Raw genomic sequence first — 111,121 nt, 5'->3', positions numbered from 1 at the left:
GCCTGTTAAGGCGCTGCGCGCCATGCCTGGCGCACCACAAAAAAGCCCTATCGCTTGGCTTAGCAATAGGGCCTTGTTTCTTCGGTAGGTTAATCAAGTATTAGGCAATTGCCTTAAAACCGGTACTTTAGGCCTACACTGGCAGCATCAAAATCATAGGCAGATTTATCTAGGTAGCGCATGTAGTCAGCGCCTACCGATACATTGGAACTGATATCCATTTCTGCACCGGCACCGTAGGAGAAACCGGTTTCACGGTCGTTATTAATATCAACCTCTGTGAAGCCCGCTAAACCATACAAACGCACTTCCGGAGCAATGGGTACGATACCTTTCGCATAAGCACCCGCAACGTGATTTAGCTCGGCACCACCATCTGAACCACCTGTCCCCAAATGGCCTTCTAAGGCGAAATAGTCATTGAACTGTGCCCCACCGCGGAGACGCAAACCAACGTCATCGCGTGAAGAACCTCTTTCTGGGTTCAGGCTCCAAAACATGGCATCGCCGCCCACATATCCTTGTGGGTACTGAAAGGATTGTTGCGCTTGAGCCGATGCCGCGAACGTACCCGCACCAACTAAAAGAGCGGCAGAGGTGAGTGATAATACGGTCATCTTCATAAGTTAAACCTCAGTTAAAAAACAGCGTTTCCTTACACTTTTTAATTTTGGCTTATACTTTAGGAGAACGCAATCTGCCAGCTCAACTTGCACACAGTTTCCTTTTTCCCCTCCTACTTACCTACCTTTGGAAAGACTGAGCACAACAATGCCACCAACCACCACTGCCCCGCCAACCAACTGGCTAGGGGTTAACATCTGACCTAGCACAATATAGCCAAGCAGTAACGACGCTACTGGCTCGAAGTTCATAACTGGTGCATTGCGCGCCATGTCCAGGCGTGGCACAAAAATAAACAATAGGGAAAAAGCACTGCCGTATAGCAAGGCTAACAAAGCTAGTCCTGTCCAGCCTGCGCTGTTATCTGGCAAGCTCATTCCCCCAGGAACTGCACCCAGTAACCCACCAACGATCATGGCAATAAACACCGTTTGCATGGTCAGAAGGCTACGTAAGGTGCTGCCAACCCCTGACAAGCGATGCTCAGTAACCCAAAGCGCGCAAGCAAACGCGAAAGCGGCACTTAACCCAAATCCTATACCAACCAACCACTCAGACCCCATGGCATTGGCATCTCCAAACCAGCTCGGTATATCGAGTACCACGAGCAGCCCAATCAAAATAGTGCCCATAATCAGGCAACTACGTAGCGAAGGCCGAGGACCGCCTAACGCCCAACTTAACAGCGCTAATTGAATAGGAAAGGTATTAACCAGTAACAACGCAATGACCACCGGCAAACGTGCAACCGCTGAATAAAGGCTAACACTTTGAATAGCAATCAGAAGCCCTACTGCCAGCTGCCATGGCCATGTGCCGGGCGGTAGCCACAGCCGCTTTTTTTGAACCACGACCAGCGTCAGTAAAATCAAACACGCTACGCCTGAGCGCATCAATACCGCAAGAAGTAATCCAGCACCATTATCAAACGCTAGCCGCGCGGAAACGTGGTTGGCTGCAAACATAGTAGCCACCGACATCATCAGAAAAATGGCTAGGTGGCGAGGCAGTAGCGTTGGTAATGAGGTAGAAGGCATAGCAACAAAGCGGCTCACGATAAGTAGATTAACAGTAGGATGACGACATTCTATGACGAAGGCTAACGAAATACCGCGCCAATATCATTGCAGTGCAGCATATTATACCAAGGTCTAAGCCTCTTTTACGCTAACTACTTTACAAAGGTTGTCATAAACACACCGATGCTGGTCATTAACCGTGGCTCTTCTATCAACGATGCATTGATTGATAGTGCCCCTCAGGGACCGGGAACCATGATGCCGAAACGGGAGGAAGTTAATAACCTATTTCCCAAGCTACCCGGTCGGCGCTATCCCCCCCTTCACATCAAGCTAGTTCTCAGCGGTTGATAATTGCTGCCTGACAAACTCAAGAGAGGGCCGTAAAAAGTGTAAACAGGAGCCGGTTCGATAGATATTCAAAGATTCAGGTATACGCTGTAATTTGCTATACGAGTAGCTATGTAGACACTCTTCGGCATGATGTTTCTGCTCGCTACCCAACGAAACTAAATCACCTACCCAATGCCAGGCCTGATTGCGCTCGGCGTAGGCCTTCGCTTGAAAGGTGTATTGGTCGTAAATCAGCCACTGGATACTCGGGTCATCGTCAATACGAACCGCTATGCAAGGGTCCGGCTGGTTCAAGCACATCAAATCCTGTTTAGCCAGCAGCACCAGTAAAGACTCGGGCATCGTAGCCGTCTCAGGCCTTATACGAAACTGTTGGGCTAGATCATTAGTATCCAACAGAGACTCGGTGTTACCGGATTGAGCTTGCTTTATGTGAAACTCGACACGACGTTTCAGCTCAGGATGCGTCTGGGCAAACTCGCTCTCGGCCAGCTCTTGCAGAGCTAGCTTGCCGGGCCGCCCAAGTCGATAGAGCACATAGTCGAAATCAAAATCTTCCACTGCTGTGTGCCCATCCAATAATCGCTTTACCTGATGCTGGGCAGACCAGTGGCTCATGTCAGCCAGTGGCGTATTAACCAGTATCAGCACACTGGCCACCAGAAGGGCCAGCCACCTATTGACGCGGTGAATACCGGGTAACGCTGCTTTTCGGCGCCAAAGTATTATCACGCTGTAACTGAAGGTAAAAGTCGCCACCAATGCTTGCAGCAGCCCAGCCCATAACCGGTCCAAACTGAGCCCATACTGGTCGATACGTAGCCATAGTGCCCAAGCCGCCAATAGGCTGCCAATTGGCAGGAGTACGACCGCCACCAAAACCGTATTGCGTAGCCAACCAGGGTAAGGAGGATTGCTATGGGTTTGATGGAATACAGCGTTAAAGAACAGTAGCAAGGTTAACATCAGCGCCATAAGGATTTGCGCTGCCTTGCCTGTATCCCATATGGGTTCTAACCCTGTCCACATCAGCACGGCGAAGAATAGCAGGATGACCAGGGCAACTAACGGCAAAAGTGTCTTGATAAGCGCTTCACACATCAGCCTTACGCTGGCAAGAAAGCGGAACCGGTTGCGAATCATCACCACGGCGATACCGAGCATCAACCAGGTAACCGGATAGACAAACACCGGTTTATAGAAAACCCGTTCAAAAAAGTCTATGCCGATGGCAGCAAAAAGCGCTCCCCATAGCCCCAAAATTACCCAAAAAACCCCTATAAACAGACTGACCTGGGCAATTGTCAGGGCGAATTCCCATGAGTAATTCAGCAATGGTTGATAGGCTTTTGGCCATGTGCCACTGGAAGCACTGCTTCGAAAGAACAGAGCAAGGATGAGCATAGCCACCCCCACAGTCATGCTAAAGGAAGCCATAAGGGGTGATGTATTCCGGTAAGGCGCTTCCGGCACAGAGGTTGCCCAACCAAGGTGCCACCCCATCCAAAACAGCAGAGGCGTCAACAACAGCGGTATTAAATTGATACGATCCCGCAGTCGCACCATGCTAATCAGGTAAAAGGCAGGTACCACGATAGTGATGGAATAAAGTGCGCTTAGCCAGCGTTGGTCAGTGGCTAGCCAGTGTGTATGTTCAACAGCCAGATGCAACGCGTAGAGTGCAACCCCCTGAAACAGGGCAATAAGAATCAACCCAATGCTGGTGCTACGATCCAAGGCGCTTAGACGGTTATCATCCATGATAATTCTCTGAGGGGCAGGTGGCGAACGTGATATCACGTCATTAGTCGGCTCAGAATACCAATAATCGCAGGTAGACGTTATTCATGGGTGGCCAATATCAATTAACAATTGCACCACGTCTTAAGTCATTACTGACCGTGACTCCACATAGAAAAATAGCCCCAGGCACTGCCTGGGGCTATTTTATTTAGCGAATTAACGTGTGTAAGAATTACCTGTCAGGCCCACATAGGCACCATGGCTTCCAACACCATCACTAAGCTCATTGCGGTAATCGTCAGAATCGATACACCGAACACCTTTTTGGCCCAGCGCACGTCATCACCCAGTCGAAAACCACACAGCGCTAAGTACAGCCAGTAGCCTCCCATTGCTAATGCAACACAGAGGTAGCCCGTACCCGCTTGACTGGCTAGCACCAAGGCGAGCGACGCAGGAATAAACGCGACGATGTAGCCCAGAATGTGGTGTTTTGCCCGTTTGATACCATGCACCACCGGCAGCACCGGAATCGATGCCCGGCGATAATCCGCATAGCGAAAAATCGCAATGGCATACGAATGCGGCATCTGCCAAAGGCAGAAGATGACCAGCAGCATGAAAGCACCGCTATCAAACTGCCCCGTCACCGCACAATAACCAACAACCGGCGGCATCGCCCCAGAAAGGCTGCCCACCAACGTGCCGTATTCAGAGTGCCGCTTCATGTAGAGGCTGTACACCCCAACGTAAACGCCCCAGCCGATCACCGCTAATGCCACGGTTAAGCCGTTGGTGCCCAGCGCCAAACACACCACGCCCGCTACCCCAAGCAGCGCCGAAACGCCTAATGCCTGAGTAATAGAGATACGTCCTTTGGCCAGAGGGCGATGGCGCGTACGCGCCATCAAAGCATCAATATCACGGTCAATAACGTTATTACAGGCGCAGCCAGACGCAATGACCAGTGCAATACCCAACATGACCGTACTAAACGTGACCCAATCAAAGGTACCGTGGGCGGCTAAAAAATAACCGCCTAAGGTCGCAATGAGATTGCCGCCAATAATGCCTGGCTTTGTTAGCGCGAGCAGGTCACGCCAACGGCTAGGCACCACCGTTAACCGATCATCATGTTGAGATGCAGATGCTGCATGATCCATAAAGAGCCCCCTACCACCAAGACAAGTATCGTCAGCGTGAAAACGAAAGACATCACGTTCCACCCTTCGTCGGCGTTGGTGTTCATATGCATAAACATGACCAGCTGAACCAAAATCTGCAGCACGGCTGTTACTGCGATAACGACCACCGTCGTGACGGTGCCTAGCGCACCGCTCATCACGACCGCGAATGGAATCACGGTTAGCACTAAAGATAGCAGAAGCCCAGTCACATACGATTTAACGCTGCCATGGGAAGAAGTTGAATTAGATGAAGAATGGCTCATCTCACAGCACTCCCATTAAATAAACAAACGAGAAAACACAGATCCAGACGATATCCAGAAAGTGCCAGAATAGGCTTAGGCACAGAATTCTGGGACGAGTCATCGGTGTTAGCCCTTTGGTAGAAAGCTGCACCAACATGACGAGAATCCATACCAAACCAACAGTCACGTGCAGCCCGTGAGTACCCACCAGGGTGAAGAATGACGAGAGAAACGCACTCTGATCGGGCCCATACCCTTGATGAATCAAATGCTGGAACTCATAAACTTCCATGCCAACAAACGCCGCGCCCAGCAGGAAGGTTATCGCTAACCACGCCTTTACCTGGCCAATGCGCTCAGCATTCATGGCCAACACGCCTATGCCGAAAGTAAAGCTACTAAACAGCAGTAAGAAAGTTTCGACGAGCACGAAAGGCAGCTCGAAAATATCTGCCGCCGTCGGGCCGCCCGCCGTGCCCTTCATGAGCACAGCGTAGGTAGCAAACAGTGACCCGAAGATCACCAGATCGCTCATTAGATAGACCCAAAAGCCGAATAATTTGGTGCCGCTGGCATCATGGTGCTCATGGGGCTCAGACGTTGCGCCATGGTGTAGGGTATCGGTAGCCATTACGCTCGCGCCTCCGCATAGTTTGTCTGCTTACTCTCAGTTGAGTCACTGGCGGTCGGGGTGGTTTTGCGCTGCTGGTGCTCACGCTCAATCCGCGCCACTTCTGCGGCAGGCACGTAGTAGTCGATATCATCGTTGAAAACACGCGCTAAGAAGCTGATGACTACACCAAGCGCACCCACCGCGGCTAACCACCAGATATGCCATACCAGTGCAAAACCAAGTACCAGGGCAAACAAACTAATGACCGGCCCTGCCACGGTATTACGAGGCATGTGGATATCGGTATAAGGTGCTTCATCCAACTGCTCGTTGCTACGCTGTTTTTGCGACCAGAAACTGTCGATATCGCCAACTTCAGGCAAACGGGCAAAGTTGTAGAACGGTGCTGGTGATGACGTTGACCACTCCAATGTACGGCCATCCCATGGGTCGCCAGTCACATCGGCATTCAGCTTGCGATCACGAATGCTCACCCAGAACTGAATAATGGTGCAGGCAATGCCCATCATGATGATGACAGCACCTACCCAAGCCAGGATCATCCACGACTGCCATTCAGGGTTGGCGTAGGACTGCATGCGGCGCACCGCGCCAAAGAAGCTCAACACATAGAGCGGCATAAAGGCGACATAGAAGCCAATAAACCAACACCAGAATGAACGCTTGCCCCACTTCTCGCTAAGCGTGAAACCGAATGCTTTGGGGAACCAGTACGTTAAGCCCGCCATCATGCCAAACACCACGCCACCAATAATTACGTTGTGGAAGTGGGCAATCACGAACAGGCTGTTATGCAGTACAAAGTTGGCAGCGGGTAGCGCCAGCATCACGCCAGTCATACCGCCTAAGGTGAAAGTAATAATAAAGCCTAAGGTCCATAGCACCGGCGAGGTCAGTTCCAGGCTGCCGCGGAAGATAGTGAACAGCCAGTTGAATACTTTCACCCCGGTAGGAATGGCAATAATCATCGTCATGATGCCGAAGAAGGCGTTGACGTTAGCGCCAGCCCCCATGGTGAAGAAGTGGTGCAACCAGACAATAAACGACAGCAGCGTGATCGCCACTGTGGCCCATACCATGGTGGTGTAACCAAACAAACGTTTACGCGCGAAGGTCGCGATCACTTCAGAGAACACGCCAAAGGCTGGCAGGATCAGGATGTACACTTCCGGATGGCCCCAAGCCCAGATGAGGTTGACGTACATCATCATGTTGCCGCCAAAATCATTGGTGAAGAAGTGCATGCCGAAGTAGCGGTCTAGAGTTAACAGCGCGATCGTCGCGGTAAGAATCGGGAAAGAGGCAATAATCAGGACGTTGGCACAAAGCGATGTCCAGGTAAAAATAGGCATGCGGAACATAGTCATGCCTTTAGTGCGCATTTTCAGGATCGTGACAAAGAAATTAATCCCGGTGAGCGTCGTACCTATGCCGGATATTTGTAACGCCCATATCCAATAATCGACCCCCACACCAGGGCTAAACTCTATCCCCGAAAGCGGCGCGTAAGCGAGCCAACCCGTTTTGGCGAACTCTCCTACTACTAGGGAAATATTAACCAGAATCGCGGACACCGCGAACAGCCAAAAGCTCAGGTTATTCAAGAAAGGAAAAGCAACGTCGCGTGCGCCAATTTGCAGTGGCACCACCAGATTCATCAAGCCGATGACCATAGGCATCGCAACGAAAAAGATCATAATCACGCCATGGGCGGTAAAGATCTGATCATAGTGTTCAGGAGGGAGGTAACCCGCGGCCCCACCAGCAGCCATAGCCAACTGGGTACGCATCATAATGGCATCGGCAAAGCCGCGTAGCAGCATCACCAAGGCAACCACAAAATACATAATACCGAGCTTTTTGTGGTCAACGGAGGTAAACCACTCGTTCCACAGCCAGCCCCACTTTCGGTAATAAGTTAATGCGCCGATAAGCGCAGCACCGCCAATCGCCATCATGGCGGCAACGATCATAATGATCGGTTCGTGATACGGAATCGACTCTAACGTCAGTTTTCCAAACATGCTTAACCCCCCGCTTCAACGCTTGTGGGATGGCCGCTCATCGCGTGATCCTCACTAGCATGCTGATTGGTAACGTGGCCAAACGCGGCCTGATGATGGGTAGCGCCTGCGCTTTCTAGCTCGCCAGACTCGCCGTGGCTATCGTCAACATCACTGACGGCTTCGTGGTTAACATGGTCGCCATGACCGCCGTGCCCACTGCCGCCGGTATGAAAGCTGGTCAGAATCGACGTATAGAGCGCCGGAGAAATCTCAGAGAAGTACTCGACCGGGTGGTATTCACTCGGTTTGGCTAAATCGCTATAACGGTCGGGATAGGTCAGGGTTTCATTGGAAGCCCGCACGTTTTCAACCCACGCCTCAAATTCTTCAGGGGTGGTAACGTGAGCATCGAAGGTCATTCCTGAGAAGCCAGCACCGCTGTAATTAGTGGAACGGCCTGGATAAACGCCGACGTCGTCTGCAATGAGATGAACATCGTTATCCATACCCGCCATGGCATAAATTTGGCTGCCTAAGCGCGGAATAAAGAACGCATTCATCACCGAGCCAGAACTGACTCGAAAACGCACCGGCGTATCCACAGGAAAGGCAAGCTCGTTGACACTGGCAATGCCTTGTTCGGGGTAGATGAACAGCCATTTCCAGTCCAGCGCTACCACTTGGATTTCCATTGCGGCGGTATCGCTTTCGATGGGCTTATGGGGATCTAAACTATGGGAGGTTTTCCAGGTAAGAAACGCTAAGACAGCGATGATTAAACAGGGCACTGTCCATACCGCGACTTCAATCGCATTAGAGTGCGCCCAGTCGGGTAGGTATTTAGCAACATTGCGATTGCTGCGCCGATAACGCCAACCAAACAGCAGCGTCATCACTATCACCGGAATCACTACAATTAGCATCAGCCCAAATGAGGTCAGTATTAGCGAGCGTTGCTCAACGCCAATCTGCCCTTTGGGATCCAACAATGCAGAACTGCAGCCCGTTAACAACAGGCACAACATGACGAGCACGAATGTGCCTCGCCTGCGCCAGAGGGTATGTCGTTGCATGGTGTGATCTCGTCAGAGAGTTGTCCAAAACAGCGCACTATTTGACCAGCTGAATAGCTAGCTAAATAGCCCGCTAACTAACACCCCATACTTTTCCCAGAACAGTGAGTACGTATGCGTTGCTCCGGGAAAAATATGCGCTACCGAAGGGATTGGTAGCGAGTCATAGCCAATACACGCCACGCGCGCATAAACTAAGACTAAAGTATTTTCTATTGATCTGGATCAATCAGAAAGAGGCGCTTTGCCGCACCCTGTATACTTAAAAATATGTTAAGCGACTGTCACGCTGGGTGATGCATGAGGAAGGCAATCTTGTACTTTCGGTGCATGCTCATCGTCGGTCACGACAATATCGAAATCGGATAACGCGGCAAAATAGGCTGGGCGCACTAAACCAAATTTGCTGGCATCAACAATCAACAGGCGCTGCATAGCCGTCGCTATGGCAGCCTGTTTTGGCGCCACTTCATGAAAATGGAAACAACTAACCCCACGTTCGCAGTCCACTCCTGCGGCAGAGATCAGTGCTTTATTAATGCCTAAACGCTCAATCGCAGCACGCATACCATCACTACCAAACGATTGTGATGAGGCATAAAACAGTCCCCCTAGCAGCACTAACCGCACATTAGGCAGCGCGGCCACTGAGTTAGCCACGTTAAGGGCATACGTCACCACAGTGAGCTCGCGGAAATGGCTTAACTGACTAAGCAAAGGAATCAGTGTTGAACCACAGTCAATGAATAGCGTATCGCCATCTTCGATAAAGCTGGCAACTCGCTGACAGAGGCGGTGCTTAATCTGATAATGGCTCGCCTGTTGCTCAGTCAAGTCATACACCGGCGTTACGCCAGGATAGTTTGCCATGACCAAGCGACCGCCCAACAAGCTAATCGCCGAAGGCTGCGTAGTAACGTCCCGACGGATCGTCATTTCAGAAACACCGCACAGCTCAGCAGCATCGCGCAGATGCAATGTCCCCCCGCTGGCAAGCGCTTCTTGCAACATTGCCAAACGCTGAGCGCTTCGGTCATTCATGGCAAACCTCTCCTTTAATCCCAAGTTCAGGCGTTATTTGTTATCAGCGGTTAGTGGGTATCCAAGGCCTATGCTGAGCCAGCCCTCATTATATTTCCACTGTCAGACGCTGCTCTTCGACTATTTGAGAGTCATATCACATATACAAAGCGTTGATGGGGCAATACTTGCAAATCAACGTTAAAAAAATAACACTCAATGTTATAATTTTAACATCAACGCCAGCCCACACGACTCATAACAACCCTGTTGAGGCTTCCATGACTGCTCAAAACCCTTCTCGCTCTTCTTTCGTCACGCTTGGCGCTGGCGTTTTACTGGCTAGCTCTGCGCTGGTAACGCCAGCGTTAGCCAACGACACCCCCGCGTCACCAACGACGCCCCTTTGGTCGTTTGCCAACGTTTCGGTGAACTACTTGGATTGGTCTAACGGTACTGAAGCGCGTACCGCTAGTAACGCAGCAAAAAGCGACTTCACGTTTGTCGAAATCGAAGGCGGCGTAGGTTACAGCTGGGGCGAATTCTACGGTTTCTTCGATTTCGAGAACCCAACCAACGACCAGTTTGACGAATCCAGCGGTGGTAAAGACAACTTTCGTACCGCAGGCAAAATCACTTCGCATATTTATTTAGGCGACAGCCCGCTATCGATCTACGCGCACCTGTACGACTTCCGCGATTATGGTTTCAACGCTCGCGAGCAGGATCAAATTCTCGGCCTCGGCTACCGCACGACGTTCGACAACGGCCTATGGTTTAAACCGTTTATTGGCGCAGCACGTGTGCAGAGCGACGGCTACACTGGCATGAACGGCTTTATGGCGGGTTGGGTAGCAGGTTATGACTTCTCAGCGCTCAACCAGAACTTCAGCGTCACCAACTGGCATGAACAAACCTTTGGCCGTGACGACGAGTATCTGGAACAAAACTATGTGGGCGATAAAGCGGGGAGCGTAGGCACCAACGGCGCGCTTAGCTTGTGGTGGCATCCTTCTGAGCTAATTACCACTGGCGTGCAGTATCGCTACTCAGACAATAAGCTGGGTACCCCGAACGCTTACCAAAATGCGATGATTTACTCAGTAAAATTAAACTTACTGTAATCGCTCCACTTCACACGCTCGGAAGGTACCCACATGACTCTCATCATGAGCTTGGTAGGCATGGTTACGTTGGTAACCATCGCACTTATCTTCTCTTACGACCGTAAATCAATTCGGCTGCGCACCGTGCTTGGCGCGTTTGCCATCCAGGCGGGTATTGGTGCATTTGTACTTTATGTGCCCTTTGGCCAAGCAGTCCTGCAAGCCATTTCGTCCGGCGTTAGCCAAATATTGGTCTATGCCAATGACGGCATCGGCTTTCTGTTTGGCGGCTTAGCCGATGTCGATAACGTCGGCTTTGTTTTTGCCATAAAAGTACTGCCAGTGATTATCTTTTTCTCGTCACTCATTGCAGTGCTTTATTACATAGGCATTATGCAGTGGGTCATTCGGATTTTAGGTGGCGCGCTGCAAAAAGCACTCGGCACTTCTCGCACCGAATCGCTTTCTGCCACGGCAAATATCTTTGTTGGCCAAACCGAAGCGCCGCTGGTGGTACGTCCGTTTATCGCCCGCATGACGCCTTCGCAGCTATTTGCAGTGATGTGCGGTGGCCTGGCATCGGTGGCTGGTTCGGTATTGGCGGGCTACGCCGCCTTGGGCATTCCCATGGAATACTTGGTCGCCGCTTCGTTTATGGCGGCACCTGGCGGCCTCCTGTTCGCCAAACTCATCATGCCTGAAACTCAAGACGCGACCGATAGCGACAGCGTTTCTAAAGTAGAAGAAGAGCTTAAAGAGCAGGAAGACAAACCCGCCAACGTATTGGATGCAGCCGCGGCGGGCGCTACGTCAGGCATGAAACTTGCCGCCAACGTCGGTGCCATGCTGCTCGCGTTTATTGCGCTTATTGCCCTGATTAACGGTATTCTAGGCGGCGTTGGCGGTTGGTTTGGCTTTGAATCACTCAGCCTTGAACTGATTCTTGGCTGGCTGTTTGCGCCGCTTGCCTTCTTGCTTGGCGTCCCTTGGGAAGAAGCCACCCTGGCGGGTTCGTTTATCGGTCAAAAACTGGTGGTGAATGAGTTTGTCGCCTTTATCAACTTGGCTCCCTACATTGATGGGGAACAGGTGGTGGCCGCCACGGGTCAAATGATGACTCCACACACCATGGCGATTCTTTCCTTTGCGTTATGTGGCTTTGCCAACCTGTCCTCGATTGCCATTTTGCTGGGCGGCTTAGGCAGCATTGCCCCTACACGCCGTAAAGAGATTGCCCGTTTTGGCGTGAAGGCCGTATTGGCCGGTACACTCTCTAACCTAATGTCGGCCTCAATTGCAGGCTTCTTTATTGCGTTAAGTAGCGCCACGGCTTAACGCAGCGAGCACGACACTTTGCAACGGGCGCTGCTGTTTTCACGCAGGGCCCGTTTTGTCTTTTATTAATTTGCGAGAACTCCATGACTGCGACTGCCTCCTCTCAGCACACTCAAGCCCAACTTACCCAAGCTGCCCGTCAAGCACTCACCCTCATGGATCTAACGAGCCTGAACGACAGCGACACCGATAGCACGATTGAAGCGCTCTGCCAGCAACTTAAAACACCCTTTGGCAACCCAGCAGCGGTATGCGTTTATCCGCAATTTGTAGTTACCGCGCAGCGTGCGCTAACCGCTCACAAGCTCAATGACCACGTTAAAATTGCCACGGTTACCAACTTCCCAGATGGTGGTGACGACATCATGGGCGCTGCCCGTGAAACCCGCGACGCTGTCGCTTCCGGTGCCGATGAAGTCGATGTGGTCTTCCCCTACCGCGCATTGATGGCAGGCGATGAAGCAATCGGCCTAGAGCTGGTCGAAATGTGTAAAGCCGCCTGCGCTGGTCAAGCACGCTTAAAAGTCATCATTGAATCGGGCGAACTCAAAGATCCCGCGCTTATCAAGCGTGCCAGTGAACTGGCCATTGAAGGCGGCGCTGACTTTATTAAAACATCGACAGGCAAAGTCGAAACAAACGCCACCCTGGAAGCCGCTGAGATCATGCTTAACGCGATTAAAGCCAGCGGTGAAGATGTCGGGTTTAAAGCCGCCGGTGGCGTGCGTACCACTGAAGAAGCCGCCGAGTATCTAGCACTTGCTACGAACATTATGGGCGCGCAGTGGGTAACGCCTGAGCACTTCCGGTTTGGTGCCTCCAGCCTGCTGGGTAATTTATTGAATACGCTAAGCGGCGCCCCACAAACTGCATCGCTCGCCACTACTAACGGAGGCTACTAAATGTCATCTACCGCTTCTCATCACGCTCTCCTGCCCCAGGAACTGATTCGCCTCAAGCGCGATAATCAGCCGCTACCCGCGGAAGAGATCAAAGCCTTCGTACAGGGCATTGCCGATGATCGCATCAGCGACGCCCAGATTGGCGCCTTCACCATGGCGGTGTTCTTAAACGGCATGAGCCGTGAAGAAGTCGTCGCCCTGACCACGGCGACCCGCGACTCTGGCCATGTCATGCAGTGGGACTCCCTCAACCTACCCGGCCCGATTGTCGATAAACACTCTACTGGCGGCGTTGGTGATCTAGTGTCGTTGGTACTCGGCCCCTGGGTTGCCGCTTGCGGCGCCTTTGTGCCGATGATTTCCGGCCGTGGCCTTGGCCACACCGGCGGCACGCTGGACAAGCTGGAATCGATCCCCGGTTACGACCCCTACCCAGCGCCAGAACGCTTTAGCAGTGTGGTGAAATCCACCGGTGTAGCGATTATCGGCCAAACCGGCAATCTGGCCCCCGCCGATAAACGCATTTACGGCGTGCGTGATGTGACCGCTACCGTAGAGTCCATTCCACTGATTACCGCCTCTATTCTGGGTAAAAAACTGGCCTCTGGTTTAGACGCCTTAGTGATGGACGTTAAGGTTGGCAGCGGCGCCTTTATGCCCACGCCGGAAAAGTCCCGCGAGCTAGCCAAAAGCATCGCCAACGTGGCAACCCAAGCCGGCACGCCGACCACTGCTCTGCTCACCGACATGAGCCAGCCGTTGGCCCCTTGCGCTGGCAACGCGGTCGAAATCGTCGAGACCCTGGCCCTACTGCGCGGCGAGCGTGCCAACAGCCGCGTGATGCAGGTCACCCGCGAACTGGCGGTGGAAATGCTGATCGCTGGCAAACTGGTCAACAACCGTGAAGAAGCCCTAACTAAGCTGGAAAAAGCACTCACGTCGGGTGCAGCAGCCGAAGTCTTCGCCCGCATGGTGCGCGAGCTGGGCGGTCCCGCCGACTTTATGGAACGCTCAGATAGCTACTTGGCCACCGCACCGGTTATTCAGCCGGTGTACCCTGAGCAGAGTGGCATCGTACAGCGCATCGACACCCGAGCCGTCGGTATGAGCGTGGTCGAGCTAGGCGGTGGCCGCCTGCGCAACGACGCTAGCGTCGATCACAGCGTCGGTTTTAGCGATATTGTCGAGATTGGCGACCGCGTCGATAGCCAGCGTCCGTTAGCCATCGTTCACGCCCGCAGTGAAGATGCGGCCAAGCGTGCCGCTGCTCAGCTGCGTGCCGCCATGACCCTTAGCGAAGAGCCTGCCGCAGCGGACACACTGCTTCAAGACACCTTCCGAGGAGAAGCCTAATGCGTCGTGCGATTGTATTAGTCCTTGATTCGTTTGGGATCGGTAGCGCCCCCGATGCTGATAAATTCGGCGACCAGGGTGCTGATACCCTGGGCCACATCGCTGCCGCCTGCGCCCGCGGCGATGCCGATACCGCTGAGCGCTCAGGCCCCTTGAAGCTACCCAACATGGCGGCGCTAGGCCTGTTCCACGCCCACCGCGATGCAACGGGAAGCGTCGCCGAAGGCGTTAACTTGCCAGCTCAATTAACAGGTGCGTACGCCCACGCCAAAGAGATCTCCAGCGGCAAGGACACTCCTTCCGGCCACTGGGAAATTGCTGGCGTACCAGTGCGTTTTGACTGGGGTTATTTTCTTGATAAAACCAACAGCTTCCCCCTTGAACTGCTCGACGCCATCGTGCAAGAAGCCGGCCTCACTGGGGTGATTGGCAACTGCCACGCTTCGGGCACCGAGATCATCGCCCGTCTGGGTGAAGAGCACATAGCCACCGGCAAGCCAATTGTGTATACCTCGGCAGATTCCGTGTTTCAGATTGCCGCCCACGAGGAGCACTTTGGCTTAGAGCGCCTCTACGCGCTGTGCGAAACCGTGCGCGAGCTTCTCGAGCCCTACAACATTGGCCGTGTGATTGCCCGCCCGTTTAACGGTGATGACAGCGCCAGTTTTGCCCGCACCGGCAACCGCCGTGACTACAGCGTTGAGCCACCCAGCCCCACCGTATTGCAGAAACTGGCCGACGCGGGCGGCGAAGTGGTCTCGATTGGCAAGATCGCGGATATTTACGCGCATTGCGGCATTACCCATAAGGTCAAAGCCAGCGGCCACGACGCCCTGATGGAAGCCACGCTCGCCGAAGTAGCCCGCACCGCGAAAGAAACCAGCGACCGCCCAACCATGATCATGACCAACTTTGTTGATTTTGATTCGGTTTACGGCCACCGCCGTGACGTGCCGGGCTACGCCGCCGCGCTTGAGCATTTCGATGCCCGTCTGCCGGAACTGCTTGCCGCACTCAACGATGATGACCTGTTGCTGCTCACCGCCGACCACGGTTGCGACCCCAGCTGGGAAGGCACCGAACACACCCGCGAATATGTGCCGGTGATGGTGCATGGCGCAGGGTTTGCCCCCGGCCCGCTAGGCGAGCGCGACACCTTTGCCGATATCGGCCAGACATTAGCCGCCTTCTTCGCCGTTGAAGCGATGGAAGACGGCAAGAGCTTTTTACCTAACGCTGCCTGAACCGCAGCGTTGAGCGAATTAATCTGATTAAAAAACGATCAATAGGAGCGTTTTATGGCAACACCACATATCAATGCTGAAATGGGCGATTTCGCGGATACCGTTCTGATGCCCGGCGACCCGCTGCGCGCCAAGTACATCGCCGACACCTACCTGGAAAATGTTCGTCAGGTGAACGATGTACGCAGCATGTTCGGCTACACCGGTACTTACAAGGGCCGCGAAATTTCGGTCATGGGCCACGGCATGGGCATTCCGTCGGTGTCTATTTATGCCAAAGAGCTGATTACCGACTACGGCGTTAAATCGATTATTCGTGTGGGTTCCTGCGGCGCAGTGCGCGACGACGTCAACGTGCGTGACGTGGTTATTGGCATGGGTGCCTGCACCGATTCCAAAGTGAACCGTATGCGCTTTAATGACCACGACTTCTCGGCCATTGCTGACTTTGAGCTAACAAGCCACGCCGTTGCTGCCGCCAAGGCGCAGAATGTGCCGGTAAAAGTCGGCAATATCTTCTCAGCAGACCTGTTCTATAACCCGCAGACCGATATGGCCGAACTGCTCAAGCGCTACGGCATCGTGGGTGTGGAAATGGAAGCAGCAGGCCTTTACGGTGTTGCAGCAGAGTTTGGTGCCCGCGCGCTAACCATCTGTACGGTGTCCGACCATATTCTGAAAGGCGAGTCGCTCTCCAGCGCCGACCGCCAGACCACCTTCAATGACATGATGACGATTGCGCTAGACACAGTACTACGCGACGACGCCGCTAAGGCCTAATAGCCATTTATGAGGATAACGCCATGAGCCAAGCGGATAAGGCACTGGTTGATACGCTGCTGACCACCTTGGACAACGCTTATGCGCCCTACTCCAATCATCCAGTCGCCGCGGTAATGGAGTGCCCGGATGGCCAGCAGTTTGCAGGCGCTAACGTGGAAGTGGCGCACTACAAAGGGCTGTGCGCGGAAGCCTCGGCGATTTCCGCCATGATCACCGCTGGCCAGCGTGAGCTTGCCAAGGTGTACGTGATGGGACCAGGCGAGCACCTGTGTACACCCTGTGGCGACTGCCGTCAGCGCATTCGTGAATTCGCCACCCCAGAAACGCAAATTATGGTGCTTTCACACCAGGGCGACGTGCTAAAAACCTATACCATGGAAACGCTGCTTCCCGATGCTTTCGGCCCCGAGCAATTGCCACCGCGTTAAGTGTTCAGGCTGTTTCCCGCATGACGAGCGTCACCGGCAACGATACATGCCGGGGCGCTTTGCTTGCTAGCGCTTCGCCCAACAGCTCCACACTCATTGCCGCAATCGCTGCGATATCTTGACGAATGGTGGTTAACCCAGAAGCAAGCGCTGGCAGGTCATCAAAACCGGTCACTGCGACTTGGCGAGGCACGTCTATTTCCCGGTCTTCCAGCGCAGCGATACACCCTAGCGCCAGTTCGTCGGTGGCGCAGACTAGCGCATCAAACGGCAGCGCTTGCTCAGTTTTGATCTGTGCCAACGCGCGATTTAAATAACGATAACTGGTCAGTGAGTCTGAGCTGAATCGATGTGGCAGGCTAATTAGTTGCTCAGCGAGTCCGGCTTCATCCAGCGCCCGTCGGTAACCCTCTAAACGGCTATGAGGCCCCGGCACTTCCAGCTCACCACCGACAAACGCAAGCTGTCGGCGTCCCTGAGCGATAAGGTGGTGCGTCATTTCATAAAACCCTTGGGCATCATTCGGTGCGACCGAAAAACCTCGCCCTGGGTTGCCAATGCGCACAAAAGGCACGCCGGCATTTTCTAGCAAGCTGGGACGCTCATCCTCAGAGGTTTCCCCCAGCAGAATAGCCGCGCCCGCCCGTTCTGGTAGCTCTGCCGTCTGATCGTGATGGAAAAAGATCGGCACCATGCCCTGCTGGTGTAGTGCGACGGTTAAGTGTTGGTAAAGCAGAATATAGTAAGGACGCAGCTCGATATCCTGGCGCCCCAGGGAAATTCCTACCACTGCGGCCTTGCCACTAATCAGTTGCCTGGCCGCTGCGCTGGGCTGGTACGCCACTTCGCGGCTGATGGTAAGAATTTTTTCCCGCAACGCGTCACTTAGCCCTGGCTTACCATTAAGTGCCCGGCTGACCGAAGCAATAGAGACATCGGCCCGCCGGGCTATTTCGCGTATGGTCGCCGTTTGAGCGCTCTGTTTGGTCTGTTTCATGCCATGCCTCAGCGATTCAGCTTATGATTGTGCCAAAAATTGTGCCGAAAATCGCTGAGCATTGCGGCAAATCCAGCTACCAACCACGCCTACCTATGCGGGCAAGCTCGCTATCGAGCTGCTGAATTGCTTGTTCGGGGGAAATATCACCGGATAGGGCGTCATGCACACGGTTGAACACGGCGTTAGACACCCGCGGATACGCTTCTCCAGTAACGCTTGCAGGACGTGGCACACCGTTCATAACGGTTGCATAAAGTTCGCCAATAAACGGGTGGGCTTCCAGCACCTCGGCATTTTCATAGAGCACAGGCCGCGTCGGGTTTCGACCAAACTCAATGGCGTGAGCTTTCTGCTGCTCCTCAGCGGCGAGATAAGCCACTAGGTCAGCGGCGATATCAGGATGCTCTGAGTAGCGTGAAACCGCCCAGTTCCAGCCGCCAAGCGTCGCGACAGACTGCCCTTCGGGCCCGCGGGGTAACGGCGCGACGCCAAACTTGCCTTGAATGGGTGTACCATCGGCCTGCCCCAACGACCAGGCATAGGGCCAGTTACGCATAAACACGGCGTTACCCGATTGGAACACCCCGCGAGCTTCTTCTTCCATATAGTTGCGCACGCCCTCAGGACTGATGTCCCCCACCCAAGAGGCTGCTAGCGCAATGGCCTCTACTGCTTGGGGGTTATTGATGGTGACTTGCCCACCGGCATCCACAAAAGTGCCGCCACCGTGGCTGGCTATCCACTCCAATGCATTGGTGGTCAGCCCTTCATAGGCTCGCCCTTGGAACACAAACCCATGCATGCGCGCATTACCTGCGTCGCGCTCAGATTGCTGGATATGTCGCGCAGTGTCCGTCAACGCCTGCCAGGTTTGCGGCACTTCAGCGTCGTACTTGTCCAACAAGTCCTGGCGGTAATAGAGCAACCCTGCATCCGTAAACCACGGCAACGCCACCAGCTTGCCCTGCACGGTATTGTTATCCATCAGCGAAGGAATAAAGCCGTCAGCCGCGCCTTCCGGCAGGTAGTCATTTAGGTCAACCAAATGGTCGGCAAGTAGCCCTGGCCACACAATATCCACCATCAGCACATCCACATCTTGCGATTGGCTGCCTAATAGTTGCTGATAAAGCGACAACTTCTCAGTGGGTGATGCCGGGGTGGTGACGATATTCACTTGGTGACCATTAGCATCGGCCCACCGTTCTGCCAGGGTTGGGCAAAAATCTGCCGCCCCACCATCGCCACAGGCAATGGTAATTTCAGCCGCCATGGCAGGCAGCGTTGTGGGCAGCAGGGCAAACAGTATCGCTGACGAGCGCAGGTAGTGACGCATAGCATTCACCTCTATTGTTATTGGTAGGTAGGGAGCTAGTTAAAGGGTCGAGCCATCCACCTAGCTGGCAATCGCTAGGCTGCGGTCTTCCTGGCTTGATACGAAACAGGCATCGAGCACGGTTTGAATCGCCGCGCCGCGGGCAAAATCCGGTTGATCGTTATTGCCACTACGAATGCTCTCGACGAAGCGCTGGTAAATACTCGGCGTGGACGGTGCTTTCACAGTGCTCCAGCGGGCAGGATGTACGTCATCATCGAGACATACCTGCACATCCTCTTTTGAGGCGTCCAGGTCAATACGAATCGCGCCTTTATCGCCGTGCACACTCAGCGCCAGCGAGTTGTGATGCCCTGTTGCCCAGCGAGTGGCCTGAATAGTGCCTTTCGCACCATTGGCAAATGACACTCTCATCAGCGCGGTATCATTGGCATCCAGCACATACTCACCAATGCGATTGTCTGGGGCTTTTTCAAAGCAGGTTAACTCGCAGTTTACTCGGGTAATGTCGCCAACAGGGAAGCTGGCAAAGTCGACAATATGCACACCAACATCGCCTAATACGCCTTTGCTGCCGTGGGCTTCAGAAAGCCGCCACAGCCACTGGCTATCTTCATTCCAGCGCCCCCAGGCGTTACTCACTAGCCAGCTTTGCCTATAACTGGCATCGACATGACGAACTTGACCAATCGCCCCTCCCGCAATCAGTGCACGCGCGTGTTGAATCGCCGGGGCATCGCGGTAGCTTAGGTTGACCATGTTGATCACGTTAGCGGCCTGAGCAGCGGCCGCCATTTCATGGGCATCTTGTGCATTTGTCGCCAGCGGTTTTTCACACAGAATATGCTTACCTGCGGCAATGGCGGCCAGCGACGTGGCTTTGTGAACACCATCAGGGGTGACGTTACTTACCGCGTGAATATCATCCCGAGCCAACATGGCATCCAGGTCTTGATACACGTCGGCAATGCCATGATGCTCGGCAAACGCCTGGGCTTTGGCAAGGTCTCGGTCGCACACAGCCATCACTTCGATGCCTTCAAGACGGCCAAAATGCTTGGCGTGCTCGCCAGCCATGCTGCCTGCACCAATTATCGCTAAACGGATCATTTAAAGCCCTCCTCGCCGGGTTTATGCAGGCTTTCGCCTTTAATCTCGACCGGATTAGGCGCTTGGTCAGCGGGCACATTAGGGCAGCTGTCGATCCATCGCGAGCCTTCCGGGCGTGCCCAGTTCACGGCGTTTTTCAACACGGTTTTCACCTGGGCATCGTAATAAATCGGATAGGTTTCATGGCCAGGGCGGAAGTAGAAAATCTTGCCGTTGCCACGTTTGTAGGTCAGGCCGGAGCGGAACACCTCTCCCCCCTCAAAGGCACTGATAAAGATCACTTCATCGGGGTTAGGCACCGCAAACGGTTCGCCGTACATTTCGGTATGGGGCAGCTCAATGTAGTCCCCCAGGCCCTGAACAATCGGGTGACCTGGGTTCACTACCCATAGCCGTTCCCGCTCGCCCGCTTCACGCCACTTGAGTGAACACGTAGTTCCCATTAAGCGCTTAAAAATTTTCGAGTAGTGCCCCGAGTGCAGCACAATCAACCCCATGCCCTGGAGTACGCGTTTTTGAACGCGATCAACCGTCTCCTCCAACACATCGCCATGGGCGGCGTGGCCCCACCATAGCAGTACATCGGTGCTTTCAAGCATTGCTTCGCTCAAGCCCTGCTCTGGGTCTTGTAATGTGACAGCAGTGGCATCGATACCTTCTGCTTCGTTTAAACCTTCGGCGATGCACTGGTGCATACCCTTAGGGTAAATACGCGCCACGATGTCATTGGTCTGCTCGTGGACGTTCTCCCCCCATACGGTCACGTTAATGCTCATAGCTTCTCCTTGCGACATAAAACATCTTAAAAAATGACAGGTGAGGCTTAAAGTAAACGTTTACTCGCAAAGAGTAAACGTTTACTTAAATGCAACTTTAGTCGCTTCACAAGAGTAAAAAGAGTGCGCATTAGCGCTCATAAAAAAGCCCGCTGCATAAAGCAACAGGCTGTTTAGCTAAGAAACACAACGTGTTAGAAGTAGCCCGTCCCGCGGGGCATCATGCCAAGATGATTTTCAACACGCTTGACGCCCTGGGTATTTTCAGCTGCTACGGTCACTGCCTGCTTCTGTTCTACTGACTCTACTAGCCCCCAAATCTCTACGTTCCCACCATCAACAATCACACTGAAGCTTTCGGTTCGCACACCGGTGTTATTATCGATCTCTTTGAGAATGGCTTCACGGATAGAGCGATCATCCTCCGGCGACTGAGTGGGCGCTACAACCGCGTTAGCAATCCCTTGAAGTAAGTTTGCGCGACTGACAATACCAACGAGCTTACCGTCTCGCACCACTGGCACCCTCTTGATGTGATGCTTTTCCAGCAAACGAGCAATGCTATGCAGCGGTGCATTTTCTTCGACAGTTAGTGGCTTGGAGGTCATTACCTCATGCGCCTTACGCCCATGGGATTTAATATATGTCCCCGCGTCTTTACCGCCACTAAAGAGCGAGAGCCACCAAGAGCGGTTATCGTCCGCTTCATCTTTCACGCGACGCATCAAATCGCCTTCGCTCACGATACCCAACACTCTACGCTCATCATCGACGACCGGTACGGCACTAATGCGATTTTCGAGTAGCAACTGCGCTATATCGCGCACGTTTGCGTCGGGCCCTACACACACCACGTTGGGTGTCATAATGTCGATAGCTTGCACAGTATCCTCCAGGCGACAGGGTCGCAGTCGCAAATTATATGGCTCACCTTTGAGACTAGTGTGCTACTGGTGATTTCGCTATGCAGGCCCAGCCTCAGTGCCCGTCTATTGATCCAACGCAGTTTATTTGCTGGTTTTCTCTACACTTTCCTCAGCGACTTTCTCGACATCGACAATGCCAGAACGGCTCACAACCACTTTCCAGCGAGCTAGGTAGGTTGTGTCCTCACTACCCGTCTCACGAATGACCAAGTTAAACAGGTGACGTCTCTCGACACTTTCTCTAACGGCCTGACCTTCCTTCAGACGGTAAATGAAGTGCTTCTCTTTGCTCATTAAGCGCGTCAGCATGGAAAGATCGATATGCAGCGTTTCACGGGTATGCTCATAGCCGCTTAAAAAGCGGGTGGGCGACATACGCGAGCTGGAACGATAATGCAGTACTTCTTCTTCACGCTGAGCGACCGTTCGACGGCGCATTTGCTGAATATCAGCATCTAGTGCGGCATAGCGCTTATAGTCGAACCACTCTAACTGCCGACCCACCGATTGATTGCGCGTGGGGTCGATATATTGCCGCCGCCACTTTGGCCTTCCACGCCGAAGCCAGCGCCATAGCGTGTTACGCAGGTCGTCTTTAAACACCTCCCGCATCGCATAAAGCAGCGCCAACGCCAATACAAACAACGCAGTGACATCGCCCAGCACACTACGCAAGTGGAGCACACCAAGCGATACAAACGCCATTACCACTGCCGTCGCCAACGCTTTTACTGCCTTCTGCTCGCCGCTCCCAAGCTCTAGAGCACGCTGTTTGAGCGTAATGGGATGCTCAATAAGCCGCCTTAGCAAGCGCATTTTATTCGACATCCGAGTGGGATCTTCCATCACCCGTTCAGCGTTATACTCTTGCTCTTTTCGATAGTCGCTCTCACGCTGGCAGACAATGATAAAGCGACGTTTTATCTCACTAAACTCGCCGCCACGAGGCATATGCGCTACCAATGCCAACAGTTGCTGCTCGGTAAACCAGGAAAGGTAATTATCGATGTTGGCAAAGTATTTATAGAGCCGCTCGTCGGTGGGCGAATTGCGCCGCAACCGTTTAAGAATGCCGTCACTCAAATCGCTCATTTCATACAGTTGATCACGGAGCGCATCGGCAAGCTCTTGAAGCTCGCCGCTCTCCTGGCGTTGATCGCTAGTTGCATGGCGTAGTTTTCGGGCGCTGACCAGCATTGCCTGAGTCGTTCGCTCTAACGCCCCAACGTATTGATAAGCGTACAAACTTAAACTTAACCGATAGGAATCACTGCCTAACTGATTACGGCTCGCTAAACGACTATGGACCAACGGTAAATGGTACTCATCACTGTAGTAAGTGCGTGAAACGCTAATCGCGCCGTGATAAAACGCCTCTTCTGAAATGACATGGGTGCTAAGCCCAAGCTCTTTGGGCACAAATAGGTAAACATCGAGCGTGTGCGACGTTTCTTCCTTGAGCCGTCGAGTGAGCCTCAGCTGGAAGCTATTTTTACGCTCAACATTGATCACCTAACGAATCTCCTACTTCATTGCGTAACGCGATGATATACCATGGCCAATCATTATCAGGATGGCCGTTAAAGCACTTCTGCGGTTAACCTCTTTGCCTTGGAGCCAAGGAATGTCCATTGCCCGTTTTTCACCCTTTGAGCTGTTGCTGCTAAAGAGCCGCAGCCAAGTGGATACGGCAACACTACTACTGTTAGCCTGGGTGCTTGTCCATCGCCAGCAGGTGTCTGAAGGCCAGCGGCGACGCCGACTGGCTCAGGTCACCGCGCAATTTCGTCACGGGCATGAACTTGGGCCGGTGATGAGCATTGCCCATAGTCAAGACCTTCAAGCCATTCAGTTAGCGGCCGAGGTTGTGCGCAAAGAGTGTTCCAACGAGCGCAGTCTCAGCATACTTTACCAAGCGATCACGGTAGCCACCGACGATGGCGAGCTATCTCTGAATAACCATTACATTCTGGGCTTTCTCGCTGATTTGCTAAATATCACACCTGCCACATTCAGCACTCTCTTTCATGAGTTAACGGGCAAACCACTGCAATCAGCAGAGGACCCCAGTCGAGATGCTTACTGGCAGGTGCACGATCCAGAATATCACGCGCGCAAGGCACGTGATGCACACGCGGCTGAGCAGAAAGCAAAAGAGGCCGAAGAGCGCCAGCGTGCTAATAAAGAACAACAGCAACAAAAGCAACAAAAGCAACAAAAGCAGCAGAATAAACAACGCCAACAGGAAGAAGCACACCGTGAGAAGGCAAAACAGCAGCAGGCCAAGCGGGAACAGAACAAGCGGGAACAGGACAAACAACAAGAGCGCCGCAAACGACAAGAACAGACCCAACAGCAAGAGCGTCAGCGCTGGCAACAAGAGCAGAAGCGTCAGGAAGAAGCCCGTCGCCAACAGCGGGAGCGCCCCTCTTCACCACCCGATCGCAACACACGGGCGCTGGCAGTATTAGGACTAACACCAGGGGCTAATCGTGCCGATATTCGCCGTGCCTATCGCCGCATGGCGCAGTTGCACCACCCTGACCGTTTCTATTCGGGTAGTGAACATCAAATAGCACTGGCATCAACGCGTTTTCAGCGCATCAAAAGTGCCTACGATTATTTGATGCAAAACACCTGATCAGCCTACTGTTAACGATTAAGGGCAGAGCACCCAAACCGAAAGTGAGTATCGACTCGAACATTATGCGCGATTTGTATCAACGACTGACACTAACACCCGACGCGAGCGATCAAGAAATCAATAGCGCGGTGGCTCGCTGCCCAAACAGCGCGTTGCGCCAGGATGCTGAAACCGTACTTGGTGTTGCAGAACATCGCGACGCTTATAACAAGCTCCACAAAACCGTCAGCGACATAGGACAACTGCGGGCAAGGCTTGGACTCACCCACGCGGCTCATTGGCAAGGCGATGTAGCCAACGACTTTTCCCTACCACCTGATCATGCTATTTCGCGCCATGACGAGCTGATTGATCGCGTCAGTCTTGCGGTATCGCTTTATAACCGCTGGCGGCGTTTCAAAGGCCTGTGGCTACTCGTTGCCCTGCTCACCATTGGTGCTGGCATAGGCGTCGCTTTTGGGCTCGCCTTGGGCCTTGGGCTTAGCATAGGATGAGGCCTCTGCTCGCTCGCGCTCATCTCGGCGGGTTTCAGCTTCTGTCGGGCGCGGAGCTGGTTTTGGCGGCGCTGGCCGCTTTCGCGAGCTATCGCCGTCTTCATCACTGATATTCCCTCCCCTGCTCTTGTCACCCGGCTCATCGAGCGTGAAATCCGTGCCGGCGCGCTCTTTTCCCGTAGGCTCTGCTTTCGCAGTCTCATCGGGCATAAGATCTTGCCGACGATCTTCTGAACGCGCCTCCATGCTGACACTGAGACGCGGTACGCCCAGATCGATTTCCTGCGCTTCCATGCGTTGCTTCAATAGCAAGTTAAAGGCACGCGATACGTCCCATTGCATTTCTGGTGCTGTGCGAAAACGCATGCGCAAAATAGGGCAACCATCTTCAAAGCCCTGCACACCCTGCATTTCTAAAGGTGACCAAATATAGTGGCGCATCATAGGGTCTTTGCGTAACTCTTGCGCTGTTTCTTGCATCAGCGTAATTGCATCATCAATTTTCATCGCATAAGGGATACGAATACGCATTAGCGCAATGCCGAATTGGCGCGACATATTATGAATCGACTCAATACGGCTAAAGGTAATGATATGGACAACCCCATCTAAATCACGCAGCTTCACAGTACGTAGCGTTAATCCCTCAACGGTCCCCATATGGCCATTAATTTGCACGAAATCATCCACCGCCAGGGAGTCTTCAATCAGAATAAAGATCCCGGTGATTAAATCCTGCACCAACGTTTGGGCACCAAAACCAATCGCCAGACCGATGACACCCGCACCCGCAAGTAGTGGTGTGACGTTAACGCCAAGATTTGCTAGCCCGGCAATCACCGCGATAATCAAAATCGTCACAAAAATAACATTACGAATCATCGGCGTAATGGTTTGCGCCCGAGCTTGATTCACTCGCCTTCCGCGAGAGCGCGCGGATGACGTTAGCGCCCGCTGAATAGCCGTATCAGCAAAGATCCAGACCAGCCAAGCCAGCAGAATAGTTGACCCCAGACTTATTAAGGCTTGACCAATACGGGCACTGGCTACCGCTTGCTGACCAAGGCCAAACAGCGAACCGCCCCAAACCTGCATAAACAGTTCGGCGAATACCATCCAGGCGCAAAGGTGGGCAAGGACAAAGCCGAAGCGCTCTAAACGCTTACGATATTGGCTGTAACGACGGCGATGACGGCGCTTACCCAAGCGCTCTGACTGACGTCTTAACAAGCCCGTCACCACTAACGTCAACACCAATAAGCTTGCCGAGATAATCGAGCGCGCAAGCGCTGTACCCACATCACCCACGGTGATAAAGATCGCCAATAATGAGCCACCCACCATCAGCAGCGCAGGAATATGCCAGAGGCCGCCCAGCGCACGGATCATCTCAACGGCGGCACTAGCATCACGGCGCTGCTTGTAAGGGCGGTTACAGATCAAATGGCGAACAGGTCGTTTAAATTTAAAGATAAAGCGTGCTGAAAGCAGCGCAGCCAACATATTCGCAAGCACAGACACTAAGCTGGAAAGCTCACTACCCAGTAGCTCAACCAAGCGGGTAGAGTTCACCGCATCGCCCAAGGCGATTAATGCGCCAATGACAAACAGACCACGCAAGGCTTTTTGCTGCAGCACCTGTACCGCTGTAAAACGATGGCCACGGCTGAAAAACGCAATGACCGTTTCAATCACCACCGACAACGCGCGACCGCACACACAAACGTAAGCCACAACCAGTACAACCGCTCGGCCTGGGCTGTAAGGTAATATCTGCCCAATCCCTAGGGTAATCGCGAATGACAGTGCCCAAGGCAACATGCGGCGTAAAAAGTGCACTGCCAATAACCAGGCTTTCGGGTCACGAGGCAAATCAAGCGGCCATTCTCGTCGTGTGGCGATCAAACGCCCAAACGCAATCATAACGACCAGCAGCGTCCCCCAAATAACACCAAGGACGGCGCCTTCAGCCACTGCGCGTAGCGCCTCCCCCTGGTCAGCACCATCATTTAATGCGCGTAAGTCGGCAGCTCCTTGAACCAATTGTCGTGACCATTCATCAACCGGCGAATCGCCAGCCTGAGCCTGCTCGCCAATATCGGTCAGCGTATCGGCTAGTGCGCCCAGCAGGCCTTGATGAACGATTTTGTCCTCTTCGCCAGCCTCGGTGGCAAGCTGCAATTCACGCAGGGAGTCGAGCAGCGCTCTACGCTGCTCTTCATTCTCCAGCATTGCGATCACATCGCTCAGCGAGCTTTGGAAGCGTTCACTACTGACACTCTGCTCTTCTGATGCATCATTGCCTCCCCCCAGGCTTGGCAGAGAAACGCTCTGCGCCTGTGCGAAGGTCATCACACCTAGGAGTAGCGTCAAAAAAACGCCTAACACGATATTGATTGTCCAGTGCTGTCGCACGCTTAACTCCCGAAAATGAACTGACATAACACGCCACTTAGTTAGCGTTTACTTAACTTTGTACGCTCAGCCTTAATGCGTGACTATGATAGGCTGTTGGCTTAAACGTTCACCTCAAGGATACCGAGATGACGCTGCACGCTCCTCCTAACCGTACAAATAGTGATGGAAAAACAAGGCGTGTCGGTGTGGAAATCGAATTCGCCGGACTCCCGCCGCATGATACCGCTGAGCTGGTACGCGAGCTATTTGGGGGTGAGCTTAACGTGGTCAGTCCCCATCGGCTACTCGTTGAAGCGACTCGATGGGGCGAATTCGGTATTGAGCTGGATACCCAGTATGCTCATCCTGATAAGACGTTACTGGAAGAACACCATGAAAGCGACAGTGAATGGGCACGCCAGCAGCGCCATCGGCGAATAGAGTTCCATCAAAAAACCCGCGAACTGATTGGCGACATGGTGACGGGCCTAGTGCCTACGGAAATTGTCTGCCCGCCGATTCCCTGGGATGAGTTAGGTGAACTAGACCAGCTATTTAGTGCCCTACGCGACAAAGGCGCGAAAGGCACGGATGCCAGCTTACTCTACGGATTTGGCTTGCATCTAAACCCTGAAGTAGAACGGTTTGACGTTGCTTACCTTCTAGCCATGATGCAAGCGTATCTGCTTCTCGCCAGCTGGCTGCGCGATGAAATCAAAGTCGACATTACCCGTGAAGTACTGCCTCACGCCAATCCATTTCATAAAGAGTACGCTCTTAAAGTCCTGGATTCTGGTTATCAGCCTGATTTAGATACGTTTATCGATGACTATCTGCACTACAACCCAACGCGTAATCGAGAGTTAGATCTACTGCCGCTGTTTGCGCACCTGCGTCCTGACCATCCCCATGAGCTGCTGCATAGCCAGCTCACTAAACCACGCCCGACGTTTCATTACCGGCTACCCAATGCGCAGCTTTCTCAGCCCGGTTGGGGGTCAGTTGTGGAGTGGAATCGCTGGGTTGAGGTAGAAAAGCTAGCCGCAAACAGTGAGGTGCTGCGCGCTCGCTGCGATGAGTATATTGCTGAACACAGCCAACCTTGGTGGAAACGCTGTAAAACGAAGCTGCTTGGCCTATTGAAGTCATCCTAAACACACTGCCTGAGTGAGAACGTGCCAGCATGTCTCGACCACTTATTGGGATTACAACCTCTGATCAAAAAAGCCACCTAGCGTGGTGGTTTGACTGGTTCGCCGTATGGCGACATGGCGGCAAACCGCTTCGCTTGTCCCCATCACGCCCCTTGCCTGCCCATCTTGACGGGCTAATTATTGGAGGCGGCGATGACATCCAAGCACACCTTTACGGCGGCGAAGTACAGCTGGATGTGCGGCTAGACCCAGCCCGCGATGAACTGGAACTCAATCTACTCGGCCGATTTATTCCACAAAACACTCCTGTATTGGGAATTTGCCGGGGAGCTCAGCTAATCAACGTCCATTTAGGAGGCACCCTCGACCCTGATATTTATACCACCCATGAAGGCCTGAAACGACGGCGCACTGTGCTACCGCGCAAAACAGTGGATATTGTCGGAGGAAGCAAGCTTTATCAGCTGTTAGGCGTCACGTGGTGTCGCGTGAATAGCCTGCACCATCAGGCGGTCAATCAAGCAGGTGACGGTATCAATATTGTCGCCCGCGACCGGGACGGGCTAGTCCAGGGAATTGAGTCGACAAAACATGATTTTCTGATTGGCGTGCAGTGGCATCCCGAATGGCTTATTTTCAACCGCCCCCAGCAACGTTTAATTAGTGCACTGGTGGCGGCAGCGAAGCAAGGCGCAGGCTAGCAACCTGCGTACCGCCTCTGGCTAGCCTTTTAGGGCTGCCAGCGCGGCCTCATAATCAGGCTCATTTTTCAGCTCGCTTACCAGCTCACTGTGCAACACGCGGTTGTCTGCATCGAGCACTACCACGGCACGGGCGCACAACCCTTCCATTGCACTATTAGCCAATGCGACACCCCAAGCTTCTTGGAACTCTCGATGGCGGAAGGTAGACAAGGTTTCAACGTTATCCAACCCTTCTGCACCGCAAAAGCGCTTGGCTGCAAATGGCAGGTCAGCAGACACCACCAGTACCACGGTATTATCCAATTGCGAGGCCAGTTCATTGAACCGCCGAGTAGACACCGCACAAGTGGGCGTATCCACACTGGGGATAATATTCAGTACTTTGCGCTTGCCCGAATAAGTATCAAGGGTGACATCATTCAAATCGGCATTGGTGAGCGTCATCAGCGGAGCAGTTTGGCCTGGAGCAGGTAGCGTTCCCGCCACATCCATGGGCTCGCCAGCACGGGTTATCTGTTGCATATTAGGCTCCTAATATAAAGCGAAAAAGGTGTATGGTGAGAACTACCACCTTACAGGGCAATGCCCTGATTGGGCTAACTTTTCCTCTCTAACCTTTCTTCGCTAACCTTGCCTCTGACAGGACAACGAGAACGCCATGACCTCTTTAGTCATTATCAAAACCGGTGACGCCTTCCCTGAAGTGGTCGACCAATACGGTGATTTCGAGCAACTCTTTATCAATCAGCTTTCGACGGTACTGCCGACACATCTGTCACTCAGGGTTTGGGATGCGCGCAAACAAGGTGTTCCACCTACTCCTACCTCATTCGCCGGCATTATGCTCACGGGTTCCCACAGTATGGTGAGCGAACAGGAGCCATGGAGCGAGGCGCTAAAACCTTGGCTTGAGCAAGCGCTAGCCGAGAACGTCCCTATGCTTGGCGTGTGCTATGGTCACCAGTTGATGGCGTCAGCCTTCGGTGGCATTAGCGATTACCACCCTGCAGGAAGAGAATCAGGAACGCGCAAGGTACGACTGACCCAAGCAGGCCATCAAGACCCCCTGTTTAGCAAGCTGCCCACACACTTCTCGGCTCACCTGACCCACGCCCAGTCCGTCATGCAGTTGCCACCCAACGCCACGGTGTTGGCGCATAACAACCACGATGCTCATCAAGCATTACGTTATGGCCCCCGCCAATGGAGCGTGCAGTTTCACCCAGAGTTCACCCGACCAGTGATGCATGCTTATATCGAGCGCCAGAAAGCCGCATTGCGCGACCAAGGTGAAAATCCCGACGCCCTCATTGACGCGATCACCGACACTCAAGCGGCCTCTAGCCTACTGCGCCATTTCCTACGCTTTACGTAAGCCGCTTTTGGTCGCGTCTTGATGCAAGCCGATCCGCTAATCGCGTGGGTTCTGGTAACTTGGTGCGTCCTAAACAGCGCACCACCCAGTCAAGCGATGTTTCAAGGGATAATCGATGCCCAGGCGATACGAACACCGGTTTCACATTTTCCCGCGAGCGTAGCACGGCACCAATAACGTCGTTACCTGATGTTAGAGGCACCCAATCCCCCCGCGTGTTTCCCACCTCTGCATGCTGCCCCGTTAAGCGGGACTTAGCGATGCCGATCGTCGGTAAATTCAGCCATAGCCCCAGGTGGGCAGCGACACCAAGCCGTCGAGGATGCGCAATCCCCTGCCCGTCGACCATTACCAGTTCGGGTGTGATCGCAAGCTTAGCGAACGCTTCCAGAGCGGCTGGGATCTCGCGAAAAGAGAGCAGCCCGGGAATATAAGGCATCCGCGTTGGCTCACGATGAACCACCTGCTCTACCATCGTTAGGTGTTGCGTGGTGTCAGGCTGCCATTTTAGAACAACGACCGCCGCCCGAGTGATATCACCACCCGCTTCAAACCCAATATCGACCCCAGCAATGTGGTGCACAGAACCGATACGATCAGTGGTTTCAAGTCGTTTCGCCAGCACTGTTTGCAGCGCTACGGCCTCTTTTGGAGCTAAATTCCAGTCATGTAGCGGTGCGTCCATGCAGCCTCCTTTTACTGAACCATAACCATACTAACGTAGCTCAATTTCCCAGCTGCAATGACAGGCAAAAAAATCCCCTTAAGCCGCTGGGCGTAAGGGGATAGAACGATCGTTAAACGTCGTTTTAAAGCACCATTATATGGCGCTATACATTAACTTAAGCGCGTTCGCGGCGACGAACTGGTGCATCACCGTCATCACGGCGACGACGTGGAGCACGCTCAGGTGCACTGTCTTCACTAATTTCTAACGGGCGACCAGCAACGCGGGCACGTGCCATTTTCGCCAGAATAGTGGAAGGCAGGCCACTGGGTAGCTCAACTACCGAGAAAGCGTTGCGGATATCGATACGGCCGATACGCGCGCCCTCGATGCCACCTTCGTTCGCCAGTGCACCCACCAGTTGACCAGGCTTAACGCCATCTTTATGGCCAACAGAAACACGGTAACGAATCATACCTTCGCTAGGTGCGCTTGAGCGCTCGCGACGGCCACCGGGCTTGCCACCAGGCGCGCTATCACGCGGAGCACGCTCTTTACGCGGGGCTTGCAAGCGTCCAATCGGCGCTTCGTCAGCACGTGCCATCGCGGCAAAAGCACAAGCTAGCTCAACGGCATTATGGCCTTCTTCTACTAGGCGCTCAACCAGTGCACGCTGCTCTTCAGCACCTTTGGTCAGGGCTGCCACAACGCGATGATGGAATACGTCATCACGGTGAGCGCGAATAGCGGCTTCGTCTGGCAGCGGCATTTCAGTCATTTTCTGACCGGTAGCCTGCTCCATCCAGCCCACTTTACGGCCTTCACGGAAACCAGCGAACGTAATCGCGATACCGCTACGGCCCGCACGACCGGTACGACCGATACGGTGAGTATAAGCTTCTGCGTCTTGCGGCAGATCGTAGTTGATAACGTGCGTAATACGCGGAACGTCAAGACCACGAGCAGCGACGTCGGTCGCAATCAACACATCAACCTTGCCACGCTTGAGGCGTGTAATGGTGCGCTCACGCAGGCTTTGGTCTAGATCGCCAGACAGGCCAGCGGCATTAACGCCACGAGCTGTCAGCTGTTCAACCAGCGTGGTACAAGCAGCACGAGTACGCACGAAGACAATAGCGGCATCAACCGGCTCAACTTCAAGGATGCGCGCCACTGCTTCAAGCTTAGCGCCACCATCGACGCGTACAATACGCTGTTCAATGTTTTCACCGGTCGTCGTGCGCGACTCAATCGCAACTTTTACCGGATTAACCAGATAGCGGTTAACAATGCGCTCAATTTCAGTCGGCAGCGTTGCCGAGAAGAACACACGCTGAGCATCTTTAGGGGTATCGGCAACCACGCGTTTTACGTCGTCGATAAAGCCCATGCGCAGCATTTCGTCAGCTTCATCCAGCACGAGTGCCGAAAGACCGTCGAGTTTCAGACTACCGCGATCAAGGTGATCGATAATACGGCCAGGGGTGCCAACAATAACCTGGGCACCGCGCTTTAGCGCGCCTAACTGTTCACGGTACTCTTGGCCACCACAAAGGATAGCGACTTCAAGACCCTTGAGGTTTTGGCCATATTTACTGAACGAAGCCGCAACCTGCTGAGCAAGTTCACGGGTCGGAGCCATAACCAGTACTTGAGGCTCGCGACGGGTAAGTTCTAAACGCGATAACAATGGCAATGCAAATGCAGCGGTTTTGCCGGTGCCGGTTTGTGCTTGGCCCAGCATATCGCGGCCTTCCAGCAACGCAGGAATTGTCTGCGCCTGGATCGGCGAGGGAATTTCGTAGCCTTGTGCTTCAACAGCAGAGAGAACGGCAGGCAACAGAGCAAGATCGCCGAAGCTCGGCGAAGCGACAGAAGTCGAGGTCATTAATCACACCTTGGTAGGCCGGTTTTTCCGGCAAAAAACATCGTAAGCGTCTCTGACTCTGCTCGTTAATACGCGTGACAATGCATATTAATAAACAAGGATCCGCAAGGCGGATATCATCATCAATGGAGTCGGAGACGCCGGTCGCACCTAGCATTCGGTTAGCAAACACCGCATAAGCGGGCTAACCGCTGTGGCGACCTTCTGCGCCGATTTCACCCGTTTGGTGAAATACTGGAGGCGCGCCATCTTCACAGCAATGAACATCTGCAGTTGGCAAGATGTTCCAGCAAGCATTTCACTTCGTAGTCAACGCTACCTAGGAAATTGCTTATCGTCGTGATGGAGGGGTCAACACATGCGAGGAGGGCGCATCCTAACACCGCCAGTCGCTTATGACCAGTTTTTTTGCTTTAACCGTTATTAATACTCCGACTTGCACATATTCACTGTTTGTCTAACCTGAGAAGTGCCTGACGATGTTCACTAACTTCAAGGAGTGATGCTATGAACTGGGATCAAATTGAAGGCAGCTGGAAAGAAATGAAAGGAAAAGCTCGCGCAAGCTGGGGTGAATTAACTGACGATGAGCTTACCCAGATTGGCGGCAAAAAAGATCAACTTGTTGGCAAGCTACAGCAGAAATATGGTTTAGAGCGGGAAGAAGCCGAACGCCGCGCTGATGAATGGGCGAACGATCTTTAACGTTTGTCGTCCAATTAACCGCACATTAATAGCTACATGGAGAGATGCTATGCGCAAGACAATGCTTACCACTGCTATCAGTACCGCCCTTTTAGGCAGCTTAGCCTTTGGTGCTCAGGCCTCAACTGAACCCCAAGGTATGTATTCTGCAGATGACATCATGGATGCAGAGGTGTTTTTTGCGGGTGGTTCTGGTGAAGAAATAGGTGAAGTCGAAGACATTCTTTTTGATGAAGAAATGCGCATTTCAGCGCTAGTCATTGAAAGTGGTGCAGTTCTTGGCCTTGGTGGTCGTGAAATTGTTATTAATACTGATCAATTTACCCTGGAAACCCATACCGAGAGTGATGGTGATACCGGACACCGCATTATGCTTGAGGCCTCCCAAGAGGAAGTTGAATCCTTCCCTACCTACGATCGCGATTGGTGGGAACAGACTAAAAACAGTGCCCGCGATGCATGGCAAACGACCAAAGAAGGTGCTCAAAGCGCCTGGCAGTCTACTCGCGAAGCCGTTAATGATAACCAGTAAGCTACCAGCTTAAATCGCTTAAGCTAGCGGTTAACTAGCCAAATGGGCCACCCTGCAATTGGGTGGCCCATTCGTTAGTAACGAGGTTTGAGATGCAATTTCTGAGAAGCTCTCTGCTTATAAATTATGAAGCTCGACGACGGATGCCCTGCCCTGGCAAGCGTTCACGATCATGAGGGCGCTCTAAATCCAATAGCGGTCCGGCTGGCACAATACGCGTTGGATTAATCGTGTCATGGCTGTAGTAGTAATGGCGTTTTATCTGGTCCATATTGATGGTCTCTGCAATTCCCGGCCACTGATACAGCTCGCGAACGTAATTTGCTAGATTGGGGTAATCTTCAATACGTTTTAAATTGCACTTAAAATGACCGAAGTAGACAGCATCAAAACGGATCAGCGTGGTGAAAAGCCGAATATCCGCCTCTGTTAACCACTCCCCCGCCAGATAACGATGCTCGCTCAAGCGTTTTTCCATTCGATCTAAAGCATCGAACAAAGCCAGCACATGTTTTTCATACACCTGCTGATCCGTCGCAAAACCCGACTTATAAACACCGTTATTAATGTGCGCGTACACATCGTCGTTGATGTCATCAATAGTGCGACGCAGGTCATCAGGGTAAAAATCTAAATCGTTACCGGTCAACTCATCAAACGCGTGATTAAAAATGCGCACCAAATCAGCCGACTCATTATTGACTATTGCGCTACGTTGCTTATCCCAAAGCAGCGGTACCGTGACCCGTCCCGTATAGGCAGAATCACTCATCGTATAGAGCTGATGGTGATAGTCGACGTGGTTAACAGGATCCCCGCTGGAGCCCTCACTTTGGTCATACGTCCAGCCCTTATCCTGCATCAACGGGCTGACATGGGAAGTGCCAATGAGTGATTCCAGCCCTTTTAACTTGCGCATAATAAGAACTCGATGCGCCCAAGGGCAGGCTAGTGATACATAAAGATGGTAACGGTCTGCTTGCGCAGGGTAGCTCTGCCCTTCCCATTCTTTGCCTGACGGTGCGCCCATCATGGCATCGTCGCCCACCCAGTCGCGCAGCTGAGCAGACTCACGGACAAATTCTCCACCATGCTTCTTAGTGTCGTACCACTGATCAACCCATTCGCCGTTAACAAGCAGTCCCATCGGGCGGTCTCCTGTTGTAATAATCGTATGTAGTAAACGTATTAATAGTGCTGATGACGTTTAGCATACGCCCGCTTCCCCGATGCTCAAGCGGATGTTTTACGGCGATTCATTCGATGAAATCGAATCCTTAGGGCAGAGCTCGCTCACTCCCTGCTTCAATGCCTGTGCCATGGCATGGGCTGCAGGGCCAGCGCGATCTCGGTCTCTGAATATCAACTGCATAGGTACCATTCGTATGCCACCAGCACTGAGCGGCAAAGGTTTGAGTTGCCCACTTGAAAGTTCATCAGCAATACGGGTTTCTGGCATCCAGGCAAACCCTAACCCACGCTTCAGCATATCTAATGACGTGTTTAAGTGACTCACCGTCCATCGTTGCTCTGCTTTCAACCAGCCGGAATTAGTCGACTGGCGTATCGCTGAATCACGCACTACCAATTGACGGTGTTGGGTTAGATCCCGAAGGTCTAGCGAGCGGCTAAGCTGGTGCAACTCGTGGCTTGGGTGTGCAACGGCTATAAACCGCACGTTCACCAGCGGTTCACCTAAATACCCTTGAGCCGCAATCCCTGAGACGACGAGGTCCGCACGACCATCGTGGAGCATTTCCGTACCACCATTGAGCACGCTTTCATGCAACTGCACTCTGACTTGAGGATACGTTTCCGAGAAACGTTCAAGCGCTTTCGCTTGAGCAGCAGCTGGAAAAATCTGATCAATAGCGACCACGATTTCAGCTTCCAGGCCTGCAGCCAAACGGGTAGCAACATCTTCTAAAGAGGCAGCACTCTCAATTAACTGACGAGCCCGGCGCAATAAGAGTTCGCCCGCCTCAGTTAGGCGTACCTGCCTGCCCACCGGTTCCAGCACCTGAACACCCAATTGCTCTTCTAGCTTGTGCACGGCATGGTTAAGCGTAGATGGGCTTTTGTGAATAGCCTCGGCCGCCCGCGCAAACCCACCATGGTCAACAACGGCTGCCAGCATCTGCCACTGTGCAAGAGTTACTCGAGACATTTCGATTCCCTCGACGCTAAACAGCGAAATAATCCGCTTTATGTTCGAAAAACCCTTATAGAATGCCAGGAAAAAGCGCGGAGTACTTGCTTGCAAACAATTATTCCTAGGTATCAGGCTACCAAGGGGAGCTACCTGACACTTTTTCCCTTAAATCACGGCTAATCGACACTAAAATTGCCAAACACGACAAAAGAAACAATTTTTTACAAAAAAGACAGCATCTAACACCAGCCAATCACTAAGTCCTCTTAATAAATCTACTGGAGACTGCCTCATGATGAGTAATTGGCTTTCGAGCAGCCTTAATTTTTTGACAAAAATAATACATATCTAATACAAAAGCATTATGAAATTAATTTAACTTTTAAATTTGGTGGAAAATATTGCTAAGCGTCACCTCCCTATGGTTAATTACTCTGCCCACTTAGCCCTAACCCGGCTATCAAGAAGTTACTTTTTTTAGCGAACGGTGTTCACAAATAGATTTACTTACTTATTACTTCCGTATTTCAATGAAGTACATTTAGTGTACAGGCATACAGTCTGTTCACTCTCACCCTCATGGGGTATGGTTCTTGGGTTTACTTTCTTTCATGTTATTCATTTACCACGAACTCGGCGGCCCATTTACCCATGTTGCGAATTCTTCATTCGCTGCCCCGCACACATAAATTGTTACTGTTACCCGTGGCTACAATGGTCACTGTGCTGGGCACACAAAAGTTAATTACGACCTACCACGACTTAAATCAATCTCATACACCACTGGAAAGCGTGCTTGTACCGCTTCCCAGCGACTCTGCTCCAGGGGTTCCTTCATTGCGTCAAGAACGCACCCCCGTTGCTGAAGCCATTGATCGCGCTTCTCGCGCTATTGATGCCACGCGAGATAATATTCCGCTGAACGACCTCGCGGCTACCGAAATTGTCGATCTAGATGTCATCACTAGCGCCGAAGCCTCGATGGCTAGCGTCACGACGCAACCTCCCACTAATGCCCAGCTGGATGACGGCGCGCTTCACATGGCCGTGGTATTAGGGACCCTCTCAAGCGGTATGCTCGATGCTGATAAAACGGCTTCCGCCGAAGTGGATAACACGGCTTCCGTGGAAATTGCCGATGCCACTTCATATGAAGATTATGGCAATGAGCTATTTGGTGATATTTCGTTTCTCGAGCTGGAACTTGCTGCGGACGAGCCCTACGTCCCTAGGTGGAAAACACATATTGTTGAATCGGGTGAGACCTTTGCATTGCTGGCACAGAACAAGCTAGGCCTTGGCTACAGCGAAGTAATGGCGTTGCTAGAGGATCTCCCGGATCCACGTATGCTTACTCATTGGCGTACTGGCCACAGTTTCGATTACAAGTTAGATGAAAATGGTCGTTTACTGTCGTTGCGTATGATGAAAAACACCCGTGACGGTATCTTGCTGGAACGCGATGAAGAACACTTTGCCGCAACTGTTATTGAGCGCCAGGGTGAAGCGGTACAGCGTCTTTACGCGGGTAGCGTAAGCGGTAGTTTTGCACGCTCAGCCCAGGCAACGGGGCTAAGTAGCAGCGCCGTTACCGAACTCACTCACCTACTTGAGCAAAAACTCGATTTTCGGCGCGACAGCCGTCGCGGAGATCGCTTTCAAGTGCTAGTTGAGTCAGACATGATTGATGGAGAAGCGTTTGACTCTCGCGTGCTTGCTGTTAAGTACGATGGCGAACGCATGGATTTAACGCTTCTTCGCAATGCTACTGATAGCAATTTCTATACGCCCGAAGGGAGTAGCCTAGACCCTGCTTTCTCGCGCTATCCGTTTGAAGGCAATTACCGTCTAAGTTCCAATTTTAACCCGCGCCGCAAACACCCAGTGACTGGCCGTATAAGCCCGCATAATGGAACCGATTTTGCGATGCCTATTGGCACACCTGTCGTTGCTCCCGCCAATGGCCGCGTGGAAAAAGTGGGTAACCATCATGCCGCGGGGCGTTACATTGTCGTTCGTCATGATAATGGCTATCAAACCCGTTATCTTCACCTTTCTCGTCCGCTGGTCACCGAAGGTACGCGTATTGAAATGGGTGAGCGCATTGCGCTTTCGGGCAATACAGGGCGGAGTACGGGGCCTCATCTGCACTATGAAGTCATCGTCAACAACTCGCCTGTCAACGCGATGAACGTAGAGCTGCCTGAAAATACCAGCCTAAGCGGAGATACTTTGATTGCTTTCCAGCGCCAGGCTGAGCCCATGATGGCAGCATTGGATAGCGGTGAGACAGGTACTATCAGCGTTGCCAACTACGAGCGCCAAGAAGAGTAGTAACTTTCTGATTCTCTTTGCATTAAACAATAACGCCGCCCTTCAGGGCGGCGTTATTGCTTTGAAGCAAGTCTACGTTTACAAACCTTGCTTATAAACCATTCTTATAGAAAACCTAGCAATCAATCCGCCCTTCACGTTATACCGCTCGTGACAATGCAGCCAACAGGTCGGCGTCACGACGGTAAATATCATCGCGGAATTCTACTTCCCCTTGAGCATTTGGCCAGGCCGTTAAGTAGTGCAGCGCGACAGGAATACGCTGAGGGAGATTAACATTACGATCACTTCCACTACTGTTAAGCAACGAAGACAGTTGGTAGCGACTGCCACTATCTTGAAGCAGTAACTGCGCAAATTCCGTTACGCCTTCAACGCGCACACAGCCAGAACTGAGCGCTCGCTGATCGCGCTGAAACAACCCTCTGGCGGGTGTATCGTGAAGATAGATCATTTCACTGTTAGGAAAACGTACCACCACGCGGCCTAACGGATTACCGCCACCTGATACTTGGCGCAACATCACTGCACCTGGCCGTTGCCAGTCAATAGCGTCAGCGTTTAACCGCTCGCCGGAGTGGCTTATCACTTGGATATTACGCCGGGCCAAATAGCCTGGATCTCGTCTAACCTGAGGTAAGACGTCCTCGCGCATAATGGTCGGTGGAATTGTCCATGACGGATTGATGGTTAAGTGGCTAATCGCCGAATGGATAATAGGCGTTTCGCGCCGCGGTGTGCCGACTACCACCCTGGCATCCCAGTGCTCACCATTAGGCCGAGTGTAGTGCAATCGATACCCCGCAATGTCAACCCACACGCGCGGTTCATTGGTTTGGGTGGGCTTGATCCAGCGCGCCCGCTCTAAGTTGACACGCAGTTGATCGATTCGCGACGTGACCGGCGTGTTCAATGCAAGCCGCGTGCGCTGACCCACAACACCATCTTCTTGCAACTGATGACGACGTTGAAATTGCTTAACTGCCCCTTCTAACTCAGCATCATAGGTGCGCTGGTTGCTAACCGCCGATTGAACCTCAATCATTGGGTAGGCATTGCTATCCGCCGCCAGCAAGTTGGTTTCTCCCCAATAGGCCAAGCGCTGTCGCAATACCAGCACATCCTCATTAGTATCACCTGGGCGTAACGCCTCATCTCGACCGGCCAGATAGGGAACATTGCCTTTTTCAGCCAGCGTACGGTATTGACGTAGCGCATCACGTAGCTGAGCGTACTCCGTTGATGAGGGCCTCACATAGTCAAACGCGCCCTGAATATCGTCATTTTCCACTGCATGGGCAATGCGCAGCAAAGAGTAGCGGCGCTCAGGCCTAGGGATATCCCATTTCGGCTCGACCTCGTTTGGATTCACCTTGCCTCGCGAAAGGTGCTCAAGTGCGAGTAAAAGTGCTGTCGTGGCCTGAATATCAAAGTCAGCTTGCGCCAACGCCCCTGCTTGCTGGCTAGTCTGAAATGCGTTTAGCAGGATGCCCGCATCGTAATCACTAGGCGCTAAACCATCATCTTCAAGACTATTTAACGCCTGCACCAGTGCTTCAACACGGCTGATATCTTGCCAGACGGGCCGTTGATTTAGCTGCTGGTAAAAGTCCTCAACAGGCAGTAACGCACTGGATTGAGTATCTAAACGCTGAGCTAACGCCTGCTCAAGAGCGCCTGCATCAGCTTGCGCACTGGTAACCAACTGAGGCGCTTGGATCAGCGTCAGACATAGAGCCACCCCTATCGCCCATCGTCTAATTAACGTTGTCTCGTTCATCGCTCCTCCTTGCGTTACTATTCATCGTCGCTATTTATCATTGCGATTCATCATTATTACGCTACATCTATTTATCATAGCCGTTTACATGTCTCCTTCGTCGATATCTATTGCAGGATTGCACTCTATGCCTTTTTACCTACGTGCTTCTACCGCCATTTTGTCGCTTCCACTGTTGTTATTGAGCCTTCCCTTACAAGCCGCTAGCTTTTTCTCACAGGTCGCTTCTGCAGCACCTCCCGGCGTTTCGCCCTTGCATCATCAACTACTCCAACTAGCCCCATCAGCAACGCCAGAGGCGCTGCGACTCGCCGCTCAATCGCTTAGCTGTGCTGACCCAACCGCTGAGCGCTTAGCCGTCATTGATTACTCGCTTCCGTCTACCGAGCCACGGCTTTGGGTCTTCGACCTGCATCGACATAAGCTGCTATTTGAAGAGCTGGTTTCTCATGGGCAAGGCTCTGGCGATGCGTTGGCAGAGGTCTTCTCCAATACCCCCGAGAGCCACCAATCCAGCATCGGGCTCTTTCGCACAATGAATAGTTATTATGGTCGTAATGGCTATTCATTGCGCCTGGATGGCTTAGAGCCAGAGGTTAATGATCTCGCGTTTGAGCGAGCGATTGTGATCCATGGCGCTGACTATGTTAGCGACGACTTTATTACCCAGACCGGCAGGCTCGGACGTAGCCACGGCTGCCCTGCCGTACGCGAAGACATCACGTATCCGCTTATCGACAGCTTGAAAGAGAACCAGTATGTCTTCGCCTACTACCCTGATGAAGAGTGGTTAGCAACGTCGCAGTTTCTGCGCTGCCCAAACGACAATGCAGCCCACTTAGCCCAACGCTGATAATCTTCCTATCAAAATTGTCGAGCGGCGACGCTGCCCACTTTGTGAGACCAGCCTTAAAGCTGGTCTTTAAAATTCGCCTTTGAGACTGGTCTTTGAGACTGATCCGGATACATTAAGAAACATAGTCCTCAAAAACGCCAGAGACTGGTTTTCATCATTAATACAAGGTAACTCCGGCACGCACGGCAACCACCTGCAATACTTTGTGACAAAACATCACAAAGCTATTTACTATTTTGCAGGTACTGGCCATGTTTGCTTTTATGCATCCGTATCAAACTATCCATCGCCTAGAGCAAGAAGTGGCAGCGTTGAATGCCCAATTAGAGGCTGAAAAAAAGCGCCACCGCTGTCGCGCGATCAGCTTGATGACGCCGGTTGAGTCGCTCAGCATGCTTCAGGCTAGAGGCGCGGACATGCTTTGCTCATTGAGCAAGGGCGTAGAAGTGCACGCTCAGCACCTTGCTGCCGAGCAATCGACACTTACTGACACCTTCGGCCGTCTCCATAAAGCCGAGCAAAGCGCACAAACGTTGCAGCAACACCGCCAACGCTGCCAGCAAATAGACGCGTATTTATCGTCCTCGTTAGTGACTGAGCAAGCCTTCCACGAGATACGTCAGTTGAGTGTCGAATTAGGGCACAGCGCAGGCCATACACAAGCGTTAGCCATTACTGCGGCCTTGGAAGTTGCCCACTTTCATAAACAGCCGGAAGGCATGCCAGCGATTGTGCAGGACCTGCAAGCGTTATCAGAACACTCTCGGCAATTAGCACATCAGCTAGCGCAGTGGATCGAGCGCACCGCATCGCAAGTAAATGAAGATGCAAAGATCCGTGATTACCAGCAGCAGGAAATAAAGGCCCTAACCAGCGCTGCCCAAGCAGCAGAGCATGTCATTGAGCAGTTGATAGACCAGTCACGCCATATGTATAAGGTCATACACCACAGTACAACCACGGCTTATTTGCACGCCGCCAAACTCGAGCATGCGGTATGGAAAAGCCGCCTTTATAGGCAACTACTCTCTGCTCATCTGGAAGAGAATTTAGAAGATCACCAGCACTGCACGCTTGGGCACTGGTACTTTATGGGGGACGGTCGTCGCTATAAGCATACGGAGGCTTACAAAGCGCTGGCGGCACCACATAAGCGTTTTCATGAAAGCGGTTTAGAAGCACTTAAGTTTGCCCGCCAAGGTGATCATAATGGCCAGCTTGCGGCACTGGCTATGATGGAAGAAGCCAGCAGCCAGCTAGCGCTCCAGCTTGATAAACTGATGGAGCATGCTGTTTATGAGGTTCCCCTTTCAAATGGGCGCCCCTCACCATTAGCAGATTCACCTTGATGACGTGCTGTACGCCTGCCTAGCAGGCGTACACATATCACACCCTTTTATGCCATGCTGAGTGGGTTACTGCGCTTTTAATCACTCACTCAGCAGGGAAGGCAATGTCGCAGATCAAAAAGCTAGATCTCGCTTTACAGGGCGGTGGAGCCCACGGTGCTTATACATGGGGTGTCATCGACCGCTTACTTGAAGATGACCGTATCGAAATAGAGGGCATCAGTGGCACAAGCGCTGGCGCAATGAATGGTGTGGTCATGGCAGACGCCCTCACCCGCGGTAACAAAGAAACGGCTCGCCAAGCGTTACACCAGTTTTGGAAAGCGGTTAGTCGAGCGGGTATGGCGAGCCCAATTCGCCGCTCACCACTTGATGTACTTACCGGAAACTGGTCTCTCGATCACTCACCGGGTTATGTGGCTATGGACCTTTTAAGCCGCCTGGTATCCCCCTACCAACTGAACCCTCTGAATATTAATCCATTGCGTGACATTGTCGCCGAACATATTGATTTCGAACGTGTAAGACGTTGTGAGCAGCTTAAGCTATTTGTGACAGCCACTAACGTTCGTACTGGAAAACAGCGCGTCTTTCGCCGCGAAGAGATGAGTGTAGATGCGGTGATGGCCTCTGCTTGCCTGCCATTTGTATTTCAAGCCGTTGAGATAGAGGGTGAAGCGTACTGGGATGGCGGTTATATGGGTAACCCAGCGCTGTTCCCTTTAATGGAGGAGTGCAGCGCACGCGACATTCTGTTGGTACAGATTAACCCCATCAGTAGAGAAGAAGTCCCCACGTCTGCCTCAGCCATAATGAATCGACTAAATGAAATTACCTTTAATTCCGCCCTGATTAAAGAAATACGCATGATTGCGCTGCTTAAGCGCACACTGGATGAACAGGGCATCGAAAACTGCTATCAGCAAGCGCTCTTCCACCGTATCAGTGGCGAACAGGCGCTAGAGGACCTCTCGGTATCTAGCAAAATGAATTCAGAATGGGCGTTTCTATGTCATCTGTTTGAGCAAGGGCGTGATGCCGCCGAACGCTGGCTAGAAACTCACTTTGAAGCGATAGGTGAAAGTTCAACACTGGATATTGACGCTGTTTATTTGCACGAATAACCAGCACTCAGGTGTCGCACGTCTTCACCGCAGATGCGCCACCTTGGTGCATTACCAGCCTACTGAAACTCTCCACCTATTAAACAAACACACATAAGAAACTGATTTTAAAATTAAAATAATCTTATGGCGAACTAATTGCTTCACTCTTACTGAATGATGGTAGGCGTGGACCAGGCCCAACGGGTACGAGTGCGTCGAGCCTGCCCTTCAATGGCGAAGGCATGTTCTCGTTAACAACATAGCGCCTTTCCAAGCGCCATGTTTTGACCCACTCGTATCGTGCTCTGTGAGGCCATCCATGGACATTCGCAATAAAGCTAACCGCATTCGGCTATTAAACTTCTCTACCCCTCAAATGCGCGCGTTCCACTTTTCTTGGTTCGCGTTCCATATCTGCTTTTTTGGCTGGTTTGGCATCGCTCCACTGATGGCAGTGGTCCGTGAAGATTTATCACTCACCCAAACGCAGATCGGCAATACCATTATTGCCTCCGTTGCTATTACCGTTATCGTCCGCCTGCTCATTGGCGTGCTATGCGATAAAATTGGGCCTCGTAAAACCTATACCGGTTTGTTGATGCTCGGCGCTGTGCCCGTTATGGGCATAGGTTTTGCCAATAGCTTTGAGACCTTCTTACTCGCTCGCTTAGCCATCGGAGCCATCGGCGCATCCTTTGTGATCACCCAATATCACACCACGATGATGTTTGCGCCAAATGTCGTTGGCACCGCCAATGCGACAAGTGCTGGCTGGGGAAACTTGGGCGGCGGTACGACGCAAATTCTGATGCCGTTGATCTTCTCAGGTCTACTAATGCTTGGCGTTAGTGAAACGCTAGGGTGGCGCTTAGCAATGGTAGTGCCTGGCGTCGTACTGTTTTTTACTGGGATTGGCTATTGGCTGTTTACCCAAGACGCTCCCGATGGCAACTTTAGCGACCTGCGCGCCCGCGGTGAGTTACCCGAAGCCACAGGTGAAAATAGCGCAGTACAAAGCTTTCTAGCCGCAGCAAAAGATATTCGCGTATGGGCGCTGTTTATTGTTTACGGGCTCTGCTTTGGCGTCGAACTAACCATCAATAATATTGCCGCTATCTACTTCTTCGACAAGTTTGATCTGACCCTGGCGACCGCTGGTTTAATCGCTGGTTTATTTGGCCTAATGAATATTTTTGCCCGTACCCTTGGCGGCGTTTTTTCAGACCTGTTCGCCAAACAAGGTGGTTTAAAAGGGCGAGTTCGCTGGCTGTTTATCGCCTTGGTGTGTGAAGGAATAGCGCTCATTGCCTTCTCACAAATGCATGTCTTAAGCCTCGCAATCGGCATCATGCTGGTCTTTAGCCTGTTTGTTCAAATGGCCGAAGGAGCAACATTTGGCGTGGTACCCTTTATCAATAAAAAAGCACTCGGTGCTGTTGCCGGTATCGTGGGGGCGGGTGGAAACGTAGGTGCCGTATCCGCCGCCTTTCTGTTCCGTAGTGAAAGTCTTGGCTACCAACAAGGGCTTTTTTACCTTGGCATTACCGTATTAGTGCTTGCTTCCTGTGTACTGGTAGTACGTTTCAGCGATGCCACAGAAGCTGAAGAAGCAACTGCCTATCGTGATGCGGTTGGCGACGATACGAGCGCAGGCGCACTCTCGCTGCGTTAGAATTCACTTACCCCTCTGTACGCTTTATCCGCGACGATTTTTTACGACACGTTTTCGCGACACTTATCGCAACAGAGGGGATTTCATCTCAGGCGGGGAGTAAAAGGAAACCACTATGTCTTCAGCCCAACAGCTACTCTTAACCGCCCTTCGATGCGATATCGATAGCCTGCACCACCTAGCCACTACCTCAGAGATCGTTGGCGACATTAGCGGTTTTATCCATGCGCTCCAACGTGAACGAGGCGCCTCGACGATTTACCTTGTCTCGAAAGGTAAACGGTTTGCTACTCGGCGAAAGGAATTTGTACAGCATAGCCAAGAAGCCGAGACCGTTATGCGCCAGCGACTAGAAGCGCTTACCGAAGAAGCACGACCACAGGCAGCGGCACGCTTACTCAGGCGGATCGCGGCGGTGTGGCTTGCCCTGGATGACCTAAACACGTTGCGGCAAGCCATTCTTTCGTTTGCGATCTCTCCTGATGCGGCAACCCAGGCCTTTAACCACTTAATTAGTGGGCTTCTCGCCATTGTATTTGAAGCAGCAGATACCTCAGTAGACCCGGATATCACTCGCGCACTGGTGGCTATCTTCCACCTTATGCAAGGCAAAGAGCTAGCTGGGCAAGAACGTGCCTGTGGTGCCTTTGGCTTTACCCATGGGCATTTCGACGATGCCCATCGCGAATTGATTCACCAATTAGTACGCGATCAGCAGCGCTGCTTCGACACCTTTGAAGAGTTTGCCTCACCTGAAGCTAAGCTTGTTTGGCAGCAGACTCTCTCGCCGCGAACACTCGCGGGGATTCAGCAGCTTCGTAACATTGCTTACCAACATGTTTGCCAACACTCTCATCAAGAAGGCCGCGTAGACAAAACGCTTAGCGAAACATGGTACGACCTAACCACATTACGCATTGATAGCATCAAAGCCGTTGAGGACATCCTAAACCGCCAATTAACGGCGCTATGTCATCAAAAAATCGCTCAGGTGCATTCGACGTTAGAGCAGGCTAAAACACCTCCTAACCAGCCAACTCTTGCTCCCTGTGAGCAGCTTCTTGCCTTAAGCGATACACAACCATTAGGAGAGCTGACAGCTAGCGCTTTAATCTCTCCATTAGGACGTTCACTGATTGAGCTTGCCCATGCCCAGTCGAGCCACCTTCAAGGTCTTAGCGATGAGCTGGAAAATACCCGTAAAGCCCTGCGTGAACGTAAGCTCATCGAACGCGCCAAAGGCCTTATCATGGCCCACCAGGAGATGACCGAAGAAGAGGCTTACCGTTTTTTACGTAAAACCTCGATGGATCACAGTAAAAGTATGGCCGATATGGCGCAGTCGATACTCGACCTTTCATCTATGCTCAAACGCAAAGACGAAAACACGCACACAAGCTGAAACAGCTCATTTGCAACACGGTGGACAATTAGCCATTCTTATATCTCCCCTTTCTGAATGAGCTAGGAGCACACGCTATGCAGCACCGTGTCCTAATGATCACTGGCGCCTCAAGTGGAATTGGTGCCGCCACCGCGCGAGCAGCCTCACGTGAAGGTTATAAGCTGATACTTGCCGCCCGCTCTACCGACAAACTTACTGCACTATCCCAGGAGCTTGGCCCAGAAAACGTGCTGACATGTGCGTTGGATGTCACCGACATGGCGCAACAGCAAGCAATGGTCGATCAAGCGATTGAAACATTTGGGCGTATTGATGCAGTCTTTGCAAATGCTGGGCGCGGTGGTTCTCCCGGCGGTTTTAGCGGTGCAGATCACGACGCTTGGCGTGAGATGATCCTGACCAATATTTACGGTGTAGGGCTAACGCTTCAGGCATGCCTTCCCGCGCTAAAGCGGAGCAAAGGGCATGTACTATTAACCGGCTCAGCTGCTGGACGAACTACGATTCCAGGCTCGATGTATAGCGCCACAAAATGGGCAGTGACCGGTATAGGCTATAACTTGCGTGAAGAGCTACGCGGAACGGGCATGCGCGTTACCTTGATTGAACCGGGCATGGTGGATACCCCTTTCTTTGATAAGCCACCAGAGCATGCGCTTGAAGATCGCGATATTGCCAACGCCGTGATTTATGCACTTTCTCAACCACCACACGTCGATGTGAACGAGATTTTAATTCGGCCAACGCCACCCACTGATTAATCGACGCTGCGAACGGACAATAATGGCACCTTGCATTTCTTCTTACCTGCCCACATAACACTGGAATACCTAGCGTGCTAATAAATAACGCCGTTAATTTAGCCGCCCATACGCTTTTAAATGCAGGTGCCCCATGAGCCAACTCGCCAATACCGCCCTTTCCGTGCTCGATCTAGCACCGATTCGTCAAGGTGGTAGCGCTGAAGAAACATTTCGCAACAGCGTGTCCCTAGCGCAACGGACAGAACAGCTCGGCTATACGCGTTACTGGCTGGCTGAACACCACAATATTGCTGGCATCGCCAGCGCAGCAACTGCCGTATTAATTGGTCATGTTGCTGGGCAAACTTCCACTATACGCGTGGGCAGCGGTGGCATCATGCTACCTAACCATCCACCCCTGGTGATTGCCGAGCAGTTCGGCACCTTAGAAACACTTTACCCAGGCCGGATTGATTTAGGACTGGGCCGTGCGCCCGGCTCAGATGGCGCCACCATGCAGGCGATGCGCCGCAATGCACAGGCGGGCGTCGATGACTTTCCACAGCTGCTAAATGAGTTACAAAGCTACTTAGCGGATGCGGACCCACAGCAGCGTGTGAAAGCCGTCCCTGGACAAGGCACCCACGTACCTATCTGGCTACTCGGTTCTAGCGGTTATAGTGCTCAATTAGCCGCAAAACTCGGACTCCCCTTTGCGTTTGCGGCCCAGTTTGCGCCGGGATACTTATTTGAAGCGTTGCGGCTTTATCGTGATAATTTCCGGCCGTCGGAGCACTTAGATAAACCTCATGCCATGGTAGGGCTACCTGTTATCGCCGCAGAAAGCGATGCCATGGCTCATTACTTGGCAACAACCTCTCAACAGAAATTTCTTAGCCTTATTCGAGGCAAGCCGACCCAGTCGCTGCCCCCGGTTGAACAGATGGACTGGACCCCGATGGAGCGCTCCCAAGTAAGCCAGTTCCTTGGTGCCGCCATCATTGGTGGGCCCGATACGGTCAAAGCTGAGCTAGAGGCCTTTCAGGCGCGTACGGGCGCTGACGAGTTAATGATCAATAGCGACTTTTATGATCATGCCGACCGCTTGCGTAGCTATGAAATTGTGGCAGATGTCGCTCGATAACCCATTAACTAAACGCCAAAACCATGACCACACTTAGCTTTACACCCATGACGCAAGAGGACTTCACGGTCTTCTGGCCTACTTTTCAGTCCATCGTTAGCGCTCAAGAAACGTACGCTATCGATCCTGATATTACCTTTGCAGCAGCTTATGCATTGTGGTGTCAGCAGCCCAGAGCGTCATTTGCGGTAAAAGATGATCAAGGCGTATTACTAGGCACTTACTATCTAAAAGCCAATGCAGCAGGCCCTGGCCAACACATTTGTAACTGCGGCTATATGGTAACGCCTGCTGCTAGGGGGAAAGGTGTCGCCCGCCAGATGTGCGAACACTCGCAGCATATAGCACGCCAACATGGCTTTGAAGCGATGCAATTTAATGCCGTGGTGGCCACAAACCAAGTGGCCGTCGCCCTGTGGCAACGGCTAGGGTTCGCGATTGTCGGCACGATTCCTAACGCCTATCGGCACGCATCCCAGGGGTTAGTCGATAGCTACGTAATGTATAAAGCGCTTTAGTGGCCACTTGATAAAATGGCACGCTTTATTGGTAGGGCATCATAGGTCACCGGGTTACTTAAGGCAGCGTTGTAGAAGCTCTTCAGCGGCGGCGCTGCCCAACTCGGTTAAATGGGCAATATTTCGCTCTGGGATTTGTTCCGTATCACCGTAAAAAGCAATCGCTTTTTCGACACTGGCCTCGCGCAATAGATGAACCATCGCGTAGGGCGAGCGGTTAGTGTAATTCGCCGCATCTTCAGGCTCAGCATCGGCAAAACAGTAATCAGGATGGAAGGTTGCTAACTGATAAACACCCTCATACCCCAGGTCTGCCAGCAGGCTTTCGGCAAGTTCGACATAATCCAGGTAGTGATCGAAGCTTTTAAACAGCGTGGGAAACACCAGCAGTGTGGTTTCCGTTTCTGGATGCTCGTTCAGCCACTCTACTTCGGCTATTAGTTCCTCCAATGCCACGTCGATTTTTTTCGAGCGTACCACCTCGACCCGAACGTTACCGCCATCAAGCTCGCGCTTAGCAAACGGGCATATATTGTGTTCCACAATAAAGCTGCGCACCCACGCTAACGTCTGCTCTGCTATCTGATTATCCGCCTCTTGCATCACGCCTACTACCTTACATTAGAGTGGCTACTACCACGGCTAGGACCTGCCCGTGTACCGGTAAGAAATAGTGTACCTGCAAGAACAAGCAAATGCTTCAGGTGTGCGCCTGGTACCGTGCCAACGCTACTTCATAAGACTTATGAATATGATCATCCATTAGGGCCCGAGCCGCTTTTCCATCTCTGTTTAACGCCAGTTCCACCAATTGATGGTGTTGCTCGTCCAACTCTTGGCGAATAGAGGGCATTTTGGGCCCCAAGCGGCGATAGCGATCAAACTGATCGTGCAGCTGCTCTATAAATCGCAGCAACCACACCGACCCACAAGGCGCCACCAGAGTGCGATGGAACTGAGTATGTAGACGTTCCCACTCCTCCCCTTTATCGAGTGATACATCCGCACGTTTTAAGCGATGAGCCGCTGCTAAAAGATCGGCTTCCCATACCGCATCGCCGTGGGCAATGGCACGCTCAAACGCCATGCCCTCTAGTTCAGTGCGCAGGCGCGCAATATCATCCAGCTCCTCCCTCGACAGCTTCGGAACCCTGAAGCCACGTTGGTTTTCTTGGATTAATAAGCCGTACGCCGCCAGTTTATTTAATGCTTCACGCAGCGGGCTTAGCCCTACTTGGTAATGCTCTTTCAGCGCATTAATGGCTAATTTTTCTCCAGCCGCAAAGCGGCCACCGACTAAATCTCTGCGCAACGCATCATAAATAGGACTGGAGGCTGTATCAGCAGGAGGTGGGATGTGCTTGTTCATTCCATGATCCTTTTGCGCATCTTCGCGAACGCGTCTGTTAACGGAGATTCTAGAGCTAGGTGTTGACGTCTCACAATAGCCTAACCTATATTCTATTTTATTCAGAAAAATCGATTTTAAATAAAATAAACGATGAAGAGGCAAAATTGATGCTTTTAATTGAGATGCCGCTGCTAATGGCACTGGGCATATGAAACAGTCGGCACTCTTTTGGGCTTTCTTGCGTGTTGGCATCCTCGGCTTCGGCGGGGGGCCTGCCATGATACCGCTAGTACGTGCTGAAGTTGTGACGCGGCACAAGTGGCTAACCGATGAGGAGTTTGCCGACGTACTTGCCATTGGCAACACGCTGCCCGGCCCTATCGCGACTAAGATGCCTGGCTATATCGGCTACCGGGTTGGCGGCATCAGCGGCTGTATTGCGGCGGTTATTGCCGTGATTGTGCCTATGATTGTGGCAATGATTGTCATGCTCGGTATTTTTAGTCGCTATCGCGACGTTGCCTGGATACGCGGCATGGGGCAGGCAGTCATCCCTGTCGTTATGATCATGATGGGGCAATTAACCTGGGATTTTTTCGACAAATCTCAAGCAGCTCTTGGCTGGCTTGCAAGCGCACTAATGGCAGTTATTGCAGGTGGATTAATTTATTGGCTGGGTGTGCATCCTGGCTGGGTCATTGGTGCCATCCTATTAACAGCCTTACTGCGTCCAACGGCTAAAAAACGCGTCGAGGGCTCAGCATGATTTATTGGGAGCTTTTCTTAGCGTTTTTTATTCCTAACATTATTGGCTATGGCGGTGGCCCCGCGATTATTCCTCTTGTTGAAGCCGAGGTGGTTGGCCGTTATGGCTGGATGACCTCTCAGGAGTTCGCCGAAACACTCGCCTTGGGCAACGCCCTCCCCAGCCCTATTGCAACTAAAATGGCGGGCTATATTGGCTATGACATCGCAGGCGTTGGCGGCGCATTTGTAGCTGTTTCCGCGACGGTTATTCCCTCTTTACTGTTGATGCTAGGAGCACTGGGGCTACTTTACCGTCACCGTGACTCTCCCCGTGTCAAGCGTATGAGCCAGTGGGTACGCCCAGTCATCGCCATCATGATGGCGTGGTTAACCTTGGGCTTTCTACTCGAAAGCCTTAACACCAGCGGGGCTATCCATACGCTGATTATCGGCATAGCGGCTGCTATCGCCTTGTTACGCTTCAACATGCATCCCGCCTTTGTGGTTATGGGTGCTTTAGCTTATGGCGCTCTTTTTATTAGCTAACAAAAAATGCGAGGACTGGCATGCACACTGATCCACACTATTACCCTTCCGCTTCACGTCGCATGGTTACCTTTGGCAAACGCGGGATGGTTGCGACATCTCAATCGCTTGCGGCACAGATAGGTGTTGATATTTTACGCAAAGGCGGCAATGCCATTGATGCTGCCATTGCGACAGCCGCTACGTTAACCGTTGTTGAGCCTACCTCGAACGGTATCGGTAGCGATGCCTTTGCTCTGGTATGGGTAAAAGGTGAGCTACATGGCCTCAATGCTAGCGGCCCTGCTCCTAAGAGTATTTCATGTGATGCCGTTAAGGCCTTGGGCCATGAGGAAATGCCTGCCCATGGATTAGTCCCGGTCACCGTGCCGGGTGCGCCTGGCGCTTGGGCTGCGCTTTCAGAGCGTTTTGGTAAACTGCCGTTTGAGCAGTTGTTAGCACCAGCAATAGAATTAGCCGAAGAAGGTTTTGCTATATCTCCAGTAGCGAGTCAGCTATGGGAACGCGCCGTAAAGCGCTATGGTCAATACCAAGCAGCAGAGTTTACCCCCTGGTTTACGCACTTTACGTCCAACGGGCACGCCCCCAAAGCGGGTGATGTTTGGCGCTCTCCAGATATGGCAAAAACGCTGCGTGAAATTGCCAACAGCCATGCAGATGCGTTTTATCAAGGAAGCCTAGCAGATGCGATGGATGCCTTTTCACGTCAGCATGGCGGCTTCTTACGCAAAGAAGATTTACAAGCATTCAAGCCGGAGTGGGTCAAACCCATCAGTGTCCGGTATCGGGGCCATGATATTTGGGAAATCCCCCCCAACGGCAGCGGGTTAATTGTGCTCCAAGCGCTGGGGATACTTGAGTCACTAGATGACCAATCGAAAGATCCGGTGGAAACCCTTCACCGCCGTATCGAAGCAACAAAACTGGGTTACGTAGATGGCTTACGCTACATTACTGAACGCTGTGCAATGCAACCCAGCGTTGAGCAAATGCTATCGAGCGAGTACCTCTCGCAACGCGCAGGCCTTATTGGCCAAGACGCCATTAACCCGGCCCATGGCAATCCGCTAAAGGGCGGCACCGTCTACCTAGCAACAGCGGATGATGACGGTAATATGGTGTCATTCATTCAAAGCAATTTTGAAGGTTTTGGTTCTGGAATGGTCGTGCCTGGCACCGGTATCAGCCTGCAAAACCGTGGTTGGTCATTCTCCCTTGATCCACAACATCCCAACGCGTTAGCCCCCGGCAAACGCACTTACCACACTATCATCCCCGGCTTTATTACCAAAGATAACCAAGCTGTTGGGCCCTTTGGCGTGATGGGTGGCTACATGCAGCCTCAAGGTCATGTGCAGGTAGTAACAGCGATGCTAGAGGATCACTTAAACCCACAGGCAGCACTGGATATGCCGCGCTGGAAGTGGACCAACGGCAAAACAATTGAGGTCGAAGCCGATTTCCCCAACCACTTAGCACTTGCCCTAGCCCGCCGCGGGCATCACATCGTTAAAGTCGCCGACTCGATTACTTTTGGCCGGGGTCAAATCATTCTACGCGACTCTGACAGCGGTGTGCTCCAAGGCGGTACCGAGCCGCGCACCGATGGCGCGGTACTGCCTCTTTAAATTTTCGTTCACCCAACGTTCACCACGACCTTTCAATATCCACCTTGCAAGACTGCCCAATCTCCACCTACTGCTGTGCAGTTTACGCACTGCACAGCAGTGGGCTGGCTATCAACGCCAAAGCGTCGCATCATGGCACTCTTTTTCTTGCTAGGTACTTGCCTGTCTCACTATGCCACCATTACCGTCCGATACTGCCTCTACTTCACCGCTGAGCGGTTTCTTTAGTGTGTTCCGCTATAGTCGGCGAGCGCTTGCACTCGTGTGGGAAACCTCACGCTGGATGATGCTGGGCTTAGCGCTATGTACCTTAGTGGCAGGGGTTCTACCTGCCGTGGCCGCTTGGGTCGGCCAACTGATTGTAGATGGCGTCGTGGCGGCGATGGAAAGCTACCAGGCGGCGAGTTCGCCCAACCTCTGGGAAACACTAACGCCTGTATTAGGCTTAGTCGCCTTGGAAGGGCTGATTATTGCGTTTATTGCCCTGGCACAACGTGGCCTTTCGGCCCAGCAATCGCTACTGCGTGCGCTGCTGGGCCAGAAAGTTAATGTGATGATTCTAGAGAAAGCGGGCACGCTGTCACTCAGCCAGTTTGAAGATTCAGAATTGTACGACCAGCTCACTCGGGCACGGAGGGAAGCGTCTACGCGCCCGCTCGCGCTGGTGAATAAAACCTTTGGGTTGCTACAAAATGCTATTTCACTAGCTAGTTTTGGGTTTCTACTGGTGCAGTTCTCCCCCTGGGCGTTACTCATCTTGGTGGTGGGAGCATTGCCCGTGTTTCTCTCAGAAGCGAAGTTTTCCGGCGATGCCTTTCGGCTATTTCGCTGGCGCTCACCGCAAACCCGTATGCAGATCTATTTAGAAACGGTTCTTGCTCGGGAAGACAGTATCAAAGAGGTAAAGCTCTTTGGCTTAGAAGGTCTGTTTCTCCAGCGTTACCGGGATATCTTTACCAAACTATTTGCCGAAGATCGCCGCCTAACGTTACGTCGTGAAGGCTGGGGATTTATCCTTGGCCTGTTAGGCACGCTGACATTTTACGCTGCCTACGCCTGGGTAGTGATTGAAACTGTCGCGGGAGCACTTACCCTTGGCCAAATGACCATGTATTTGATGGTATTTAAACAAGGCCAAAGCGCCCTTTCGGCAAGTTTGACTGCTATTAGCGGTATGTACGAAGACAACCTCTATCTTTCCAATCTTTACGAATACCTCGAGCAACCCACCGAAGGTGAAGAAGGCCACCTCACCAAAGGTGTAACGCCAGGTGATGGGTTACGCTTCGAACATGTCAGCTTTGCCTACCCCGGTGGCAGCGACGTACTGCACAATATTTCGCTACATTTAGCGCCGGGCAAAAGTATTGCATTAGTCGGGGAAAACGGCTCGGGCAAAACCACGCTGATTAAGCTATTAACGCGGCTCTACCACCCGACCAAAGGGCGAATTTTGCTGGACGGTAGTGACCTAAAGCACTGGGATACCCAGGCATTACGGACGCGGGTTGGAGTTATTTTCCAGGATTTTGTGCGTTACCAACTCTCTGTTGGCGAAAACCTTGGAGTTGGCGACACCCAAGTCTTTGATGACCAACAACGCTGGCAGCAAGCCGCTCACGATGGCATGGCGGATAGCTTTATCGACCGCATGCCACATGGCTACCAAACTCAGCTAGGACGTTGGTTTAAAAATGGCCAGGAACTCTCGGGTGGTCAGTGGCAGAAAGTAGCGCTTTCACGCGCTTATATGCGTCACAATGCCGATATTTTAGTATTGGATGAGCCTACCGCAGCGATGGATGCCGCAGCGGAAGCCGAAGTATTCGCCCGCTTTCGCGAGCATAGCCACGATAAAATGACGATCTTAATTTCCCACCGTTTTTCGACAGTGCGCAGCGCAGACCAGATCATTGTGATTGACCAAGGGAGTATTACTGAACGCGGCACCCATGAAGAACTGCTTACTTATAATGGTCGGTATGCAAAACTGTTTCGGCTTCAAGCCAAGGGTTATCGTTAACTGAACAGTTGACGCTCCTATAAGCATCGGTTAAAAGATAAAGACTGCTTTTAAAAAGTAGCTTTATTTTTATTAACGAGACTTTCTCAGAGACCTTCTCATGCGCTGGCAAATCCCCGCGACTCGAATGAATAAGCTGCACCGAGTTATTAATAATTCGGTATCGGCTTATTGTTGTCGCGCGCCAGAAATGTAGTGAGAAAATTGGCCGCGGCAGATGTCGCGGCCATGTGTTTTATCGTTACCTTTGATACTCCCTGATCGCGATGTTGCCCGGCCTCCTAACCCAGGAGACCGCCCCCATGGCAGTAGCAACAATTACCCGCAAACTACTCAACGCTGTTAAGCACTATCGTACCCAGCGGCGTCTTTACGAAGACCCACGTCTCCACAACTCGCACCTGTTAAAAGATATTGGCTTACGTTGGGAGCAGGGCCAACTGGTATCTATTCACGGTGTAGAGGAACCAAGTCAGCGCAACCAACGCCACCAGGCCGAAACCCGCGATGCCTATGAAACGTGTCCACGCTGCGGGAGCAGCCTGACATAGCCAACGCCCCGGTCACAGGAAGTGGCCGGGGCGTTTTAATGCGCGCCCATCAAATCCCATTAAAAAAGCCGACCCAATAGGTCGGCGAAGCTGATGAGAGTTGCTCGGTAAACAGGCCGAGCAATAAGATGCCTGGGGAAGGCATCGCCAAAACGCCTGCTCAAGCGGCTTGGCGATACCCTCGCCCGTCACCCTTACTTTTACGGGAGTAACTACCCTTACCTTTTTTCGGTGTTTGCTGCTGCATTTTGAACATAGGCGTTCGCAGCTGCGCTTTCAATGCGTTATCGCGTATCTTGCCTTTTTTCACGGTGTACACCTCAGTCTTTGAAAAAACAGTATTTGAAAAACAGTTTTAAAAATAGCCTTTATAAAATAGACATTAACAAATGCGCCTCGGGCGGCGCAGTAGTTTACCTAGTCCCACTGTGGCCGCCGTCCTATTGGTTCCTGCCGCTTGTATGACCCAGTGAGATCGGCCAAGTTCCCAAGATGCTTACGCCGACGCTTAATCACTATGGGTGGTTAACGTGCTCGCGGCAGGACTTTCCGCCACCATGCTCACCACGCTGCCCACCATAATCAGGCACGGTGAGGGTAACGGTTGAGCAGCGAGTCGCGCGGGCATGTCCGCCAACGTGCCCACTAAGGATTGCTGTTCAGGCTGGCTAGCGTTTGCTACCAACATAATGGGCCACGTATCGGGCAGGCCCGCTTGGCGAAGGCCGTGGCAGATAGCATCTACTTTGGAAAGCCCCATATAGAACACTAGGGTTTCATCCTGACGGGCAAGGGTTGCCCAGTCCGGCGTACCGCCTTCCCGGCACAGTTGCGCCGTAATAAAGCGCAACTGCTGGGCATGGCCACGATCTGTTAGTGGGATCCCCATCCCCGCAGCGGCCGCCGAGGCAGCGGTAATACCTGGCACTATTTCAGCAGATATTGAGGCATTCGCTAGCGCCCCCAGTTCTTCGCCCATACGCCCAAATACGCCTGGGTCGCCACCTTTCAAACGTACAACCGACTTACCCGCCTGAGCAAGCGAGACGATCAATGCACCTATCTCATCCTGAGGCACGCTGTGATGCCCGCTTGCTTTCCCCACGTAATAGCGTTCAGTACCTGGCGGTATCAGCCCCAGCACATCATCGCCCACTAAACGGTCATAGACCACCGCATCAGCCTGCATTAACAGTCGCGCCGCTTTCAGAGTGAGCAGCTCCATATCGCCGCTTCCTGCACCGACTAAATACACCGTTCCAGAACGGCACTCACCGCTTAGAGGGAGGCGTAAGCGCTCGGCTGACTCGCGACCAAAGGGCGCTAATACCCGCTGACTGAGGCGCATAAAGGCCTCAAGCCATTTCTGGGTCAGTTGTTTGCTTAGCGCACGCATGTGGACGCTCCTCTCAGTGATGAGTAATGATTCACGCTCAGTAGAGGCTGTCTAGCGCGATTGAGTATCCCAGGGCTTGGCGAGCGAAGCTCAAAGACAAACGCCGAAAGCGCCAGATAACGGTAGTGAGAGTTAGGATGCAGAACCTTGTTGGGCACTTCATCCACCCAAGCGGGTAACTGACGATTTTCGCTTAGCGCCGATTGGTAAGCAAGCCTATGTTGCGCCGCCCAAGTAACCTGCCCGGCGCGGCACTCCCCACACAATGGCAAACGTCTGTCCGCAGCCTGCTGAACCCACGGCGTTAGCACGCGGTGTGACAACCGTATCACGGCGTTAAACCACTTCAGTAGCAAGGGGTTGCTTAGTGCGGGCATTGGGCCGCTCCTCTTCAATCAGTGATTTCAATTCGGGAATACAGCTACCGCACTGGGTGCCGCAGGCAAGCCTAGCGCCCAACGCTTCTACGCTGATGTCGCCCTCACGGATGGCATGGACGATGGTGGTTTGGCCTACTTGATGGCAGCTGCAGACCACCGGGCCGGTATCCGTGGCGCCGTCGTCGCAGCCAGCTAATAGGCGGCGGCGGTGGGTATCGGTCAGTGCCGCTTCGTTAAAGCGCGCTTCCAGCCACGCTAACCCTGGCAACTCGTTGGGCGGGCCGACCATCAGCCACCAGCGCAACTGACCGTTTTCCACGCAGGCGGCGCGCAGTCGCCCGTTAGTGGGGTCTTGGCTGACGACCGATACATCGCCGGGCAGCCACGTTTTCAACAGCGCCAACCAGTCACTAACCGACTGCGTATTGGCAAGCTGCCAGCGCTGGCAGCCGCGCATGGGAATACGTGTCCAGTAGGCACTGGTGCACCAAGGTGTTGACTGCGCTGCCCCTTCGGCAACCAATAGGGTGGCCTGCCAATCAGTAGCAAGCGGCGCCAGCGCTACGGCGCCGTGTTTCGATTCCGGCTGCCCAGAGAGCGGATCGGTAATGCTGTCAATCAGCACGCTGCTTCTGGCCTGCTGGGTAAAGCAGTCAGTCCAATGGATGGGTACGAAGACCTCACCGCGGCGCTGGGCATTGGAGACCCGCACCCGAGCACGAAATTCACCTTTCGCGGCGGTTAACACCGCCAGCCCTTGATCCATAACACCGGCGGTGCGGGCATCCTCTGGATGCACATCCATAAAGGGTTCAGCACGGTGATTCATTAACCGAGGTGAGCGTGCAGTGCGGGTCATGGTGTGCCACTGATCACGAATCCGGCCGGTGTTCAGACGCAGCGGATAAGCGGCACTCAGCGCCTGTTCAGGCCCTTGGGGATGAATCGCCAGCAACTTGGCGCGACCATTGGCGGTGGCAAATTCGCCATCCTCAAACAGCCGAGCAGTGCCATGGGGTGCGGCTTTTGTGACCGGCCATTGAATGGGTGCTAAGGCGTCGTAACCCTCCCGGCCCAGCCCTATTAAGCCTGAGATATCAAACAACCGCTGCGGGCTATCAGGCACCGAACCGTTTTCAAACCCTGAGAGGCGAGCGTGCTCGTCGAAAATCTCCCAAGGGTGCGCATAGCTAAACGCCTCGGCAAACCCCAACCGTTTCGCCACCTCACACATTATCCACCAGTCGTGGCGGGCTTCACCTGGGGGCGGCAGCATGCCCCGCTGGCGAGAAATGCGCCGCTCGGAGTTAGTCACGGTGCCATCTTTTTCCGACCACCCCGAGGCAGGCAGCACAATGTCGGCATAAGGCAGCAGGTCGGTATGGGCAGCGCACTCGGAAACAATCACCAGTGGGCACTTTTCCAACGCAGCGCGCACCCGCGCAGCATCGGGCAGGCTGATAGCAGGATTGGTGGCCATCACCCACAGCACTTTTATCTCGCCACGCTCAATAGCCTCAAATAGTTCTACTGCTTTATAGCCGGGCCCTTGCGGCAGGATCGGCGTCAAGCTATCGGTAGTCCAGAAGCGGCTGACCAGATCGAGGGCGCCTGGAGTGTGGTAATCCATATGCGCGGCTAGCTGGTTGGCCAACCCACCTACTTCGCGCCCTCCCATGGCATTGGGCTGGCCGGTAATCGAGAATGGCCCTGCCCCCGGCAAGCCAATTTTGCCACCCGCTAGATGACAGTTAATAATCGCGTTGCACTTATCGGTGCCGCTTGAAGACTGGTTGACGCCCTGGGAGTAAAGCGTGACCACATGCAGCTGGCTGGCAAACCAGTAATAGAAGGTTTCCAGGCGCTCGGGGTCGACATCACAGGCCGCCGCTACCTCCGCCACCGAGCCCGCGGTTTGCTGGGCCGCCGCCAGGGCATCGTCAAACCCTTCGGTGTGGCGCTCAAGATAGAGGGTATCGAGCTTGCGACGCTGCGCCATCCACGCCAGCAGGCCGTTAAACAGATAAGCATCGCTGCCTGGCTTAATCCCCAGGTAGAGATCGGCGATTTCACAGCTATCGGTGACGCGTGGGTCGATCACCACCAAACGCATCAGCGGATTGCGCTCTTTAGCAACCTTAATCCGCTGATAGAGCACCGGATGATTCCAAGCCAAGTTGGACCCCACCAGCACGATCAGCTCCGCCTCTTCCAAATCTTCATAGTTACACGGCACCGCATCCGCGCCGAAGGCGCGCTTGTAACCCACCACCGCTGAGGCCATGCACAACCGCGAGTTAGTATCTAAATGAGGCGTGCCCAAAAAGCCTTTAAACAGTTTATTGGCAACATAGTAATCCTCAGTTAACAACTGACCAGAAAGATACGCTGCCACGCTGTGGTGGCCATACTCGGCCCGCAGAATGTTTAAGCGTTCCGCAGTGGTGCTTAGGGCGGTGTCCCAGGAGACCTCAACCCCATCGACGCGAGGGTGCGTCAACCGCCCCTGCTGTCCCAAGGTTTCATGTAGCGCAGAACCTTTGACGCACAAACGCCCGTAGTTAGCCGGGTGCCCGCGGTCGCCCTCGACAGCGCTCAGCGTGCCCGCTTCAACGGTTGCCGTCACGCCACAGCCAACGCCGCAGTAGGGACATGTGGTTTTGGCTTGCTGCGTCGTTGTGGACTGCTGCCCTGCTTTTGCCCCTCGCATAACACCTCCTCGGGTCGAGCCTGAACGCCGTATATACGTATATAAATGCCGAGCATAAAAAAACGCCCAGTCCCGTTCTCTAATGCGCTTTATAAACACATTGAGAGAAGAGGGCTGGACGTCGTTGCCACAGCGCACCTTCAGCGGTGCAAACTAGCTTTTACCACTACAGACTTTTACATCTGCCAAATTTCTAACAGCGACACATTTTCTAACGGCTCGTTATTTTTCTAACAGCTTTGGAATTGTTCTCTGCCATCGCCTAGCAATGAGTGCTTATTGCTTGTTAACTTACTTATTGCCTTGGAAATTGCAAAAGCCGAGCCGGAAACTGAAAAAATTAAACTTAATCATTTAAAAACAAAAACTTAAAAAATAAAAAACCATCACACAACGTTCTTTTTTATACTCTGCACGCGCTAAACGGTGTGTGAGAGTGCACGCCATCTCCCTTTTCGCACCATCACCGTGCAGTCTATTCGAAGAGTCGTGTCACCGACCTTCCATAAACCACATCTAAATAGCTGAAGTTATTTAAAAATAATATTCCATATGGCCAGTTGGCTAGCTCCTTGCTTCAGACAGCGTAAGGTTTTTAATCAGCTGACAGCCAATGGCGGTTGTCGCGCGTTTTTTTAAACAACGCAATCGGGCAACGACGCCCCTGTTACGCACGCTTTTGCAATGCTTTGCAAAGAGGTGCACGACAGGGGCGTTTTTTTGTTTGGTGCTCAAGCAGCCGCAAAGACACAGAGGAGCCGCCCATGGAAACTACTTCCCGGTGCTCACCCAACGACCATCTGGTGATCATTGGCAATGGCATGGCAAGCCATCGTCTCATCGAGGCGTTGGTAAAACAGCCCACACGCCCACAGCGAATCACGGTGATTGGTGCAGAACCAACCCCTGCTTACAACCGTATTCTGCTTTCGCCACTGCTGGCCGGTGAAATGCAGCAGGATGCACTTACCCTGCGCGATGCCCAGTGGTACGCAGAACAGGTCGTCACGCTGATACTGGGTGAAAAGGTCGTGACGCTTGATCGCGCAAGCCAAACGTTGGCCACCGATAGCGGCCGATCGCTTGATTACGATCATTTGGTCATCGCCACCGGCTCGCGCCCAGCGCTGCCCGATGTTCCCGGTATTGAGCTTGACGGCGTACACGGCTTTCGTGACTTGCAAGATGCTGATGCACTTAGCGACATCGCTCAACAGGGCGGTGATGCAGTGGTGATTGGCGGCGGCCTGCTGGGCCTTGAAGCGGCTGAGGGGTTACGTAAACGCGGCAGCGACATCAACGTAAGTGTGCTCCAGCGCAGCGAGCGGCTGATGAACCGCCAACTGGATGCTACCGCTGCTCACTTACTTAAAGACACCCTCACTCAGCGCGGTTTACGGATCATCACTGGCGCGCAGTTAGCGCGGCTAGAGAGCGACGCCCAGGGCCGAGTCGCCAAGGTGCATCTTGCCGATGGCCGCCAGTTGAACGCCTCCAGCGTGATCATTGCCGCGGGTATTACGGCCAATGCGGAACTTGGCCGCCAGGCAGGTCTGTGCACGGATCGAGCTATCGTGGTGGACGAATGGCTCACCACCAGCGACCCGGCGATCTCAGCGCTGGGCGAGTGCTGCCAGTTCGATGGCACCACCTACGGTTTAGTGGAGCCGATCTGGCGACAGGTAGAGGTGCTCGCCGCGACGCTGTGCGGCACGCATTCCCAAGGCTACACAGATGCCCCCAGCGCCACCAAACTCAAAGTCAGCGGTGTGGCGCTCTACGCCTTTGGGCCCACCGAGGCCAGCGCCGAGCATGAAGTACTGAATTACCACGACCTTGAGCGCGGCGACTACCGCCGCCTGCTGCTGCGCAACGGCCAGATTGAAGGCGCGGTGCTTTACGGCGACACCAGCCAAGGCCCCTGGTACTTCGAGCAGGCGCTCACGGGTACCGATCTCAACGCTTACCGCCAAGCCTTGTTGTTTGGTGCCGCTGATGTCGATGTGCTCCAGGCGGGCATGGCTGACCAGCAGAACGCCCCTTCCCATCTACCGACCTCAGAGGTGGCATAATGTCTACCCAAAAACTGGCAACTCCCGAACAGCTTATTATTATTGGTAACGGCATGGTCGGCCATCATCTGGTCGAGCAGCTCGTCGATAATGCTGCCCTTGAGCGCTATCAGGTCACCGTGTTTGGCGAAGAGCGCCATCGCGCTTATGACCGTGTACATCTCTCCGAATACTTCAGCGGCCGCGATGCCGATTCGCTCGCGCTTTGCGAAGCGGATTACTACGCCACCAGTGGTGTGGAACTGCGCACTGGCGAGGCTGTGATTGAGATCGATCGCAACTCACAAGAGGTGGTCACCGAACAAGGTCGTTACCCTTACGACCGCCTGGTGCTGGCTACCGGCTCGTTCCCCTTTGTGCCACCGATTCCCGGTAACGACCGCGATGGCTGCTTGGTGTACCGCACTCTAGACGATTTGGACGCCATCCAGGCGGCCGCCGAAAATGCTACCACCGGCGTGGTCGTGGGCGGCGGCCTGCTAGGTCTCGAAGCGGCTAACGCCCTGCGCGGTTTGAACCTGGATACGGCCGTTGTAGAGTTCGCTGCACGCCTGATGCCGATGCAGGTAGATAACGAAGGTGGTGAGCTGCTGCGCGAAAAAATTGAAGCCCTGGGCGTACAGGTGCTCACCGAGCGTGCCACCCAGCGTATTGAAGATGGCAAGGCGAGCCGCCATCGCATGGTTTTCCAAGACGACAAGGTACTGGAAACCGACCTGATTGTGTTCTCGGCAGGTATTCGCCCCCGCGACCAGTTGGCCAGGGATTGCGGGCTGGAGATTGGTGAGCGCGGCGGCGTGGTAGTGGATAACCAGTGCCTCACCAGCGACCCGGCCATTCTGGCGATTGGTGAAGTGGCGCTATGGAACCAGAGTATTTTCGGCCTGGTCGCCCCCGGCTATCAAATGGCCAAAGCAGCGTTTTCGACGCTGACCGGTGGCGATACCCAGTTTGGCGGTGCGGATATGAGCACCAAGCTCAAGCTGCTGGGCGTGGATGTGGGCTCGATTGGTGACGCCCATGGCAATCAAAACCCCAGCGCACGCATGTTCCGCTACCTAGACCCGATCAAACAGGAGTACCGCAAACTGGTGGTCTCCAGCGACGGTAAAAAGCTGCTCGGCGCCATGCTGGTGGGCAATAACAGCGTTTACGACACGCTGTTGCAGTACTACGCCAACGGCATTGAGTTGCCCGACGAGCCCGCCTCATTGATTCTGCCGCAAAGCAGCGGCGCCGCGCCAACTCTCGGCCCCGGCGCACTGCCGGAAACCGCCTCCATTTGCTCTTGTCACAACGTCACCAAGGGCGATATTTGCGCCACTATTGATGCGGGCGCGGTGGATCTAAGCGGCGTCAAAACGGCCACCAAAGCCAGCACCGGCTGCGGCGGCTGCACCGCGCTGCTCAAAAGCGTGGTCGATCATGAGCTAGAAGCCCGCGGCGTAGAGGTTGATAAATCGATTTGCGAGCACTTCGCCCATACCCGCCAGGAGCTTTACGATATTGTGCGCGTAGAAGGCATCAAAACCTTCAGCGAATTGATCGAAAAACACGGCAATCAAGACACCCACTGCCTGGGCTGCGACATCTGCAAGCCCGCGGTGGCGTCTATTCTGGCCTCCTGCTTCAATGAGCCGATCACCGACGCGGCGCATATTCCTCTGCAGGATACCAACGACACCTTTATGGCCAACATGCAGAAAAACGGCACCTACTCGGTGGTGCCGCGTGTGGCCGGTGGTGAGATCACCCCAGACAAACTCATCGTGCTAGGCGAAGTGGCCAAAAAATACAGCCTCTACTCCAAGGTCACCGGTGGTCAGCGTATCGACTTGTTCGGCGCCCGCCTGGAAGACCTGCCGGATATCTGGGGAGAGCTGATTGCTGCAGGTTTCGAGACCGGCCACGCCTACGGTAAATCGCTGCGCACGGTTAAATCCTGCGTCGGCAGCACTTGGTGCCGCTACGGCGTGCAGGACAGCGTCGGTATGGCGATCTGGCTAGAGAACCGCTACAAGGGCCTACGCTCACCGCACAAGATCAAGTTTGGCGTTTCCGGCTGCACCCGCGAGTGCGCCGAAGCCCAGAGCAAAGACATCGGCATTATTGCCACCGAAAACGGCTGGAACCTCTACGTGTGCGGTAACGGTGGCATGCGCCCCCGCCACGCTGAACTATTTGCTACCGACCTGAATGACGAGCAGCTCTACCGCACCATCGACCGCTTCTTGATGTTCTACGTGCGTACCGCCGACCGCCTGCAGCGCACCTCGGTGTGGCGCGAAAACCTCGATGGCGGCCTGGAGTACCTCAAAGAGGTGATTCTGGAAGATAGCCTAGGCATCAACGACGAGCTGGAGCGCCAGATGCAAAGCGTGGTGGATACCTACCAGTGCGAATGGGCCGACGCGATCAGCGACCCAGAGAAGCTCAAGCGCTTCCGCAGCTTCGTCAACGACGACCGCCCGGATCCGTCGATCATTATGACCTCCGAGCGCGGCCAGCTACGTCCCGCTTAAACACTAATGCCCCAACCAGACAACGCCAACGAGGTAACTGATGACCGCGACCGCACTCAAACACACCGTAAGCACCGACACCTGGCAGCCGCTCTGCACTAAAGCTGACTTAGTAGAATTTTCCGGCGTCGCTGCTTGGTTGAACACGTCAGAAGGCCCTGCCCAAGTGGCCATTTTCTACTTACCGAGGCAGCGCTCCCAAGGACAGGAGAAAGAACTCTACGCCCTCGACCATTTTGACCCGTTTTCTAACGCTAACGTCATTGCCCGCGGCATTATCGGTGATGTTAAAGGCAATCCAGTGGTTGCCTCGCCACTCTATAAGCAGCATTTTCGCCTTGAAGATGGCCAATGCTTAGAAGATGAGAACATCAAGCTGCGTACCTGGAAAGTCGCATTTAGGGGCGAGGAGGTATGGGTGGAGGGGTAACTGACAGCTGCTTTACGATGACGTTACTCCCGGCGAGGAATAGCACTCGCGTAGGTATTCAAGCTCAAAAAATGTTCATCTGCCCGCTGCAGCGCATCGAGTGTCTGTGATCGATCATCTTCTGCCAATAAGGTGCACAGTACTTCTGAGATGGCTAAGGCGGGCGTTAACGTATGGAAAAAGCTGTCGCTTTCCGTGGGGCAAAAAATCGTCTGCTCTGACAGCCCGACCAGTGGCGATACTTCACTATCGGTGATCGACAGAATCGTCAGCCCCTTGTCTTTTGCCAACTGCGTCAGTTCCAGTGTCGCTACTGCGTAAGGTTTGACGGAGACAACCAGCAAGGCCTCTTCGGGCGTGGCGCGAATTAGTGAATCGCCGCCGGTTCCTGCCGGTCCATCCAGGTGAACCGAGCGATCCCCCAACAGTGACATAACGTAATGGAAATGCCACGCCACGGAGTGGCATGAACGCAACCCTAGTACATACACTTTTCTAGCTGATTTCAGCGTATTAGCGATGGCTTCCAACCGTTGCAGTGAGTCAGGCTCACAGAGCTGAGAAATCTGAGCACTCAGCCCATGCAGCATATGCGCGGCGATATTGTCGTTGGCCGAGGCTCTAGCCCCCTCGTTTCGCTGGCGAGCCTTGGCGGCAAAACCATCGTTCCCCCGCCGCAGCGCTGCCACATAGTGCTCGCGAATATCATCGTATCCTTGCTTGCCCAGAAACTTTGCAAGCCGCGTCATGGTGGCAGGCTGCACCGCCGCATGGCGCGCCAACTCGCGCATAGAAACCAGTGCCACCTCATCAGGGTGTTCCAGCACGTAGCGAGCCGCCTGCTGGAGCTGCGGCGACATGGCATCGTACTGGGCGATAATCTGCTCCCTTAAAGGGTCGCGCTGCGGCATGTGTGTTGCCTCTTATACGGCTTGTTAAAACAGCCGCCGATTTAAACGTTACTGTTGTCAAAAAACAATGATCTATATATTTCACTAAAAACAAAAATGATTCAATTGTTGCAGCAATAGACCAAACTGTGCCAATCTTCTCCTTATGGCGTCCCCACATCGCTAAGTGACCCTAAGGAACCGTTTCCATGACTCGTATTCTTCATCGCAGTATCGGCCCAACACTCCCCCATGCCGCGTCGGCTCAAGGCGTCTACATTACAGACACCACTGGGCGCCGATACCTAGATGCCTCAGGAGGCGCTGCGGTCACCAGCGTTGGTCACGCCCATCCGGAAGTGTTGGCTGCGATGCGCGCTCAAATTGATAACCTCTGCTACGCACACACCTCCTTTTTCACCACCGACGCTGCCGAAGCGCTTGCTGAAAAACTCGTTAACTTGGCACCTGAAGGATTGAATTACGTCTATCTCGTGTCAGGCGGGTCAGAGGCCGTTGAAGCGGCTCTGAAGATGGCACGGCAGTACTTCGTAGAAATTGGCGCCCCCCAGCGTAGACATATCATTGCCAGACGTCAGAGTTACCACGGCAACACGATTGGTGCGTTGGCAACCGGTGGCAATGCGATGCGGCGTAAGCAGTTTCAGCCCATCCTGCCAGAAACTCATCATGTCTCCCCCTGCTACGCCTATCGCGAAAAAGACGCCGAGGAATCACCAGAGGCTTACGCTATTCGGCTTGCCGACGAGCTCGAGGCAAAGATTCTCGAACTCGGCCCTGAAGAAGTCATGGCGTTCGTTGCCGAGCCCGTTGTAGGCGCCACCCTTGGTGCCGTCGCCTCTGTCGCGGATTACTTTAAACGTGTGCGTGCGATTTGCGACAAATACGGCGTGCTATTGATACTCGACGAAGTGATGTGCGGTATGGGTCGCACCGGTACTGTCTTCGCCTGCGAGCAAGACGACGTCATACCGGATATCGTCACAATAGCCAAAGGCTTGGGCGGGGGTTATCAGCCGATCGGTGCAGTGATGCTGTCCGACAAAATTTACGACAGCTTTGCCAACGGCTCTGGCCTGTTCCAGCACGGGCATACTTACATCGGTCACCCTGTTGCTGCGGCCACCGCTAACAAAGTGGTTGAAATCATTGCACGCCCTGAGACACTCGCCAATGTAAACGCCATGGGCGCGAGATTACACAGCGGCTTGGAAGCGATTCTTGGTGCATCACCGCATGTTGGCGACATTCGAGGAAGAGGCTTGTTTCGCGGTATCGAACTGGTGGCGGACCGGGGCACTAAAACGCCTTTCGATCCGAGCCGAAAAATTCACGCCAAGATTAAGCGACACGCCATGGCACGAGGGCTGATCAGCTATCCGATGGGCGGCACCATTGATGGCATTCACGGCGACCATATTTTGCTGGCACCGCCCTATATTATTGAAGCCGATGAAGTCGACCTAATCATTGAGCGTATTGCCGACGCCATCAACGCCGCCATCGCCGAGTGATGGCACGTCCCCTATCTGAATGGAGCTCACCGATGACGCTATCTCCCTGCCCGCCTATTGCTGATGCCGACTGGCCAAACGAAGTCGCTGAATTACGCGAAGACTTCGCCGGCGCGCTTAATGTCTATCGCACCATGGCCCACCACCCGGCCTTGCTTAACGCCTGGGCACCTTTGCGTCAGCATGTTGTGAAGGAAAATGCCTTAGGGCCAGAATTAACCGAGGTGGTGATTCTACGCGCGGGCCTGCGCATGGGGTCACGTTACGAGTGGGCTCATCACGTTAGCCGGGCACTCGCTCTAGGATTCTCCACTGCACGAATCGACGCCATTAGAACTCGCCCTGAAGGCGTTGATGGCCTTATCGTCAACGCTGTGGATGCGTTATTTGACCAGAAGATGCTGTCCCCCGAGCAAGAAGCAGAACTCGCAGAGGCTATCGGACGCAAGGCCGTTATCGACCTAATTGCGATGGTGGGGTTTTATTCGGTATTGGGCTATCTGCTCAAGACTTACGACACACCGGTCGACGACAACATTCAACAAGAAGCGCAAAAAATGCCAGCGCTGTTTTCATTAACGTCTTAGGCATGCCAGTCCCTGGCGCAGGCTTCAAGCTATCCCAGGGCAGACCATTAAGTACTTATGCATACATTTGCGAGTATTCAGGCCTCATTAAATCAGTGGCCGCCCATGATCAGTGCCCGCTTAATTTTATTCAGGCACTCGAGGCTCATCATCTAATGTAGGAGGCCGCATTTAACGAGCAATGGCGGCGTAGCCGCCCTTGCTATAACCAGGTAAATCAGTTGAATCATCGTCGAAGTGTCGAACCAAAGCTAAAGCCCTGTCTCACAACAATACATTTGCTTCTAAACACTAGACATCTGTTTTTTGCATCATCACACAGTCAAGCTTCCGACCTGCTACTACCGAATACTCAGGTAGCTTTTCCATTACTTCAAACCCAGCCTTTGTCAGGACCCGCTGTGAAGCGTGATTGTCTAGAGAAACAGTCGCCGTGAGCGTATTAATTTGGTCAATGCAACGAGCTTCGCTAATCAGATGGTTCAGCGCCTTTTGCGCCAGCCCATTACCACACGCATGTTGCGCTATCCGATACCCCACCTTTGCGTAACCATTTTCTATCTCACGTAGGTTGGCGCGCCCAACTATCGCACCTTGATACTGGATAATAAGCGGCCTCATGCGTCCTTGGGCATTTAACGCCAAGTACTCATGAATATGCTGGCTAATACCTTCCGGCGTGTAGAAGTGCTCCGCTCTGGCCTCTATATGCTGCTCAAACCAGTCACGTTCAGTGGCTTCGAACAACAATAGTTCAGCGGCATCTTCCGGAGCAATTTGTCTGAAGGAAAAAGCATCAGCATGGCGCATAAGCACATCTCTCCTTGGGTGCTAAATCAGTGCATCAAAGACTATCTCCATAGCCTTAGAATAAACAAATCACTGACACTGCGACCACTGATATTGCTATGCTTGCCAGACTCTTGGGTAGGCAATATCGGAGCAAACGTTCGTGAAAACAGAATCCAGTACCTTGGCGTTTTCTGCCTTTATGGCACTGCTGATTGGGTGCGCAGGCATTACTGCGACACTAGCGTCTAACTCCCAGGCTATTTTGCTGGATGGATCATTTAATCTTATCTACTTCAGCGTAGCGCTGGTCACTATCAAAGTCAGCAAATTAGCCAGCCGCCCCGATAGCGAGTCCTATCCGTTTGGCTACAGCTACTTCGAGTCGCTGGTAAATCTATGCAAAGGCTTATTGATATTAGGCGTTTCCATCTTTGCGTTGGTGGACGCCATCGCTGCGTTACTGACAGGTGGGCGGGAGATCTCAGCAGGGCTTGCGGTTATCTACGCACTGTTTGCCACCGCCGCTTGCTCGCTCACCGCTTGGGTAATGCACCGCAGCCAGCGCCACGTTAGTAGCCCGCTGGTGGCTGCAGACAAACTTAACTGGTTGGTGAACAGTGTTATCTCGGCTGCCGTGTTAGCAGCGTTCTGCTTGGTGATGCTGTTTGAGCGTCTAGGCTGGCGCGGTATTGTCCCTTATGTCGATTCACTTCTGGTGATGGCCGTGGTGTTGCTATGCCTTGGCGTACCGGTGCGTATGGCCTCCCAGGCACTGCGAGAACTGCTCAATAAAACGCCCGACGAAACAGTCGCCGAGCCTGTGCGTCAGGCGGTTGGTCGCGGGCTTGCCGATATCGACACCCAGGAAGTTCGGGTACGCATGGTACGCCCTGGCCGTCTGCTGTATATCATGGTCCACGTGGTGCTACCCAAAGCACTGCATGACTCTACGCTTGCCCATCAAGATGCCCTGCGCCAGCAGATTGATGAAGAAGTACGCCGTATTTATTCGCCGGTCGTCTGTGATGTAGTGTTCACCGAAGATGATCGCTGGGCAGCGCCTTCCTGCGGGCAGCTAGTGAAGAAATACGCTTAACTGCGCCACATTAAAAAGCGGCCTGTGGGCCGCTTAAAATGCTAGTACTGCCGTTATAAACCGCTTGAGAACATAACCCTCTGTTAAACACCGATATCCCGGTAATGGCGGGCCACTTTCTCGATGGCGATCAGATAGGCTGCCATGCGGTAGTCGTTAACTTTCGGGTTTTCGTTACGGGTGCGAATAATCTCTTACAGCGCCAAACGCATAGTGTCGTCCAGCCCCGAACGGACTAGATCAAACTCATCGGCGCCGCGGGCGAGCTCATCAGCCAGATGCTCTGGCACCTTATGGCCCGTTGATTCTTCAATCGCCTGAATAATGTGCTGGCCACGTGCTTCATGAAAACGTTTATCGAGCCTGCCAAAGCGAACGTGATTGAGGTTACGAATCCACTCAAAGTAGGAAACCACTACGCCACCAGCGTTGCAGTACGCATCGGGGATAATCTCGACACCTCGCTGTTGAAGAATTTTATCGGCTTCATAGGTAACCGGACCATTGGCAGCTTCAGCAATAAGCGGCGCTTGGATATGGTGTGCATTCTTGGCATTGATAACACCTTCCAATGCCGCTGGTATAAGAATATCGCAGGCACGCTCTAATGCTTTGCTGCCATCTTCTTGGTATTCAGCCACCGGGTATCCCTTAACGCCACCGGTCTCAGCAATATACTCACGCACGGCCTTAACATCTAAACCATCGTCGTTAACCAAGGCACCATCACGTTCGATGATCGCAGTAATCAAGCAGCCATCTTCGGTTTGCAGAAAATGGGCGGCGTGATAGCCCACATTGCCTAACCCCTGCACCACGACTCGTTTGCCAGCCAAGCCTCCCGACAGGCCACAACGCTTGATTTCTTCTGGATGACGGAAAAGTTCGCGCAACGCATACTGCACCCCGCGCCCGGTCGCTTCATTGCGCCCTCGCACGCCACCATGCTCGACCGGTTTCCCGGTTAACGCGCCCATGTAGTTGATGTCATTAGGAAACATCTGGCGGTAGGTATCTACCATCCAGCCCATTTCACGCGGCCCAGTGCCCATATCGGGGGCGGGCACGTTGGCGGCAGGGCTTAGATACCCTTTATTGATCAGCTCGCGCGCAAAACGCCGTGTAATGGCTTCCAGCTGTTTTTGAGTGTACTTGCCCGGATCAATGATCAGCCCCCCCTTTGAACCACCGAACGGTACGTCGACAATCGCGCATTTATAAGTCATCAGCGCCGCTAGGGCCTCAACTTCGTCCTGGTCGACCATCATCGCAAAACGAATACCCCCCTTTGAGGGCAGACGATGATCACTGTGGGTGGCTCGCCAACCAGTAAACATTTCAATCTTGCCATCGATATCAATCGGAAACGATACCTGCACCACGCTCTGGCACACCTTCAGAGCATTCCCAATACCCTCTTCCAGCTCCATGATGTCGATAGCGTGATCCACCATGTGCTCGACGCTTTCACGAAAAGACATACCCTGTTGGGCGAACTTAGTATCACTCATAAGTGGCGCTCCATTGCTGCGTTGTTTTTATCAGTATTGTTATCGGAACTGTTTCGGGAATAACCACACCTGTCTTTGTGCTACAGGGTTTTAGCTGGTTTAAACTCCCTAACCCCACCGACTCTAACAAAGCCCCTACGCCAGCAACTTTCAACTATTGTTAAATAGTCTCAGCATATAAAACGCCACTAAATGTTTCGTCAGCTATTTGCTTAAAGAACCACGCAGCCAGCCTAATCCATTAGCACTTGGCGATACTCTCGTTGATTCTGGATAACTAACCAGAGTGTTGCGACAACTCCCCCCAGTAAGGCAACTCCAAATAGCGTTAATGCCGCGCGATGCCCTAGGGCATCGATAAGCACTCCCGTTGTGATCACTGGAATACTGAAACCAATGTAGGCCATTAGAAAATACCCAGCGCTCGCTTGAGTAGAAGATGGGCCAGCCACGGCTAACACGCCACTTAATCCGCCCAGGTAAATAAAGCCGTAACAGGCGCTGCTAGCCATGACCGTACCTAGTAGCAATATGGGTAAGTGCCCCGCGATAGCTCCCCAAGCAATCAGCCCATAAGCCGGTGGCAGAATCGCAAGTCCCAATAACGTAGACCGATATGACGACAACTTTCTGGCCCAGGGTTGAAATAACACGCCACAGCTGCAAATACCGAAAACGGCAAAGCCACTCCAAACGCTTAAACCATGCTGGTCTAAAGCGGAAGGCAATATGGCAATCACCAGCCCCACCGTGGCCCAGGCAATTAGGATCGCAAAGCCAAACCGAATGGCTCCATTTGGGAAGCTAGGCAAACGGAGCATGCTGCCTTTCGGCCCACTAGGCATGCCTTTTCGCAACGTCAACACGCCTATTAATGCGAAAGCGCTAATACATAGATATAACCACAAACTGGGGGGCGTTAAGCTAGGCGTAGTAACGATAAAAACGCTAGTCACCGCTGCCCCTAAACCGAAGCCAAGCGCGCTGCTAATCGTGACGTAACTGGTAGAAGCTTGTTTATCATCGCCTTGCCATAATTGTTGCATATAGGCTGGCGCCACCGCGGATGCTAGCGCGGTCCCCACCCCAAGTAGAAAACGCGCCACGCCGAGCATTACGATGCTAGGCGCTATTAGCATCAGGCAAGTGGCCAACATATTAAGCAGTAACGCAGTGACAATGATTGCTTTGTAACCTACCCGCTCGGCCAAGCCATTAAGCCCCAGCAATACAGGCATTACCCCTGCTACGTAACAGGCAAACGCAATTGTCGTGGCACCAACACCAACCCCGCCTTGCGCTGCCAACGCACCATATAGCGGTGCCTGCAAATTAACGGCCGTGGTGATCATACATAGCCCGAAAGCTAGGCGGGCTGCGCTGTACTGGTTCATGCATTAACTCACTAGAGATTGCTAAAAGAACCATAAAGCTCGCACGCTTATTCAAGCGGGGTAAGATACACTGGGCCACTATTATTGAGGCACTGTTCCGGTTTTTTAATGAACAGTTGATCCAGCAGGACTATCTATGAAGTTAACAGTTGATCGGCATGCCAACACGCCTATTGCACAGCAGCTTGAAGAGGCGATCAGCACTTGGATTAAACAAAACAAACCTGGTAATGGCAGCCGCCTACCCTCCATTCGCTATTTAGCTGCGACACATCACGTTAGCCGCAATGCGGCTATTGAAGCTTATGAGCGTTTAATCGCCGCAGGGTTGGTGCGCTCAAAACCAGGGGCAGGTTTTTTTGTTGCCGATAGTCCACCAAGCGAGCACCAAACAGCTTCTAGCCCACTGCAGGAAGTGACCAACGGGCTTTGGGGGCTTTTTAGTGCCGATGAGACGGCCCTGCCCCTTGGATGTGGTTGGTTACCCAGTCATTGGCGGGAGAGCGATGATTTAACCTATGCGATCCGTCAAGTTGCGCGTATGAATCGCGCGGACATTTTTGAATACAGTACTCCCCAAGGCCCCACGGCATTACGCCAATTAATACAAGAGCGACTTCGGCTTTTAGCGATCACGGCAAATCATCAGCAAATTGTCACCACCAGCGGCAGCAGTCATTCGCTAGATTTATTGGTGCGCTTGCTTCTCGAACCCGGAGACGTTGTCTTCGTCGAATCACCAGGCTATTACAACCTATTTGGCCTACTACATCTGCAACGTGTTCGTGTCATCGGCGTGCCTCGCTTAGCCGACGGTCCTGATCTTGAACGCTTAGAAGAATTACTTGCAGAGCATCGGCCGACCCTTTTTTATACCAACAGCGTTTTTCAAAACCCCACAGGGGGAACGCTAACGCCCACCATTGCGCATCGCTTATTACAATTAGCCGAGCAGTACGATTTCAAACTGATAGAAGATGATATATACGCAGACTTTCAACATACGCCAAGTGCTCGCTTAGCTGCGTTAGATGGCCTTAACCGGGTTATTTACTTGGGCAGTTTTTCAAAAAGCCTCTCCTCTTCGCTGCGCGTTGGTTATATCGCGGCGCCTTCTTCAATGGTGCAACGCATTGTCGATATCAAAATGCTAACCAGCATTTCTTCTTCACGCTTTGCAGAGCAAGTCATTACCACCATGCTTCAAAACGGTAGTTACCGAAAGCTGACGGAACGGTTAAGTACTAGGCTTTCCAACCACATGTCGATGGCGCTTGCGATGCTCAAACGTGCCAACTGGGATGTTTATACCGAGCCGACCGGTGGGATGTTTGTGTGGGCAAAGCCACCGGCAGCGATAACACCTGAACGATTGAGTGAACTGGCTGATGACTGGAAAGTTACCCTGTCGCCGGGACATTTATTCTTTGCCGATCATCAACCAACGCCCTGGCGGCGACTCAACGTGGCTTATATGCAGGATCCAAGAGCAAAAGGGTTTATTGAAGGATAATTCAATGACCTATCAATCAACCTCCACCACCAAACTCGGCTCAAACAGCTCTGGCGTAAACTCATCGGGATAACCGCCTGGATTAGCGATGACGCGCGTGCCGTTATATAAAGTATCGACAGGCTCATGGACATGGCCATGCACCCATAGGTCCATCTTGCCCATCAATTGAGGCAGGTGGGAGGCAAAGGCTGGGGACAATGCATCACCCAAATACTGTTCAGGAATGCAGCTGTGTAACGGTGCGTGATGGCTAATCACAACGCGTGGCCCATCAAAGGGTTGCTCAAGCTCATTGCTAAGCCAAGCAAGTGCTTCAACGTGTAATGCTTGGCTAGCTTGAGGGGTAAACACCTGATCTGGAGCTGTTGTCACGATGCTAAAATCGGGCATATAGCGCAACGCTTTAGCGTCGGTCTCTGCTGGGTTGTGCGTTGGGTCATCGGCATAGAGCGCAAAATCAGTCCATAACGTGGTGCCATAAAAACGCACTCCTCCAATAGTCACCGCTCGATTATCCAGCAACTCAATATTGTAGTGCTTGGCTTCGATGGCGAGCTCTTCACGGAGTAGCGGCATGCAGGTACCGTAAAACTCATGGTTGCCCGGCACATATAAAATAGGCATTGCTGGAAACCGCTGCCTGGCCCAGGCAAGCCCTGCCGTTTTCTGGTGAATATCGCCCGCCAAAATAACGAGATCGGCCTCTACCTCGGGCAATTCGCGGTCGCCATCAAAAAACTCCAAATGAAGGTCGGATAAAATTCGCAAGCGCATAGTATTCCTCACTTTTCCCTGTGTAATGGTCGTTTTATGGCGTAAGCCGCTCAATAAATTCTCTCACATAGTGAACAACCACGGCTTCCACTTCACGGTGGGGCACATGCCCAACGCCCGGCAGTATTTCAGTGTGCGCAGGACCTCGGGTATGGCGAGCGATGCGTTCAGGTTGGCGGTGCGAACCATACTCATCATTTTCACCATGAAGCACCAGCGTGGGGCAGTGAACGTGCTGAAGAGCGGGCGTAAGCGACCAGTGTTCAAATGCTGGATGTAACCACGTGTCTATCCAGCCGTTCAGTACCCAACGCGCCTTATTACCGTGATATTTTTCTAATTTGGCAAATTGCTCCGGCATTTGAAAGGCGGCCCGCGCCTCTTCAATACCTTGTTGTGTGCGTGGTTCATTTACCGCCTGCGCTGCAATGGTAATCAAGCCTTGGCACTGCTCTACATACTGCCCTGCACAGTGCACCGCCATGCAACCGCCAACGCTATGTCCCAGCGCAATAAAATGCGTTAACTGAAACGCACTCTGAAGGGCTGCAAAGCTGGTAGAGGGTTCATCGTCGATAAAGCTCAGCAGTGGCGGTGTCAGGCACGCGTCGGAGCGCCCAAACCCTAGACGGTCATAAGCAATCACTCGTCGTTGGGTCGCCGCACATAGCGCCGCTGGAAAGCTACGCCACAAATCCACACAGCCTAACGAGTCATGGAGCAGCACAATGGGCACATCCGAGCGCAAATGAGACGTTTCCCAAGTACGAGTAAACACGCGACCACGTGGTGTTGCTACCCAACGGTCTTGGAAGATAGGTTCAGGGCACAGAGTGTCAGAATCGACAGTTGTTGGCACCATAATATAACTCGTTGTTTTATTGATTAGTTATAGGTATGTCATCAGCATACCACGCTAAGTAGATAAGACTTCGCACCAATTATTTTGGTTATCAGCGGCTAAAATGCTGCACCGCAACAAGGATAGTCTATACTTTAAGTGTGTCCCAACAGGAGGACCACCTTATGATGTCTACATTTGGATTATCGACACAAGATGACGAGGTACTCGCTTTTTGGCACCGCCAAGCCCACTGGCAGCATGCTGCTAATGAAGCATTAGCGACCTACTTCGGCTAAAAGAAGCTTTTTTAGCGCCATCTCTCCCCTATAGACTAAAAAATAACCACACAAGCCGACTTTTTCAGTCGGCTTTTTTATATTATGAAAATCTTTTCCATTCAATGATGTAGGTGATCAGCTACTGATTTTGTAAGCCATTTCTTACACACCATAGCAATTCTCCTACATCTTTAGGACTAGATTTAAGGGCTGAAATGCGCATAGACTTTAGCCCGCAGTTAACTTGCTGCGTCGCACAAAGAAAACCATATATAACTAAATTGGGGTCACTAGAGCCCATGATGGCTGAACCGTCCCTTAACCTCTGAATGAATTAGGAGTACTCGCCATGTCATCTTTCGCTGCTCAAGATCAGACAGTAGAAGTGGATGTGATGCAGGTTTGGGCTAATCGTGCCCAACAGCAACGCGCAGCTTTTGACGCCATCGCTGCTTATATGAGTCAGCAGTAAGCAACAACGCCTCAGCCTTTGGTTAGTTTTCGGCCTGAGGTGTTGTCGTCTTGTTTATCAAGCCAACTGCGCTAAGTAAGTGTCCTGCAAGATATACATTCGCTTCACATCACGGTATTTGCCGTTGATAAAGAACTCTTCAACCAAATGCCCCTCCTCTATGAAGCCACTCTCCTCGTAGAGATGAATAGCTTTAACGTTCTCCACCGCCACAATCAGATATATTTTGTGTAGGTTTAAAATGGTGAACGAGTAGTGCAATGCTTGACGGATTAATGACCGAGCAAACCCTTTTCCCTGGTGATCTGGCGTGATGATGATCTGAAACTCACCGCTGCGGTGAATATAGTCAATTTCAATCAGCTCAACTAAACCGATGGCATGTCCGTCGCTGTTCTCTGCGACAAAGCGCCGCTCGGCGTTGTCATGAATGTGCTTATTATAAAGCTCCTCCAGCTCATCAAATGATTCGTAAGGCTCTTCAAACCAGTAAGACATAATGCTCTGGTTATTATTTAGCTCGTGAACAAAGCGCAGATCGTTGCGTTCCAGGGCACGAAGCTTTAGGTCGGTGGCGAGCATGACTCTGTCCTTTCTCTACGTATTGAGGTTTCGCTTTTCGCGCTGATTAGACATGCAGTATGCTCGAAAAGAGTTTTTTGTCATCACAGGAGTTTCGCATGATTGACCTACGCAGTGACACAGTGACTCGGCCTTCCCCCGCCATGAAAGATGCCATGATGGCCGCTCCAGTGGGCGATGATGTATGGGGTGATGACCCAACGGTCAACACGTTTCAGGAAAAGCTGGCTGAGCAGACAGGCAAGGAAGCAGCGCTACTATTTCCAAGCGGCACACAAAGCAACCTTGTAGCGTTAATGGCTCACTGCGAGCGCGGCGATGAGTACATCGTGGGGCAATCAGCCCATACTTATCGCTATGAAGGCGGTGGCGCAGCGGTGTTAGGCAGCATTCAACCGCAGCCTATTGAAAATGCCGCCGATGGTAGCCTGCCATTAGAGAAAATAAGCGCAGCTATCAAAGCCGACGATTTTCACTTTGCGCGTACCAAGCTGCTAGCGCTAGAAAACACCATCGGCGGCAAAGTGCTGCCCGCCGAGCATGTGCTGAAAGCAACTGAATTGGCCCGTGAGCGGGGGTTGGCAACGCACCTGGACGGCGCACGGCTGTTTAATGCCGCAGTAGCCACGGATACCCCACTGAAGCAACTCTGCTTGCCATTTGATAGCGTGTCGCTGTGCTTTTCGAAAGGTCTGGGCGCTCCCATCGGCTCTGCCTTAGTGGGCTCGCAAGCCTTGATCGACCGCGCACGGCGCTGGCGTAAAATGGTCGGCGGCGGCATGCGCCAATCAGGCATTATTGCCGCCGCCTGTCAGTATGCTTTAGAGCACCATATCGCTGACTTAGCCGACGACCATCGCCGTGCAGCACGCCTGGCGGAAGGCTTAGCAAAACTGCCTGGCGTTGAGATTACCGCTCAGGCAACCAATATGGTGTTCGCGCACTTTCCCGACGAACATGTACAGCCGCTCTCTGCTTGGCTGAAAGAGCATGGCATTTTGATTGAGCTACTTTATGCCACGCGTTTTGTTGTTCACCGTGATATTGATGATGCCGATATAGATAAAGTCATCGCCGTTATGCAGAGCTACTTCAGCCGCCTCTAGTCAGCCTTGAGACCTGTCAGAGCAACGTAGACCCCAGCGCTAAGTGTATTGCGATAACCGCCATCATCAGACCAATTAGCCCATCAATGGTACGCCATGCTACCGGGCGGGAAAGCCAAGGCGAAAGCGCGGCCCCGCCCCACGCCAACAGGCTGAACCAAAGAACAGAGGCAGTCGATGCGCCTGCGACAAACACACCCGCGCTCTCCTGCTGAGCACCAATAGCAGGAATTAACAATAGCGTGTCCAAATACACTTGGGGATTCAATACCGTCACGGCCAAGGTCGCCAACAGTACTCCGCGCAAGCTACGCGCTTTTACGCTACCGGCCTGCAGCCCCTCGCGTCCGCTAACAGCCCTCAGTAATGCCTGTGCTGCCAACCAGCTTAAAAACGCTACGCCTACCCAGCGCATGGCTTCCATCGCGTTCGGCATTGTCAGTAAAAACGCGCTAGCGCCAAACATACCAGCGGTTAGCAAGATAATATCCGCGCTCATACACAGCCCCGCCGACCACCAGTGATGTTCACGGCGCACTGCTAACCCCAGCACATAGGCATTTTGCGCCCCGATAGCCATGATGATACCGCCAGATACCACCAAGCCCGTTAAGTAACTTTCCCACATTGCGCTGTCCCCAGTACCAGAATTAGCGTCGCTTTAAAGAGTCGTGGCACTAAGATAGCGGGCAACCTGAATAACTAAAAATCATCCTGCTAATGGGGCATTAGTTTTGCTTATATAGAAACCGTATTGATGGTTTGGGAAATGATGCAGGATGATTAACCAGCGGCCTCAACGAGGGCTTGTGCCTCCAGGGCTTCAACAAGTGACTCGGCGAAGCGGAGAGCTGAGGGAAACCCTCCCCATGGCCAATAATTTCTGTTGATACTTAACGATGTATCATCCAACCAATGTTGCCAAAGCCCCGACGCAGGCAATGTTGAAGTTGAGTCTTGCTCTTGCGCATAAAACGGATGAAGAACAACCTTCTGGCCTTCTAATCTAAACGCTTCCAGGATTGATAATGTACTGAACCCCCAGCCGTTAGTGGAACCTTGCCAGGCATTCTCCAATCCGAGTCTTGTCAAGACCGCATCTTCTAGGCTTCCAGGCCCATAGACCCGGACATGACGACCATCCCGAATTTCAACGATCAACAAAGGCTCTGCAGGCCTCTCAATCTTTGCGGCCATGTCTGACAGACTAACTTCAACAGTATCAATAAATACTTGGGCTTGTTGTTCGTCATCTATCACTTTTCCTATTTCTCTTGTTAGATGATCCAGGCTCGGCCATACGTTCAATTTACTCCAAAGTAGCTGTATCTTTTCCACATGGGCAATATTTAACAACTTGTTCTGTATATTCAAATGTGCTGGTGGCGATATCAAAATAGCATCAGGTTCAAATAATGACAGATACTCAAAATTAGGCTGAAACCTGAGACCAAGGTCATGGGTTTCTGGAAGCAATTTTTCTTGGTATAGCTGTCTATATTGGGCTAATCCACCCATCGCTATTGGAGGATGTTGCAAAGCGTCGAGAGTGTCCGCAATCGCATAGTCAAAAGTGACAATATTATGTCGACTATCGGCTTTGACAGGTATTACAACAAATAGCACAAGCCAGATCGACAACATTAACCAAATAATCATATTCATGTATCTTATCACTACAAAACCACCTTCACTTACTCTAAAAATATTATAAACATATTTTTTGACGAAACTCATCTAAACGTCACATTATTTAAAACAAAGCTACACTAAAGAATAAAACGAGGCACCTTTCATTAAAAAGGCACCCACGCGTACTATTTAATTAGCCCACTACTTGTTTGTTTCCTTAACACATTGATAGAATGTAGGGTAACTACCAATGATAGCTTAAAGTGGCTGTCACATTTCGTTCTTCGCCAAAGTGACAAATCCGGAAGCTAGAGCAAGAGGACGCATACTCTTTATCAAGAAGATTGTTGGCATTGACCTGTAAGTTCATGCCATTAAGGTCGCTTGACAACATGCTTAGATCGTATTCCAACATCGCATCGACCAGGGTGTAACCACTTACTTGGAACGTATTGGCCTCATCTCCCCAGGTAGAGTCGTTGTAGCGGACACCAGCGCCAATCCCCAGGCCGTTTAAGGCACCATTAGTGAACTCATATTTACCCCAGGCCGAGGCCATATGACGGGGTACGGCATAGGGCGTATTGCCTTGAGTCTCATTATTGGTTTCAACGTACTCCATATCGGTATACGTATAGTTGGCTAGCAACGAAAGCTGCTCAGTGGGACGTAAGGTGGCAGAGAGTTCTAAGCCGCGTGAACGTACTTTGCCGATAGATTCATAGAACGATGTGTTAGGAATGGCTTCAGAAACATTCTCTTGTTCAAGATGATATACAGCAGCTGTGTATTGGTCATTGCTGCCGGGCGGTTGATACTTGATCCCTGCCTCGTACTGAGAGGCCTCACTGGGTTCTAATGTGTTACCGGAGGAATCAGTCCTTGTGGCAGATGCTGCCTTAAATGATTCCGAATAACTGATGTAAGGGGCAATACCATTATCAAAGGCATACAGTAAGCTGGCACGACTAGTGAATTTCTCATTGTCGCTTTCAGAAGACATACCTAAGTTGGTATAGGCGGTACTGGTGCCAGCCCAATCCTGACGCCCTGACAGATTTAAACGCCAGCGATTGAAGCTGATCTGATCCTGCAGGTAAACCCCAGTTTGCTCCACCTTGTTGATGAAGTTAGTGGGCGTTGAGTATGTGATTTGTGTGTTTCCATACTGTGGGTTGAAAGCATCCAGGGGAGACGCCGCCCCGAACTGCCACTCTCCTGAGTTGCGTTGGTACTGGTAGTCCAGACCCACTAGCAGCGTATGTTCAAGAGACCCAGTCGTAACATCCCCCTGTAGCTGATTATCCACATGATAGGCGTGCATGGATTCATCGGCTCGCGCTGCGCGTCGATCTAGAAGATTACTATCGCCTACGTAACTACTGGAATAAATGGAGTCATAATCAATATCCGAAGAGGTGAAGCGGAGATTCTGTCGAGCTTGCCACTGATCGTTGAACTGATGTTCTAGTTGGTAACCTATTAGTCGTTGATAACGCTCGAACCCATTGACGTCTGGCTCGCCATCAAAAAAGTTATTATCGCTCCGTTTACCATTATAATCTCGCACCGTACCGTCGGCTGGTGTCCAACCATAGTAACCACGATTTGGCTCGTGCTGCAGGTAGGCCATGACGGTCAAAGATGTCGCATCGGTTGGCAAGAACGTTAAAGAGGGAGCAATGGTATAGCGCTCGTTCTCTACATGATCGAACTGACTATCCGAACCGCTGGCTAGCCCTACTAGGCGATAGGCGACCTGTTGGTTTTCCCCTATGGTGCCACTGACGTCAAATCGTGCTGTACGTGTATTATGGCTGCCCGTTTCTAGTTGGATCTCATGGCTAGGTGAAAATAGAGGGCGTTTACTAGTCAGCCCAACCAAACCACCTGGGTAGCTTTGCCCGTATAAAACAGATGTTGGCCCTTTGAACACATCGATCCGCTCAAGAAAATAGGGATCAATTTGTAATGAATTATAGCCGGAAACATCGCTGGCCATTTTGAGGCCGTCAAAATAGACGTTGTCGATACTACCTACACCACCAAAACCGCGCATATTAATAAAATCAACACGATCTCCAATGCCGTTGCGGGTACCAGTGAACACACCAGGTATATAACGTAGTGCTTGCTGCACCGACTTTGCGCTTTGATCTTCGATCTGCTCACGCGTGACCACAGACACAGATTGCGCTGTCTCCATCAGCGGGGAGTCGGTTTTTGTGGCAGCGGCACTTCGTACGGCAATATACCCATCCACAGGGCCCCAAGCCGATTCATGTGTCCTATCAGCTTGTACCTGCATCGTCGTCAATGCCACATCCGCTACCCCCTCTTCCAACCGATAACTCCCATCACCCCGGCGCACTAGTGCAAGCCCAGTACCTGCCAGCAAGCGCTGCAACCCTTCATCAATACTGTACTGCCCCTGCAGGCCATTGGTTTGCTTGCCGCTGGTTAGCGATGCATCAAAAGCAATCTCGATTCCCGCACCCACTGCAAAACGATTAAGCGCCGTATCGAGCCGTCCTGCTTCGATGGAGTAACTCTGCTGAGCCGCTGCGCCCTGCCCTGTGGTGGCTTGCTGGGCAAGCACCGTGGCGGGCAATCCGCCGGCCAGGCAACTGGCCAGCAGGCCGTATTGAATGGCTCGCGCCAGAGGTGTACGGATAAAGCGAGAATGCGCTTGCTGCGTCGTCATGAAGATCCCCATTAAGTAATGCTTTTTTTATGTCTACATCACCTCTTCCGAACGAGAACGAGAATCCCTCAATGTTTTCTGAAATTTTTTCTTTCTAGTTTTCGTTAATATTACGCGACGCGACCGTAACCCAAAATGGCGTTCGGTAGACCACCTTTAACGATAGCGCATCGGCAAGGCTGGCCAGGGCGCGGTCGGTATCTTGCAGCGAGAACACGCCGCTCACCCGCCGGTCGGCTACCTCTGGCGCGCAGCGCAATACACCACGTCGATAGCGGGCCAATATCTCGACCACATCGACAACCCGCATACTTTCGGCCACCAGCCGCCCCTGAAAGCGGGCTAACCCAGCGGGTTCCAAGGACGCCGGTGGAGATACCCCATCGGCGTTCATGGCAGCCTGCTGACCAGCATTCAGCGTCGTTCGCTCATCACTTCCACGCCGCTCCAGGGCCACTCGCCCCTCGTAAACGGCTACTTGGGTGCTGTCAGTATGCTGTTGCACGCTGAAGCGGGTTCCCAGCGGATAGGAAAACCCCTCCTTCGTCATAACGCTGAATGCCCGGGCATCCGCTGTTTTTGCCGTGGTGATCAGCACCCCGCCACGTAGCAGGTGGAGTCGTCGTTGGTGGGCATCGAAACTTATGTTGATGGCGGTATCGGTATCCAGGCGCAGTTGAGTGCCATCGCTCAACGTCACCTCTCGCATCTCGCCAATACCGGTCGCGTAGTCGGCAAATTGGCGCTGCCATTGAGGCGTGCGCGGTAGCCCAAACCCCAGGCCACCTGCGAGCAACGCAACGCCGCCCCACTGCAACAAATGACGCCTGGAGACCTGCGAAGAGGCCTCGAATAACTCACTGCGCGCCGCATGGCTCGGCAACGTTCCCAGTCGACCGTCGATCGCTTGAAGCTGCTGCCAGGCACGTTCGTGCTCAGGCGCGGCTTGGCGCCATTGCAGGCAAGCCTCACGCTGGGCGTCAGTGGCATCGTCGCTCCATAGCCGTGCCATCCACAGGCTGGCCTGCTCCAGAACAGCGGGGGAGATGGTTTCTTGAGAAGGCGTCTCTTGGGAGGCGTTGACGGACGGTCGGCTCATGGCATTCACTTATGGTTGAGATTCATGCATGGCCTGGTGACACACCAGCAACGCCTTGGCGATGTACTTCTCCACCGAGGAGACCGAAACACCCAGTGATTTGGCAATTGCCGGGTAGCTCAAGCCATCAAGACGGCACATTAGGAACGCCCGGCGAGGCTTATCGGGTAACCGATGCAGAAGCACATCGATCTCGACCAGCGCTTCAATGGCAAGCGCCCTCTCCTCTGGCGATGGCGCCTCGGGTTCAGGTAGCAGACTTAGGGCTTCCAGATAGGCAGCTTCAATACGCCGACGGCGGTAGTGATCGATCACTAACCCCTTGGCGATCTGAGTTAAAAAACGTCGCGACTGATCCGGCGCTGGCGTAGTGCCCCGCGCCAGTATACGTAGGTAGGTATCGTGAGCGAGATCCGCAGCGGTATGGGAACAGCCCAGCTTGGCGCTCAACCAGCGCCGCAGCCAGCTATGATGATTGTGATAGAGGGAGTCGAAAGGAACTTCACTTCCGCCCTGTTGCTTTATCGATACCATCGCCCGTTGCCATTGAGTGCCCGTGCAAAATGCCCCACAAAAGGGGCAAAACCAGACGCAAACAATAAATGATAATACTTATCATTACAAACAATATAGCGATGTAAAGCACCTACCGATAACAGAACTAGGGGGTGGTTGGCTCCTCCAGAGCCTCAACGAGGGATTCGGCGAAGCGGAGGGCTGAAGGAAAACCTCCCCATGGCCAATAATTTCTGTTGATACTTAACGCCGTACCATCCAACCAATGTTGCCAAAGCCCCGATGTAGGCAATGTTGAAGTTAAGTCTTGATCTTGCGTATAAAACGGATGAAGAACAACCTTCTGACCTTCTAATCTAAACGCTTCCGGGATTGATAATGTACTGAACCCCCAGCCGTTAGTGGAACCCTGCCAGGCATTCTCCAATCCGAGTCTTGTCAAGACCGCATCCTCTAGGCTGCCAGACCCATAGACCCGGACATGACGATCATCCCGAATTTCAACGATCAACAAAGGATTTGCAGGCCTCTCAATCTGTGTGGCTATTAGTGATAACCTAGCGTCTACAGAGTCAATTAATATTTGAGCTTGCTGTTGCTGACCGTTAAGTTCCCCCACTTCTTTAGTCAACTGTTCAAGGCTCTGCCAAATATTTAAATTTTTTCCAAATAGCGAGATTTTTATTACATCAGCAATGTCGGAAAGTTTACCCTCTAAATTCAAGTGAGCTGGTGGCGATATCATGATGACATCAGGTTCCAATGATGCTAGATATTCAAAGTTGGGCTGAAACCTATTCCCGAGCTCTCGGGTATCAGGCAGTAAAGGCTCTTGGTAGAGGCGCCTATACTGCGCCAAGCCCGCCATCGCCAAAGGGGGTTGTTGCAAAGCAGCAAGTGTATCGGCAATGGCATAGTCAAAAGTGACTAGCTTTTTGGACTCTTCAGCGTTAGCGAATGAGGCGAATAGCGGTAAAAATATAACTAGGAGAAAAATTATACGGTCTGATGTTAGCAAATTACCCATATAGATCATCAATATCTTGTCTATTTTGGCTCTTATAAAACAAAGACAGGCTGTGCAACCGCCTGTCTTTGTCTCTCTTGGTAATGACGTTACCATTGATAACTTACTGAGCCTATGATGCTTCTCGGCTCGCCATAGTAACAGGCATAAGTGCAGGACTCGATATAGGTTTTATCAGTGAGATTGGTGGCATTCAATGCATAAACCCAGGGACCGGTTTCATAACTCACGCGCGTATCGATAAGCGTAAATGCAGGTACTTCTCCCTCGATCCAAGTCGCCCGGGTGGGGCCTACGTAGCGAACTCCACCTCCTACCTTAAGTCCTGGTAGACCGAAATCGCCAAAGCGATAGTCGCCCCATAAAGAGAACTGATTATAGGGTGTATTAGCCGCTCTCTTACCCTCTTGGGCTGGTGTGACGGGGCTGCTTTTCGTTGTACGCGCATCAGTGTAGGCGTAGGCTGCGACAAGATTGGCGTTGGGGCCTATAGCCGTCTTCGCTTCCAATTCGACCCCACGTGAACGCACTTCCCCTATCTGTGTCTGAAAGCTGGTGTCTACCGGATCGGTGACACTGACGTTTTCCTGTGTTAGCTCATAAGCGGTGGCGGTGAGCAGGGTATCCCAGCCCTCTGGCTGGAAGCGAACGCCCAGTTCATATTGCTCTCCTCGGGTGGGCTCGAACTGATTGCCGTTTCGGTCAGTGCCGCTGGTAGGTTCAAACGACTGGCTATAGCTAATGAAAGGCGCCAAACCGTTATCGGCAAGATAGACTCCCCCAACACGTCCAGTGAAAGCATTATCCGTTTCACGACTCCACTCTGTGGAGCCAAAGTAGGGTGAGGTCTCAGATTCAGTCCAATCCTGACGTCCTCCCAATAAGAAAACCCATTTGTCAGCGATTTTCATTTGATTTTGAGCATACAGGCCAATCTGCTCGTTGCGTTGCTTGGATGACCATGCAAAAGGAACAGGTTCACCTAGCTCACCACTACCATAAACAGGATCAAATAGATCAAGCGATGACACAGTTCGGTTGTAGCGCTCTGTTTCATGGCGTTGTCGTGTGTAGTCTATTCCTATCAAGCTGGTATTGGTGGTATTGCCAGTCTGCCAGTCATATTGCAAGGAGGTATCTGAGGTTAAGCCCAATGAGGCATCGCGGCGATCCTGGGCGCTCCGGGCATAAATCCGCTGATCAATACTTTGGCCAAGCCCTATCTGAGGAAAATCTCGATCAGCCCGGAAGGTACGCAGGCTATGGCTGAGGTGGAGGTTGTTAGAGAAGTCGTGCTTGAGCAAGTAGCCGATGGAATAGCGCTCGTTATCATACTCATCAAAGCCGGGCTCCCCAGTGAACTGCTCCCGAGGAATGTCACCATTCGGGTTAGAAACAATGGTGCCGCTGGTGGGTAACCCATAAACATAGGTCGTTTCGTCGCGCTGATACTCGCTTAGCAGAGTGAGTGAAGTGCTCTCGTTTGGTTGCCACTTTAAAGCTGGGGCAATATAGGTGCGATCATCCGGCACATGGTCGATAAACGTATCACTATCCCGGTGCAGCATGGTTAGGCGATATGACCATACGCCATCCTCATCGAAAGCATCGGAGAAATCAGCAGAGATCTGGCGACGATCGAAACTACCCGCCTCAACATTCACTTCGCGCAAAGGGGTGCTGATAGGGCGTTTACTGACAGCGTTGATCATGCCGCCGGGAGCAGCGACTCCGTACAATATTGAGGACGGGCCCTTAAGCACCTCCAAACGTTCCAATCCATAAAGCTCCTGCTGGCCATCATAAATATTAGCGTGGTATTTACTGCCGTCACGATAGGAGTCAGTATTGTAGAACCCACGTATTCTTACTGTTTCAGTGGTTCGGTCAGCCCCACTCTGTCTCGATATACTGGCTGTGTAACCCAGCGCCTCATTGAAGTTCCGGGCTCCATAATTTTGAAACTCTTCACTGCTCACTACCGAGATAGATTGTGGGGTCTCGATGATCGGTGTACCGGTCTTGGTGCCGGTCGCACTTCGGGTGGCAGCAATACCCTGTACTGGCCCGTAGGCGGTTTCCTGCATCCACTCAGCCTCAACCCGCACAGTCGAGAGTTCCACATTCGCAGGCCGCTCCACTAATCGATAGCTACCATCAGCTTCCTTAACCAGAGACAAACCACTCCCGCTGAGCAGTGCCCGCAACCCACCTTCGGCGTTGTAATCACCGGATAGCCCACGGGTTTGCTTACCCTGGGTCAGGCTGGCATCGAAGTAGATGACTACGCCGGAATCGGCGGCAAAGTGGCTGAGGGCGTTGCCCAGGTCACCAGCGGGCACTTCAAAATGCTGCGCACCTTGCTCAGCCTGTTGCTGAAGCTGTTGTTGAGACTGTTGTTGAGACTGCTGCTGGGCGTGGGCAGTCAGTGGCAGCAGCACGCCGGGTAGTGATAGCGTGGTACACAGCATTGCGCCGCTAACCGCATGGGTGAGCCGGGATTTTGTAAATGTTGTGTGGTGCATGGGTTCCCCTCTGGTGAGCAACAAAAAAATGCGTCTTTAACCAGTAAGTCGAACGGGAAACTCCAAAGGTACCGTCATTGGCAAAAATTATTTTTCTTCGTCCACGGTCACCCAATAACGCGTACGAAAATTGACCGATACCGGGAATGATTTACTCAGCGCATGCAGCGCCTGATCGGTGTCGTCTACCCTGAAAGCGCCAGTAATACGATAATTAGCCACACTGGGGGCGCAGCGTAAAACGCCTGTGCGGTAGCGGCTCAGTTCGGCAAGAAACGCATCCAGAGGCATGTTTTGCACCACTAACATCTGGCGTGTCCAGGCATCGTCGGTGGATGCCAGGCTTGTCGGTAGGGAAGCAGTGTCGACGGTAAAGGTAAGCTGCTGGCCGGCAAGACACTGGTTTTGAGCCCCCGAGCGAGTGGTCACTTCCACACTGTGCTCGAACACAGCGACCTGGGTTTCTGCTTCCAGCATCCGCACCGCGAACCGCGTGCCCAAGGCACGAACCCTACCCTGCGGCGTTTGCACAATGAAGGGGCGCGGATTCGCGGCACTGCCACTAGCGGTGGTCACCATGACTTCGCCTGCGCGCAATATTACCAAGCGCTCGTTGGCATTAAAGCGGATATCCACAGCCGAAGCGGTGTTGAGTATCAGGCGGGAGCCATCTGCCAGCGTTAGCAGTTTGGTTGCCCCTGTGGCCGTGTGATGATCAGCAAACCATAGCTCCACGGGGGCGTGGCGGTAGGCAGCCACACCCAGAGTCCCCGTGCCCAGCATCAGTGCCAAACCTTTCAATACACTACGACGGCTCATACTGAAGTGCTGTTCGGCACGCTCCAGTGTGTTCAGTGCCAAGTGGTTCGGCACTCGACCAAGCCGTACCTGCAATTGGTCTACCCGCTGCCAGGCCCACTGATGTATTGGGTCGCTGTCTAGCCACTGCTGCAGAGCCTGTTCGTCTGCTGGCCCGGCCTCTTCCGAACACAGGCGTGCATACCAGTGCGCAGCCGCTTGCAGCGCCTCCCGCCGAGACTGGGTCACTTCATGAGGGACTGTGGAAGCCAAAGGTTACAGCCCCGCTTCCAGTTCATAGAGCAAACACGCCTCGGTGGCCTTGGCCATGTATTTTTTGACTGAGCTGAGCGATACACCCAATTCCTTGGCAATATCTACGTAGCGCATCCCTTGTAACTGCGATAACAAGAAGGCTCGCCGTACTTTGCTCCCCAGGCCGCTGAGCATGGCATCCAGCTCGTGCAACATTTCCAGCATGATGGCCTGCTCTTCTAGCGAAATGGCAACCGATTCCGGCTGCAAGGCTAGGCTTTCCAAATAGGCCTTTTCCAGCGCGTGGCGTCGGAAATGATCAATCAGAACCCGATTGGCGATGGTCGTCAGAAAACTTCGTGGCTCGCGGATAGCCTCAATTTGGAGTTCGGCATCGCTGCGCCCCAGAATGCGTACAAAAGTATCCTGAGCAAAATCCGCCGCCTGCTGCGAACAGCCCAAACGGCTACGCAGCCAGCCAAGTAGCCAGGGGTGGTGGTCGGAATAGAGGATATGTACCTGCTCGCGCAGTGGGTATTTCCCAGACGGCATGGTTACTTTCAGGCCTCAAAATCATGCAAATGATAACTATTTCCATCATACTGAGTGACCCAGGAGGATACAAGCCCTTGCCATGGGTTTGTGAGCTTATGTATCTGGCGAGTTCGCCAGATAGCGCTAATGGTTGGATGCGACTTTCACTTCGATTCGAAGGCACTTTTCAGGTTCGTGATAACCGCGACACTAGCTGTGCGCCAGCCTTCCCCCCCTAGGCTAAAAAGGCCCCAAAAAAGACCAAAAGCTTGCACAGCCAGCACGTGATTGCTCCCATTACACCCAGCGTATTAGCAATATCAAAACCTGTCGGGAAATAGATTGCGTTAAAGTTCAGTGGGCGTTTCCAGAGCCTCAACGAGGGATTCGGCGAAGCGGAGGGCTGAGGGAAGTCCTCCAGCGATCCAGAAAGTGCTAGGAAGCACAATGACATCACCGCGTCTTACACTGGGCAGGTAACTCCATAAAGCAGTACGAGCTATTTGCTCCTCGAGACCAGCTGAATTATAGGATCTGATAATCACTAATCTGGCCTCAGTATCGAATAAATTCTCAACGCCTACTTGGGCATACCCCCACTGATTAGTTGCACCTTTCCAGGCATTGCACAGCCCCAATTGCTGAGAAACAGCATGCACAAAACTATTATCGCCAAATACACGGATATGTCTTTCATCCAGTAGCTGTATGAACAGCAAAGGCGTACAGCCTTTCGTGACATGCTCTCTCAGGCTGGCCAACCGAGCCTGAGTTTCTTGGACAAGATGATTTGCTTGCTGCTGCTGTTCGGCTACTTCACCAAGTTCATATGTGAATTTTAATAGCCCGTCCCAAACATTATTTTCTACCGTATAAGGATAGTTATCAACAACATGAACTGGAGCAATGGACGAAAGCTGTACATCCTGGTTAGCTTGCCAAGGTGCAAGTAAAACCCTGCTAGGCAAAACTTGTTGGAGTAGTTCCATATTCGGCCCTGGCAGCCCAGACTCAATCACATGAGAGGATTCGTAGGTATTGCCTGTCCAGAAATTGAAGGAACTCTCTTGCGTAACGATGACAGGAGATACGCCTAATTCAATCAGCGTCTCAGCGATTGGAAGATCAAAAGCTGCGACAGCTGAAGATGTGTTTGCTTGGGTTTCTATAGAGTGGGTACCAGGAAAAGCCAAAAAAGCAACTAAAGTTGTGCATAACATTCGAAAAATATTTATTAACTTAAAAATAATGATCCTCCCTTTCATCAATCGCTACAGCTGATAAAAATCACTAATAATGCAACACCCCTTTCATCTCGATAAAAAAGAGAAAACACATTGCATTAGATTACAACTCTGACAAAAGACATTGGGAGGTTGCCTATTTAACAACCTCCCATTTTTAATCAGTAACTATAATTTAGGTTAAATGTAAAGTTGCGAGGATCTCCATAGTAATTGTGTCTAGTGTTAGATCGAACCGTCGAATAATATTTTTCATCAGTAAGATTATTCCCCTTAAAGCTAACATCAAAGTTCTCATTGAAGCGATAACCTAATTGAGCTGAAAGTAAGGTATAGCCACCTTGCTCCCAGCGATTAGTGCCATCTTCGGCATAAATACTGCTGACAGTGTTAACACCAGCACCAATACGCCATCCTTGGTTGGCATCGTCAGAGAAGCGATAACGTGTCCAAAGTTTGAAGTTATGCCGTGGTGTATCAGGTGATAGCGATAACCCCTCCAGACTTGCATCACGTGTATACTCAGTATCCGTATATGCGTAACTGGCACTTATATCTAAACGTGGTAATGGACTGCCGGAGATCTCTGCTTCAAAGCCACGGCTGCGCGTCTCTCCAAGCGGGATAGAGAAGGCAGAGTTATCGGGGGCTGTGTAGGCTCGGTTCTGATCCTCAATATTGAATACGGCAAGATGCCAATTGAGTTCGCCGTCGGGTGATCCACCCTTTATACCCGCTTCAATTTGTTCTCCTGTGCGTGGCTCGATAATCTCACCGCTAGATTCGACCTCTGTTTGCGGCTGAAAGATATTTGACATGCTTGTATAAAAGTTAATGCTTGGGGTTATTTCATAGATAGCTCCGTAATAAGGAGTGAATTCGCGACCACTGCCAGCTCTATGGCGCCTCCAATCTCCCTCAGCAAGGTCTGATGTGATGTCATACCAGTCAAGGCGTCCGCCAGTAACGAGTGTCAGGCGTGGTGTGACAGACCAGTTAACTTGCCCATACAGGCTCTCTTGGCTCAAGTCAGAACTGACATATCCAGGATAAAGAGAATATTCATCCGGTTCTGGCAGTTCGTGGGGAGAATAAATGTTTTGGAGGGAATGCTGATTAAGATAGTCACCTTCTCCGTAAGCATACGGGGTGTAGCTGTCGTTCTTATTGTAGCTGGCCCCCAGAGTGGTAGCATGTTCGGCCTCGAATAGATTGAATGGAGTCGTTAGTCTCGCCTCCAGCGATTCACTCTTAGTTCGATTAGACCAGGAGCTATTACGTGTCAACATATCGCCTGAATCTTCATCAAGCACTAGAGCACCTTCACTGCTTGTGACATTCATTCTATATGTTTCGATCTGGTTAGCTTTTAAACTAAAGAAGCCGCCATTATTAAGATAGTGTTTTAGATCAGCAAAATAGCGTGTCGCATTTGCGTGCGAACGATCCCATGACGAACCGAGATAGGTTGAGCGGTCAACATCGAATAAGTTGCCGTTGCTGGCTACGGGCAAACCAGAATGCGGACGGGAGTCCTCTGTTTGTCTAGCGACGCCGACCGATAATGTGGTATCAGGGGTAAAGTCGTACTCCAGCGTGCCGTAGCCAATAGCATTTTGTGCATTAACCTCATCGACGAACGACTCTTGTTCATCGTAGACCCCCACAATCCTGCCGCGTAGGCTACCACTCTCGTTGAGCGAACCTGTGACGTCAATTGTGCTTCTATAGGTGTCCCAAGAGCCGGCAGACAACGACATATCGAAGCCGAAATCCCGCCGGGCGCGTTTGCGTGCCAAGTTGACAGTGCCACTGGGTTCGCCGCTGCCCGTGAGTATTCCCGTAGGTCCCCGCATAACCTCAACACGATCATAGAGAGCCGTGTCGTAGAGGCCCGTATTGGCTAATGAGCCATAAGGTGCTTCAACACGGCTTCCATCCAGCATAAGAGAATCAATATCATAGCCGCGGGATCTGAGTTGATACTGATTTGATCCGTATGACATTACACTAATGCCAGTAGTCTGCTCCATCGCCTCTTTGAGAGAGGTTAAGTTTTGATCGTTGAGCCTTTCGCGGGTCAATACACTGACAGACTGCGGAATATCCTTGATGGCCTGTTCGCTCAAACCGATAGTGCTGCGATCAGTGGTAAAGGAATTGCTGCTCTCTGTTGCCGCAGTGCTATGCCAGTCAGCCTCCACCTGCATCGTCGACAACGACACATCCGTTACCTGCTCTGCCAACCGGTAACTACCATCCCTCTGCAGGGCTGCCGTTAAACCCGTTCCATCCAACAACCGCTCCAGCCCTTCATTAACGCTGTACTGACCTTGCAGGCCAGGGCTTTGGCGCCCTTCCCCCAGCTCGCCAGCGCCGCTAATAAACACACCCGCCTGGGCAGCGAAGCGGTTAATTGCCGTGCTAACCGGGCCACTGGCAATATCATAGTGGCGTGCTTGCTGCTGAGTGACTTGAGCGATGGCGGGCTGCGATAGCAGCGGTGCTGCTAATAGCCCAGCGGTGGCAAAATGAACCGCCAGCGTCAAGGCGCGGCGGTTAAGCGTCGGTTGGGGCTTGGCAGTAAGTGGTCGAAGTGCCGTGCGCTGTTGGAGCATGTTGGTTCCCCTTGCAGATACGTTTTAAGTACTTATAAAGAGGAATCGAACCAGTGCGAAAAAGGGGAACCAGCAAAACCAATTTTTTTCTCTTTTTATTCCTCGCTGGAGCTTGTTTCGTCTGCCTCTATTTTGATCCACCAGGGCATGACTTGGCGCACCTTCACCGGTAGTGTGGTCTCGACCATGTTCAGGGTGCGCTCTAGATCATCGAGCGGGAAAGCGCCGAGCAGCGTGAGATTCGCCACCTCTGGGTCGACCTCTAGGCGGCCGTGGTGATGACGGCTAAGCGTCGCGGCAAAGTTCTTTAGCGACATGTTCTCGGCTAACAGGACGCCGTTGGCCCAGGCTTCCCGACGGCCTTCGGCGGGGGTGAGTTCCCCGATACGGCCTTCAGTGTAGTGCGCTTGCTGCCCAGCATTGACTACCTGCCGCTGGCTCGCATGCAGAGCATCGCCCTGAGTCTGGATAGCCACAGCGCCATCAAACACCGCCAGCAACTCACCTGAAGGCTGTTCACCCACACTAAAGCGCGTTCCCAAGGGCGTGAGTCGTGCACTGCGGGTATCCAGGTAAAATGGTCGCTGGATGTCTTTGCCAGTCGCTATCAGCACTTCACCTGTCACCAGCGCCAAGCGGCGCTGCTCTTGATCGTAATCAACATTGAGTGCTGAAGCGCTGCTCAGCCAGACCTGGGTGCCATCTTCCAGCACGATATGAGTGATTTCACCGGTAGCGGTGTGATAATCAGCGCCCCACTGCTGTACTAGCCGTGGCAACGGCGTGCTTTGCCAGAGCGCGGCGGAGAGTGCAGAGACCAGCGCAATGCTTGCTAGCCCTCCCAGCAGGTGGCGACGCCCTCGCCGCCGTTGGCGCGCCAAATTAATCACGCTGTTCGCGGCTTGCCGCTCATCCTTTTCCAAACTGTCAGCGAAGCGGCGGCTGACACCTTCCACTTGCTGCCAAGCCCAACGATGAGTGTCGTTGGCATCTCGCCATGCCTGCCAGCGTTGGCGCTCTGTTGCCGACATCTCACCTGCTTGCCACTCGGCAAACCACTCAGCGGCCTCTGCCAATGCACGGCGTTTGGCGGCTTCATCGGCGCTAACCGCAGAAGCCATTTAGAGGCTCGCCTCGAAGCCCGCTTCGATCAACGCGCACTGCAGCATGGCCTGGGCCATATATTTTTTGACCATACGCTCGGAAACTCCCAGCTCCTCAGCAATCTGCCGATAGGGTTTGCCCTGCAGTTGCGATGCCAGGAAAGCAGTTGCCACCTTTTCGGGCAGCCGCGCCAGCATGCGGTCGATCTCGCACAGCGTTTCGATAACGATCTGCTGGTGTTCGACGGAAGGTAGGTGCGATTCAGCGCGGGCGGCCAGGGCTTCTTGCCAGGCTTTTTCGATATCCTGGCGACGCCAATGATCAACGCACAGCCCTTTGGCCATACGGCTGAGGTAGGCTCTGGCACCGTCGAAACTATCCAGATGGCGAGGCGTTTTCAGCAACCGCACAAACGCATCCTGCGCCAGATCCGCCGCCGACTCACTGCACCCTAACCGATGGCTAAGCAACTGCTGCAACCAAGGCTGATGGTGGTGATACAACTGACCGAGGGAGTCTCGACAGCCGGTATGGTAAGCCACAGGCTCGGCTAATCGGGGTGCCGCCGCCATATAAAAAGCGCCTCACTTATTCGAAAATGATTCTTATTCTTTTTAAATTCACAGGCAGTGTCAATGACCGTTCTCGCCTAGATAGCGATGAAACGTCAACAGGCACTCATTAAATGCACACAGAAAGCAAATCGATGCTTTAGCGGTCAGTGGGTGGGAGCGCCAGCGAACTGTCTAACTCTGCTCGGCAGGCACCCGAACTGTTTCAGAAAAGCGGTGCTGAAATGGCTGACATTAGAGTAGCCAAGTACCATAGCGGTCTCAGTGACATTGTAATCTTGTAGCAAGCGCTTTGCTTTCTTCATGCGCTCTTCTTGGAAGAGCGCATAAATGGTCGTTCCAAAGCGCTTTTTAAAGCATATCTTCAGTTTGCATTCGTTCATACCGACAGCACGTGCGAGCTTTGCAATGGTCGGCGGGTCACTGAGATCTTGTAGTAGAAGTTCTTTGGCCCCATCCAGTTGGCGGCATACACGGGGGGAGAGTACATCGCACCCACGGCAGGTCTGGAACGCTGACAAGTGCCAGTGAAGAAAATCTAACGTTGCCGCATGCAGCAATAATCGGTGCTGCGGTATATCTTTCATCAGATTGGCAATGCTCATCGCTGAGCGCATCGTCTTGCGGCATTGGCCAGCATGGCGGACGAAGAAATCAGCCTCTTCTCCCCTCTCTCTGCCAATCAGAGGCTCTACCTCCTCTCCAGCCAAGCCATAAAGGGCATCAGGGGAGACCATCACCGTTAAATTCTGAAAATCATGGCTGTGACGAATGAGAAAGGACTCGCCGGCGGAATAGCCTAGGGTCACATCGCCTTGGGAGTAGTCCAGCGCACGGTTACCCACCTGGCCGTCGAACCTACCCGCCAGTTGGCAATTCAGATGCAGAAACTGGTGATCTCCCGCAAATGATTTAGGCGTATCAATCGCCCCCAGGCACTCAGCCGTGGTGTGGCAAACAATGAGCCCAGGCTGCAACATAACCCCGACATGGTCGGTGCTCTGGAGTGTAGTACTCCCCAAACTTCCGCGGGTGCTTACCGAGTCTGACTGATTTATATCCACCCTTTCATACCCGCCCTTTCATATTTACCCCTTCACACCAGCCCCAAAACACTAATGATAATCAATATCAAAAGATATTACTATCAGTCTCTTTAGTAAGCCTCCATCCCTGAGGCTAGAGCCTTCCATAGCACGATGGGGGCGCGAAAGCGGGTGTCAGAAGTGGAGGGCGGCACCTAGACCTACTGTTGCACCGCGAGCATAGGACACACCAAACACTGGGTTGCCCTCTGCATCCGTGCCAAAGCGATCTTTAATACTCATGTACTCTTCATCCAGCAGGTTGTCGCCAAAGAAGTACACCTCGCTATTACCGAAATCCATACCCAGGCGGGCGGATACCAAGTGTACTGGCGGCAACTTGCCGAAGTTAGACGCATCCGTGTAGCGGCTACCCATGTAGTTATAAGCAAGCCGCGCGTTGACGGTCCCATCCGCCAATACCCCTCCAAGGCCGAGGTCTTGACCCGCTACTTGATAGCCAATGGCTGCCTTGGCGGACCATTCCGGCACTGTTGGCAAGTGATTGCCACTGTTCAAGCCATCTTGCAGCGCCGCCGCCTCCTCAGACACATTGCGCAGTGCCGTATTGGTATAGGCAACACCACTGCTTAGCCACCAGCGATCCGAGGGGCGATACTGTGCATCTAGCTCTAAACCTACTGAACGCGCATCCAGGTTTAGGTTCTTACCAGTGAAATCCTCGTAGTCCCAGGTTTGCATTTGCTCCTTACGCATATCGTTCAAGAATAATGCCCCACTGATCGCCAGACGGTCATCAAGCCATGCAGAGCGTGCACCCAGCTCGTAGGTCAATACCGTCGAGGAGTCATAGGGGTCTCGGGGTACACCGCTCCACATAAGCGAATTACCCTGCCCAAAGCCACCGCTCTTGTAGCCTCTGGAAAGACTCGCCCAGGTCATCAGGTCGGGGGACCAATCGTAGGTGAGCGCTGCCCGCCCCGTTACAAAGTCGTAGCTCTTTTCCCCCTCCTCGGCAAAATAGGGCACAGCTCCAGACATGCCGTCACTGGTGAACTCGGAGTGGAATTCCTTGGATTCATGGGTAGCACGCGCGCCCAACGACAGCTGCAGTTGATCGTTCATTGGCAGGTTAACTTCACCGAATACCGCCTGCCCTGTCGTGGTGAGATCGTAGTCGGTGCTGCCCGTAGCGGAAGGACCGAAGTACCACATTTCGCTATTGCGATTTCGTTGCGCTTCATCCCGATAGAACACCACACCTGCCAGCCAGCCAACCTGTGCATCAGGCAGCGCAGCTACCCGGAACTCTTGGGTCAGCCGTGAGTCTCGCTTATCCCAATCGATAAAGTTCGTTTCAGGATCCAGGAAGTCGGATGGCGGCAAGCCACTAAAGTCACTGGCGATAAGGGCATCGGGAAAATTATAGCTATTACGATTATTCAAGCGTGCATAGCTGGTTTGCGCGGTTGCCGTGAATGTGTCGAAATCATGCTCAAGTCGTGAGTTGATACTGAGCATGCGCAAATCATCCACGGTCTTGTTCTGAGCCGCCTGTTTCGCCTGCCCCGGGCGATCAGCAATGTAGGCCGTCGGTGCGGTGTCAGTGCTTTCTCCCTGAACACTGAGCAGCCAGCTTGTTCGTTCGGTGGGGGTAAACAGTAGAGATCCACGGGCCACCCAACTCTCATCTTTACCCAGATCCTCACCCGCACTATTGGGAATATAGCCATCGGTACGCGAACGGCGAATCGCTAACCTGCCAGCAAGCCGTTCAGGCACGATGGAGCCATTGAGAATGCTCTCGGCGCGAAAGATACCATCCGTACCAACCTCTGTACGCAATGAACCCTCGAACCCATGATCAGGCTGCACAGGCACCAGGTTGATAGCACCACCGGCCGTATTGCGACCAAACAGTGTATTTTGCGGTCCTTTGACGACCTCCATCCTCTCCAGGTCCAGATAGGGTGAGAGCGAAGCGCCCATCGGCATGGGCGCACCATCAACGAAAGTCAGTACCGAGCTATCATCCGGGCTAAGGGGCGTAAGGATCGGTGCAACGCCACGAATGACGGTAAACGCATTAGAGCGATCACCGAAAGTGCCGAGACTAGCGCCCGCCACATCACGCAACGCCGCCGCACCATCGAGCATACGCTTCTGTTCCAGCGATTCACCGCTCTCCACATGAATTGACGCGGGCACATCCCGAAGGCTTTCCTCGCGACGCCGTGCCGTAACGGTGACTGGCTCAAGCTTGGAGGTCTGGTCGTCCAGTGCGGGGTCAGGACGTTCATCCTCTGCAACGGCGTAGGGCGTTTTCGGTAAAAACAAAAGACCTGCAATCAGCAGGTGGCAGGGTCGAATGCTCCGCATATTCATGGCTGTATCCGTATTGATGAAGTCAATGGAAGTCACCATGCTAGAGAGCCACACGCCAACAGCACTACTCCAAACGGGACACGAACCCCCGAATGCGATTTATTTCTATTCTTGTTCAGGATACTGGAGTCGGCTCATCAGGTGCCTGGGCTGCCCACATGGCGGCATATAGACCGTCGCAGCAAAGCAATTCATCGTGCTTGCCGGACTCGACGATGCAGCCCCGGTCCAGGACAATGATCTGATCAGCATTGCGTACCGTGCTCAGCCGATGCGCCACCATGATCAGAGTGCGATCCCTGGCTAACGTATTAAGGGCGCGATGGATCGCCATCTGCGATTGCGGATCCACGGCGGCAGTGACCTCATCCAGCAATAGCACGGGTGCATCCTTAAGCAGAGCCCGGGCAATCGAAAGGCGCTGGCATTCGCCACCAGAAAGTGCAAAACCGGACTCTCCCACTCGGGTTAGATAGCCTTCCGGCAACCGCTCAATAAAGTCAGCACAGTCAGCAGCAACACACGCTTGCCGCACATCTTCATCGCTAGCATCCTCCCGCCCTGCCCTCAGGTTCTCGATGATGGTGCCGTCAAAAATCTGGACCTGTTGAAACACCGCGCTAACTTTTCCATACAGTTGTTCCGAACCCATCTCACGCAGGTCGACACCGCCCATACGTACAGCCCCTTGGTCAGGGTCATGAAAACGCCCCAGCAGATGCAACAACGTGCTCTTACCCGCACCGGAGGGGCCGACGATGGCCGTGATACTCCGCTCTGGCACCTCGATGCTGATGTCACGCAACCGGGCTGCCCCCCCGTGGGAGAACGACACCGCATCGAAGCTCACCGCAAAGTGCCCCGGCGTCTTCGCGACCAGCGGCTCGGCGAGTGGCTGCAGTGCCCACGCTTCCTCTAGCTTGACTTCGCTTTGGCAGGCATGGCGCAACATGACCAGATATTCGGCCGCCTCCAGTAGCGGCCCAAGAAACTTGTAAGCCAACAGGAAGAAGGCGATCCAACTCACAGGGGGAATCTCGTCACCAAGCACGCTCAAGGTGCCAGCCAGCAGTAGCACAAGCAGACCGCACTCGACGAGGAAGCGAAACAGCATCACTGGGCCACCGCCCCATTTTTCAATGCTCAGGCTCATTCGGCGCAGGTCGCAAAAAGCCGCTGTTAAGCGCTGCGCCCAAGCATCAGCGTGATGGAACAGGCGCAGTGTCGTCAGCCCACCGATGAATTCCACCAGCAGACCGGATGTCTGTCGGTAGCGTGCGTGCTTGCGCAGCCCCGCACGCTCGAATAGATGGCGGCTGACCACCAGCGCCAGCGCCGCTAGGGGTACCAGAGCAGCTAAAGCGAGCGCTAGGCGCCACTCAATACTAGCCAGAACAAGCAGTGCCACCAGCGATAAGCCCAGCGCGGCGACGAAGTCTGCCAAAACATGGGCGAAGATCGATTCCACACGGTTAATGTCATCCGTCACCACATCGGCTAGCTGTCCAACACGCTGGCTGCGCAACTCGCCAATAGGGACGTTGCGCATTCGTTCAATCAACCGTTCCCGATAGCCTGCAATGATGCGGTAGCTTTCCAGAAAGCAGCGTTTCTGGCCGCCATAGGCCAACAGCCACTGCAGTACAAAGCTGACGATCAGGGCCAGCGCCAGCCAACCTGGATCTGCCGCCCAACCAAAGCCGGGACGTGGAACCCCCAGAATGGTACACAACCACAGATAACAGAGCAGATAAGGCATCAGTTCGCAGCAACGTTCAAGCACCCTCAGCAGCAGTCCCAATAGCAATGGCCGCGCAGAAGTGCCGCTATGGGAAAGAATGCGCCGCAAGCTGATCCAGACATTCACGTTTGCCATCGTTTGCTATCCTTGTGACGTTGTCAGATCGCCGCGCTCCGAGGTCAGCGTCCAGCCGGAGCACGATGCTTCACAACGCATCATCGACTGGTAGTAACCGCTACGCTGCATCAGCTGGGTATGACGGCCGCTAGCGGTCAGTCGCCCCTGTTCGATCACCAGAATCTGGTCGGCGCACTCAATCCCGGCAAGACGATGCGCGACGATTACGAAGGTCTTGCCGGGATACGCCTGTCGCAGATCCCGGAAAAAAGCGCGCTGGGTCAGGCTATCGGCAAACGCCGTTGCTTCGTCGAGCAGCAGGATCGGCGTATCGGCGAGCAACACCCTTGCCAGCGCGATGCGCTGTCCTTCACCCCCGGAGAGGCGCGTACCGAGTTCTGCGACCTGGGTATCGAGCCCCTCAGGCAATCCGCACACCAGTGCTTCTGCCTGGGCCACCCGCAGCGCCTTTGCGATATCAGCCTCGCTGGCATCCGGCCGAGCTAGGCATAGATTCTCACGGATGGTGCCGCTGAATAGGAACACCTCTTGGGTGGCCATTCCTACCAAACGTGTTCGATCACTGTCCGCTAATTCGCTCATCGGCCTAGCGTTTATGAATACACCGCCGGTAAGTGGCTCCAGCAGCCCAGCCATGATGTGTGCGATGGTCGATTTCCCTGCGCCCGAAGGCCCCACCAGCACATTGAGTGATCCAGGTCGTAGGCAAAGACTCACATCCGCCAACACCGAGCGGCCACCGTACTGTATGTCAACGTCCCTCAGCTCGACCAAGGGCGGCTCGCTGAACGTTACTGAGCGGCTCACCATAGATGGAGGCACCGGTAACGCCAGGATAGGCGCCATGCGCCGCAGCCCAGCCAGAATCGGCGGAATCTCCATAAAGAAGCGGCTGACTTTGAGTAGCGGTTTGAAAATAGCTGCGCCCAGCATCAGGGTCAGTGCCACATCCGCTGAGCTCACTTCGCCCTTGGCACACAGCCATGCCCCCAGCGGCAACACCAGCAACATATGAGCCCCCAGCACGCTGGTAAATAGTGACCAAACAGGCACCGTGCGTCTGGTGATGGCCGTCGTCAGTTGGTAGTACGCCTGCAACCGAGACTGCAATAGCTGGAAATGTGATGCGGATCGACAAAATACTTTCAGTACCGGCATATTGCGCAGATATTCCACCATCACATTATTGAGGTTGGCGGTGGCTACGCTGAATTGGTCATGGTCATTGCCAACCCCTCGCATACCCAACATAGCGACGAATAGCGCCACTGGTCCGATGGCCAGCACTGCGAGCGCCAGCCGCCAGTCCAACCAGAACAGCAGTGCGGTAACACAAAGTGGCGCCAGAATCGCGGCAGTGATCTCGATCGTGTGATGGGCGAGAAACCCCTCAAGGCGCTCCACATCCTGAATGACCGACTGCTTCAAAGCACCACTGCCATGCCCGTACAACCAGGGTAAAGGTGCTGCCACCAGCTTGGCGACCAGGGTATTGCGAGCCGTTGCCATGATCGCGTAGGCGACATGATGGCTGATCAAGTAAGCCGCGCCGTAGAGCAGGTACTTGAGCAGCAGCGCTGCCGCTAGCCAAGCCGCCAGGAACGGCAATGTCTCCACAAACCGATGTGGCGTTAGCACAAGAGTGCTAATCGCTTGGTAGAGCAACCAGAACGGCAGCAATTCAGCCAGAACCGCCAGGAACGTTATTAGCAGCGCCACTACCATCATCAGTCGATGGCTGACTGTGAGTTCGTAAAGCAGGCGCGGTGCACTGGTATTGGCTCTGAAATTTCTCATGGGTAGGCTCATACTGGTCGAAGCGAACTCAGCATAGAGAGGTAGCGACTGCCAAGACTCCCCGCAGCAGATCCTTTTGGAGGTGATTTCACTCCCGATTCGGGTAGCTGAAGGGTGCCGATTAGCCAACAATCCAGTACTTCGAATGGCCGTCCTGGATTCCAGCTCATGCAACGTCTACGCTCGCTTCTTATCGCAATTCCCGTCATGACCGTTCTGAATACAGGGGGTGTTCTCGCCCATGATTTCCCCCTAACCATCGTCGATGACCGGAATAAGAGCGTTGAGATCGCTCAGCTACCGCGCACCGTCGCCTCTATTTCCAGTTTCGGTGCGGACGTACTGGTATCGTTAGGCAGGCAAGTCGATGGCCTGTCGATACTGGGTGGCCAGCAGTCTGACTTTCTCGGCGGCGCAGCAGTGGAGGCTGTGAATCTTGGGGAGGTTCACCAAACCAATCTAGAAGTTTTGGCTCAGTTATCCCCGGACTTAACTATCGGGCTACGCACCTACACTGAGCCTTTCGAACAGAAAATTGAGGAAGCCGGTGCCTTTCTGGCGTTTGACCTGATCACCCTGGAAGACTCTCTACGCGGTGTCGAACGCGCCACCCTGGCGCTCGGCGCCGAAAGCCAGGGTAGCGCGTTGAACGAGCGCTTCCTGAACGACCTGGAGAGCCATGCCGAGCGTGCACCGGGTGACATCAGCGCCGTATTCCTCTGGCACTGGGGTGATGTTCCTTATGCTTTCTACAGTCATCACCTAACCGGACACATCATGACCCAGCTTGGCGCGACCAATATTCAGGGCAATCCACCGCCAGGCATGGCACCAGCGGATTCTTCCGCGATCAGCATGGAAACGCTGCTGCGCCTAAATCCAGATGTGATCCTGTCGTTCAAGGCAGAAGATGGCCCCTTCGTTAGCCACCCCGCTTGGCCCCGTTTGAAGGCCGTACGTAATAACCGAGCCTGGCGAGTAGGTGATCAGTACGTCATGCCCCACGGCCCGCTGGCCAGACAGATGGTACTTAAAGAAATGGCCTATCTGCTCTACCCAGAGCACTTCCCCGCTCCCGAAGATATCCCCGAACCCGCCCAGGCCCGGGCTATGAACTTCGAGCGCTAACAGGGCATGGATAATCTCTTGCTCCAGAAAGCCCTGCCGATTCGCGTGTTCTGGCTTGCATCGGCCTGCCTGCTCGTCCTGAGTCTAACAACAGCAGGAGCGCTTGCGCTGGGCGAGTTTGGTATTCCGCTCCACGTCCTGCTCGAAGCGCTGGTACGTGATGATGGATCCGATGCGGCATTTGTGATTCGTGAACTACGTATACCCAGGTTACTGACCGGGATGCTGGCAGGTGGTGCGCTGGGTTTAGCGGGCGCCATCGTGCAATCAATCACCCGCAACCCGTTGGGTGAACCTGGATTACTAGGGGTCACGTCAGGGGCGGCATTCGCGATGGCGCTGTGCATGACCTACTTCACGCTACCAACCCCGACCATGCTGTTACTGAGCACGCTAGGTGGCATAGTAGCAGCGCTAATGACACTCTCCATCAGTTTAGGGGCACGTCTGAACCCGCTGTACCTGACGCTGACCGGAATGAGCGTTAATCTGTTCTTCGCCGCTGCTATCATCGTGCTACTGATCTGCGCCAATGTGGAGGCCAACGGCATCTACTACTGGTTAACGGGCAGCTTAATCAACCGCACTTGGGAGCACGTACACCTCCTGTGGCCTTGGGTGCTACCCGCCCTACTATTGGGAATCGTCTTTGCTGGCAAACTGGATCTATTACGTCTGGATGACACGATTCTCATCGCTCTCGGCATGCGCGTCACGCCTTGGAGATTGCTGTTCGGTGTCGTTGCCGTACTACTAGCGGCGGCGACAGTGGCGGCCACGGGCCCAATCACCTTCATTGGCTTGGTCGCCCCCCACTTGGTCCGCTTCACCCTGGGCAGTAACGGAGTTCGCCATCGTCATCTACTGCCGCTGTCCGCCCTGGTCGGCGCCAGCTTGGTATGCGCGGCTGATCTTATCGCCAAGTGGCATGAGGTTCCCGTTGGGATTCTCTGTGTACTGCTGGGCGGGCCGATACTGGTTTACCTGATCAGTCGGCAGAAGGGCTAATTATATGTTTCAAAACGTTATAACAACACGCAGCAGCGCGAGCCAGCGCATGCCATTGCGCATTCCCCTCACGCTGCTCGGGGTTGTCTTGGTACTGCTGGTGCTAGCTTCTCTGTTTATTGGGGCTGTATCGGTGTCGCCACGATTGATTCTCGATAGCCTATTTTCAGGCCAGGCGTCGTCCCTGGAAGGCACGCTGGTATGGCAACACCGTTTGCCACGCGCACTACTCGCCATCCTGGTCGGCCTGCAGCTCGCCACCGCTGGCCTGATATTGCAAGCGGTGTTTCGCAACCCGTTGGCGGACCCGAGTATTGTTGGCATTTCCAGCGGGGCTGGGCTCGCAGTCATCACCGTTCTGCTGCTTGCCGACCTTGCCACGGTGGATGTGCTAATCGGCGACGCGACTCCCGCAATGATGAGCTGGCTGCCCGCAGCAGCACTGCTCGGTGGGTTGCTGGCAGCCAGTTTGGTGCTGGGCCTATCCTGGCGGACACAGCTGCGTCCCGTCCATTTGGTGCTCAACGGGATTGCCGTGGGCTCTGTGCTGAACGCGCTAGTGATGTGGGTTATCGTCACCTGGGGCGGTGCACGCACTGAAATCGCTTTGATCTGGCTAGCTGGCAGCCTATACGGGCGCGACTTTCAGCATCTGTACATGCTGTGGCCCTGGAGCCTAGCGGGATTACTCGGCACCCTGGCTTTGCTGAGACCACTTGCCCTGCTGCGTTTTGATGACAGTCTGGTGATCAGTCTGGGACTTCGCCCTATGTTCTGGCGTGCTGCCGCCATTGCTGTTGCGGTTCTGCTCGCCGCCAGTGCGGTGGCGGTTACTGGCCCGGTCGGTTTCGTGGGGCTGGTCGCTCCCCACCTCGCCCGACTACTGGTGGGCTCAAAACTGCATCGATTATGGATCGGCAGCATGTTGCTCGGCAGTATGCTGATGCTGTGCGCTGATCTCATTGGCCGTACAGTGATCAGCCCCTTAGAGATTCCCGTGGGTGCATTAACGGCCTTGCTTGGCATACCCATATTCCTGCTGCTCTTGCACCGACAAGCGAGGATTAGGTTTTGACTGAGCATAGATCCCCCAAGACGCCGGTTATGCAAGATTCAATCGCTGGTTGAGCCGAACTCACTCAGGCTCTACATGCATTTCACCTATTCAACACAGCCCGCTGTAGCCCCCGGCTGACTATCAGCGCCAGCACCACTACCGCTGCCATGCATAGCGCCAGCATGGTGAACATGCCCGAATAACCCAGCCGGTCGAGCACAGTACCGGCGAGCACGGGCACCGCCAGGCGCGACAGGGTGAATAGGCTCGCTTGTAGGCCGTAATCCAACGCCCGGTTCCCCGGTCTGGCAAAGTGCATCATCAGCCCGAACATCAGCCCCGATAGTGCTCCCATGGCGCAAGCGATCAGCCCCGCGCCCACCAACCATAGCGACTGCCCGGCGGCCATGTGGCTTACCAATCCCAGGGTCGCCAAGGCCAGTGCCCCCAGGCCAGCGAACAGCGGCACTGCCCGGCCAATGCCGATACCCATTGCCAGACGTTGACCCGCCAGGCTAGCCAGAGCCCCCATCACGCCTCCACCAACCCCAACCCACCATGCCACCTGCTCTGCTGGCATACCAAGGTCAAGCATCAGTGGTTTAAGATAGATCCAACCAGCGCCGACAAAAGGGAAGAGCAACATCAACAACGCCACCCAGATACCAGCAGCAGGCTGACGAAAAAAGTTCAGCACCCCACTCTGATAAGGCGGCGAAAAGTGCGCTTCTGCCGGGATATGAGGCTCGTTTTCTGGCTGTGCTGTCACCACCATGCCGCATAGTAGAATGCCACCCACCGCAAGCAGCAGTGCCATCAGCACAAAGGGAACCGCCCCACCCGTTCGCTGGTGCAGCACCAACAGTAGGCCACCGCCCACCACGGCAGCCAGAAACAGGGCCGCTGAACGAATGCTACCAGCGCGCAGCCGCTCCTCAGCGGGCAGGCAACGAATCGCCAACGCGTTCACGGGCACATCGGCCCAGGTCGCCAGCAAGCTGATCAGTAGCACCCAGGCATAGAAGCGCGGTGGCTGCGCGAGTGGAAAGTCATACGCTAGCCCCAGCAACGCTAGGCCCAGCAACAGCCCGAGCAGGCATGCCCAGGCGCGATAGCCTCCGCCAGCGAGGCGGCAACGCTCCACAGGAACCGCCATCACCAATTTGAGTATCGCAGGCAGCCCCGCTAGCTGTAGCAAACCAATTTGTGTGCCGCTCCACCCTTGTTCGCGCAGAACCAGGGGCATCCCTAGCAATAGATAGATGCTGGGCAACGCCAGGGCAAAGTGAAGCCAGCCGAAGGTCAGTTGCTTGGCCATCACAGAGCGATTCATTTTACCCTCCTGCGCGCCACCAGGGCCGTGGCGGGCGCCATGGGAAGCGCTATCGGCTGCGCCTCACACACCTCAAAACCCTGGGCCAGCAGTGCTTCGCGCAACTCACCGGCCTGGGTCACTCGACGCCCCTGCCACAGCAGCGGCAGGTAGTAGGAGAGCATGCGGCGGGCCGCCTCGGGTTCGTCAGGAATTTCAGCGTGCACGCAGATCAACTCGCCACCGGGCTTTAGTGCGGCGTGCAGTTTGGCTAGGCAGGCCGAAAGCTCGGGCACAAAATGCAGTACCGAAGAGCACCAGATCAGATCGTACCCGGTGCCGATGTCATCCCTCGCCAGATCGCCGCCCCGCGCCTCAAGACGCGACGCTAGGCCAGCTTCGGCAATATGTTGCGCAGCCACATCGGCGGCTTCAGGCAGTTCAAAGACCACGCCGTGCATATGTGGAAACGCCTTCGCCAGGCCAACAGCGACCAACCCCGGACCTCCGCCTAGATCCAGCAATCGCCAGGCTGATTCAGTCCTCCTTCGTTGTGCCACCAATTCACAGGCCGCGGGCGCTGTTACCGCCGCCTGCTCACGTGCCAGATGGCCACGCGCTGCCGCAGCCCAGCGTTCACCGCTAGCCAGTGGTGCTGGCCGGTTTTGTCCGCGTAAGCTATCGGCAAGCCCGGCACCGAAATCACGCAGCGACGCAAGCCGAAAGCGCCAAGCATCACCGCAGTCTAACGCCGAGGAAGACACTAGATAGCATCGCGCCACCTCGCTGCTGGTGTAGAGCCACTCCCCCGCCGCATCGCGGCTACGGTCGAGCAACTGCATGCTCCACAACAGCGTCAACCAGTGGCGAGTGGCTTCGGGCCGCCATGCGCGCATTTGCGCCAGAGCTTCGGGAGTGCAGGGTGACGCCAGCGTCTCAAATAGATCCTCTGCTAAGGCAAGCTGTAAAGCCTCGGCTTGCACAGAAGCTAGCGTTAGATCCCAGTAAGGCTGCAGCGCATGGGGAAGCGCATCTGCGGGCTGGTTCATAGCGACACCCCCACACGCAAGCCAATCTCCCTGGGCGGACTATACTCCCGAACATTGCCATTGAGCAGGCCAACGGCATCAAACCGGCGGTCGGTGACGTTGTTCACGTAAAGTCCCAACTGCCATGGCCCATGGCGATAACCTGCAGCCAGGTCCAGCTCGGTATGCCCAGAGCGGCTGAATTGGTTGGCTGCATCCAGGTAAGTCTTGCCCATGCCGCTGAGGTTAGCCTGGGCATACCAGTCCTGAGGCGAGTCGTAACGCACTCCCAGCCGACCACTGATATCCGGCGCGAAGGGATTGCGGTTGCCAGCATGGTCGCCGCTCAGATCCTCAAACTCACGAAAGCGGGTACGATTCAGCGCTAGGCCCGCCTGCAGTGTCCAGTGGCCGCCCAACCAGTAATCGATATCCAGCTCAATACCCCGCGAACGTGCTTCGGCAGCGTTGGCGATATGCACGTTTCCGGGCTGGAGTACCTGCTGCACCTGCATATCCTCGATAGCCATCCAGTAAGTGGCGACTCCATAGCGCAGCCGCCGCGAAAATGCCGTTCCCTTGATGCCTAACTCGTAGGAAGCAACCTCTTCTGGGGCGTAGCCGGGGTAGCCGCTTTGCGCTGAGAAGGCGTTGAAACCTCCGGCACGAAACCCTTCGGCATAGCGGGCATAGAGCCAGTCGTCGTCACCCAAGCGGTACTGCAGTGCCAGTTGCGAAGTAACATCGCGCCAGCGCTCGCTGCGCTGCCCGGATCCTCGGGGCGTCAACGCCACCCGGCTCTGCTCTAAGCGCAGGCCTGGTGTTAGGCGCCAACGTTCACCTAGCGGCAGCGTCCACTGCCCGAACAACGCGAGGTTCTCAGCCTCTAGTGTTGCCTCACTGCGCTGGGTACCCATCGGGTTGCGTTGCTCGAACTGCAGTTGATGATCATCACGGTCGCCGTACAGGCCCAGTACCCAACTGCTCTGCCCCTCATCGCCCTGACGCTCCAACCGCAGTTCCTGAGATAAGGTGGTCAAACGCTGGTCGCGCCCCATGGCAAAACGCTGGGCTGGAGTAAGATCGGTATCTTGGGTAATACGATCGTGGAACTCTCGCCGCGCCGTGATCGAGCGTAGCGCCAGATCTGTCGTCAGCGCATGGCGTACATCCAAAGAGACATCCTCGCCGGATGAGCGATTGCTACCAGGGTCAGGCGACGTAACACGGCGCGACTCGTTCTCGATCCGCCCCCAAGGCGCCGCGCCATCACGATAGTCTAGCCGACCATAACGTAGGGTAACGTCGGTGTCCTGCGTCGGCAGCCAGCGTAGACTCAGGCGTCCACTCTTGCGTTGGCGGTCATCCGCCTCACCTGCGCGCGACAGATTATCCACGAAGCCATCCTGCTGGCGCCACTCTCCGCTGACACCCAAATAGAGCTGTTCAGGCACTAGCGCTTGGGCAGCATCAAAGCGTAGCGAGGTTAAATCGCGACTGCCTAGCGTAGCCTCCAGTTCGGCATAGGGGCCTTCATCCGGTTGGCGGGTATGCAGGCTAATCACTCCCGTTTCGGCGTTTCGACCATAGAGTGTCGACTGGGGCCCACGCAGTACCTCGACCCGCGCCACCCCCAATAGGTTGTGATCGAACCCTTGGCCACTCACTACTGGTACACCGTCGATCAGCATCAGCACCGATGAAGAGAAAGCGGTAGCACCGGAGGTCAACCCGCGCATTACCGGCAGTGCGGTACCCGACTGGCCAAAGGGTTGAAAGCTCACCCCAGGTGTATAACGCGCCAAGTCGCCAATGTCGGATGCACCTGCATCCGCAAGCGTCTCGCCGGAGATCACCACCAAACTTGCTGGTACCTCTTCCTCTGCCTGCACTACCTTGTTGGCCGTCACCTTCACCACCGGCAGCCCTTCCTCTTGAGCGATGCTGCCCATACCGTATCCCCCCAGCAGAAGCATCACCGCGACTTGCTTCACCCCTTTGCTCTGCATCGCTCCCCCTTAAGTACTGTTGCTGCCTCCTACTGGCGCAGGAGTAGTTAAGGGAGTAGGCTAGCGCCAAACGATATCAATTATCATGCTCATTCATATGCAAACCGATTCACTTTCTATGCCTAGCGATGCACCACTCCCAGCAGAGAAGCCTCTGCAAGGTTCTCAATGCTGCGTGCTGGATGATGGCCTCTCGATAGTGCTAACCCGCTACCGTGCTAAACATACGATCGTCGAAGAGAGTCACACACCTCATACGGGCGCAGGCGTGATAGTGACCTTTGGTCT

96 protein-coding genes are annotated in these 111,121 nt (G+C 53.3%); 41 read left to right on the top strand and 55 right to left on the bottom strand.

Features of this window, described 5'->3' with window-relative positions; all coding sequences use genetic code 11:
• Positions 1–113: 113 nt before the first annotated feature.
• The 9 genes from INT21_RS01890 to INT21_RS01850 all read right to left on the bottom strand — a co-directional run bounded on the left by INT21_RS01890 (position 114) and on the right by INT21_RS01850 (position 9,926).
• A complete protein-coding gene (locus INT21_RS01890) occupies positions 114–623 on the bottom strand; it encodes a porin family protein (protein ID WP_125746163.1) in 510 nt (169 codons plus the stop codon).
• 117 nt (positions 624–740) lie between these two features.
• Positions 741–1,661: an EamA family transporter gene (locus tag INT21_RS01885; protein WP_193084780.1), complete on the bottom strand. Its 921-nt coding sequence runs from the start codon at positions 1,659–1,661 to the stop codon at positions 741–743.
• Positions 1,662–1,976: 315 nt separating this feature from the next.
• Entirely contained in the window at positions 1,977–3,758 is a 1,782-nt protein-coding gene (locus INT21_RS01880; RefSeq protein ID WP_193084779.1) for a DUF4153 domain-containing protein, read from the bottom strand.
• Between the two features lie 221 nt (positions 3,759–3,979).
• Positions 3,980–4,903 carry a heme o synthase gene (cyoE, locus tag INT21_RS01875; protein ID WP_038482136.1) on the bottom strand — a complete coding sequence of 308 codons (924 nt, stop codon included), beginning with the start codon at positions 4,901–4,903 and terminating at the stop codon, positions 3,980–3,982.
• The gene (gene cyoD / locus INT21_RS01870; RefSeq protein WP_089038866.1) at positions 4,861–5,190 is read right to left on the bottom strand and encodes a cytochrome o ubiquinol oxidase subunit IV; all 330 of its coding nucleotides are present in this window, start codon (positions 5,188–5,190) and stop codon (positions 4,861–4,863) included. The genes cyoE and cyoD overlap by 43 nt, the downstream gene beginning before the upstream one ends.
• 1 nt (position 5,191) lies before the next feature.
• A complete protein-coding gene (cyoC, locus tag INT21_RS01865; protein ID WP_193084778.1) occupies positions 5,192–5,803 on the bottom strand; it encodes a cytochrome o ubiquinol oxidase subunit III in 612 nt (203 codons plus the stop codon).
• Complete coding sequence (gene cyoB, locus INT21_RS01860) at positions 5,803–7,830, bottom strand: cytochrome o ubiquinol oxidase subunit I (protein WP_193084777.1); 2,028 nt, start codon at positions 7,828–7,830, stop codon at positions 5,803–5,805. Before cyoB ends, cyoC begins: the two co-directional genes overlap by 1 nt.
• Before the next feature lie 2 nt (positions 7,831–7,832).
• Complete coding sequence (gene cyoA, locus INT21_RS01855) at positions 7,833–8,885, bottom strand: ubiquinol oxidase subunit II (protein WP_193084776.1); 1,053 nt, start codon at positions 8,883–8,885, stop codon at positions 7,833–7,835.
• Between the two features lie 273 nt (positions 8,886–9,158).
• Positions 9,159–9,926: a DeoR/GlpR family DNA-binding transcription regulator gene (locus INT21_RS01850; RefSeq protein WP_089038870.1), complete on the bottom strand. Its 768-nt coding sequence runs from the start codon at positions 9,924–9,926 to the stop codon at positions 9,159–9,161.
• Positions 9,927–10,186: 260 nt separating this feature from the next.
• Between INT21_RS01850 and INT21_RS01845 the strand changes: the two genes are divergently transcribed.
• The 7 genes from INT21_RS01845 to cdd all read left to right on the top strand — a co-directional run bounded on the left by INT21_RS01845 (position 10,187) and on the right by cdd (position 17,056).
• Positions 10,187–11,029, top strand: a complete 843-nt coding sequence (locus INT21_RS01845; protein ID WP_089038871.1) for an outer membrane protein OmpK — start codon at positions 10,187–10,189, stop codon at positions 11,027–11,029.
• 33 nt (positions 11,030–11,062) lie between these two features.
• On the top strand, positions 11,063–12,346 hold the full coding sequence (locus tag INT21_RS01840; RefSeq protein WP_089038872.1) for a NupC/NupG family nucleoside CNT transporter: 1,284 nt from the start codon (positions 11,063–11,065) through the stop codon (positions 12,344–12,346).
• Between the two features lie 83 nt (positions 12,347–12,429).
• Positions 12,430–13,248 carry a deoxyribose-phosphate aldolase gene (deoC, locus tag INT21_RS01835; RefSeq protein ID WP_193084775.1) on the top strand — a complete coding sequence of 273 codons (819 nt, stop codon included), beginning with the start codon at positions 12,430–12,432 and terminating at the stop codon, positions 13,246–13,248.
• Complete coding sequence (deoA, locus tag INT21_RS01830; protein WP_089038874.1) at positions 13,249–14,601, top strand: thymidine phosphorylase; 1,353 nt, start codon at positions 13,249–13,251, stop codon at positions 14,599–14,601.
• A complete protein-coding gene (locus INT21_RS01825; protein ID WP_193084774.1) occupies positions 14,601–15,845 on the top strand; it encodes a phosphopentomutase in 1,245 nt (414 codons plus the stop codon). Before deoA ends, INT21_RS01825 begins: the two co-directional genes overlap by 1 nt.
• Positions 15,846–15,899: 54 nt before the next feature.
• Positions 15,900–16,625: a purine-nucleoside phosphorylase gene (deoD, locus tag INT21_RS01820; protein ID WP_038482109.1), complete on the top strand. Its 726-nt coding sequence runs from the start codon at positions 15,900–15,902 to the stop codon at positions 16,623–16,625.
• A gap of 23 nt (positions 16,626–16,648) precedes the next feature.
• Positions 16,649–17,056, top strand: a complete 408-nt coding sequence (gene cdd, locus INT21_RS01815) for a cytidine deaminase (protein ID WP_083001707.1) — start codon at positions 16,649–16,651, stop codon at positions 17,054–17,056.
• A 4-nt stretch (positions 17,057–17,060) separates the two neighbouring features.
• On the opposite strand, the gene INT21_RS01810 is transcribed toward cdd, so the two are convergent.
• The 6 genes from INT21_RS01810 to INT21_RS01785 form a co-directional block, all read right to left on the bottom strand.
• Positions 17,061–18,053: a LacI family DNA-binding transcriptional regulator gene (locus INT21_RS01810; protein ID WP_193084773.1), complete on the bottom strand. Its 993-nt coding sequence runs from the start codon at positions 18,051–18,053 to the stop codon at positions 17,061–17,063.
• Positions 18,054–18,129: 76 nt separating this feature from the next.
• On the bottom strand, positions 18,130–19,392 hold the full coding sequence (locus INT21_RS01805) for an ABC transporter substrate-binding protein (RefSeq protein ID WP_193059921.1): 1,263 nt from the start codon (positions 19,390–19,392) through the stop codon (positions 18,130–18,132).
• Positions 19,393–19,452: 60 nt separating this feature from the next.
• The gene (locus tag INT21_RS01800) at positions 19,453–20,502 is read right to left on the bottom strand and encodes a Gfo/Idh/MocA family protein (protein WP_193059920.1); all 1,050 of its coding nucleotides are present in this window, start codon (positions 20,500–20,502) and stop codon (positions 19,453–19,455) included.
• Positions 20,499–21,278 carry a ThuA domain-containing protein gene (locus tag INT21_RS01795; protein WP_193059919.1) on the bottom strand — a complete coding sequence of 260 codons (780 nt, stop codon included), beginning with the start codon at positions 21,276–21,278 and terminating at the stop codon, positions 20,499–20,501. Before INT21_RS01795 ends, INT21_RS01800 begins: the two co-directional genes overlap by 4 nt.
• A gap of 194 nt (positions 21,279–21,472) precedes the next feature.
• Positions 21,473–22,162, bottom strand: a complete 690-nt coding sequence (locus INT21_RS01790; RefSeq protein WP_193068160.1) for a CBS domain-containing protein — start codon at positions 22,160–22,162, stop codon at positions 21,473–21,475.
• A gap of 123 nt (positions 22,163–22,285) precedes the next feature.
• Positions 22,286–23,716, bottom strand: a complete 1,431-nt coding sequence (locus INT21_RS01785) for a hypothetical protein (RefSeq protein ID WP_193068161.1) — start codon at positions 23,714–23,716, stop codon at positions 22,286–22,288.
• Between the two features lie 112 nt (positions 23,717–23,828).
• Between INT21_RS01785 and INT21_RS01780 the strand changes: the two genes are divergently transcribed.
• The gene (locus tag INT21_RS01780) at positions 23,829–24,845 is read left to right on the top strand and encodes a J domain-containing protein (protein WP_193084772.1); all 1,017 of its coding nucleotides are present in this window, start codon (positions 23,829–23,831) and stop codon (positions 24,843–24,845) included.
• 65 nt (positions 24,846–24,910) lie between these two features.
• Complete coding sequence (locus tag INT21_RS01775; RefSeq protein ID WP_193084771.1) at positions 24,911–25,342, top strand: hypothetical protein; 432 nt, start codon at positions 24,911–24,913, stop codon at positions 25,340–25,342.
• Here INT21_RS01775 and INT21_RS01770 read toward each other — a convergent pair.
• Positions 25,259–27,757 carry a mechanosensitive ion channel domain-containing protein gene (locus INT21_RS01770; RefSeq protein ID WP_193084781.1) on the bottom strand — a complete coding sequence of 833 codons (2,499 nt, stop codon included), beginning with the start codon at positions 27,755–27,757 and terminating at the stop codon, positions 25,259–25,261. The genes INT21_RS01775 and INT21_RS01770 overlap by 84 nt on opposite strands.
• A gap of 128 nt (positions 27,758–27,885) precedes the next feature.
• Between INT21_RS01770 and INT21_RS01765 the strand changes: the two genes are divergently transcribed.
• Together INT21_RS01765 and INT21_RS01760 are read left to right on the top strand one after the other, a co-directional pair.
• Positions 27,886–28,893 carry an amidoligase family protein gene (locus tag INT21_RS01765; protein WP_193068140.1) on the top strand — a complete coding sequence of 336 codons (1,008 nt, stop codon included), beginning with the start codon at positions 27,886–27,888 and terminating at the stop codon, positions 28,891–28,893.
• A 29-nt stretch (positions 28,894–28,922) separates the two neighbouring features.
• Complete coding sequence (locus INT21_RS01760; protein WP_089038887.1) at positions 28,923–29,594, top strand: gamma-glutamyl-gamma-aminobutyrate hydrolase family protein; 672 nt, start codon at positions 28,923–28,925, stop codon at positions 29,592–29,594.
• 21 nt (positions 29,595–29,615) lie between these two features.
• On the opposite strand, the gene tpx is transcribed toward INT21_RS01760, so the two are convergent.
• The gene (gene tpx, locus INT21_RS01755) at positions 29,616–30,119 is read right to left on the bottom strand and encodes a thiol peroxidase (protein WP_089038888.1); all 504 of its coding nucleotides are present in this window, start codon (positions 30,117–30,119) and stop codon (positions 29,616–29,618) included.
• Positions 30,120–30,255: 136 nt separating this feature from the next.
• Here tpx and INT21_RS01750 point away from each other — a divergent pair, with 136 nt between their 5' ends.
• Positions 30,256–30,972 (top strand): glutamine amidotransferase, encoded by a 717-nt coding sequence (locus tag INT21_RS01750; RefSeq protein WP_193061405.1) that lies wholly within the window; start codon positions 30,256–30,258, stop codon positions 30,970–30,972.
• On the opposite strand, the gene nfi is transcribed toward INT21_RS01750, so the two are convergent.
• Both nfi and INT21_RS01740 read right to left on the bottom strand, forming a co-directional pair.
• Positions 30,965–31,657, bottom strand: coding sequence for a deoxyribonuclease V (gene nfi, locus INT21_RS01745; RefSeq protein WP_193061406.1), 693 nt, complete (start codon positions 31,655–31,657; stop codon positions 30,965–30,967). The genes INT21_RS01750 and nfi overlap by 8 nt on opposite strands.
• A gap of 157 nt (positions 31,658–31,814) precedes the next feature.
• The gene (locus INT21_RS01740; protein ID WP_193084770.1) at positions 31,815–33,527 is read right to left on the bottom strand and encodes a DEAD/DEAH box helicase; all 1,713 of its coding nucleotides are present in this window, start codon (positions 33,525–33,527) and stop codon (positions 31,815–31,817) included.
• 507 nt (positions 33,528–34,034) lie between these two features.
• Between INT21_RS01740 and INT21_RS01735 the strand changes: the two genes are divergently transcribed.
• Complete coding sequence (locus tag INT21_RS01735; RefSeq protein WP_038482059.1) at positions 34,035–34,232, top strand: CsbD family protein; 198 nt, start codon at positions 34,035–34,037, stop codon at positions 34,230–34,232.
• 49 nt (positions 34,233–34,281) lie between these two features.
• On the top strand, positions 34,282–34,764 hold the full coding sequence (locus tag INT21_RS01730) for a PRC-barrel domain-containing protein (protein WP_193084769.1): 483 nt from the start codon (positions 34,282–34,284) through the stop codon (positions 34,762–34,764).
• A 124-nt stretch (positions 34,765–34,888) separates the two neighbouring features.
• Here the strand turns inward: INT21_RS01730 and INT21_RS01725 are convergent, their stop codons facing one another.
• On the bottom strand, positions 34,889–35,911 hold the full coding sequence (locus INT21_RS01725; protein WP_193068137.1) for a glutathione S-transferase family protein: 1,023 nt from the start codon (positions 35,909–35,911) through the stop codon (positions 34,889–34,891).
• A 99-nt stretch (positions 35,912–36,010) separates the two neighbouring features.
• Positions 36,011–36,931 carry a LysR family transcriptional regulator gene (locus INT21_RS01720; RefSeq protein WP_089040900.1) on the bottom strand — a complete coding sequence of 307 codons (921 nt, stop codon included), beginning with the start codon at positions 36,929–36,931 and terminating at the stop codon, positions 36,011–36,013.
• Positions 36,932–37,567: 636 nt separating this feature from the next.
• Here INT21_RS01720 and INT21_RS01715 point away from each other — a divergent pair.
• Positions 37,568–39,250, top strand: a complete 1,683-nt coding sequence (locus INT21_RS01715; RefSeq protein ID WP_193068136.1) for a peptidoglycan DD-metalloendopeptidase family protein — start codon at positions 37,568–37,570, stop codon at positions 39,248–39,250.
• Positions 39,251–39,389: 139 nt separating this feature from the next.
• Here the strand turns inward: INT21_RS01715 and INT21_RS01710 are convergent, their stop codons facing one another.
• On the bottom strand, positions 39,390–41,030 hold the full coding sequence (locus tag INT21_RS01710) for a L,D-transpeptidase family protein (protein WP_193068135.1): 1,641 nt from the start codon (positions 41,028–41,030) through the stop codon (positions 39,390–39,392).
• Positions 41,031–41,157: 127 nt separating this feature from the next.
• Between INT21_RS01710 and INT21_RS01705 the strand changes: the two genes are divergently transcribed.
• From INT21_RS01705 to INT21_RS01670, 8 genes are all read left to right on the top strand, one after another.
• Positions 41,158–41,883: a murein L,D-transpeptidase catalytic domain family protein gene (locus INT21_RS01705; RefSeq protein ID WP_089038896.1), complete on the top strand. Its 726-nt coding sequence runs from the start codon at positions 41,158–41,160 to the stop codon at positions 41,881–41,883.
• Between the two features lie 254 nt (positions 41,884–42,137).
• Entirely contained in the window at positions 42,138–43,235 is a 1,098-nt protein-coding gene (locus INT21_RS01700) for a CZB domain-containing protein (protein WP_193084768.1), read from the top strand.
• A gap of 104 nt (positions 43,236–43,339) precedes the next feature.
• The gene (locus INT21_RS01695) at positions 43,340–44,359 is read left to right on the top strand and encodes a patatin-like phospholipase family protein (protein WP_193084767.1); all 1,020 of its coding nucleotides are present in this window, start codon (positions 43,340–43,342) and stop codon (positions 44,357–44,359) included.
• Positions 44,360–44,660: 301 nt separating this feature from the next.
• The gene (locus tag INT21_RS01690) at positions 44,661–46,013 is read left to right on the top strand and encodes a NarK family nitrate/nitrite MFS transporter (protein WP_193084766.1); all 1,353 of its coding nucleotides are present in this window, start codon (positions 44,661–44,663) and stop codon (positions 46,011–46,013) included.
• 115 nt (positions 46,014–46,128) lie between these two features.
• Entirely contained in the window at positions 46,129–47,415 is a 1,287-nt protein-coding gene (locus INT21_RS01685) for a nitrate regulatory protein (RefSeq protein ID WP_193084765.1), read from the top strand.
• Positions 47,416–47,492: 77 nt separating this feature from the next.
• Positions 47,493–48,179, top strand: a complete 687-nt coding sequence (locus tag INT21_RS01680) for an SDR family oxidoreductase (protein ID WP_193084764.1) — start codon at positions 47,493–47,495, stop codon at positions 48,177–48,179.
• Positions 48,180–48,312: 133 nt separating this feature from the next.
• Entirely contained in the window at positions 48,313–49,305 is a 993-nt protein-coding gene (locus INT21_RS01675; protein WP_038482020.1) for an LLM class flavin-dependent oxidoreductase, read from the top strand.
• A 23-nt stretch (positions 49,306–49,328) separates the two neighbouring features.
• Complete coding sequence (locus INT21_RS01670; RefSeq protein WP_193084763.1) at positions 49,329–49,823, top strand: GNAT family N-acetyltransferase; 495 nt, start codon at positions 49,329–49,331, stop codon at positions 49,821–49,823.
• Positions 49,824–49,877: 54 nt separating this feature from the next.
• On the opposite strand, the gene INT21_RS01665 is transcribed toward INT21_RS01670, so the two are convergent.
• Positions 49,878–50,426: a DUF1415 domain-containing protein gene (locus tag INT21_RS01665; protein WP_095602536.1), complete on the bottom strand. Its 549-nt coding sequence runs from the start codon at positions 50,424–50,426 to the stop codon at positions 49,878–49,880.
• Between the two features lie 97 nt (positions 50,427–50,523).
• The gene (locus INT21_RS01660) at positions 50,524–51,192 is read right to left on the bottom strand and encodes a GntR family transcriptional regulator (RefSeq protein ID WP_193084762.1); all 669 of its coding nucleotides are present in this window, start codon (positions 51,190–51,192) and stop codon (positions 50,524–50,526) included.
• Positions 51,193–51,382: 190 nt separating this feature from the next.
• On the opposite strand from INT21_RS01660, the gene INT21_RS01655 reads away from it, so the two are divergent.
• The 5 genes from INT21_RS01655 to INT21_RS01635 all read left to right on the top strand — a co-directional run bounded on the left by INT21_RS01655 (position 51,383) and on the right by INT21_RS01635 (position 56,669).
• Positions 51,383–51,940 carry a chromate transporter gene (locus tag INT21_RS01655; RefSeq protein ID WP_193084761.1) on the top strand — a complete coding sequence of 186 codons (558 nt, stop codon included), beginning with the start codon at positions 51,383–51,385 and terminating at the stop codon, positions 51,938–51,940.
• A complete protein-coding gene (locus INT21_RS01650; protein ID WP_193061417.1) occupies positions 51,937–52,467 on the top strand; it encodes a chromate transporter in 531 nt (176 codons plus the stop codon). The genes INT21_RS01655 and INT21_RS01650 overlap by 4 nt, the downstream gene beginning before the upstream one ends.
• A gap of 20 nt (positions 52,468–52,487) precedes the next feature.
• The gene (locus tag INT21_RS01645) at positions 52,488–54,095 is read left to right on the top strand and encodes a gamma-glutamyltransferase family protein (RefSeq protein WP_193061418.1); all 1,608 of its coding nucleotides are present in this window, start codon (positions 52,488–52,490) and stop codon (positions 54,093–54,095) included.
• Between the two features lie 172 nt (positions 54,096–54,267).
• Positions 54,268–56,118 (top strand): ABC transporter ATP-binding protein, encoded by a 1,851-nt coding sequence (locus INT21_RS01640; RefSeq protein ID WP_193061419.1) that lies wholly within the window; start codon positions 54,268–54,270, stop codon positions 56,116–56,118.
• A gap of 302 nt (positions 56,119–56,420) precedes the next feature.
• Complete coding sequence (locus INT21_RS01635) at positions 56,421–56,669, top strand: hypothetical protein (protein WP_193061420.1); 249 nt, start codon at positions 56,421–56,423, stop codon at positions 56,667–56,669.
• A gap of 160 nt (positions 56,670–56,829) precedes the next feature.
• Here the strand turns inward: INT21_RS01635 and arfA are convergent, their stop codons facing one another.
• The 4 genes from arfA to INT21_RS01610 all read right to left on the bottom strand — a co-directional run bounded on the left by arfA (position 56,830) and on the right by INT21_RS01610 (position 61,155).
• The gene (gene arfA / locus INT21_RS01630; protein WP_193061421.1) at positions 56,830–56,979 is read right to left on the bottom strand and encodes an alternative ribosome rescue factor ArfA; all 150 of its coding nucleotides are present in this window, start codon (positions 56,977–56,979) and stop codon (positions 56,830–56,832) included.
• Positions 56,980–57,177: 198 nt separating this feature from the next.
• Positions 57,178–58,065, bottom strand: a complete 888-nt coding sequence (gene cobA, locus INT21_RS01625; RefSeq protein WP_193061422.1) for a uroporphyrinogen-III C-methyltransferase — start codon at positions 58,063–58,065, stop codon at positions 57,178–57,180.
• Positions 58,053–58,442: a hypothetical protein gene (locus INT21_RS20305; protein WP_226916776.1), complete on the bottom strand. Its 390-nt coding sequence runs from the start codon at positions 58,440–58,442 to the stop codon at positions 58,053–58,055. The genes cobA and INT21_RS20305 overlap by 13 nt, the downstream gene beginning before the upstream one ends.
• Entirely contained in the window at positions 58,402–61,155 is a 2,754-nt protein-coding gene (locus tag INT21_RS01610) for a nitrate reductase (RefSeq protein ID WP_193061423.1), read from the bottom strand. The genes INT21_RS20305 and INT21_RS01610 overlap by 41 nt, the downstream gene beginning before the upstream one ends.
• A gap of 764 nt (positions 61,156–61,919) precedes the next feature.
• Here INT21_RS01610 and INT21_RS01605 point away from each other — a divergent pair.
• The 3 genes from INT21_RS01605 to nirD are packed head-to-tail and all read left to right on the top strand — an operon-like array spanning position 61,920 to position 66,179.
• The gene (locus tag INT21_RS01605; RefSeq protein WP_193061424.1) at positions 61,920–63,227 is read left to right on the top strand and encodes an NAD(P)/FAD-dependent oxidoreductase; all 1,308 of its coding nucleotides are present in this window, start codon (positions 61,920–61,922) and stop codon (positions 63,225–63,227) included.
• Positions 63,227–65,749 carry a nitrite reductase large subunit NirB gene (nirB, locus tag INT21_RS01600; RefSeq protein WP_193061425.1) on the top strand — a complete coding sequence of 841 codons (2,523 nt, stop codon included), beginning with the start codon at positions 63,227–63,229 and terminating at the stop codon, positions 65,747–65,749. Before INT21_RS01605 ends, nirB begins: the two co-directional genes overlap by 1 nt.
• Positions 65,750–65,789: 40 nt before the next feature.
• Positions 65,790–66,179, top strand: coding sequence for a nitrite reductase small subunit NirD (gene nirD, locus INT21_RS01595; RefSeq protein WP_193061426.1), 390 nt, complete (start codon positions 65,790–65,792; stop codon positions 66,177–66,179).
• A gap of 23 nt (positions 66,180–66,202) precedes the next feature.
• On the opposite strand, the gene INT21_RS01590 is transcribed toward nirD, so the two are convergent.
• The gene (locus INT21_RS01590; protein WP_193061427.1) at positions 66,203–67,090 is read right to left on the bottom strand and encodes a MurR/RpiR family transcriptional regulator; all 888 of its coding nucleotides are present in this window, start codon (positions 67,088–67,090) and stop codon (positions 66,203–66,205) included.
• Positions 67,091–67,278: 188 nt separating this feature from the next.
• Here INT21_RS01590 and INT21_RS01585 point away from each other — a divergent pair, with 188 nt between their 5' ends.
• Together INT21_RS01585 and INT21_RS01580 are read left to right on the top strand one after the other, a co-directional pair.
• Entirely contained in the window at positions 67,279–68,604 is a 1,326-nt protein-coding gene (locus tag INT21_RS01585; RefSeq protein WP_193061428.1) for an aspartate aminotransferase family protein, read from the top strand.
• A gap of 32 nt (positions 68,605–68,636) precedes the next feature.
• Positions 68,637–69,191 (top strand): carboxymuconolactone decarboxylase family protein, encoded by a 555-nt coding sequence (locus INT21_RS01580; protein ID WP_193061429.1) that lies wholly within the window; start codon positions 68,637–68,639, stop codon positions 69,189–69,191.
• A gap of 291 nt (positions 69,192–69,482) precedes the next feature.
• Here the strand turns inward: INT21_RS01580 and INT21_RS01575 are convergent, their stop codons facing one another.
• On the bottom strand, positions 69,483–70,001 hold the full coding sequence (locus INT21_RS01575) for a GNAT family N-acetyltransferase (RefSeq protein WP_125746039.1): 519 nt from the start codon (positions 69,999–70,001) through the stop codon (positions 69,483–69,485).
• A gap of 142 nt (positions 70,002–70,143) precedes the next feature.
• Here INT21_RS01575 and INT21_RS01570 point away from each other — a divergent pair, with 142 nt between their 5' ends.
• On the top strand, positions 70,144–71,079 hold the full coding sequence (locus tag INT21_RS01570; RefSeq protein ID WP_193061430.1) for a cation diffusion facilitator family transporter: 936 nt from the start codon (positions 70,144–70,146) through the stop codon (positions 71,077–71,079).
• A gap of 194 nt (positions 71,080–71,273) precedes the next feature.
• Here the strand turns inward: INT21_RS01570 and INT21_RS01565 are convergent, their stop codons facing one another.
• Positions 71,274–72,590 (bottom strand): Glu/Leu/Phe/Val family dehydrogenase, encoded by a 1,317-nt coding sequence (locus INT21_RS01565; protein ID WP_226916775.1) that lies wholly within the window; start codon positions 72,588–72,590, stop codon positions 71,274–71,276.
• Between the two features lie 233 nt (positions 72,591–72,823).
• The gene (locus INT21_RS01560; RefSeq protein ID WP_125746033.1) at positions 72,824–73,984 is read right to left on the bottom strand and encodes an MFS transporter; all 1,161 of its coding nucleotides are present in this window, start codon (positions 73,982–73,984) and stop codon (positions 72,824–72,826) included.
• A gap of 136 nt (positions 73,985–74,120) precedes the next feature.
• Here INT21_RS01560 and INT21_RS01555 point away from each other — a divergent pair, with 136 nt between their 5' ends.
• Positions 74,121–75,497, top strand: coding sequence for an aminotransferase-like domain-containing protein (locus INT21_RS01555; protein ID WP_193061431.1), 1,377 nt, complete (start codon positions 74,121–74,123; stop codon positions 75,495–75,497).
• A gap of 12 nt (positions 75,498–75,509) precedes the next feature.
• Here INT21_RS01555 and INT21_RS01550 read toward each other — a convergent pair whose 3' ends face one another.
• Both INT21_RS01550 and INT21_RS01545 read right to left on the bottom strand, forming a co-directional pair.
• Positions 75,510–76,274, bottom strand: a complete 765-nt coding sequence (locus tag INT21_RS01550; RefSeq protein ID WP_193061432.1) for a metallophosphoesterase — start codon at positions 76,272–76,274, stop codon at positions 75,510–75,512.
• 34 nt (positions 76,275–76,308) lie between these two features.
• On the bottom strand, positions 76,309–77,136 hold the full coding sequence (locus INT21_RS01545; protein ID WP_193061433.1) for an alpha/beta fold hydrolase: 828 nt from the start codon (positions 77,134–77,136) through the stop codon (positions 76,309–76,311).
• A 609-nt stretch (positions 77,137–77,745) separates the two neighbouring features.
• Here INT21_RS01545 and INT21_RS20540 point away from each other — a divergent pair.
• Entirely contained in the window at positions 77,746–77,868 is a 123-nt protein-coding gene (locus tag INT21_RS20540; protein ID WP_264298800.1) for a hypothetical protein, read from the top strand.
• A gap of 57 nt (positions 77,869–77,925) precedes the next feature.
• Here the strand turns inward: INT21_RS20540 and speG are convergent, their stop codons facing one another.
• Positions 77,926–78,450: a spermidine N1-acetyltransferase gene (speG, locus tag INT21_RS01540; protein WP_125746025.1), complete on the bottom strand. Its 525-nt coding sequence runs from the start codon at positions 78,448–78,450 to the stop codon at positions 77,926–77,928.
• 98 nt (positions 78,451–78,548) lie between these two features.
• Here speG and ltaE point away from each other — a divergent pair, with 98 nt between their 5' ends.
• Positions 78,549–79,556: a low-specificity L-threonine aldolase gene (gene ltaE, locus INT21_RS01535; RefSeq protein WP_193061434.1), complete on the top strand. Its 1,008-nt coding sequence runs from the start codon at positions 78,549–78,551 to the stop codon at positions 79,554–79,556.
• Positions 79,557–79,572: 16 nt separating this feature from the next.
• On the opposite strand, the gene INT21_RS01530 is transcribed toward ltaE, so the two are convergent.
• The 17 genes from INT21_RS01530 to INT21_RS01450 all read right to left on the bottom strand — a co-directional run bounded on the left by INT21_RS01530 (position 79,573) and on the right by INT21_RS01450 (position 103,291).
• Positions 79,573–80,184 (bottom strand): LysE/ArgO family amino acid transporter, encoded by a 612-nt coding sequence (locus tag INT21_RS01530; protein WP_125746021.1) that lies wholly within the window; start codon positions 80,182–80,184, stop codon positions 79,573–79,575.
• A 155-nt stretch (positions 80,185–80,339) separates the two neighbouring features.
• A complete protein-coding gene (locus INT21_RS01525; RefSeq protein WP_193061435.1) occupies positions 80,340–81,293 on the bottom strand; it encodes an ABC transporter substrate-binding protein in 954 nt (317 codons plus the stop codon).
• 139 nt (positions 81,294–81,432) lie between these two features.
• Positions 81,433–83,892 carry a TonB-dependent siderophore receptor gene (locus INT21_RS01520; protein WP_193084760.1) on the bottom strand — a complete coding sequence of 820 codons (2,460 nt, stop codon included), beginning with the start codon at positions 83,890–83,892 and terminating at the stop codon, positions 81,433–81,435.
• A 94-nt stretch (positions 83,893–83,986) separates the two neighbouring features.
• Positions 83,987–84,991: a FecR domain-containing protein gene (locus tag INT21_RS01515; RefSeq protein ID WP_226916774.1), complete on the bottom strand. Its 1,005-nt coding sequence runs from the start codon at positions 84,989–84,991 to the stop codon at positions 83,987–83,989.
• 9 nt (positions 84,992–85,000) lie between these two features.
• Positions 85,001–85,525, bottom strand: coding sequence for a sigma-70 family RNA polymerase sigma factor (locus INT21_RS01510; protein WP_193060953.1), 525 nt, complete (start codon positions 85,523–85,525; stop codon positions 85,001–85,003).
• A gap of 127 nt (positions 85,526–85,652) precedes the next feature.
• Positions 85,653–86,630 carry an ABC transporter substrate-binding protein gene (locus tag INT21_RS01505; protein ID WP_193060952.1) on the bottom strand — a complete coding sequence of 326 codons (978 nt, stop codon included), beginning with the start codon at positions 86,628–86,630 and terminating at the stop codon, positions 85,653–85,655.
• Positions 86,624–89,059, bottom strand: coding sequence for a TonB-dependent siderophore receptor (locus tag INT21_RS01500; protein ID WP_193060951.1), 2,436 nt, complete (start codon positions 89,057–89,059; stop codon positions 86,624–86,626). Before INT21_RS01500 ends, INT21_RS01505 begins: the two co-directional genes overlap by 7 nt.
• An 87-nt stretch (positions 89,060–89,146) precedes the next feature.
• On the bottom strand, positions 89,147–90,130 hold the full coding sequence (locus INT21_RS01495) for a FecR domain-containing protein (RefSeq protein ID WP_193060950.1): 984 nt from the start codon (positions 90,128–90,130) through the stop codon (positions 89,147–89,149).
• A 3-nt stretch (positions 90,131–90,133) separates the two neighbouring features.
• Entirely contained in the window at positions 90,134–90,664 is a 531-nt protein-coding gene (locus INT21_RS01490) for a sigma-70 family RNA polymerase sigma factor (protein ID WP_193060949.1), read from the bottom strand.
• Positions 90,665–90,993: 329 nt separating this feature from the next.
• The gene (locus INT21_RS01485) at positions 90,994–91,911 is read right to left on the bottom strand and encodes an ABC transporter substrate-binding protein (RefSeq protein ID WP_193060948.1); all 918 of its coding nucleotides are present in this window, start codon (positions 91,909–91,911) and stop codon (positions 90,994–90,996) included.
• Between the two features lie 140 nt (positions 91,912–92,051).
• Complete coding sequence (locus INT21_RS01480; RefSeq protein WP_193060947.1) at positions 92,052–94,508, bottom strand: TonB-dependent siderophore receptor; 2,457 nt, start codon at positions 94,506–94,508, stop codon at positions 92,052–92,054.
• A gap of 95 nt (positions 94,509–94,603) precedes the next feature.
• A complete protein-coding gene (locus tag INT21_RS01475) occupies positions 94,604–95,629 on the bottom strand; it encodes a FecR domain-containing protein (RefSeq protein WP_193060946.1) in 1,026 nt (341 codons plus the stop codon).
• Positions 95,630–96,184, bottom strand: coding sequence for a sigma-70 family RNA polymerase sigma factor (locus tag INT21_RS01470; RefSeq protein ID WP_193060945.1), 555 nt, complete (start codon positions 96,182–96,184; stop codon positions 95,630–95,632).
• Positions 96,185–96,330: 146 nt separating this feature from the next.
• A complete protein-coding gene (locus INT21_RS20625; RefSeq protein ID WP_319022191.1) occupies positions 96,331–97,248 on the bottom strand; it encodes a helix-turn-helix domain-containing protein in 918 nt (305 codons plus the stop codon).
• Between the two features lie 156 nt (positions 97,249–97,404).
• Entirely contained in the window at positions 97,405–99,615 is a 2,211-nt protein-coding gene (locus tag INT21_RS01460; RefSeq protein ID WP_193060944.1) for a TonB-dependent receptor, read from the bottom strand.
• A gap of 115 nt (positions 99,616–99,730) precedes the next feature.
• Positions 99,731–101,491: an ABC transporter ATP-binding protein gene (locus INT21_RS01455; RefSeq protein ID WP_193060943.1), complete on the bottom strand. Its 1,761-nt coding sequence runs from the start codon at positions 101,489–101,491 to the stop codon at positions 99,731–99,733.
• Positions 101,492–101,497: 6 nt separating this feature from the next.
• On the bottom strand, positions 101,498–103,291 hold the full coding sequence (locus INT21_RS01450) for an ABC transporter ATP-binding protein (protein ID WP_226912709.1): 1,794 nt from the start codon (positions 103,289–103,291) through the stop codon (positions 101,498–101,500).
• A gap of 168 nt (positions 103,292–103,459) precedes the next feature.
• On the opposite strand from INT21_RS01450, the gene INT21_RS01445 reads away from it, so the two are divergent.
• Genes INT21_RS01445 through INT21_RS01435 form a run of 3 tightly spaced genes read left to right on the top strand, consistent with a single transcriptional unit; the run spans position 103,460 to position 106,502 of the window.
• Positions 103,460–104,419, top strand: coding sequence for an ABC transporter substrate-binding protein (locus INT21_RS01445; protein ID WP_193068366.1), 960 nt, complete (start codon positions 103,460–103,462; stop codon positions 104,417–104,419).
• An 18-nt stretch (positions 104,420–104,437) separates the two neighbouring features.
• Complete coding sequence (locus INT21_RS01440; RefSeq protein ID WP_226912710.1) at positions 104,438–105,427, top strand: FecCD family ABC transporter permease; 990 nt, start codon at positions 104,438–104,440, stop codon at positions 105,425–105,427.
• A 49-nt stretch (positions 105,428–105,476) separates the two neighbouring features.
• Entirely contained in the window at positions 105,477–106,502 is a 1,026-nt protein-coding gene (locus tag INT21_RS01435; RefSeq protein ID WP_193068368.1) for a FecCD family ABC transporter permease, read from the top strand.
• Positions 106,503–106,584: 82 nt separating this feature from the next.
• Here INT21_RS01435 and INT21_RS01430 read toward each other — a convergent pair whose 3' ends face one another.
• The 3 genes from INT21_RS01430 to INT21_RS01420 are packed head-to-tail and all read right to left on the bottom strand — an operon-like array spanning position 106,585 to position 110,833.
• Positions 106,585–107,817 carry an MFS transporter gene (locus INT21_RS01430; RefSeq protein ID WP_193068369.1) on the bottom strand — a complete coding sequence of 411 codons (1,233 nt, stop codon included), beginning with the start codon at positions 107,815–107,817 and terminating at the stop codon, positions 106,585–106,587.
• On the bottom strand, positions 107,814–108,845 hold the full coding sequence (locus INT21_RS01425) for a methyltransferase (protein WP_193068370.1): 1,032 nt from the start codon (positions 108,843–108,845) through the stop codon (positions 107,814–107,816). The genes INT21_RS01430 and INT21_RS01425 overlap by 4 nt, the downstream gene beginning before the upstream one ends.
• The gene (locus INT21_RS01420; protein ID WP_193068371.1) at positions 108,842–110,833 is read right to left on the bottom strand and encodes a TonB-dependent receptor; all 1,992 of its coding nucleotides are present in this window, start codon (positions 110,831–110,833) and stop codon (positions 108,842–108,844) included. Before INT21_RS01420 ends, INT21_RS01425 begins: the two co-directional genes overlap by 4 nt.
• Before the next feature lie 85 nt (positions 110,834–110,918).
• Here INT21_RS01420 and INT21_RS20295 point away from each other — a divergent pair.
• Positions 110,919–111,121: hypothetical protein (locus tag INT21_RS20295; RefSeq protein ID WP_226930561.1), on the top strand; the 203-nt coding region annotated here is incomplete at its 3' end.

The sequence above is a fragment of the Halomonas sp. 3F2F genome (genome assembly GCF_014897805.1).
GTDB lineage: Bacteria > Pseudomonadota > Gammaproteobacteria > Pseudomonadales > Halomonadaceae > Vreelandella.
Note: the sequence above shows the minus strand (reverse complement) of the source record. Positions and strands in the feature narration are given on the sequence as shown.

Excerpts from the sequence above, each read along its gene's own strand:
- INT21_RS01765 (WP_193068140.1), top strand. The coding sequence starts at position 27,886 with ATGACGCTGCACGCTCCTCCTAACCGTACAAATAGTGATGGAAAAACA.
- INT21_RS01695 (WP_193084767.1), top strand. The coding sequence starts at position 43,340 with ATGTCGCAGATCAAAAAGCTAGATCTCGCTTTACAGGGCGGTGGAGCC.
- INT21_RS01435 (WP_193068368.1), top strand. The coding sequence starts at position 105,477 with ATGCCATTGCGCATTCCCCTCACGCTGCTCGGGGTTGTCTTGGTACTG.
- INT21_RS01635 (WP_193061420.1), top strand. The coding sequence starts at position 56,421 with ATGGCAGTAGCAACAATTACCCGCAAACTACTCAACGCTGTTAAGCAC.
- INT21_RS01480 (WP_193060947.1), bottom strand. The coding sequence starts at position 94,508 with ATGCTCCAACAGCGCACGGCACTTCGACCACTTACTGCCAAGCCCCAA.
- INT21_RS01825 (WP_193084774.1), top strand. The coding sequence starts at position 14,601 with ATGCGTCGTGCGATTGTATTAGTCCTTGATTCGTTTGGGATCGGTAGC.
- cdd (WP_083001707.1), top strand. The coding sequence starts at position 16,649 with ATGAGCCAAGCGGATAAGGCACTGGTTGATACGCTGCTGACCACCTTG.
- INT21_RS01515 (WP_226916774.1), bottom strand. The coding sequence starts at position 84,991 with ATGAGCCGACCGTCCGTCAACGCCTCCCAAGAGACGCCTTCTCAAGAA.
- INT21_RS01885 (WP_193084780.1), bottom strand. The coding sequence starts at position 1,661 with ATGCCTTCTACCTCATTACCAACGCTACTGCCTCGCCACCTAGCCATT.
- INT21_RS01640 (WP_193061419.1), top strand. The coding sequence starts at position 54,268 with ATGCCACCATTACCGTCCGATACTGCCTCTACTTCACCGCTGAGCGGT.
- INT21_RS01455 (WP_193060943.1), bottom strand. The coding sequence starts at position 101,491 with ATGGCAAACGTGAATGTCTGGATCAGCTTGCGGCGCATTCTTTCCCAT.
- INT21_RS01665 (WP_095602536.1), bottom strand. The coding sequence starts at position 50,426 with ATGCAAGAGGCGGATAATCAGATAGCAGAGCAGACGTTAGCGTGGGTG.
- INT21_RS01605 (WP_193061424.1), top strand. The coding sequence starts at position 61,920 with ATGGAAACTACTTCCCGGTGCTCACCCAACGACCATCTGGTGATCATT.
- INT21_RS01780 (WP_193084772.1), top strand. The coding sequence starts at position 23,829 with ATGTCCATTGCCCGTTTTTCACCCTTTGAGCTGTTGCTGCTAAAGAGC.
- INT21_RS01810 (WP_193084773.1), bottom strand. The coding sequence starts at position 18,053 with ATGAAACAGACCAAACAGAGCGCTCAAACGGCGACCATACGCGAAATA.
- INT21_RS01425 (WP_193068370.1), bottom strand. The coding sequence starts at position 108,845 with ATGAACCAGCCCGCAGATGCGCTTCCCCATGCGCTGCAGCCTTACTGG.
- INT21_RS01845 (WP_089038871.1), top strand. The coding sequence starts at position 10,187 with ATGACTGCTCAAAACCCTTCTCGCTCTTCTTTCGTCACGCTTGGCGCT.
- INT21_RS01725 (WP_193068137.1), bottom strand. The coding sequence starts at position 35,911 with ATGGGACTGCTTGTTAACGGCGAATGGGTTGATCAGTGGTACGACACT.
- INT21_RS01575 (WP_125746039.1), bottom strand. The coding sequence starts at position 70,001 with ATGCGCCATGCTGATGCTTTTTCCTTCAGACAAATTGCTCCGGAAGAT.
- INT21_RS01655 (WP_193084761.1), top strand. The coding sequence starts at position 51,383 with ATGAAACAGTCGGCACTCTTTTGGGCTTTCTTGCGTGTTGGCATCCTC.
- INT21_RS01450 (WP_226912709.1), bottom strand. The coding sequence starts at position 103,291 with ATGAGAAATTTCAGAGCCAATACCAGTGCACCGCGCCTGCTTTACGAA.
- INT21_RS01510 (WP_193060953.1), bottom strand. The coding sequence starts at position 85,525 with ATGGTATCGATAAAGCAACAGGGCGGAAGTGAAGTTCCTTTCGACTCC.
- ltaE (WP_193061434.1), top strand. The coding sequence starts at position 78,549 with ATGATTGACCTACGCAGTGACACAGTGACTCGGCCTTCCCCCGCCATG.
- INT21_RS01685 (WP_193084765.1), top strand. The coding sequence starts at position 46,129 with ATGTCTTCAGCCCAACAGCTACTCTTAACCGCCCTTCGATGCGATATC.
- INT21_RS01590 (WP_193061427.1), bottom strand. The coding sequence starts at position 67,090 with ATGCCGCAGCGCGACCCTTTAAGGGAGCAGATTATCGCCCAGTACGAT.
- INT21_RS01795 (WP_193059919.1), bottom strand. The coding sequence starts at position 21,278 with ATGAGCATTAACGTGACCGTATGGGGGGAGAACGTCCACGAGCAGACC.
- deoD (WP_038482109.1), top strand. The coding sequence starts at position 15,900 with ATGGCAACACCACATATCAATGCTGAAATGGGCGATTTCGCGGATACC.
- INT21_RS01705 (WP_089038896.1), top strand. The coding sequence starts at position 41,158 with ATGCCTTTTTACCTACGTGCTTCTACCGCCATTTTGTCGCTTCCACTG.
- INT21_RS01460 (WP_193060944.1), bottom strand. The coding sequence starts at position 99,615 with ATGAATATGCGGAGCATTCGACCCTGCCACCTGCTGATTGCAGGTCTT.
- tpx (WP_089038888.1), bottom strand. The coding sequence starts at position 30,119 with ATGCAACAGATAACCCGTGCTGGCGAGCCCATGGATGTGGCGGGAACG.
- INT21_RS01740 (WP_193084770.1), bottom strand. The coding sequence starts at position 33,527 with ATGACCTCGACTTCTGTCGCTTCGCCGAGCTTCGGCGATCTTGCTCTG.
- INT21_RS20540 (WP_264298800.1), top strand. The coding sequence starts at position 77,746 with ATGTCATCTTTCGCTGCTCAAGATCAGACAGTAGAAGTGGATGTGATG.
- INT21_RS01525 (WP_193061435.1), bottom strand. The coding sequence starts at position 81,293 with ATGAGTTTCGTCAAAAAATATGTTTATAATATTTTTAGAGTAAGTGAA.
- INT21_RS01675 (WP_038482020.1), top strand. The coding sequence starts at position 48,313 with ATGAGCCAACTCGCCAATACCGCCCTTTCCGTGCTCGATCTAGCACCG.
- INT21_RS01660 (WP_193084762.1), bottom strand. The coding sequence starts at position 51,192 with ATGAACAAGCACATCCCACCTCCTGCTGATACAGCCTCCAGTCCTATT.
- INT21_RS01710 (WP_193068135.1), bottom strand. The coding sequence starts at position 41,030 with ATGAACGAGACAACGTTAATTAGACGATGGGCGATAGGGGTGGCTCTA.
- INT21_RS01800 (WP_193059920.1), bottom strand. The coding sequence starts at position 20,502 with ATGATCCGTTTAGCGATAATTGGTGCAGGCAGCATGGCTGGCGAGCAC.
- INT21_RS01470 (WP_193060945.1), bottom strand. The coding sequence starts at position 96,184 with ATGGCGGCGGCACCCCGATTAGCCGAGCCTGTGGCTTACCATACCGGC.
- cyoA (WP_193084776.1), bottom strand. The coding sequence starts at position 8,885 with ATGCAACGACATACCCTCTGGCGCAGGCGAGGCACATTCGTGCTCGTC.
- INT21_RS01430 (WP_193068369.1), bottom strand. The coding sequence starts at position 107,817 with ATGAATCGCTCTGTGATGGCCAAGCAACTGACCTTCGGCTGGCTTCAC.
- INT21_RS01555 (WP_193061431.1), top strand. The coding sequence starts at position 74,121 with ATGAAGTTAACAGTTGATCGGCATGCCAACACGCCTATTGCACAGCAG.
- INT21_RS01610 (WP_193061423.1), bottom strand. The coding sequence starts at position 61,155 with ATGCGAGGGGCAAAAGCAGGGCAGCAGTCCACAACGACGCAGCAAGCC.
- INT21_RS01775 (WP_193084771.1), top strand. The coding sequence starts at position 24,911 with ATGCGCGATTTGTATCAACGACTGACACTAACACCCGACGCGAGCGAT.
- deoC (WP_193084775.1), top strand. The coding sequence starts at position 12,430 with ATGACTGCGACTGCCTCCTCTCAGCACACTCAAGCCCAACTTACCCAA.
- cyoE (WP_038482136.1), bottom strand. The coding sequence starts at position 4,903 with ATGGATCATGCAGCATCTGCATCTCAACATGATGATCGGTTAACGGTG.
- INT21_RS01715 (WP_193068136.1), top strand. The coding sequence starts at position 37,568 with ATGTTGCGAATTCTTCATTCGCTGCCCCGCACACATAAATTGTTACTG.
- INT21_RS01645 (WP_193061418.1), top strand. The coding sequence starts at position 52,488 with ATGCACACTGATCCACACTATTACCCTTCCGCTTCACGTCGCATGGTT.
- INT21_RS01805 (WP_193059921.1), bottom strand. The coding sequence starts at position 19,392 with ATGCGTCACTACCTGCGCTCGTCAGCGATACTGTTTGCCCTGCTGCCC.
- INT21_RS01750 (WP_193061405.1), top strand. The coding sequence starts at position 30,256 with ATGACCTCTTTAGTCATTATCAAAACCGGTGACGCCTTCCCTGAAGTG.
- INT21_RS01890 (WP_125746163.1), bottom strand. The coding sequence starts at position 623 with ATGAAGATGACCGTATTATCACTCACCTCTGCCGCTCTTTTAGTTGGT.
- deoA (WP_089038874.1), top strand. The coding sequence starts at position 13,249 with ATGTCATCTACCGCTTCTCATCACGCTCTCCTGCCCCAGGAACTGATT.
- INT21_RS01500 (WP_193060951.1), bottom strand. The coding sequence starts at position 89,059 with ATGCACCACACAACATTTACAAAATCCCGGCTCACCCATGCGGTTAGC.
- INT21_RS01545 (WP_193061433.1), bottom strand. The coding sequence starts at position 77,136 with ATGGTGCCAACAACTGTCGATTCTGACACTCTGTGCCCTGAACCTATC.
- INT21_RS01700 (WP_193084768.1), top strand. The coding sequence starts at position 42,138 with ATGTTTGCTTTTATGCATCCGTATCAAACTATCCATCGCCTAGAGCAA.
- cyoB (WP_193084777.1), bottom strand. The coding sequence starts at position 7,830 with ATGTTTGGAAAACTGACGTTAGAGTCGATTCCGTATCACGAACCGATC.
- INT21_RS01490 (WP_193060949.1), bottom strand. The coding sequence starts at position 90,664 with ATGCCGTCTGGGAAATACCCACTGCGCGAGCAGGTACATATCCTCTAT.
- INT21_RS01650 (WP_193061417.1), top strand. The coding sequence starts at position 51,937 with ATGATTTATTGGGAGCTTTTCTTAGCGTTTTTTATTCCTAACATTATT.
- INT21_RS01420 (WP_193068371.1), bottom strand. The coding sequence starts at position 110,833 with ATGCAGAGCAAAGGGGTGAAGCAAGTCGCGGTGATGCTTCTGCTGGGG.
- INT21_RS01840 (WP_089038872.1), top strand. The coding sequence starts at position 11,063 with ATGACTCTCATCATGAGCTTGGTAGGCATGGTTACGTTGGTAACCATC.
- INT21_RS01560 (WP_125746033.1), bottom strand. The coding sequence starts at position 73,984 with ATGAACCAGTACAGCGCAGCCCGCCTAGCTTTCGGGCTATGTATGATC.
- INT21_RS01670 (WP_193084763.1), top strand. The coding sequence starts at position 49,329 with ATGACCACACTTAGCTTTACACCCATGACGCAAGAGGACTTCACGGTC.
- INT21_RS01485 (WP_193060948.1), bottom strand. The coding sequence starts at position 91,911 with ATGAAAGGGAGGATCATTATTTTTAAGTTAATAAATATTTTTCGAATG.
- INT21_RS01475 (WP_193060946.1), bottom strand. The coding sequence starts at position 95,629 with ATGGCTTCTGCGGTTAGCGCCGATGAAGCCGCCAAACGCCGTGCATTG.
- cyoD (WP_089038866.1), bottom strand. The coding sequence starts at position 5,190 with ATGAGCCATTCTTCATCTAATTCAACTTCTTCCCATGGCAGCGTTAAA.
- speG (WP_125746025.1), bottom strand. The coding sequence starts at position 78,450 with ATGCTCGCCACCGACCTAAAGCTTCGTGCCCTGGAACGCAACGATCTG.
- INT21_RS20305 (WP_226916776.1), bottom strand. The coding sequence starts at position 58,442 with ATGCCCGCACTAAGCAACCCCTTGCTACTGAAGTGGTTTAACGCCGTG.
- INT21_RS01530 (WP_125746021.1), bottom strand. The coding sequence starts at position 80,184 with ATGTGGGAAAGTTACTTAACGGGCTTGGTGGTATCTGGCGGTATCATC.
- INT21_RS01730 (WP_193084769.1), top strand. The coding sequence starts at position 34,282 with ATGCGCAAGACAATGCTTACCACTGCTATCAGTACCGCCCTTTTAGGC.
- INT21_RS01690 (WP_193084766.1), top strand. The coding sequence starts at position 44,661 with ATGGACATTCGCAATAAAGCTAACCGCATTCGGCTATTAAACTTCTCT.
- INT21_RS01720 (WP_089040900.1), bottom strand. The coding sequence starts at position 36,931 with ATGTCTCGAGTAACTCTTGCACAGTGGCAGATGCTGGCAGCCGTTGTT.
- INT21_RS01735 (WP_038482059.1), top strand. The coding sequence starts at position 34,035 with ATGAACTGGGATCAAATTGAAGGCAGCTGGAAAGAAATGAAAGGAAAA.
- INT21_RS01505 (WP_193060952.1), bottom strand. The coding sequence starts at position 86,630 with ATGGTAACGTCATTACCAAGAGAGACAAAGACAGGCGGTTGCACAGCC.
- INT21_RS01680 (WP_193084764.1), top strand. The coding sequence starts at position 47,493 with ATGCAGCACCGTGTCCTAATGATCACTGGCGCCTCAAGTGGAATTGGT.
- nirD (WP_193061426.1), top strand. The coding sequence starts at position 65,790 with ATGACCGCGACCGCACTCAAACACACCGTAAGCACCGACACCTGGCAG.
- INT21_RS01565 (WP_226916775.1), bottom strand. The coding sequence starts at position 72,590 with ATGAGTGATACTAAGTTCGCCCAACAGGGTATGTCTTTTCGTGAAAGC.
- nfi (WP_193061406.1), bottom strand. The coding sequence starts at position 31,657 with ATGGACGCACCGCTACATGACTGGAATTTAGCTCCAAAAGAGGCCGTA.
- nirB (WP_193061425.1), top strand. The coding sequence starts at position 63,227 with ATGTCTACCCAAAAACTGGCAACTCCCGAACAGCTTATTATTATTGGT.
- INT21_RS01580 (WP_193061429.1), top strand. The coding sequence starts at position 68,637 with ATGACGCTATCTCCCTGCCCGCCTATTGCTGATGCCGACTGGCCAAAC.
- INT21_RS01520 (WP_193084760.1), bottom strand. The coding sequence starts at position 83,892 with ATGACGACGCAGCAAGCGCATTCTCGCTTTATCCGTACACCTCTGGCG.
- cobA (WP_193061422.1), bottom strand. The coding sequence starts at position 58,065 with ATGCGTGCGCTAAGCAAACAACTGACCCAGAAATGGCTTGAGGCCTTT.
- INT21_RS01585 (WP_193061428.1), top strand. The coding sequence starts at position 67,279 with ATGACTCGTATTCTTCATCGCAGTATCGGCCCAACACTCCCCCATGCC.
- INT21_RS01760 (WP_089038887.1), top strand. The coding sequence starts at position 28,923 with ATGTCTCGACCACTTATTGGGATTACAACCTCTGATCAAAAAAGCCAC.
- INT21_RS01550 (WP_193061432.1), bottom strand. The coding sequence starts at position 76,274 with ATGCGCTTGCGAATTTTATCCGACCTTCATTTGGAGTTTTTTGATGGC.
- INT21_RS01850 (WP_089038870.1), bottom strand. The coding sequence starts at position 9,926 with ATGAATGACCGAAGCGCTCAGCGTTTGGCAATGTTGCAAGAAGCGCTT.
- cyoC (WP_193084778.1), bottom strand. The coding sequence starts at position 5,803 with ATGGCTACCGATACCCTACACCATGGCGCAACGTCTGAGCCCCATGAG.
- INT21_RS01880 (WP_193084779.1), bottom strand. The coding sequence starts at position 3,758 with ATGGATGATAACCGTCTAAGCGCCTTGGATCGTAGCACCAGCATTGGG.
- INT21_RS01445 (WP_193068366.1), top strand. The coding sequence starts at position 103,460 with ATGCAACGTCTACGCTCGCTTCTTATCGCAATTCCCGTCATGACCGTT.